107 protein-coding genes, 1 tRNA gene and 4 pseudogenes (1 of these 112 running past the window's edge) are annotated in these 113,007 nt (G+C 66.5%); 58 read left to right on the top strand and 54 right to left on the bottom strand.

The features are described from left to right. The first annotated feature begins 134 nt into the window (after positions 1-134). Entirely contained in the window at positions 135-641 is a 507-nt protein-coding gene (locus AAC979_RS12875) for a DUF1993 family protein (RefSeq protein WP_371347275.1), read from the top strand. Here AAC979_RS12875 and AAC979_RS12870 read toward each other — a convergent pair. Continuing rightward, positions 623-1,378 (bottom strand): hypothetical protein, encoded by a 756-nt coding sequence (locus AAC979_RS12870; protein ID WP_371347274.1) that lies wholly within the window; start codon positions 1,376-1,378, stop codon positions 623-625. The two genes, AAC979_RS12875 and AAC979_RS12870, sit on opposite strands and share 19 nt — an antisense overlap. A gap of 151 nt (positions 1,379-1,529) precedes the next feature. Between AAC979_RS12870 and AAC979_RS12865 the strand changes: the two genes are divergently transcribed. The 11 genes from AAC979_RS12865 (at position 1,530) to AAC979_RS12815 (ending at position 11,660) form a co-directional block, all read left to right on the top strand. Further along, positions 1,530-2,795 carry an MgtC/SapB family protein gene (locus tag AAC979_RS12865; RefSeq protein ID WP_371347273.1) on the top strand — a complete coding sequence of 422 codons (1,266 nt, stop codon included), beginning with the start codon at positions 1,530-1,532 and terminating at the stop codon, positions 2,793-2,795. 122 nt (positions 2,796-2,917) lie between these two features. Then, entirely contained in the window at positions 2,918-3,553 is a 636-nt protein-coding gene (locus AAC979_RS12860) for a YigZ family protein (protein ID WP_371347272.1), read from the top strand. Positions 3,554-3,739: 186 nt separating this feature from the next. Next, positions 3,740-4,162 (top strand): hypothetical protein, encoded by a 423-nt coding sequence (locus tag AAC979_RS12855; RefSeq protein ID WP_371347271.1) that lies wholly within the window; start codon positions 3,740-3,742, stop codon positions 4,160-4,162. Positions 4,163-4,285: 123 nt separating this feature from the next. Then, the gene (locus AAC979_RS12850; RefSeq protein ID WP_371347270.1) at positions 4,286-5,224 is read left to right on the top strand and encodes a DUF3445 domain-containing protein; all 939 of its coding nucleotides are present in this window, start codon (positions 4,286-4,288) and stop codon (positions 5,222-5,224) included. Positions 5,225-5,251: 27 nt separating this feature from the next. Next, positions 5,252-5,749, top strand: a complete 498-nt coding sequence (locus AAC979_RS12845) for a DUF6790 family protein (protein ID WP_371347269.1) — start codon at positions 5,252-5,254, stop codon at positions 5,747-5,749. Between the two features lie 73 nt (positions 5,750-5,822). After that, complete coding sequence (locus AAC979_RS12840; RefSeq protein WP_371347268.1) at positions 5,823-7,193, top strand: ABC1 kinase family protein; 1,371 nt, start codon at positions 5,823-5,825, stop codon at positions 7,191-7,193. 88 nt (positions 7,194-7,281) lie between these two features. After that, complete coding sequence (locus tag AAC979_RS12835; RefSeq protein ID WP_371347267.1) at positions 7,282-7,575, top strand: aa3-type cytochrome c oxidase subunit IV; 294 nt, start codon at positions 7,282-7,284, stop codon at positions 7,573-7,575. An 8-nt stretch (positions 7,576-7,583) separates the two neighbouring features. After that, on the top strand, positions 7,584-8,759 hold the full coding sequence (locus AAC979_RS12830; protein WP_371347266.1) for a Re/Si-specific NAD(P)(+) transhydrogenase subunit alpha: 1,176 nt from the start codon (positions 7,584-7,586) through the stop codon (positions 8,757-8,759). A gap of 295 nt (positions 8,760-9,054) precedes the next feature. After that, entirely contained in the window at positions 9,055-9,549 is a 495-nt protein-coding gene (locus AAC979_RS12825; RefSeq protein ID WP_371349053.1) for a proton-translocating transhydrogenase family protein, read from the top strand. Positions 9,550-9,557: 8 nt separating this feature from the next. Then, a complete protein-coding gene (locus tag AAC979_RS12820) occupies positions 9,558-10,961 on the top strand; it encodes an NAD(P)(+) transhydrogenase (Re/Si-specific) subunit beta (protein WP_371347265.1) in 1,404 nt (467 codons plus the stop codon). 243 nt (positions 10,962-11,204) lie between these two features. Continuing rightward, positions 11,205-11,660, top strand: coding sequence for a CBS domain-containing protein (locus AAC979_RS12815; protein ID WP_371347264.1), 456 nt, complete (start codon positions 11,205-11,207; stop codon positions 11,658-11,660). A 71-nt stretch (positions 11,661-11,731) separates the two neighbouring features. On the opposite strand, the gene rpoH is transcribed toward AAC979_RS12815, so the two are convergent. Next, positions 11,732-12,643 carry an RNA polymerase sigma factor RpoH gene (gene rpoH / locus AAC979_RS12810; protein WP_371347263.1) on the bottom strand — a complete coding sequence of 304 codons (912 nt, stop codon included), beginning with the start codon at positions 12,641-12,643 and terminating at the stop codon, positions 11,732-11,734. A gap of 151 nt (positions 12,644-12,794) precedes the next feature. Next, positions 12,795-13,838 carry an RluA family pseudouridine synthase gene (locus AAC979_RS12805; RefSeq protein WP_371347262.1) on the bottom strand — a complete coding sequence of 348 codons (1,044 nt, stop codon included), beginning with the start codon at positions 13,836-13,838 and terminating at the stop codon, positions 12,795-12,797. On the opposite strand from AAC979_RS12805, the gene AAC979_RS12800 reads away from it, so the two are divergent. The 3 genes from AAC979_RS12800 (at position 13,837) to AAC979_RS12790 (ending at position 14,842) form a co-directional block, all read left to right on the top strand. Further along, a complete protein-coding gene (locus AAC979_RS12800; RefSeq protein ID WP_371347261.1) occupies positions 13,837-14,175 on the top strand; it encodes a DUF6476 family protein in 339 nt (112 codons plus the stop codon). The two genes, AAC979_RS12805 and AAC979_RS12800, sit on opposite strands and share 2 nt — an antisense overlap. 133 nt (positions 14,176-14,308) lie before the next feature. Then, positions 14,309-14,383 (top strand) — tRNA-Glu (locus AAC979_RS12795). Positions 14,384-14,644: 261 nt separating this feature from the next. Further along, a complete protein-coding gene (locus tag AAC979_RS12790; RefSeq protein ID WP_371347260.1) occupies positions 14,645-14,842 on the top strand; it encodes a hypothetical protein in 198 nt (65 codons plus the stop codon). 51 nt (positions 14,843-14,893) lie between these two features. On the opposite strand, the pseudogene AAC979_RS12785 reads toward AAC979_RS12790, so the two are convergent. The 4 genes and pseudogenes from AAC979_RS12785 to AAC979_RS12770 form a co-directional block, all read right to left on the bottom strand. Beyond that, positions 14,894-15,991 (bottom strand): annotated as a pseudogene (locus AAC979_RS12785) (recombinase family protein); the annotation flags it as partial. 38 nt (positions 15,992-16,029) lie between these two features. Continuing rightward, entirely contained in the window at positions 16,030-16,317 is a 288-nt protein-coding gene (locus tag AAC979_RS12780) for a hypothetical protein (RefSeq protein WP_371347259.1), read from the bottom strand. A 553-nt stretch (positions 16,318-16,870) separates the two neighbouring features. Further along, on the bottom strand, positions 16,871-20,404 hold the full coding sequence (locus AAC979_RS12775; RefSeq protein WP_371347258.1) for a PAS domain-containing protein: 3,534 nt from the start codon (positions 20,402-20,404) through the stop codon (positions 16,871-16,873). 5 nt (positions 20,405-20,409) lie between these two features. Next, positions 20,410-20,997: an MEDS domain-containing protein gene (locus AAC979_RS12770; protein WP_371347257.1), complete on the bottom strand. Its 588-nt coding sequence runs from the start codon at positions 20,995-20,997 to the stop codon at positions 20,410-20,412. 348 nt (positions 20,998-21,345) lie between these two features. Here AAC979_RS12770 and AAC979_RS12765 point away from each other — a divergent pair, with 348 nt between their 5' ends. Beyond that, on the top strand, positions 21,346-21,579 hold the full coding sequence (locus AAC979_RS12765) for a 4-oxalocrotonate tautomerase family protein (RefSeq protein ID WP_371347256.1): 234 nt from the start codon (positions 21,346-21,348) through the stop codon (positions 21,577-21,579). 23 nt (positions 21,580-21,602) lie between these two features. Continuing rightward, a protein-coding gene (locus AAC979_RS12760; protein ID WP_371346076.1) for an IS3 family transposase occupies positions 21,603-22,714 on the top strand; the annotation gives its coding sequence in 2 pieces (ribosomal slippage) (positions 21,603-21,858 and positions 21,858-22,714; 1,113 coding nt in all). Here AAC979_RS12760 and AAC979_RS12755 read toward each other — a convergent pair. After that, on the bottom strand, positions 22,709-23,572 hold the full coding sequence (locus tag AAC979_RS12755) for a LysR family transcriptional regulator (RefSeq protein WP_371349052.1): 864 nt from the start codon (positions 23,570-23,572) through the stop codon (positions 22,709-22,711). The two genes, AAC979_RS12760 and AAC979_RS12755, sit on opposite strands and share 6 nt — an antisense overlap. Before the next feature lie 301 nt (positions 23,573-23,873). Here AAC979_RS12755 and AAC979_RS12750 point away from each other — a divergent pair, with 301 nt between their 5' ends. Together AAC979_RS12750 and AAC979_RS12745 are read left to right on the top strand one after the other, a co-directional pair. After that, positions 23,874-24,422, top strand: a complete 549-nt coding sequence (locus AAC979_RS12750) for a hypothetical protein (RefSeq protein ID WP_371347255.1) — start codon at positions 23,874-23,876, stop codon at positions 24,420-24,422. Then, positions 24,419-25,405 carry an NAD(P)H-quinone oxidoreductase gene (locus tag AAC979_RS12745; RefSeq protein ID WP_371347254.1) on the top strand — a complete coding sequence of 329 codons (987 nt, stop codon included), beginning with the start codon at positions 24,419-24,421 and terminating at the stop codon, positions 25,403-25,405. Before AAC979_RS12750 ends, AAC979_RS12745 begins: the two co-directional genes overlap by 4 nt. A gap of 643 nt (positions 25,406-26,048) precedes the next feature. Here the strand turns inward: AAC979_RS12745 and AAC979_RS12740 are convergent. The 5 genes from AAC979_RS12740 to AAC979_RS12720 form a co-directional block, all read right to left on the bottom strand. Continuing rightward, positions 26,049-26,801, bottom strand: coding sequence for an SDR family NAD(P)-dependent oxidoreductase (locus AAC979_RS12740; protein WP_371347253.1), 753 nt, complete (start codon positions 26,799-26,801; stop codon positions 26,049-26,051). Between the two features lie 14 nt (positions 26,802-26,815). Continuing rightward, on the bottom strand, positions 26,816-27,661 hold the full coding sequence (locus tag AAC979_RS12735) for a fumarylacetoacetate hydrolase family protein (RefSeq protein WP_371347252.1): 846 nt from the start codon (positions 27,659-27,661) through the stop codon (positions 26,816-26,818). A gap of 70 nt (positions 27,662-27,731) precedes the next feature. Next, the gene (locus tag AAC979_RS12730; RefSeq protein WP_371347251.1) at positions 27,732-28,901 is read right to left on the bottom strand and encodes a mandelate racemase/muconate lactonizing enzyme family protein; all 1,170 of its coding nucleotides are present in this window, start codon (positions 28,899-28,901) and stop codon (positions 27,732-27,734) included. A 9-nt stretch (positions 28,902-28,910) separates the two neighbouring features. After that, the gene (locus tag AAC979_RS12725; protein ID WP_371347250.1) at positions 28,911-29,591 is read right to left on the bottom strand and encodes an amino acid ABC transporter permease; all 681 of its coding nucleotides are present in this window, start codon (positions 29,589-29,591) and stop codon (positions 28,911-28,913) included. Between the two features lie 79 nt (positions 29,592-29,670). Next, positions 29,671-30,525: a substrate-binding periplasmic protein gene (locus tag AAC979_RS12720; protein WP_371347249.1), complete on the bottom strand. Its 855-nt coding sequence runs from the start codon at positions 30,523-30,525 to the stop codon at positions 29,671-29,673. Between the two features lie 257 nt (positions 30,526-30,782). Here AAC979_RS12720 and AAC979_RS12715 point away from each other — a divergent pair, with 257 nt between their 5' ends. Both AAC979_RS12715 and AAC979_RS12710 read left to right on the top strand, forming a co-directional pair. Then, on the top strand, positions 30,783-31,592 hold the full coding sequence (locus AAC979_RS12715; RefSeq protein WP_371347248.1) for a FadR/GntR family transcriptional regulator: 810 nt from the start codon (positions 30,783-30,785) through the stop codon (positions 31,590-31,592). Beyond that, a complete protein-coding gene (locus tag AAC979_RS12710; protein ID WP_371347247.1) occupies positions 31,589-32,611 on the top strand; it encodes a hypothetical protein in 1,023 nt (340 codons plus the stop codon). Before AAC979_RS12715 ends, AAC979_RS12710 begins: the two co-directional genes overlap by 4 nt. Here AAC979_RS12710 and AAC979_RS12705 read toward each other — a convergent pair. After that, positions 32,608-33,414: an SDR family NAD(P)-dependent oxidoreductase gene (locus AAC979_RS12705; protein ID WP_371347246.1), complete on the bottom strand. Its 807-nt coding sequence runs from the start codon at positions 33,412-33,414 to the stop codon at positions 32,608-32,610. The genes AAC979_RS12710 and AAC979_RS12705 overlap by 4 nt on opposite strands. A gap of 214 nt (positions 33,415-33,628) precedes the next feature. On the opposite strand from AAC979_RS12705, the gene AAC979_RS12700 reads away from it, so the two are divergent. From AAC979_RS12700 to AAC979_RS12675, 6 genes are all read left to right on the top strand, one after another. Next, positions 33,629-34,639 carry a PotD/PotF family extracellular solute-binding protein gene (locus tag AAC979_RS12700; RefSeq protein WP_371347245.1) on the top strand — a complete coding sequence of 337 codons (1,011 nt, stop codon included), beginning with the start codon at positions 33,629-33,631 and terminating at the stop codon, positions 34,637-34,639. A 95-nt stretch (positions 34,640-34,734) separates the two neighbouring features. Beyond that, entirely contained in the window at positions 34,735-35,835 is a 1,101-nt protein-coding gene (locus AAC979_RS12695) for an ABC transporter ATP-binding protein (RefSeq protein WP_371347244.1), read from the top strand. Continuing rightward, positions 35,832-36,701 (top strand): ABC transporter permease, encoded by an 870-nt coding sequence (locus tag AAC979_RS12690; RefSeq protein WP_371347243.1) that lies wholly within the window; start codon positions 35,832-35,834, stop codon positions 36,699-36,701. Before AAC979_RS12695 ends, AAC979_RS12690 begins: the two co-directional genes overlap by 4 nt. Next, the gene (locus tag AAC979_RS12685; protein WP_371347242.1) at positions 36,698-37,495 is read left to right on the top strand and encodes an ABC transporter permease; all 798 of its coding nucleotides are present in this window, start codon (positions 36,698-36,700) and stop codon (positions 37,493-37,495) included. The genes AAC979_RS12690 and AAC979_RS12685 overlap by 4 nt, the downstream gene beginning before the upstream one ends. A gap of 50 nt (positions 37,496-37,545) precedes the next feature. Next, positions 37,546-38,763, top strand: coding sequence for an enolase C-terminal domain-like protein (locus AAC979_RS12680; protein WP_371347241.1), 1,218 nt, complete (start codon positions 37,546-37,548; stop codon positions 38,761-38,763). Positions 38,764-38,783: 20 nt separating this feature from the next. Then, entirely contained in the window at positions 38,784-39,689 is a 906-nt protein-coding gene (locus AAC979_RS12675; RefSeq protein WP_371347240.1) for an SMP-30/gluconolactonase/LRE family protein, read from the top strand. A 189-nt stretch (positions 39,690-39,878) separates the two neighbouring features. Here the strand turns inward: AAC979_RS12675 and AAC979_RS12670 are convergent, their stop codons facing one another. From AAC979_RS12670 to AAC979_RS12660, 3 genes and pseudogenes are all read right to left on the bottom strand, one after another. Continuing rightward, on the bottom strand, positions 39,879-40,352 hold the full coding sequence (locus tag AAC979_RS12670) for a hypothetical protein (protein ID WP_371347239.1): 474 nt from the start codon (positions 40,350-40,352) through the stop codon (positions 39,879-39,881). Between the two features lie 87 nt (positions 40,353-40,439). Continuing rightward, positions 40,440-40,601, bottom strand: a complete 162-nt coding sequence (locus AAC979_RS12665; protein ID WP_371349051.1) for a zinc ribbon domain-containing protein — start codon at positions 40,599-40,601, stop codon at positions 40,440-40,442. A gap of 75 nt (positions 40,602-40,676) precedes the next feature. After that, positions 40,677-41,841 (bottom strand): annotated as a pseudogene (locus tag AAC979_RS12660) (IS3 family transposase). A gap of 70 nt (positions 41,842-41,911) precedes the next feature. Between AAC979_RS12660 and AAC979_RS12655 the strand changes: the two are divergent. Together AAC979_RS12655 and AAC979_RS12650 are read left to right on the top strand one after the other, a co-directional pair. Beyond that, positions 41,912-42,220: pseudogene (locus AAC979_RS12655) on the top strand (MFS transporter); the annotation flags it as partial. A gap of 56 nt (positions 42,221-42,276) precedes the next feature. Next, positions 42,277-42,702, top strand: coding sequence for a GFA family protein (locus AAC979_RS12650; RefSeq protein WP_371347238.1), 426 nt, complete (start codon positions 42,277-42,279; stop codon positions 42,700-42,702). 37 nt (positions 42,703-42,739) lie between these two features. Here AAC979_RS12650 and cydB read toward each other — a convergent pair whose 3' ends face one another. From cydB to AAC979_RS12620, 6 genes and pseudogenes are all read right to left on the bottom strand, one after another. Next, positions 42,740-43,774, bottom strand: coding sequence for a cytochrome d ubiquinol oxidase subunit II (gene cydB / locus AAC979_RS12645; RefSeq protein ID WP_371347237.1), 1,035 nt, complete (start codon positions 43,772-43,774; stop codon positions 42,740-42,742). 2 nt (positions 43,775-43,776) lie between these two features. After that, positions 43,777-45,192 (bottom strand): cytochrome ubiquinol oxidase subunit I, encoded by a 1,416-nt coding sequence (locus tag AAC979_RS12640; protein WP_371347236.1) that lies wholly within the window; start codon positions 45,190-45,192, stop codon positions 43,777-43,779. A gap of 1 nt (position 45,193) precedes the next feature. Next, complete coding sequence (locus AAC979_RS12635; protein ID WP_371347235.1) at positions 45,194-47,494, bottom strand: FdhF/YdeP family oxidoreductase; 2,301 nt, start codon at positions 47,492-47,494, stop codon at positions 45,194-45,196. A gap of 712 nt (positions 47,495-48,206) precedes the next feature. After that, positions 48,207-48,447: pseudogene (locus AAC979_RS12630) on the bottom strand (IS3 family transposase); the annotation flags it as partial. Positions 48,448-48,527: 80 nt separating this feature from the next. After that, positions 48,528-49,514, bottom strand: a complete 987-nt coding sequence (locus tag AAC979_RS12625) for an NAD(P)H-quinone oxidoreductase (protein ID WP_371347234.1) — start codon at positions 49,512-49,514, stop codon at positions 48,528-48,530. Beyond that, positions 49,511-50,059 carry a hypothetical protein gene (locus AAC979_RS12620; protein ID WP_371347233.1) on the bottom strand — a complete coding sequence of 183 codons (549 nt, stop codon included), beginning with the start codon at positions 50,057-50,059 and terminating at the stop codon, positions 49,511-49,513. The genes AAC979_RS12625 and AAC979_RS12620 overlap by 4 nt, the downstream gene beginning before the upstream one ends. 298 nt (positions 50,060-50,357) lie before the next feature. Between AAC979_RS12620 and AAC979_RS12615 the strand changes: the two genes are divergently transcribed. Both AAC979_RS12615 and AAC979_RS12610 read left to right on the top strand, forming a co-directional pair. Further along, on the top strand, positions 50,358-51,275 hold the full coding sequence (locus tag AAC979_RS12615; protein WP_371347232.1) for a LysR family transcriptional regulator: 918 nt from the start codon (positions 50,358-50,360) through the stop codon (positions 51,273-51,275). Between the two features lie 262 nt (positions 51,276-51,537). Further along, positions 51,538-51,936, top strand: a complete 399-nt coding sequence (locus AAC979_RS12610; RefSeq protein WP_371347231.1) for a hypothetical protein — start codon at positions 51,538-51,540, stop codon at positions 51,934-51,936. Positions 51,937-52,660: 724 nt separating this feature from the next. Here the strand turns inward: AAC979_RS12610 and AAC979_RS12605 are convergent. The 6 genes from AAC979_RS12605 to AAC979_RS12580 all read right to left on the bottom strand — a co-directional run bounded on the left by AAC979_RS12605 (position 52,661) and on the right by AAC979_RS12580 (position 58,572). Further along, positions 52,661-52,909 (bottom strand): hypothetical protein, encoded by a 249-nt coding sequence (locus AAC979_RS12605; protein ID WP_371347230.1) that lies wholly within the window; start codon positions 52,907-52,909, stop codon positions 52,661-52,663. Between the two features lie 186 nt (positions 52,910-53,095). Further along, positions 53,096-54,115, bottom strand: coding sequence for a mechanosensitive ion channel family protein (locus AAC979_RS12600; protein WP_371347229.1), 1,020 nt, complete (start codon positions 54,113-54,115; stop codon positions 53,096-53,098). A gap of 130 nt (positions 54,116-54,245) precedes the next feature. Then, on the bottom strand, positions 54,246-55,163 hold the full coding sequence (locus tag AAC979_RS12595) for an MBL fold metallo-hydrolase (RefSeq protein WP_371347228.1): 918 nt from the start codon (positions 55,161-55,163) through the stop codon (positions 54,246-54,248). Positions 55,164-55,249: 86 nt separating this feature from the next. Beyond that, the gene (locus AAC979_RS12590; protein ID WP_371347227.1) at positions 55,250-56,455 is read right to left on the bottom strand and encodes an NAD(P)/FAD-dependent oxidoreductase; all 1,206 of its coding nucleotides are present in this window, start codon (positions 56,453-56,455) and stop codon (positions 55,250-55,252) included. A 104-nt stretch (positions 56,456-56,559) separates the two neighbouring features. Further along, positions 56,560-57,390, bottom strand: a complete 831-nt coding sequence (locus AAC979_RS12585) for an alpha/beta fold hydrolase (protein ID WP_371347226.1) — start codon at positions 57,388-57,390, stop codon at positions 56,560-56,562. A 231-nt stretch (positions 57,391-57,621) separates the two neighbouring features. Then, positions 57,622-58,572 (bottom strand): helix-turn-helix transcriptional regulator, encoded by a 951-nt coding sequence (locus AAC979_RS12580; protein ID WP_371347225.1) that lies wholly within the window; start codon positions 58,570-58,572, stop codon positions 57,622-57,624. Positions 58,573-58,786: 214 nt separating this feature from the next. Here AAC979_RS12580 and AAC979_RS12575 point away from each other — a divergent pair, with 214 nt between their 5' ends. Next, positions 58,787-60,364, top strand: a complete 1,578-nt coding sequence (locus AAC979_RS12575) for a winged helix-turn-helix domain-containing tetratricopeptide repeat protein (protein WP_371347224.1) — start codon at positions 58,787-58,789, stop codon at positions 60,362-60,364. Positions 60,365-60,783: 419 nt separating this feature from the next. Here the strand turns inward: AAC979_RS12575 and AAC979_RS12570 are convergent, their stop codons facing one another. The 5 genes from AAC979_RS12570 to AAC979_RS12550 all read right to left on the bottom strand — a co-directional run bounded on the left by AAC979_RS12570 (position 60,784) and on the right by AAC979_RS12550 (position 66,569). Then, positions 60,784-62,076, bottom strand: a complete 1,293-nt coding sequence (locus AAC979_RS12570; protein ID WP_371347223.1) for a cation:proton antiporter — start codon at positions 62,074-62,076, stop codon at positions 60,784-60,786. A gap of 111 nt (positions 62,077-62,187) precedes the next feature. Beyond that, positions 62,188-63,789 carry a 5-guanidino-2-oxopentanoate decarboxylase gene (locus AAC979_RS12565; RefSeq protein ID WP_371347222.1) on the bottom strand — a complete coding sequence of 534 codons (1,602 nt, stop codon included), beginning with the start codon at positions 63,787-63,789 and terminating at the stop codon, positions 62,188-62,190. 68 nt (positions 63,790-63,857) lie between these two features. Next, positions 63,858-65,048: a pyridoxal phosphate-dependent aminotransferase gene (locus AAC979_RS12560; RefSeq protein ID WP_371347221.1), complete on the bottom strand. Its 1,191-nt coding sequence runs from the start codon at positions 65,046-65,048 to the stop codon at positions 63,858-63,860. Between the two features lie 4 nt (positions 65,049-65,052). Beyond that, a complete protein-coding gene (locus AAC979_RS12555; protein ID WP_371347220.1) occupies positions 65,053-65,694 on the bottom strand; it encodes a TetR family transcriptional regulator C-terminal domain-containing protein in 642 nt (213 codons plus the stop codon). Further along, positions 65,691-66,569, bottom strand: a complete 879-nt coding sequence (locus tag AAC979_RS12550) for a dimethylarginine dimethylaminohydrolase family protein (RefSeq protein ID WP_371347219.1) — start codon at positions 66,567-66,569, stop codon at positions 65,691-65,693. The genes AAC979_RS12555 and AAC979_RS12550 overlap by 4 nt, the downstream gene beginning before the upstream one ends. 240 nt (positions 66,570-66,809) lie before the next feature. Here AAC979_RS12550 and AAC979_RS12545 point away from each other — a divergent pair, with 240 nt between their 5' ends. The 15 genes from AAC979_RS12545 to AAC979_RS12475 all read left to right on the top strand — a co-directional run bounded on the left by AAC979_RS12545 (position 66,810) and on the right by AAC979_RS12475 (position 81,674). Further along, entirely contained in the window at positions 66,810-67,583 is a 774-nt protein-coding gene (locus AAC979_RS12545; protein ID WP_371347218.1) for an ABC transporter ATP-binding protein, read from the top strand. 28 nt (positions 67,584-67,611) lie between these two features. Beyond that, complete coding sequence (locus tag AAC979_RS12540) at positions 67,612-68,394, top strand: transporter substrate-binding domain-containing protein (RefSeq protein WP_371347217.1); 783 nt, start codon at positions 67,612-67,614, stop codon at positions 68,392-68,394. 63 nt (positions 68,395-68,457) lie between these two features. Beyond that, positions 68,458-69,177: an ABC transporter permease gene (locus AAC979_RS12535; RefSeq protein WP_371347216.1), complete on the top strand. Its 720-nt coding sequence runs from the start codon at positions 68,458-68,460 to the stop codon at positions 69,175-69,177. Further along, positions 69,174-70,043, top strand: a complete 870-nt coding sequence (locus tag AAC979_RS12530; RefSeq protein WP_371347215.1) for an ABC transporter permease — start codon at positions 69,174-69,176, stop codon at positions 70,041-70,043. The genes AAC979_RS12535 and AAC979_RS12530 overlap by 4 nt, the downstream gene beginning before the upstream one ends. A 2-nt stretch (positions 70,044-70,045) precedes the next feature. Next, positions 70,046-71,215 (top strand): M20 aminoacylase family protein, encoded by a 1,170-nt coding sequence (locus AAC979_RS12525; RefSeq protein WP_371347214.1) that lies wholly within the window; start codon positions 70,046-70,048, stop codon positions 71,213-71,215. 51 nt (positions 71,216-71,266) lie between these two features. Further along, on the top strand, positions 71,267-72,169 hold the full coding sequence (locus tag AAC979_RS12520) for a LysR substrate-binding domain-containing protein (RefSeq protein WP_371347213.1): 903 nt from the start codon (positions 71,267-71,269) through the stop codon (positions 72,167-72,169). A gap of 149 nt (positions 72,170-72,318) precedes the next feature. Beyond that, the gene (locus AAC979_RS12515) at positions 72,319-73,401 is read left to right on the top strand and encodes an ABC transporter ATP-binding protein (protein WP_371347212.1); all 1,083 of its coding nucleotides are present in this window, start codon (positions 72,319-72,321) and stop codon (positions 73,399-73,401) included. Between the two features lie 18 nt (positions 73,402-73,419). After that, the gene (locus tag AAC979_RS12510; protein ID WP_371347211.1) at positions 73,420-74,535 is read left to right on the top strand and encodes an ABC transporter substrate-binding protein; all 1,116 of its coding nucleotides are present in this window, start codon (positions 73,420-73,422) and stop codon (positions 74,533-74,535) included. A 55-nt stretch (positions 74,536-74,590) separates the two neighbouring features. Continuing rightward, positions 74,591-75,430, top strand: a complete 840-nt coding sequence (locus AAC979_RS12505; RefSeq protein ID WP_371347210.1) for an ABC transporter permease — start codon at positions 74,591-74,593, stop codon at positions 75,428-75,430. After that, positions 75,427-76,239, top strand: coding sequence for an ABC transporter permease (locus tag AAC979_RS12500; protein WP_371347209.1), 813 nt, complete (start codon positions 75,427-75,429; stop codon positions 76,237-76,239). The genes AAC979_RS12505 and AAC979_RS12500 overlap by 4 nt, the downstream gene beginning before the upstream one ends. 1 nt (position 76,240) lies before the next feature. Further along, positions 76,241-77,239, top strand: coding sequence for a fatty acid desaturase (locus tag AAC979_RS12495; RefSeq protein ID WP_371347208.1), 999 nt, complete (start codon positions 76,241-76,243; stop codon positions 77,237-77,239). A gap of 3 nt (positions 77,240-77,242) precedes the next feature. Continuing rightward, positions 77,243-78,100 carry a sugar phosphate isomerase/epimerase family protein gene (locus AAC979_RS12490; protein ID WP_371347207.1) on the top strand — a complete coding sequence of 286 codons (858 nt, stop codon included), beginning with the start codon at positions 77,243-77,245 and terminating at the stop codon, positions 78,098-78,100. A 12-nt stretch (positions 78,101-78,112) separates the two neighbouring features. Further along, positions 78,113-78,874: a class II aldolase/adducin family protein gene (locus AAC979_RS12485; RefSeq protein WP_371347206.1), complete on the top strand. Its 762-nt coding sequence runs from the start codon at positions 78,113-78,115 to the stop codon at positions 78,872-78,874. 44 nt (positions 78,875-78,918) lie between these two features. Further along, positions 78,919-80,001 (top strand): aromatic ring-hydroxylating dioxygenase subunit alpha, encoded by a 1,083-nt coding sequence (locus tag AAC979_RS12480; protein ID WP_371347205.1) that lies wholly within the window; start codon positions 78,919-78,921, stop codon positions 79,999-80,001. Positions 80,002-80,048: 47 nt separating this feature from the next. Continuing rightward, a complete protein-coding gene (locus tag AAC979_RS12475) occupies positions 80,049-81,674 on the top strand; it encodes a phytoene desaturase family protein (protein WP_371347204.1) in 1,626 nt (541 codons plus the stop codon). A gap of 49 nt (positions 81,675-81,723) precedes the next feature. Here AAC979_RS12475 and AAC979_RS12470 read toward each other — a convergent pair whose 3' ends face one another. From AAC979_RS12470 to AAC979_RS12420, 11 genes are all read right to left on the bottom strand, one after another. Continuing rightward, positions 81,724-83,118, bottom strand: coding sequence for an aspartate aminotransferase family protein (locus tag AAC979_RS12470; protein WP_371347203.1), 1,395 nt, complete (start codon positions 83,116-83,118; stop codon positions 81,724-81,726). Between the two features lie 23 nt (positions 83,119-83,141). Then, positions 83,142-84,647: an NAD-dependent succinate-semialdehyde dehydrogenase gene (locus AAC979_RS12465; RefSeq protein ID WP_371347202.1), complete on the bottom strand. Its 1,506-nt coding sequence runs from the start codon at positions 84,645-84,647 to the stop codon at positions 83,142-83,144. A gap of 130 nt (positions 84,648-84,777) precedes the next feature. Continuing rightward, positions 84,778-85,557, bottom strand: coding sequence for an ectoine/hydroxyectoine ABC transporter ATP-binding protein EhuA (gene ehuA, locus AAC979_RS12460; RefSeq protein ID WP_371347201.1), 780 nt, complete (start codon positions 85,555-85,557; stop codon positions 84,778-84,780). Continuing rightward, positions 85,554-86,246 (bottom strand): ectoine/hydroxyectoine ABC transporter permease subunit EhuD, encoded by a 693-nt coding sequence (gene ehuD, locus AAC979_RS12455; RefSeq protein WP_371347200.1) that lies wholly within the window; start codon positions 86,244-86,246, stop codon positions 85,554-85,556. The genes ehuA and ehuD overlap by 4 nt, the downstream gene beginning before the upstream one ends. A 10-nt stretch (positions 86,247-86,256) precedes the next feature. Then, positions 86,257-86,922 (bottom strand): ectoine/hydroxyectoine ABC transporter permease subunit EhuC, encoded by a 666-nt coding sequence (gene ehuC, locus AAC979_RS12450; protein WP_371347199.1) that lies wholly within the window; start codon positions 86,920-86,922, stop codon positions 86,257-86,259. Positions 86,923-87,012: 90 nt separating this feature from the next. After that, positions 87,013-87,864: an ectoine/hydroxyectoine ABC transporter substrate-binding protein EhuB gene (gene ehuB, locus AAC979_RS12445; RefSeq protein ID WP_371347198.1), complete on the bottom strand. Its 852-nt coding sequence runs from the start codon at positions 87,862-87,864 to the stop codon at positions 87,013-87,015. Positions 87,865-87,944: 80 nt separating this feature from the next. Next, positions 87,945-88,955 (bottom strand): N(2)-acetyl-L-2,4-diaminobutanoate deacetylase DoeB, encoded by a 1,011-nt coding sequence (gene doeB / locus AAC979_RS12440; RefSeq protein WP_371347197.1) that lies wholly within the window; start codon positions 88,953-88,955, stop codon positions 87,945-87,947. 5 nt (positions 88,956-88,960) lie between these two features. Continuing rightward, positions 88,961-90,139, bottom strand: coding sequence for an ectoine hydrolase DoeA (gene doeA / locus AAC979_RS12435; RefSeq protein ID WP_371347196.1), 1,179 nt, complete (start codon positions 90,137-90,139; stop codon positions 88,961-88,963). Next, positions 90,136-91,149, bottom strand: coding sequence for an ectoine utilization protein EutC (eutC, locus tag AAC979_RS12430; RefSeq protein ID WP_371347195.1), 1,014 nt, complete (start codon positions 91,147-91,149; stop codon positions 90,136-90,138). Before eutC ends, doeA begins: the two co-directional genes overlap by 4 nt. Then, positions 91,146-92,165, bottom strand: coding sequence for a hydroxyectoine utilization dehydratase EutB (eutB, locus tag AAC979_RS12425; RefSeq protein WP_371347194.1), 1,020 nt, complete (start codon positions 92,163-92,165; stop codon positions 91,146-91,148). The genes eutC and eutB overlap by 4 nt, the downstream gene beginning before the upstream one ends. A gap of 173 nt (positions 92,166-92,338) precedes the next feature. After that, entirely contained in the window at positions 92,339-93,793 is a 1,455-nt protein-coding gene (locus AAC979_RS12420; RefSeq protein WP_371347193.1) for a PLP-dependent aminotransferase family protein, read from the bottom strand. Positions 93,794-93,853: 60 nt separating this feature from the next. Between AAC979_RS12420 and AAC979_RS12415 the strand changes: the two genes are divergently transcribed. Continuing rightward, a complete protein-coding gene (locus AAC979_RS12415; protein ID WP_371347192.1) occupies positions 93,854-94,303 on the top strand; it encodes an Lrp/AsnC family transcriptional regulator in 450 nt (149 codons plus the stop codon). Positions 94,304-94,425: 122 nt separating this feature from the next. Here AAC979_RS12415 and AAC979_RS12410 read toward each other — a convergent pair whose 3' ends face one another. Genes AAC979_RS12410 through coxB form a run of 3 tightly spaced genes read right to left on the bottom strand, consistent with a single transcriptional unit; the run spans position 94,426 to position 97,975 of the window. Then, positions 94,426-94,764 (bottom strand): hypothetical protein, encoded by a 339-nt coding sequence (locus tag AAC979_RS12410; protein WP_371347191.1) that lies wholly within the window; start codon positions 94,762-94,764, stop codon positions 94,426-94,428. Beyond that, positions 94,761-97,265 (bottom strand): cytochrome c oxidase subunit I, encoded by a 2,505-nt coding sequence (gene ctaD / locus AAC979_RS12405; protein ID WP_371347190.1) that lies wholly within the window; start codon positions 97,263-97,265, stop codon positions 94,761-94,763. Before ctaD ends, AAC979_RS12410 begins: the two co-directional genes overlap by 4 nt. A gap of 29 nt (positions 97,266-97,294) precedes the next feature. Next, positions 97,295-97,975: a cytochrome c oxidase subunit II gene (coxB, locus tag AAC979_RS12400; protein WP_371347189.1), complete on the bottom strand. Its 681-nt coding sequence runs from the start codon at positions 97,973-97,975 to the stop codon at positions 97,295-97,297. Between the two features lie 12 nt (positions 97,976-97,987). Here coxB and AAC979_RS12395 point away from each other — a divergent pair, with 12 nt between their 5' ends. After that, positions 97,988-98,491, top strand: a complete 504-nt coding sequence (locus AAC979_RS12395) for a DUF2231 domain-containing protein (RefSeq protein WP_371347188.1) — start codon at positions 97,988-97,990, stop codon at positions 98,489-98,491. On the opposite strand, the gene AAC979_RS12390 is transcribed toward AAC979_RS12395, so the two are convergent. The 5 genes from AAC979_RS12390 to AAC979_RS12370 form a co-directional block, all read right to left on the bottom strand. After that, positions 98,458-98,964: a CopD family protein gene (locus AAC979_RS12390; RefSeq protein WP_371347187.1), complete on the bottom strand. Its 507-nt coding sequence runs from the start codon at positions 98,962-98,964 to the stop codon at positions 98,458-98,460. The two genes, AAC979_RS12395 and AAC979_RS12390, sit on opposite strands and share 34 nt — an antisense overlap. Beyond that, a complete protein-coding gene (locus tag AAC979_RS12385; RefSeq protein ID WP_371347186.1) occupies positions 98,964-99,674 on the bottom strand; it encodes a cytochrome c oxidase assembly protein in 711 nt (236 codons plus the stop codon). Before AAC979_RS12385 ends, AAC979_RS12390 begins: the two co-directional genes overlap by 1 nt. Positions 99,675-99,830: 156 nt before the next feature. Then, positions 99,831-102,113: an FdhF/YdeP family oxidoreductase gene (locus tag AAC979_RS12380; RefSeq protein WP_371347185.1), complete on the bottom strand. Its 2,283-nt coding sequence runs from the start codon at positions 102,111-102,113 to the stop codon at positions 99,831-99,833. A gap of 123 nt (positions 102,114-102,236) precedes the next feature. Then, positions 102,237-102,869, bottom strand: a complete 633-nt coding sequence (locus tag AAC979_RS12375) for a pyridoxamine 5'-phosphate oxidase family protein (RefSeq protein ID WP_371347184.1) — start codon at positions 102,867-102,869, stop codon at positions 102,237-102,239. A gap of 140 nt (positions 102,870-103,009) precedes the next feature. Then, positions 103,010-103,276, bottom strand: a complete 267-nt coding sequence (locus AAC979_RS12370; RefSeq protein ID WP_371347183.1) for a hypothetical protein — start codon at positions 103,274-103,276, stop codon at positions 103,010-103,012. A 204-nt stretch (positions 103,277-103,480) separates the two neighbouring features. On the opposite strand from AAC979_RS12370, the gene AAC979_RS12365 reads away from it, so the two are divergent. From AAC979_RS12365 to AAC979_RS12335, 7 genes are all read left to right on the top strand, one after another. Continuing rightward, a complete protein-coding gene (locus tag AAC979_RS12365) occupies positions 103,481-103,792 on the top strand; it encodes a PepSY domain-containing protein (RefSeq protein WP_371347182.1) in 312 nt (103 codons plus the stop codon). A gap of 32 nt (positions 103,793-103,824) precedes the next feature. After that, complete coding sequence (locus AAC979_RS12360) at positions 103,825-104,469, top strand: hypothetical protein (RefSeq protein WP_371347181.1); 645 nt, start codon at positions 103,825-103,827, stop codon at positions 104,467-104,469. Between the two features lie 217 nt (positions 104,470-104,686). Beyond that, entirely contained in the window at positions 104,687-106,006 is a 1,320-nt protein-coding gene (locus AAC979_RS12355) for an NtaA/DmoA family FMN-dependent monooxygenase (protein WP_371347180.1), read from the top strand. A gap of 44 nt (positions 106,007-106,050) precedes the next feature. After that, positions 106,051-106,896: a transporter substrate-binding domain-containing protein gene (locus AAC979_RS12350; protein ID WP_371347179.1), complete on the top strand. Its 846-nt coding sequence runs from the start codon at positions 106,051-106,053 to the stop codon at positions 106,894-106,896. A gap of 25 nt (positions 106,897-106,921) precedes the next feature. Further along, positions 106,922-107,647: an ABC transporter permease gene (locus AAC979_RS12345; protein ID WP_371347178.1), complete on the top strand. Its 726-nt coding sequence runs from the start codon at positions 106,922-106,924 to the stop codon at positions 107,645-107,647. Beyond that, on the top strand, positions 107,644-108,381 hold the full coding sequence (locus tag AAC979_RS12340) for an ABC transporter permease (RefSeq protein WP_371347177.1): 738 nt from the start codon (positions 107,644-107,646) through the stop codon (positions 108,379-108,381). The genes AAC979_RS12345 and AAC979_RS12340 overlap by 4 nt, the downstream gene beginning before the upstream one ends. Then, a complete protein-coding gene (locus tag AAC979_RS12335) occupies positions 108,378-109,145 on the top strand; it encodes an amino acid ABC transporter ATP-binding protein (protein WP_371347176.1) in 768 nt (255 codons plus the stop codon). Before AAC979_RS12340 ends, AAC979_RS12335 begins: the two co-directional genes overlap by 4 nt. Positions 109,146-109,182: 37 nt before the next feature. Here AAC979_RS12335 and AAC979_RS12330 read toward each other — a convergent pair whose 3' ends face one another. Continuing rightward, positions 109,183-110,496 carry an NtaA/DmoA family FMN-dependent monooxygenase gene (locus tag AAC979_RS12330; RefSeq protein ID WP_371347175.1) on the bottom strand — a complete coding sequence of 438 codons (1,314 nt, stop codon included), beginning with the start codon at positions 110,494-110,496 and terminating at the stop codon, positions 109,183-109,185. A 262-nt stretch (positions 110,497-110,758) separates the two neighbouring features. Here AAC979_RS12330 and AAC979_RS12325 point away from each other — a divergent pair, with 262 nt between their 5' ends. Continuing rightward, the gene (locus AAC979_RS12325; protein ID WP_371347174.1) at positions 110,759-111,790 is read left to right on the top strand and encodes a LysR family transcriptional regulator; all 1,032 of its coding nucleotides are present in this window, start codon (positions 110,759-110,761) and stop codon (positions 111,788-111,790) included. Positions 111,791-112,059: 269 nt separating this feature from the next. Continuing rightward, on the top strand, positions 112,060-113,007 hold the 5' portion of the coding sequence (locus tag AAC979_RS12320; protein WP_371347173.1) for a hypothetical protein. It continues 801 nt past the right edge of the window; only the first 948 of its 1,749 coding nucleotides appear in the window; its start codon is at positions 112,060-112,062; its stop codon lies off the right edge, out of view.

Below are 113,007 nucleotides of genomic sequence, written 5' to 3'. Positions count from 1 at the left end.
GCCTGCTCCCTGCTCCCCGCGAACAACCCCGGCCGGTCCTCCGCGCCGGGGTTTTTCGTTCCCGCCGCGCGTGCCATCGCCGGACGATGATGTGGCGCGGATGATCCTGTCGCACTCCCCTTCTGGAGATTTCCATGCCGCTTTCCCTGTATGACGCCTCCGTTCCCGTGTTCCAGCGCGCGCTGGGCAATCTCGATGCGATTCTGCGCAAGGGCGAGGAACACGCCGCCGCCGCCGGGCTCGATCTCGCGGAACTCGCCTCCGCACGGCTCGCGCCGGACATGTTCGCGCTGACCGGCCAGGTGCAGAGCGCGTGCGATTCCGCCAAATTCGCCGCCGCGCGGCTGACCGGCACCGATGCGCCGAGCTTCCCCGACACCGAGACGACGTTCGAGGAACTGCACCAGCGCATCGCCGCCACGCGGGATTACCTCGCCAGCGTCGATCCCGCGGGCTTCGAGGGCAGCGAGACGCGCGCGATCGTGCAGAAGTCGCGGCGCGGCGAGCGGCACTTCGTCGGCACGAGCTATCTGCTCACCTTCGCGCTGCCGAACTTCTTCTTCCATGTCACCACCGCCTACGACATCCTGCGCCACAAGGGCGTGCCGGTGGGCAAGATGGATTATCTCGGCGCGCCCTGAGGCTGCGGCGCGGCAAGCGGGGGCGCGGGAAAGGCCAGCGTCTGGCTTGTGTAGCTCTCGACCAGCGCGCTGAATGGCGTGCCGTCGGGGAGCGTCAGCACGGCGCGGTGTTCCAGCACGAAGGGCGGGAGGGCGAGGGCGCCGTCGCCGGCGGGCGGCAGCGGCGCACCCATCGCCCAGCCCTCGGGCAGTGGCTGCCACAGCAGCCGCGCGCCGAGCGTGGTGCGGCGGAAATCGAGCGGCTTCACCACCCGGCCGAAAGAGGTGTCGGTGGTCTCCAGCGCCGTGTTCATCGCCGCGGTCAGAAGCGCCGGCAGGTACCAGTTATCGGCTTCCGACAGCACCTTGTCGCCGCAGGTGAGCCGTACCCGGCGGTAATTCACCCGCGCGTCGGCATCGACCTTGAGCAGAGCGCGAATCTCCGGGCCGGCCGGCTTGTCCTGCCCGCGCACGCGGTCGGCGACGATGGTGGGCTGCTCCGCCAGCCGGTGCGTGGCACACCAGCGGTCCAGCGTCAGCGTCGCGCTGGGATTGGACAGCAGATCGGCGTTCAGCGTCTGCAGCAGCGCCAGCGCGGCGAGGCGGTGGACGGCGTCGTCCGGCCAGACGGGAGCGCCTGCGGGAGCCCCGGCTTGGGCGTCGGCTTGGGCGTCGGTATGGGCCGGCGCCGCGAGAAGCAGGGCGAAAAGCCCCAGAGCGGCGAGCCGCCGCCCCCTCTTCACCCCCTGTCCCCGCATGCCGGCCTCCCGCCTCGTCGTGCCGAGGACATGGCGGAAATCCCTCTTCCTGTCGAGACGGCGCGGAGCCTGCGTAGTCCTCCGCTTGCCGGCGCCAGGGGCCCCGGCCGATAGTCCGCATTCGGCCCCGGGGCCGGGAGGCGAGGCCGGCATGGACGAGATGGAGATTTTCCGCCGCCTGGCGCTGGCGATCGCCATCGGCGCGCTGGTGGGGGTGGAGCGGCACTGGCGCGAGCGCGACGAGGATGACGGCGCCCGCACCGCCGGCATCCGCACCTTCACCCTCATCGGCATGCTGGGCGGCCTTGCCGGCCTGCTGGAGCGGCTGCTTGCGCCCGCCGCGCTGCCGGGGCTGGTGCTGGTCGGCTTTCTCGTCACCCTCACTGCGGTCATCGCGCTGTTCCAGTATCGTGAGGGCGTGGCGGAAAACCGCTTCAGCGCGACGGCGGTGGTGGCGGCGATGCTGACCTTCGCGCTCGGCGCGCTGGCGCTGCTCGGCGATGTCACGCTCGCCTCGGCCGGCGGGGTGGTGCTGGCGGTGATTCTTGCCAGCCGCGATTTCCTGCACCGGGCGATCCGCCGGCTGCGCTGGGCGGAACTGCGCTCGGCGCTCATCCTGCTGGCGCTCGCCTTCGTGCTGCGGCCCATCGTGCCGGCCGAGCCGATCGGCCCGTATGGCGGCATCTCGCCGGCCCGCATCCTGGCGATGGCGATCGTGCTCGCCGCCATTTCCTTCTGCGGCTACATCGCCGTGCGCCTGTTCGGGGCGACGCGCGGCGAACTGGTGGCCGGCACCATTGGCGGGCTGATCTCCTCCACCGCGACCACCATCACCAATGCCCGCCGCTCACGCCAGAGCGAGGGGGTGCGGGCACTGGCGGCGGGGGCGGTGAGCGCGGGCGGCGTGTCGCTGCTGCGCACCGCGCTGCTGGTGTCGGCTCTGCTGCCGACGCTGACCGAGCGGCTGCTGCTGCCACTGGCGGCCGGGGCGGCGGTGATGTTCGCCGGTGCGCTGGTGCTGATCCACGGCGTCGCGCGCGGCAAAGGGGAGGCAGAGCGGCCGGAGCCGCGTAACCCGTTCGATCTTCTCGCCGTGTTCAAGATGGCGCTGCTGCTGGTGGCGGTCGCCTTCGCCGCGCGGGTCGCCAGCGAAATCTGGGGCGATGGCGGGCTCTATGCCGCCGCCGCCCTTTCCGGCCTCGCCGATGTCGACGCGGTGACGGTAACGGTGGCCGGCATGCTGCCTACCCTTGATGCCGCCGTGGCGGCGCGGGCGCTGGGCCTCGCCGTGCTGGCCAACATGCTGGCGAAGACGGCCTATGCCGCGCTGCTCGGCGCGCCGCGTTTCGCCCTCGCGCTCGCCGGGGCGACGGCGCTGGCGCTGCTGGCCGCCGGTTCGGTTCTGCTGCTGCGGTAAAACGTGCTCTAGAGCGTTTTCGAGCGAAGTGGATACCGGTTCGCGTGAAGAAAACGCGACAAAAGAAAGAGTTAGGGCATTTCACTGTTTCCATGAAACAGTGAAATGCCCTAAGGGGGCGCATGGCCGACCGTTTCACCCTCACCTGCGTCACCACGCAGCAGCAAGAGATCAAGAAGAGCCGCTTTCGCGCCACCGCCGGCCCCATCGCGGACGAGACGGCGGCGAAAGCGTTCATCGCCGCGCAGTCCGATCCCGCCGCCAATCATAATTGCTGGGCGTGGCGGCTCGGGCCGGCCTACCGCTTCAGCGATGATGGCGAGCCCTCCGGCACCGCTGGCAAGCCGATCCTCGCCGCGCTTGACGGGCAGGGGCTCGACCGCGTCGCCGTGGTGGTCACGCGCTGGTTCGGCGGCATTCTTCTGGGCAGCGGCGGGCTCATCCGCGCCTATGGCGGCACGGCGGCGCTGTGCCTGCGCGAGGCCGGCAAGGTCGCGCTGGTGGAAACCGTGGCGGGGACGGCGGAATGCGGCTTCGGCGATCTGGCTCTGGTGCAGGCGCGGCTCGGCGCGCTGCCGGGCGTCGAGGTGGCGGTGCAGTCCTTCACCGGCAGCGGCGCCGTGCTCGCCGTCTCGGCACCGCATGCCGAGGCCGGCACGGTGGAGCGGCTGCTGTCCGACCTCACCAGCGGACGCTCGCCGATGCGCTGGGAGGGTGCGGCGCCGAGGGAAAACGGCACTGGCGAAAAGTTGGGCTGACGAAAAGCCTGCACAGGTTCTAAGCTGTGGCCGCGCGGGCGCCGTCCGCGCCTGCCAGCCGACATGCGGATAAATGACCTTTCGAGATTTTGCCAAAATTAAGAGTTGCGTTCCGCGTCTCAGAGTCGCGTAATTGTAACCTTGCGAGGTTTCTAGATGAGTTAGTCATCAATGCGACACCCGATCATGAAGATCGCGCCTTTGGCGCTCGCGGCATTGTTGATTGGCTGTAATACAAATTCATCTAATTCATCTATTTCTGAAATGGGTCCGCCACCTCAAGGTTATAGAGAAATCGCTGTTACGGAAGTGCGCGCATCGTTTTTCGATCCATATAGCGTTCGGGATGCTTACATTTCTAACCCATTGTATGTAAATTATATTTTTGATGGACAAACGCCTATTCCGAGGTCGGCCTGGATTGTATGTATTCGGGCTAACGCTAAAAATAGGATGGGTGCCTATGCTGGTCAGCAATTGACGTTGCTGGCATTCAATGGTGAGCAAATTCAGTTGGTTCTGTCCGGTCCTGACTTCGCAGGCCAGATAGAAGCGCATTGTCGCGAGGCTGTTTACCAACCTTTTCCGGAGATTGAATTGATCGGCTAGTCCTCGTGGTTTTTCTCCGCCTCTCGTACCGTTGGCGAAAAGTTGGGCTGACGAAAAGCCTGCACAGGTTCTAAGCTGTGGCCGCGCGGGCGCCGTCCGCGCCTGCCAGCCGAGCACGCTTCGATGAACATCGCCGCCCCGCCGCCCGTCCCGCATGAGGATGCGCCCTTCGCCCACACCCCCTATGACGGGTCGCGCAAGGCGTTCTCCGTCGGCCTCGCCCCGCTCGACCTTGCCGAATGGATCGAGCCCGACACCGATCTCGCCGCCACGCTGGCAGAGCGCGCGGCGCTGATCCGCGACAAGCGCGACATCGTGCTGTGCGAGGAGCCGGACACCCGCGCGGCGCAGCGCGAGACGCTGGACCTGCTGGTGGAACATCTCACCGCGCGCTTTCCCGCGCAGTACCGGCTGGAGGGCCGCGACCTCACCGTGGCGGCGACCGGCCGAACCTTCGATCTCGACGATGAGCGCGAAGCCCCGCTGGCCGTCGCCGGCCAGATCGTCTCCGACGATCTCGTGCTGCTGCGCAAAGGCGAGGCCGGCTATCGCCTCGTCGCCGCCGTGCTGTGCTTTCCCTCCGCCTGGTCGCTCACCGAGAAATTCGGCCAGTCGCTGGACGAACTCCACCGCGCGGTGCCGGGCTATGAGAGCAAGCTCGCCCGGGTGATGAACCGCATTTTCGAGAATCTGAAGGTCGACCAGCCGGTGTGGCGGGTGAACTGGTCGATCTATCCCGATGACGAGCTGCACCATCCCGAGTCCAAGGAGCGGCCGCGCCACTGGTTCGACGATCCCGACCAACTGGCGCCGGAAGCCTTCGTGCGGGTGGAGCGGCAGACGCTGCGGCGCCTGCCGGAGAGCGGCGACATGCTGTTCACCATCCGCATTCATGTCGACCCGTTCCTCGCCTTCCGCCGCCACCCGGAAGGGCGCAGCCTCGCCGCCTCGCTGCGCGAACAGATTCTCGGCCTCGATGCCGACCAACTCGCCTATAAGGGACTGACCGCGCATCGCGACGCGGTGGCGGCGGCGCTGGAGCGTCTCGCCGCCGGGGAGTAGTTTTCAGCCGGGCAGGGGGATGCGCCGATGGTTTTCTGGGTTCCGTTGATCGCCTGGGCGCTCGCCATCGGCGTCGCCCTGCTCATGTCGTGGCGCGGGCCGCACCCGTTCTCGCTCGCGGTGGTGGTGGACCAGCTGCTGCGCTATATCCTGCTCTTCCCGGTCGGGCTGATGGGGCTGTGGGCGTTTCTCGGCCATGTGTTCTTCGCCGCGCAGGCGGCGGCCTCGATCGGCTGGGCGCCGAGCCCGTTCCAGTTCGAGGTCGGCATGGCCAATCTCGGCATCGGCGTCGCCGGGGTGATCGGCGCCTTTCTCGGCTCGCCCGGCTACCGCGCGGCGGTGGGCATCGTCGCGCTCGGCTTTCTCGGCGGCGCCGGCATCGGCCATGCCATCCAGATCGAGGAGACCGGCAATATGGCCAGCGGCAATGCCGGGCCGATCTTCTACACCGATTTCCTCACCCCGCTCGCTGTGCTCGGCCTGCTGCTGATCCAGCGCGTGCTCGGACCCGTACCGAAGAGGTGATGGCCCGCTCCGGCGGGCGCGCTTGCCGCGCGTCCGGTTCGGCCTAAGTGATGGGCCATCCCGCGAGGCTGCCTTGACCGATTCTCCCGACCGCGAAGCCAACCGCCTGTCCGCCCGCGCTTTGCGCTATGCCCGCGTCGGCACCAGCGTCGGTGGCGTCGCCGCCCGCATGGCCGGCACCCGCCTGTTCGGCAATGGCGCGAAGCAGGGCGACGCCGCCGCGCTCGCCGCGGCGCTCGGCGGGCTGAAAGGGCCGATCATGAAGGTCGCCCAGCTCATGGCGACCATCCCCGACGCGCTGCCGCCCGAATACGCCAAGGAACTCGCCACGCTGCAGAACCAGGCCCCACCCATGGGCTGGGCCTTCGTCAAGCGCCGCATGGTGGCCGAGCTCGGCCCGGACTGGCAGGCGCGCTTCCTCTCTTTAGACAAGGAGCCCGCCGCCGCCGCCTCGCTCGGCCAGGTGCACCGCGCCCGCGCCCTCGACGGCACATCTCTGGCGGTCAAGCTGCAATATCCCGACATGCAGTCGGCGGTGGAGGCCGATCTCCGGCAGCTCGGCGTGCTGCTGGCGATCCATAGGCGCATGGACCCGGCGATCGACACGGTGGAGATCGCCGAGGAAATCGGCGAAAGGGTGCGCGAGGAACTCGACTATAAGCGCGAGGCCGCCCATGCCGGGCTCTACGCCGCCATGCTGGCGCAGGAGCCGATGGTGCGGGTGCCGCGCGTGCATCCCGACCTCTCCACCGGGCGCCTGCTCACGCTCGACTGGCTGGAGGGCCGGCGGCTGCTGGATTTCGTCGACCATTCGCTCGAGGAGCGCAACGCCATCGCCCGCGCCATGTTCGCGGCGTGGTGGGGGCCGTTCTCGCGCTATGGCGTCATTCATGGCGACCCGCATCTCGGCAATTACACCGTGTTCGAGGAGGCGGGCGGGGAGAAGGCGTCGCCGGCCGGTATCAACCTGCTCGACTATGGCTGCATCCGCATCTTCCCGCCCAGCTTCGTCGGCGGCGTGGTCGATCTCTATCGCGGCCTGCAGGCGGGGGACGAGGCCCGCATCGTCCATGCCTATGAGGTCTGGGGCTTCCGCGGCCTCTCGCGCGCGCTGATCGACGTGCTCAACATCTGGGCTCGCTTCATCTATGGCCCGCTGCTCGACGATCGCGTCCGCACCATCGCCGATGGCGTGGCGCCGGGTGAATATGGCCGGCGCGAGGCCTTCACCGTGCATCGCGCGCTGAAGGAACAGGGCCCGGTGCGGGTGCCGCGCGAATTCGTCTTCATGGACCGCGCCGCCATCGGCCTTGGCGGGGTGTTCCTGCACCTCAAGGCGGAGCTGAATTTCCACGCTTTGTTCGAGGAAGCGATCGCCGATTTCACGGTCGAGAGCGTGGCGGCGCGTCAAGGCGCCGCGCTGGTGGAGGCCGGCCTGCGCTGACCTGCCCCGGCGCGCGCCGTTGCCGCAGGCGGAGTCTTCCGCTAAAGCGGAGCATCGCGCGCTCATTATTCTTTGGGAGGGGGTCGACATGGCCGATCACGGAGTGACCGAATACGCCAAGGCGGACGGTAACGACTATGCCGAGCACCGTGGCACCTATCAGTTCTTCACCAAGCTGACGCTGGTCGGCACGCTGGCCCTGTCCTGCTTCATGGTCGCCTTCGCCATTGGCGGCGCCAACGGCCATTGGGGCATCTTCACCATCGGCACGCTCGCCTCGGTCGCCGCCTGCGCCATCGGCCTCGCCTCGGAAGACGGCAAGCCCAAGCTGCTGTTCGGCCTGCTCGGCGTTCTCGTGCTCGCCCTGATCATCACCTCCTGAGACCAGCCATGCGTATCGCGATTGTCAAAGAGAGCTCTGCTTCGGAGCCACGGGTCGCCGCGTCCGCCGACACGGTGAAGCGTTATGTCGGTCTTGGTGCGACGGTTGTTGTCGCGTCGGGGGCGGGGGCGGCGTCGGGGATTGGCGATTCCGACTATGAGGGCGCGGGCGCGACCGTGGTGGCGGACAATGCCGCCGCCGTCGCCGGCGCCGATATTGTGCTGGCGGTGCGCCGGCCGGAGGCTTCCGCGCTGACGGGCGCCAATAAGGGCGCGCTGGTCATCGCCATCGCCGACCCGCATGGCCATGAGGCCGCGCTGACCGAGATCGCCGGCACCGGCGTGTCGCTGTTCGCCATGGAGCTGATGCCGCGCATCACCCGCGCGCAGGTGATGGACGTGCTGTCCTCCCAGGCCAATCTCGCCGGCTACCGCGCGGTGATCGACGCCTCCTCCGAGTTCGGCCGCGCCTTCCCGATGATGATGACGGCGGCCGGCACCGTGCCGGCGGCGCGCGTCTTCATCATGGGCGCGGGCGTCGCCGGCCTTCAGGCCATCGCCACGGCCCGCCGTCTCGGCGCGGTGGTCTCGGCCACCGATGTGCGCCCGGCGGCGAAGGAACAGGTCGAATCCCTCGGCGCGAAGTTCATCGCGGTCGAGGACGAGGAGTTCAAGCAGGCGGAAACCTCCGGCGGCTACGCCAAGGCGATGTCGGCGGAATACCAGGCCAAGCAGGCGGCGCTGGTCGCCAGCCACACGCCCAAGCAGGACATCGTCATCACCACGGCGCTGATCCCCGGCCGCCCGGCACCGAAGCTGGTGTCGGCCGACATGGTGGCGTCGATGAAGCCGGGCTCGGTCATCATCGACCTCGCGGTTGAGCGCGGCGGCAATGTCGAAGGCAGCGTGCCGGGCGAGGTGGTGACCACGGCGAACGGGGTCAAGATCGTCGGCCATCTCAACGTGCCGGGGCGCCTGGCGGCGACCGCCTCGCAGCTCTACGCCAAGAACCTCTATGCCTTTGTCGAGACGCTGGTGGACAAGGGGTCGAAGGCGCTCGCGGTGAAGTGGGACGACGAGCTGGTGAAGGCGACGCTGCTGACCAAGGACGGGGCGGTGGTGCATCCCGGCTTCCGTCCGGCGGAGCCCGCTGCAACACCGGCCGAGGGCGCGTCGGCGGCGTGAGCCGGGTGGGCTGAGGGCGGCACCCTTTCTTCCTCATGCCCGTCCCCGGACTTGATCCGGGGACGGGGATGAGGGGTTCAGAGGGAGGGGAACGCCCGCCGGCCCGGCGCCCGTCCGGCGCCCGCCTGTTTTGCCTGCGATCCCGGAGGCCGCCACTGGCGGTTCCGGGATGACGACATCATCACGGATCCGATCGGGCGTCCGGCCGACAGGCTGAGCGGCGCCGCCAAGAGACAGAGACAAGGGAATCGAGGAAATGGCCAATCCGGCAGGGGGCGTGATACTCGCCCAGAACATGCCCGGCGCCGCCGAGGCGGCAGGGCAGGGGGCGATGGCGCAGAACGCGGCCGAAGGGGCGCGGATGGCGGCGGAAGTGGCGCGGCAGGCGGCGGAAGCGGCGCAGGCCTATGCCCAGGCGGCGCAGCAGAGCTATGCGGAACTCGCCGGCAACGCCGCGCATGCGCTGACCGGCGGGGCGATCGACCCCTTCGTGTTCCAGCTCGCCATCTTCGTGCTGGCGGTGTTCGTCGGCTATTACGTCGTGTGGTCGGTGACCCCGGCGCTGCACACGCCCTTGATGAGCGTCACCAACGCCATCTCCTCGGTGATCGTGGTCGGCGCGCTGCTCGCGGTCGGCGTCGATACGGTTGGCGCTGACGGTCTTTGGGCCGAGGGCACGGGCTGGGCGCGCGGCTTCGGCTTTGTCGGCCTCGTCCTGGCGGCGGTGAACATCTTCGGCGGGTTCCTGGTGACCAGCCGCATGCTCGCCATGTACTCGAAGAAGAAGTGAGCGCGACCATGAACGCCAATCTTGTCGCGCTGCTCTATCTCGTCTCCGGCGTGCTGTTCATCCTGGCGCTGCGCGGGCTCTCCAGCCCGGTGACCTCGCGCCAGGGCAATATTTTCGGCATGGTCGGCATGACCATCGCCATTCTGACGACGCTCGGCTCCGCGCCGCCGGCCGGCCCGGGCGGCTGGGCGCTGGTGCTCGGCGGCCTGGCGCTGGGCGGCGGCGCCGGCGCGGTGATCGCCCGCAAGATCGCGATGACGCAGATGCCCCAATTGGTGGCGGCGTTCCACTCGCTGGTCGGCCTCGCCGCCGTGATGGTGGCGGCGGCGGCGCTCTACGCGCCGGCGGCGTTCCATATTGTCAGCGATGGCCATATCCATGCCCAGGCGCTGATCGAGATGAGCCTCGGCGTCGCCATCGGCGCCATCACCTTCACCGGCTCGGTCATCGCCTTCGCCAAGCTCAACGGCAACATGTCGGGCAAGCCGATCCTGCTGCCGGCGCGCCACCTCATCAATGCCTCGCTCGCCGGGCTGATCGTGGTGCTGATCGGCGTGCTGGTGGCGACCGAGAGCCACACCGTGTTCTGGCTCATCGTCATCGCCGCTCTGGTGCTGGGCGGGCTGATCATCATCCCGATCGGCGGCGCCGACATGCCGGTCGTGGTGTCGATGCTCAATTCCTATTCCGGCTGGGCGGCGGCGGGCATCGGCTTCACCCTGCAGAACACCGCGCTGATCATCACCGGCGCGCTGGTCGGCTCGTCGGGCGCGATCCTGTCCTACATCATGTGCAAGGGCATGAACCGCTCCTTCATCTCGGTGATCCTGGGCGGCTTTGGCGGCGACAGCGCCTCCGGCCCGGCCGGGGCGGTGGAAACGCGCCCGGTGAAGCAGGGCTCGGCCGAGGACGCCGCCTTCATCATGAAGAACGCCTCCAAGGTCATCATCGTGCCGGGCTACGGCATGGCGGTGGCGCAGGCCCAGCACGCGCTGCGCGAGATGGCCGACAAGCTGAAGGAGGAAGGCGTCGAGGTGAAATACGCCATCCATCCCGTCGCCGGCCGCATGCCCGGGCACATGAACGTGCTGCTGGCCGAAGCCAACGTGCCCTATGACGAGGTGTTCGAGCTGGAGGACATCAACTCCGAGTTCGCGCAGGCCGATGTCGCCTTCGTCATCGGCGCCAATGACGTGACCAACCCGGCGGCGAAGACCGACCCGACCTCGGCAATCTACGGCATGCCGATCCTCGATGTGGAGAAGGCCAAGACGGTGCTGTTCATCAAGCGCGGCATGGCGGCGGGCTATGCCGGCGTGGAGAACGAGCTGTTCTTCCGCGACAACACGATGATGCTGTTCGCCGACGCCAAGAAGATGGTCGAGGACGTGGTGAAGAACCTCAGCCATTGAGGGGGGCAAAGGGCGGGGGGGGCGCGATCCGGCCGGATCGGTCTCATCGTCCACCTCACCGCACTCATCGGCCACGCGCCGAACACCCGAAAAGGCCCGCCTCAAGGCGGGCCTTTTTGCATGGGGGGGCGTGGATGCTGCACCGCCGCGACGGATTTCGTTGACGGCGTGTGTATTGCATACCAGACTTAGACCAAAGACAAAGAAGCGTGACAGTTGAGGCTCCACCAGAGGGGATACGCCATGCTTGTCGCCGATCTCATGAAGCTGAAAAGCGCCCGCGTGCCGACCATCCGCATGGGCGAAACCGTTGAAATGGCAGCGACTTTGCTCAACCGCGAGCGCATCGGCGCCGTGGTGGTGAAGGATGCCTGCGGCTCCGAAGGCGTCACCGTGGTCGGCATCTTTTCCGAACGCGATGTGGTCCGCGCCGTGGCCGAGCGCGGCGTGGGCGCGCTGCGGCTCACCGTCGGCGAGCTGATGTCGCGCAACATGATCTCCTGCCGGATGGAAGACACGGTCGACCATGTCCGGGCGCTGATGGACACCCACCATGTGCGCCATCTCCCGGTCATGGAAGAGCACCAGCTGGTTGGCGTGCTGAGCATACGCGACGTGATCGCCCATGATGTCCGCGCTGCCGCGGGACTGGCGGGCGAGCCGACCCTGGGCGTGGCGGCGGCACCGCTTTCCGCGTAAGCGCTTTATCCATAAGGAAAACCGCCCGGCGGGCACCGGGCGGTCTCTTCGTTAATTAATCGGCAAAGAAGTTACATAGCCGGCGCGGAATCTTGCCGCATCGGCGCGGTCTCCATCTGGTGCACGCGGTCGATCACCGCCTTCTGCACCTTCTCGAAGGCCCGCACCTCGATCTGCCGCACGCGCTCGCGCGACACGCCGAACTCGGCGGCGAGGTCTTCCAGCGTGATCGGATCGTCCGACAGCCGGCGGGCCTCGAAGATGCGCCGCTCGCGCTCATTGAGCACCGACAGCGCTCCGGACAGCGCATTGCGGCGATTATCCATCTCCTCATGCTCGACGAGCACCGATTCCTGACTGTCGTGATCATCCGCCAGCCAGTCCTGCCACTCCCCCCCGCCCTCGACATCGCCGCGCAGCGGCGAATTCAGCGAGGCATCGCCGCCGAGGCGGCGGTTCATCTCCACCACTTCCTGCTCGGTGACGCCGAGCTTGGTCGCGATCTGCTGCACCTGGTCGGGACGGAGATCGCCGTCTTCCAGCGCGGAGATCTGGCTCTTGGCCTTGCGCAGATTGAAGAAAAGCTTCTTCTGCGCCGCAGTGGTGCCCATCTTGACTAGGCTCCACGAGCGCAGGATGTATTCCTGGATCGAGGCCTTGATCCACCACATGGCATAGGTGGCGAGGCGGAAGCCCTTGTCCGGCTCGAAGCGCTTGACCGCCTGCATCAGCCCGACATTGCCTTCCGAGATGACCTCGGAAATCGGCAGGCCATAGCCGCGATAGCCCATCGCGATCTTGGCGACGAGACGCAGATGGCTGGTGACGAGACGGTGCGCGGCGTCAGGATCCTCGTGCTCGCGCCAGCGCTTGGCGAGCATATATTCTTCCTGCGGCTCCAGCATGGGGAACCGGCGGATTTCCGCGAGGTAGCGGCTCAGGCCACCTTCGGCGGACGGTAGGCTCATAGCGGAACGGGCCATGACTGCACCCTCCTTCTTTCGCGGTCCCCGTCAGCGGGCGACCGGCACGCGGCCGCTTGTCAGCCGGCCTCAGATTTATACTAGCAGGAAGAAGCCGAATTTGCGAAAGCGCAAGCCGAGCCGGGGTCACGATACGTTGAGGCGGCGCCCGTCAACTGCCGGCAGCGAGCGCCTCCTCAAGGCGGGCAAGGTCCGCCGGCAGAGGACTTTCGAACGACAGGATCTCGCCGGTCGCCGGATGCTCGAAACCGAGCCGCGCCGCATGCAGCGCCTGCCGGCCGAGGCCGTCCAGCGCCATGCGCGCGGCCTCGGGCAGGCGGCTGGCGCGGGTGCGCTGCCCGACGCCATAGAGCGCGTCCCCGAGCATGGGATGGCCGATATGGGCCATGTGCACGCGGATCTGATGCGTGCGTCCGGTTTCCAACTGGCACTCGACCAGCGTGGCGATCGGCCGGCCGGCGGTGTCGGCGAAGCTGGCGAGGCGCTGCCAGTGGGTGATGGCGAAGCGTCCGCCGCTGCGCACGGCGATGCGCTCGCGCGCGATGGGATGGCGGGCGAGCGGCGCGTCCACGGTGCCGCTGGGCAAGTCCGGCGCGCCCCAGACGAAGGCGAGATAGGCGCGCTCCAGCGGGCCGGTGCGGCCGTGATCGGCGAACTGAGCCGCCAGCTTCTTGTGCGCGCGATCATTCTTGGCGACGACGAGCAAGCCAGACGTGTCCTTGTCCAGCCGGTGCACGATGCCCGGCCGGCGCACGCCGCCAATGCCGGAAAGGCTGCTGCCGCAATGATGCAGCAGCGCATTGACCAGCGTGCCATCCGGGCTGCCGGGGGCGGGGTGCACCACCATGCCGGCCGGCTTGTCGATCACGATCAGATGCTCGTCCTCATGGACGATCGCGAGCGGGATGTTCTGTGCTGCGGGCGCTGCGTCCTCGGGTTCGGGCACTTCGACACTGTAACAGTCGCCGGCCACCGCCTTGGCCGCGCCGCCGCTCACCGGCTGGCCGGCGCGCTGAACCTGGCCGGAGGCGATCAGCGCCTGCAGGCGGGTGCGGCTGAACTCGGGGAGATGGCGCGCCAGCACACGGTCAAGCCGCTGGCCTTCATCCTCCGGCCCGACGGTGATATCGACACGGCTCGCGACCGCCTCCGGCGCGTCATCGTCCATCTCTTCGCTGAGTTCCGGTGCCGGCATGACCTCTCCTGATTCCGACGACACGCTCGACCCCGCAGCCGAGCGCGTGCTGCGCCGCATGCGCCGCTTCGCCGCCTATTCCGGGCTTATCATGCTTCTGGGCTTTCTCGCCGTCTTCGGCGCTATCGGATACAAGCTGATGAGCGGCAGGAAAAGCGCCCCGGCGGACATTGCCGGGACGATCCAACTGCCCAAGGGCGCCGAGGTGCGCGCCGCCACGGTGTCCGGCGATCTCATCGCCGTGACGGTGGTGCGCGAAGGCCGCGTGGAGACACATTTCTTTGATCTGGACTCCCGCGCCCCGCGCGGCGTGCTGGGTTTCGCCAGCACGCCCTGACGCAGCCGGCCGGGCGGTCTGGCGGGCGGGGAGGGCCGCGGCGCGGGGGATAGCCGGTCGAAAACGTCGCTGAGGCGCATGCACGCTCTTGATCCCGAGGGCAAAGCACTCTAAGAGACCGCCCTGCCTAGATGCGCCCATCGTCTAGCGGTCAGGACGTCGCCCTCTCACGGCGAAAACCGGGGTTCGATTCCCCGTGGGCGCGCCACTTCCGTACAAAACCGCGAACACCCGGCTGGGTGGCGCGGTCGGCGAGTACGGCCCTTTCCAGCACCGACCTTGACCCGTGGATCCGCACTACGTACTGGTCGACTTCGACCGCGTCGATAAGCGACCGCAAATAGGCTTTGCGGAACGGCACCTCGCCCTCTGTGATGTTTGAGCGCATGAGCTGGCCGAAGCGGGCAAGCTTGTCCGGATCAAGCCGGCTTGCGGCGGCACCCTGGTTCTCGATCCGCTCCAGCGCCGAATGTGCACGGTCCCGATCTGCCTTGAGCTCGGCAATCTGCTCCTTGAGCATCTCGTCGGGTTCGGCGATGCCGTCGGCGACAAGCTGGTAGAGCCGCCGCAACTTGTCTTCCGCCGTCGTTCTTTCGCGAGAGAGTTCATCGATCCGCGCCTGGACCTCGGCATCGGCTTTCACTCGCCGGTCAACGACGGACTGTAACAGCGCCTCCAACCGATCGGGCTTCAAGACGCGTTCAGCGACATGGCGTGTGACCAGATAGTCGAGCTTCTCCATCGGCACAGTTCGCCCTTTGCAGGCGGACTTGCCGACCCGGCCGGAGGTCGAGCAGCTGTAATAGCGATAGACCCTGCCGCTCTTCGAGGTGCCGGTGCGCAGCGTCATGGCGCTGCCGCAACTGGCGCAATAGGCCAAGCCGGTCAGAAGGATCGGACCTGAGATGACCCGGGGCGGACTGTTGTGCGGGCTCTTGGCCCTGAGGGCCTTCTGCACCTTGTCGAAGGTGCGGCGATCGAGAATGGCTGGCACCGAGATGGGTATGACCTCGTGCTGCGGCTTCACCCGGCCGGTCTTGGAACTGCGCTTGTTGAAGCTCCATTCCCCGATATAGACGGAATTGGTCAGTATCCCGTGGATGGTGCCGACGCCGTAGCGGGCTCCGAGGCGGGTGCGGTAGCCCTTGGCGTTGAGGTGCTTGGTGATCTCCTTGATGCCCATGGGACCCGATGTGCCATCTCCCTGCAGGTAGAGAGCAAACATCAGCCGCACCAGCTCGGCCTCAACCGGATCGACGACGATCCGCTTCTTCGTGCGATGGCCGCGCTTCTCGACCTCTTCAAGGGTGAAACCAAGCGGCAGGCGGGAGCCGTTATAAAAACCCTGCCGGGCGTTCTCTTTCATAGCCCGCAGCACATGCTTGGCATTCTCGCGGGACTGGTATTCGTCAAACAGGGCGATGACCTGCCGCATCATGACCTGAGCCGGATCATCGCCAAGTTCCTGGGTGATGGAGACGAGCCGCACGCCATGCTTGGCTAGGCGGCGGATATACATCTCCAGCCCAAAGGCATCGCGGAAGAACCGGCTGAAGCTATGGACGACGATCACATCGAATGGGCGATCGTCATCGGATGCCCGCTCGATCATCCGCTGGAACTCGTGCCGGCTGTCGTCCATGGCGGACGCGCCCGGCTCGACATACTCCGCGACAACGGACCAGCCCTGCCGCTCGCAATAGGCGGCTGTCTGGAGGCGCTGGTCTGGGATGGAGAGGTCAACGTCGGCCTGCCGCGTGGTAGAAACGCGGAGATAGAGGGCGGCCCGGCTGGTAATCGGCAAGGTTACGTTCATGGCCCAATCGCCTCCCTCAGGTCCCTTCGGCAGCACCGTCACCTCAGCAGCGCATCGATCTCCCGCCTGAAGAAGGCTTCGACAACATCGACCTCGTCAGGTGTGACCGGAACGTTCGACGGCCAGTCGTCGGTGAGATGCGCGACCTTGGAAACATGCTCGACGGAGTCAGCGGGCGCAAGGTTTTGCTCAGCATCTCGAATGACGCGCGCATCACGGTGCGGGATCTTTGAGAGTGGTGCGCCAGCCAAGCTCGAAGCTGGCGATGGAGCATCGCTGCCCACACTGAATATTTTCTTCGTACGAAACGGACGCGAGTGGCGCATGCGCGGAGGATCAAGGGCATCCCCTCACTCGCCAAGGGGCCGATTCTACGCCGCAGAATAACTGCGTGCAGCAGCGCAAAAATGCTTGTCAGATGCGGCGCGGGAGTGTTTCCCGGGATACGCTTGGTGGAGCGGTCTCGCGGCAACGACCCATACTTGGCGTTCGCCTGCCCCTGCAGCGAAGTCTGCTTTGCGCCCCGATATCGGACGTAGAGATCAAATTATCTAATTCTTGAAGGCAGACGTTTTCGCTCACCGCTCTGGACGTCAAGGTTGCGCCAAAAGCAGACTTTGTGACCTGAGAACCAGACGTTCCAAGCGTCAGCAATGGGTCAGTTCCGGACTCGGACCTTCATCGGCGTTATGTCCGCTTCTCGTTTAAAGTCCCCAATAGCGGACAGTCTGCATACGGCCCCGAACCAGCCATTTGTCGTCGCCGCAGCGTATTTTCGCTACTGGCGCGCCCCCGACCATTCCCTGACTCAGGGGCAATTCTCAGTGAGAATGCAGGGTCACTCCTCACCGGCAATCAACATTCTGGCGCTTTGAACGCCTATCCACCGCCATACTGCGCTTCACCGCTGCTCGCGTACGCCTCGGCATAGGGGATGGTGAAGGCAAAGATGGCCCCGCCGCCCTCACGCGGGCGGGCCCAGAGCCGGCCCTCGTGGCGGTCGATGATCGACCTGCTGACCGACAGGCCGATGCCCAGCCCCTGCGGCTTGGTCGTATAGAAGGCCTCGAAGATGCGCGGATAGGCCTCGGCCGACAGGCCATGACCGGTATCGCGGACCTCGAGTTGCCCGCTTGCCGGGCTCGCCTCGCCCGTCTCGACGAAAATCTGCCGCGCTGGGCCAGCGCCGAGCTGCACCGAATCGGCGGCGTTCAGCACGAGGTTGAGAATCACCTGCTGAATCTGGATGCGGTCCCCGGTCACCGGCCTCAGCCCGGGATCGAGGCTGGCCGTCAGCGATATGCGGCGCCACTGCAGATCATGCGCGCAAATGGCGATTACTTCCTGCGCAGCCTCATTGAGATCGAAGGGCTCGGGCACGAAATCCTGTTTTCGGAACAGGCTGCGCAGGCGCTTTGTCACCTCGGACGCCCGGTTGCCATCGCGAAGGGTGCGCTGGGCCGTCTTGATGGCCCCTTCTATGTCGGGCGGGTTCGCGGCAAGCAGGCGCTGGCATGTGCTGGCATTGGTGATGATACCGGCAAGGGGTTGATTGACCTCGTGAGCGATGGAGGCGGCAAGCTCGCCGAGGCTTGCCGCACGTGCCACGTGAGCGAGCTCGCTTCTGACCTTTTCCAGCGCTTCCTCGGCGGCACGGCGGGCCGTCACATCCTGCACCGCACCGACCCGCTGCACCCGGCCGCCGGGCTGCCGGATGACCTGGACGAAGGCGCGCACATGCCTGAGACGGCCCCGGGCTGTATAGAATCTGAGTTCATATTCGACATCCCTGCCCTTCGCGAGCTCGGCGGTCTTTGCTTCAAAGAGCGGGATGTCGTCCGGGTGGATCCTGCTCCTGAAGTCGGCGCCGGTGAACTCCACTCCCTCATCGAGTTCGTGCAGCAGACGCAGCTGTTCCGAGGCGACAATGGTGTCAGTCTCGGAATCCCAGGCGAATGAGCCGGTCGAGCTGACCCGCTCGCCAATGGCGAGATAATAGGCGCTTCGGCGCAGTTCGTCCTCGGCACGCTTATTTTCGGTGATGTCCTGAACCGATCCCATGACGATCGGGTTGCTGGGGTCCGCGGTGAGGAAATGCGCCACGGCATGGACGTATTTTGTCGTGCCGCCGGGCGTGACGATCCGGAAAACCTCGTCCAGCTCCTCTTGACGGGCCATCGAGCGCGCGAAGCTCGCTTCGAAGGTCGCCACGTCTTCGGGATGGATCCGCTGCATGAAGGCGCGAAGCGTGGGTGGTTCCTCGCGGTCGTACTCCAGGATCTGATAAAGCTCCTCGGACCAGACCTGCGCATCGGCGTTCACATGCGCCCTGAAGCTTCCGGTATGGCTGAGACGCTGAGCCTGGCTGAGGTGATCAAGAGCTTCTCTCAGATTGCGTTCGCGCGCGGCAAGCTCCTCTTCGGCGCGCCTTCGATCTTCGATATCGGTATTGACGCCATACCACTTAACGATCTCGCCTTTCTCGTCGGTGAGGCTGCTCGTCTGGAAAAGAAACCAGCGATAGGTGCCGTCATGCCTGCGTAACCGGGCCTCGGCCTCGCCGTCCTTGCCGGCCGCACGGCACGCCTCCCAGGCGGCCGCGATTGCGCCGAGATCGTCGGGATGCACTAAGCGGGTCCATTGCCAGCCGCGCAGGTCATCCCGGCTCTCGCCGACATAGTCGAGGTAATGCTGGCTGAAGAAGTCGGCGGTGCCATCGGCGTTGGCCGACCAGACGAGGGCGGGAATGGTGTCGATGATCAGTTGGAGGTTGCGCTCACTGGCCTTGATCGCGTCCTCGGCGAGCCGGCGATCATGGATGTCGTCGACGACGCCATGCCAGGCGAGAATACGGCCGTCCTTGTCGCGCAGCGGCCGGGCCCGCACGTCGCACCAGCGATACTCTCCCGAGCGGTGGATAAAACGGACCTGGCGCCGGTAGGTCGTGCCCGCCGCCACCGCGCTCATCCACGCCTCGACCGTGCCCTTGCGATCGTCGGGATGCACCAGATGCACCCATTCGTCGGCCATGATGGTGTCGTCGGCCCGCCCGAACCATTCCCCCATCTGCGGATTTAGGTAGTTGACCATGCCGTCCGGGCCCGCCCCGAACAGGTTCTGCGGGATCGTCGCGATGATCTGGGCGAGGTGGCGCTCGCTGGCCCGCACCGCCTGCTCCGCCAGCTTGCGATCATGGATGTCGACGCAGGAGCCGTACCATTTGACGATGTGGCCTTCCGCATCCCGCAGCGGGAGCGCCAGGGTGAGGATCCAGCGATAGGTCTGGTCGGCGACATGGAAGTGGCGCACCTCGACCGAATAGGGATCTCCGGTGGCGATGCAGTGCATCCAGATCCGGGCGGTCGGCTCGCGGTCGTCAGGGTGCAGCAGGTTCACCCAACGCTCGTTCATCACCTCGTCGGCCGAGAGGCCGCTATATTCCAGCAGCCGCTCGTTGCAGTAGTCGATGTCGCCCGTCGCCGTGGCGCTCCACAGCATCTGCGGAAAGGTCTCGGACTGCTGGCGCAGCGCGCCCTCGCGCACGCGCAGCGCCTCTTCGGCGCGCTTGAAGTCGTCGATGTCGTTCAGCAGCACGTGCCAGGCGACGATGGCGCCGGTCGTGTCGCGCAGCGGATGGCCGCGGTTGTCGAACCAGCGGTATTCGCCGTCGAAGCGACGCAGCCGCTGCTCGATCTGGTAGGGCGTGCCCGACGCGATCGATCGGCCGAACATCTCCGCAACATGGGGCAGGTCGTCGGGATGCACCGTGCCGTTGCTGCCCCAGTTGCGCAGTTCCTCGAGCGTCTGGCCGGTATAGTCCTGGATCGGGCGGTTCACGCGCTCGACCCGCCCGTCCGGGCCGAGAACGGCCACCAGCCCCGGCAACCCCTCGATCAGCGCGGCGGCACTGAGTTCGCTGGCCCGCCGGCTTTCCTCGCGTCGCAGCTCCGCCTCCTGAAGCGCCAGCAGCATCTGGTTGCGCGCGACGTTCAGCACGAGGGCTTCCGGCTCGGTCGGGAAAACGGGCCGGCCGCTGCCAACGACGAGCAGGCCGAACGTCGCCGCGACGCCGACGGGGAAGATGGCGAGGGCCAGCGGCCGGCCCGAAAGTGCGCCGTGCGCGCGTGCCGGCCAGGCGCGATGGTCCTCGCCCAGCATCTGGCGCAACTCGCCTTCGACGACAGCCCGGTCGATGCCCGCGCCGGCGGCGAGGAAGCCGCGTCCGGCGTGCTCGCCCGGCAGCACCAGCACCAGGTCGAGCCGCAGCATCGCCTGCAGCGCCTCGCCGAGCAGCCGGGCGACCTCGTCCGGCCCGCGCCCTGCCCATGTCGCAGACAGCCCGAGCAGGCTCATCAGGTCGCCGAGGCTGGCGCGTAGCTCGGCGAGTTCCCGATCCCTCGGGTCGGCCAGCAAAAGACTCACGGAGCGCCCCCGCCGGCGCCGTGCGGCCCCGCAGCGTCGGCGATGTACCGGTCGGGCGGAACGAAGAACGGGTTTTCCTGCAGGCTGTCGCCGATCAGCACCATCGGATGGGTGCGGATGATGTCGATCACCATGTCGCCACTGAGCTTGCCGGCGTCATAGACGCAGATCACCACGTCGTCATGCCGGCTCCACAGTTCGTTCACTCGGGCTTCGAAGGCGATGAGATCGGTCATCGCCGGGCGGGCTCCGCTCGCCCAGTCCATGTCGCAGACGATCCGGCTGAGAGGATAGCCCTGCTTCTCCTCCGCCATGGCGGTGAACGAGCGGAGCATGCGCTCGCCGTCGAAACGCCCGTCGGGCAAATAGGTGTCGATGGTACTGCGCAGATCGAGCTGGCCGCCGGCCAGGGCCGCCTCGACGTCGATCCCGCGCTCGCGCAGGCGCGCGCGATGCTCGCCATGGCGGTGCGGGGGAACGATGTGGATCGCCTTCTCGCCGGCGGCAAATCCCTCGGCGACGAAGGGCAGCAGAATCCGGTACGCCTCCTCCTCGCCATGGAAGAAGGCGCACACGTGTCGCATCCTCCCCAGTGTTCGGCAGCCCAGATGGATCGACGGCACTTCCCCCACGCGACGGCCCCTACGTCAGCTCGAAGGCAACAGCGAAATTGCGCCAGATTTCACGCCTTCCCCAAGCGGGGCATCTCATGGCGGCGATACATTAGTCCACGTCGCCGCTGAATACCAGAAATCGCTCTTCGTTTCATCTCGATACAGCGCCGGGAAGGCTAGACCGCAGCGTGATGACGGTGTGTCCTGCTGCAGTAGGTCGGCATCAATACCATGGTACTATTTTCCTCGCGCAACGGCACCCCATGTCGTCTGGATCGGCGCCACCCGGCGCCCGCCATGACATGATGGGAGAATTCAATGCCGTTCGTTACTGTCCAGTTGACCCGGGAAGGCACCGAGCCAGGCACCGACTCGCTGACCCCGGCGCAGAAGTCCGCGATCTTTCACGGCATGAGCCAGGTGTTGCTCGACGTGCTCGGCAAACCACCAGCGTGGACCTGGGTGGTGATCCAGGAAATTGACACGCAGGACTGGGGATGGGGCGGAATGCCCGTGACGTTGCCCCCTGAAATGACCCCGCTCAGAAGCTAGGATCCGTCGAGAGGAGACGGACGATGCGCAAGAGCCGGTTCAGCGAGGAACAGATCATCGGGATCCTGAAGGAGCACCAGGCCGGAATCCCGGTCGTGGACCTCTGCCGGAAGCACGGGATCAGCGACGCGACCTTCTACACGTGGCGCACGAAGTACGGCGGGATGGAGGTGTCCGACGCCCGCAACCTTAAGGCGCTCGAGGAGGAAAACCGGAAGCTGAAGAAGCTTCTGGCCGAGTCGATGCTCGACGTAGCCACTCTCCGCGAGGCTCTTGGAAAAAACTTCTGACGCCCAGTTCCCGGAGGAAGGTCGTGACCTGGGCGATCGAGGAGAAGGGCTACTCGCAGCGGCGTGCGTGCGGCCTCATCGGCATCGAGCCGAAGACCTATCGCTACGCCTCGACGCGAGGCGACGATACCGCGCTCCGCCAGCGCCTTCGTGAGCTGGCGAGCTTGCGTCGGCGGTTCGGCTATCGGCGTCTGCTGATCCTGCTTCGGCGAGAGGGCAAGGAGATCAACCACAAGAAGCTCTTCAGGCTCTACCGCGAGGAGCGGCTGTCGGTGCGCCGTCGCGGCGGACGCAAGCGAGCGCTTGGCACGCGAGCGCCGATGACCTTGCCGCAGGCACCCAACCAGCGATGGAGCCTGGACTTCGTCTCCGATGTGCTCGCGGACGGACGCCGGTTCCGCGTGCTGGTGATCGTCGACGACTTCACCCGGGAGTGCCTGGCGCTCGTGGCCGACACGTCGCTGTCGAGCCACCGGGTCGTACGGGAGCTGGACGCCATCATCCAACGTCGTGGCAAGCCGCTCATGGTCGTCAGCGACAACGGCACCGAACTGACCTCGCACGCGGTCCTGCGTTGGCAGCAGGACACAGGTGTCGAGTGGCACTACATCGCTCCCGGCAAGCCGGTTCAGAACGCCTTCGTCGAGAGCCTGAACGGCCGCTTCCGCGACGAATGTCTGAACGAGCACCTGTTCCAGGGCTTGCCGATGGCACGTCGGATCATCGAAGCTTGGCGGATCGACTACAACGGCCACCGGCCTCACACGAGCCTCGGCGGCCTTACCCCAAACGAGTTCGCAGCCCGGTCCAGGCAGGACCACAACCAGAACGGATTCTGGTTATGAACGAGGGCATTCAGGGGGCAACGTCACACGTAGCAGATAGATTCCTGACGAGTCGTCGTTCCATGGCTCACCGCCGAGTCCTAGCCGCTCCAGCTTTCCCGCCCTGACATCCGATCCGACAACCCAGCTCGATAGGAACGCAATACCCAAGCCTGCCTCAGCTGCCGCGCGCAGGGCTTCAAAATCATCTGACCGGAGCGTCACCGTGCCTTTGCCGGCGTGGCCCGCCGCGCAACCGAGCACGTCGCGCCAACCAAGGAGATCGGCGCCGTGAAGCTTGTCGAGCAGCCGATGTGATGACAGATCCGCCGCGCGGCCGGGCGTGCCCGCCCGCGCCAGGTAGGCCGGGCTCGCCACCAGCAGCCGCGTGAGCGGCGCCAGCCTCGTTGCGATCAGCGTACTGTCGGTCATCGTGCCCATGCGGATGACAAGGTCGAGACGCTCGGCCACCGGATCGGCCAGCCGTTCCGTCAGGTCGAGCTCGACATTCAGAGCCGGATGTTCGGCCTGCAACGCCGCGACAACCGGCAGGACATAGCGCTTGCCGAAGGTTGGGAAGCAGGCAATCCGCAGCGTGCCGGAGACGGAACCGTCGAAGGCGGCAACCTCGGCATGGGTGTCGGCCAGTTCGTCGAGATGCCGCAGGGCTCTCTCGTGCAGGCGCTGGCCGGCATCGGTGAGCGTAAGCGCGCGCGTCGAGCGGATGAGCAGGGCGACGCCGAGATCGTCCTCCAGTGCGTCGATCTGGCGAACGATCGCCGACGGCGTCACCGCGCGCCGGCGGGCGGCACCGGAAAAGCTCCCTGCGCGGACGACATCGACGAAGGTGGCGAGATATTCGGCGAAATGGGGTCTCATCTTTGCGATCCCGGCAAAGGCGTTTGCAGCAGGCTCCGGCTTATCGCCGGCCCCGGACACTCGCATATTCGCGGAGTTCACACAGCGGCGGCACCTCGTCGTCGGCACGCCATCGTCGCGGCAGAACGGGCAGACGTTCCATCTCGCAAACAGGCACAGCGATCATGGAAATGTCGAAATACCTCGGACTCGGCCGCCGCGCATAACGGGCTTCCGCATCGTTCTTCATCGTATTGGCGCTCGCCATTCGGGATGGAGATGACTGAAATCTAATACACACGTATAGTCAAAGGGCAGAGCCATGAATATCCTCACCGAAAAGATCCTCTCGCAGTCCGCCTATACCGCCGATATCGACGTTGCGTTCGAGAAGGTCGATATCGCAGACTGGCTTTTCACGCTTCCGGAGGCGGAATATCTGCGCTGCTGTCCGCCCGACCATATCGGCTCCGGCGTCACCACGACCGATGATGGCCGCCGCATGGTGATCAATGTCGAGATGATCGGCACCGGACTGGTGATCCAGCACTATGTCGCCGAGGAAGCCACCGCCAGCTATTGCCGGATGAACTCGATCTCCGACGTGTTCACGCCGGTGGGACGGACGCAGGTCAACGTGATCTGGGAGCTGATCGCCGAGGCCGTCGAGGGCGGGCGCACACGCTACACCAACCGCGTCACCTCGCATCCGACCGACGTGTTCATGGAGTTCCTCGCCGCGCACGGCCAGACCTTCGAGCAAGCGGCCATAGCCCGGCAGGAAGCCGGCGGCGACCACAACCGCCGCGAGACGCCACTCTTCGCCGCCAGCATCGCCCGGCGCGCGGTTGCCAAGGCTACAACGAAATGAAAGCGGTCGTGTTCGACGAGTACGGTACGGCGGATGTCCTCCGCCTCGCCGAAGTGCCTATGCCGGAGGTCCGCCCCGGCGATCTTCTGGTTAAGGTGCACGCGACTGGCGTCAACCGCGCCGATCTGTTGCAGCGACAGGGTTATTACGGCCGACAGAGCTACGGGGACAGCGACCTGCTCGGGCTTGAAGTGGCGGGCGAGGTGGTGGCGGTCGGCGCCGGTGTCACCGACATCGGGCTCGGCGAGCGGGTGATGGGAATCGTCGGCGGTGGCGCCTACGCCGAATTTGCCCGCGTCGACCGCGCCATGGCGGTGCGCATTCCCGAGGATCTCGATTATGTCGGGGCGGCGGCGGTGATGGAATCCTTCGTCACCGCCTGGGAAGCCGCCGTGCATCTCGGCGAGACAGCCCGCGGGATGGCCGTGCTCATCCACGCGGCGGCGGGCGGTGTCGGCTCCGCCGGTGTCCAGATCGCCCACGCCTTAGGTGCGCGCGTCTTCGCAACCGCCAATGCCGAGCGCCGCGCCGACGTGCTGGCGCTGGGTGCCGAGGCGGTGTTCGATTATCGTTCCGAGGACTTCGAGCTTGGGGTACGTGATGCGACCGGTGGGCGCGGGGTCGATGTGATCGTCGATTTCGTCGGCGGTGACTATCTCGCGCGCAATCTGCGGAGCCTCGCCCCGGGCGGCCGACTGGTTCAGGTTGGCCTGCTGAGCGGACACGACACCGCCACCATTCCGCTCGCCCTCCTGCTGCACAACCACCTGCGCCTCATCGGCACCGTGATGAAATCGCGCAGCTTGGAAGAAAAGCGCGCCATGGTGCAGCGCTTCGCGGAAAGCGCGCTCCCGATGTTCGCCGATGGCCGGCTTGAGCCGCTGGTCGGAACGGTCTTTACGCTCGCGCAGGCCGCCGAGGCGCATCGCGCCATGGAGGCGGGCGGCGGATTGGGGAAGATCGTGCTGAACGTGACCGCGTGAGGCACGGCGGAGTGCTCCGCCTGGCGCCGTGGCCAACCCGATGACCGAGATGGCGGCGAGAAGCGGACGTATCGGTTAGGCCGCTTGTGGGCAAGTCAGTTTCGGCCTCGGGCATTTATCGGCGATATGCCCGCTTCTCGTTTGATGTCCCCATTAGCTCACCGTCTCCTCGCGGCCCCAAAACCGGTTGCTCATGAAAGGAGCTGAAAACGGATCATCCTAGCGCGCCTCGCCTTGATAGCGACCGCCACGTTCTCGGCAACCCCACAGGTGTAGGGCCTCGTGCTCTTGATGTCGGAGCGCTCTGCTCAGCGGGCAGCAAATGGAGCGTGACTCAAATCCGTGGCCCCGGTGAACCCGGGGGGCTCGGTTCTCGGCATCCTCTGCCCGCTTTGATGAGCACGAGATAGGTCCAATCGGCAGTCATCCAGCGATGAGTTTCAGCTTGGAAACGGACGCAAATTTCCTTTTGTCATCAATGCCAAAGTTGAGATTGGTTGGATGGGCTAAGTTATTGATGCAGTGTAATAAGGTCCCTCCCCTAGGGCGCGCCAAAACTACGCCATGTAACGCCGTGACCGCCAATTGCGTCCTGCGTTGACATGGGCTGGAGCGAGTGCCGCCTTTTGCCGGCGGCGCCTCGTCAGTAGACGGCGCGTCCGCCGGAGATGTCGAAGACGGCGCCGGTGGAGAAGGCGCAGTCCTCGGAGGACAGCCAGCCGATGAGCGCGGCGGCCTCTTCGACGGCGAGGAAGCGGTTCATCGGGATCTTCGACAGCATGAAGTCGATATGTTCCTGCTTCATCTGGTTGAAGATTTCGGTCTTCGCCGCCGCCGGGGTGATGGCGTTCACCAGCACGTTCGAGGTCGCCAGTTCCTTCGCCAGCGACTTGGTCAGCCCGATCAGCCCGGCCTTGGAGGCCGAATAATGCGAGGCGTTGGGGTTGCCTTCCTTGCCGGCGATGGAGGCGACGTTGACGATGCGGCCCCAGCCGTTCTTCAGCAGCTCCGGCACCACGACCTTGCAGGTGAGGAACGGCCCGACCAGATTGACGTCGACCACCCGGCGCCAGGTCTCGGTGTCGAGTTCCCAGAGCTTGCCATTGCCGCCGGTGATGCCGGCATTGTTGACGAGGATGTCGATCTTTCCATGAACGGCGACGACGGCGGCGGTCGCGGCGCGCACCGAGGCCTCGTCGGTCAGCTCCACCACATGGGTGGAGACCTTGCCGAGGCCGGCGAGCGTAGCGGCGGCCTCGTCGAGGCGCGCGGCGTCGATGTCCCACAGCGCCACGGCGGCGCCGGAGGCCAGCATGCGCTCGGCAGCGGCATAGCCGATACCGCGCGCGCCGCCGGTGATGATGGCGACGCGTCCGTTGAGGTCGAGAGCGTTCATGAGCTGGCTTTCCTTCAGGCCGCGTCGACGGTGGTCTGCTGCTGCTCGCCGAGGCCGGAAATGGCCAGGCGCATGGTCTGGCCGGCCTTCAGATAGACCGGCGGCTTCTGCCCCAGGCCCACGCCCGGCGGGGTGCCCGTGGTGATGATGTCGCCCGGCTGCAGGCTCATGAACTGGCTGATATAGGAGACGATGGTCGGCACGCTGAAGATCATCGTGCGGGTGGAGCCGTTCTGGTAGCGCTTGCCGTCCACCTCCAGCCACATGTCGAGCACATGCGGGTCGGTGATCTCGTCCGTGGTCACCAGCCAGGGGCCGATCGGGCCGAAGGTGTCGCAGCCCTTGCCCTTGTCCCACTGGCCGCCGCGCTCAAGCTGGAAGCCGCGCTCGGAGACGTCGTTGACCACGCAATAGCCGGCGACATGGGCATAGGCGTCCTCGACCGAGACATATTTGGCCGGCTTGCCGATGACGATGCCAAGCTCGACCTCCCAGTCGGTCTTGGTCGAACCGCGGGGGATCTCGACCGTGTCATAGGGCCCGACGATGCAGTTCGGCGGCTTCATGAACAGCACCGGCTCGTCGGGAATGGCCATGCCGGATTCGGCGGCGTGGTCGGTGTAGTTCAGGCCGACGCAGACGAACTTGCCGACCTGCCCGACGCAGGCGCCGATGCGCGGCGTGCCCTCGACCGCCGGCAGCACGGCGGGATCGACCGCGCGGATGCGCGCGAGATTTTCCGGCAGCAGCGCCGCCCCGGCGATGTCGGAGACGATCGACGACAGATCGCGCAGCACGCCCTGCGCGTCGAGGATGGCGGGACGCTCCGCCCCCGGTTGACCGTAACGGACAAGCTTCATCGTCGTCTTCTCCCTTGATATCGATACGGGGCGCTCAACTGAACGGCCAGTGGGCTTCTCGCAGCAAACCTCACGCTGCTGCGAAGAGCGACGCGGGGGTCTGCGTGAATCGCGCCAGCGCCTCGGGATCGAGGCTGACGCCGAGGCCCGGCCGGTCGGGAATATGCAGCTTGCCCTCGTCGTCCAGAATGAACGGCTCGGCGACGATGCCGTCGACATAGGCGCTGCCGCCGATGAACTCGACGAGGTCGCATTGCGGCAGCGCGGCGGCAAGCTGAAGATCGGCAGCCAGCCCCAGCGCGGTGTTCCAGCCATGGCCGACATAGCGCAGGCCGAAATCGTCGGCGAGCCAGGCGATGCGTCGCTGCTCGCTGAGGCCGCCAACTTTGGTCACGTCCGGCTGCACGATGTCGAGGGCGCCGGTGGACAGCCAGGGAACGAAACTCTGACGGCGGGTGAGCACCTCGCCGCCGGCGATCGGCACCGGGCTCGCTCGGCGCAGCGTGCGGAACCCTTCCAGCGCATCCGGCCGTAGCGGCTCCTCGAACCAGCCCACATCATAGTCGCGCAGCATCTGCGCGGTGGTGAGCGCCCATTTCAGCCCCTGTGGCCAATAGGCGTCGGAGGCCCCCGCGTCGACGAAGAGCTGGGCATCCGGTCCCGCCGCCTCGCGGGCGGCCCGCACAATCGCCTCGTCGAGCTTCGCGCTGCCGCGCCGACCGAAGGGACCCCAGCCGATCTTGAAGGCCTTGAAGCCGCGCGCGCGATGCGGGCCGATGACATCGGCCATGCGCTCGGGCTCCTCCATCAACAGCGAGCAATAGGGCGTGACGCGGTCGCGATAGGTCCCGCCGAGCAGTCTCCCCACGGGCTGACCAAGGCTTTTGCCCAGAATGTCCCACAGCGCGATGTCGATGCCGCTGATCGCATGGGTGAGGCTGCCGCCGCGCCCCATCCAGAAGCTGTTCTGATGCAGCTTTTCAGCGACCCGCTCGGGTTCGAGGGCGTTCTCGCCGCGCCAGAGCGGTTCGAGCACGTCGACAGCGGCCTGAACGAGCCGCCCGTCGGTGAACACGCTGCCATGGCCGGTGATGCCCTCCTCCGTATGCACGGCGATGAGTGCGTGGACGGAGTCTTCCGGTTTAATCTCAGCCGACCAGCCGCCCTTCGGGCTTTCGCCGAACAGCGGGGCGACGGCGATGGAGCGGATGGTCACTTTTGGCAGGGTGATGTCGGGCATGGAGATGACTCAGGACTTTCGGTCAGCCGACGCCCAGCCGCGCCGCGACCAGTGCTCCAGACGGCGCACGAGAAGGGCGGCGGGAAAGCCGACGGAGAAATAGAGGATGGCCGTGACAGTGTAGACGGTGAAGTACTGGTAGTTGCGCGCGGCGACGATCTGCCCGGAGAACATGAGCTCCTGCACCGTGACCACCGACGCCAGCGCCGTATCCTTGAACAGGGCGATGAGATAGTTGCCGAGTGCCGGCAGAACCGTGCGGAAGGCTTGCGGGAAGATGATCTTGACGAAGGTGATGGTGGGGCTGAGCCCCAGGCTCTGGGCCGCCTCATACTGGCTTTTCGGCACCGCCTGGATGCCCGAGCGATAAACCTCGCTCATGAAGGCGGAGTAGTTCACCGTGAGGCCGATGATTGCCGCTGTCACGGGCTCTAGCCGGATGCCGGCGCTGGGCAGCACGTAATAGATGTAGATGAGCTGCAGGATCAGCGGCGTCGCCCGGATGAACTCGACATAGAAATCCGCCGGCCAGCGGATCCAGCGCCGCGCGGACATCCGCGCGAGCGCCAGCGGGACAGCGAGCACGCCTGCCAGAAGGATGACGACGAGAGTGAGAAACGTCGTCACAGCGAGACCTTGCAGGAAGACCGAGCCGTATTCGTTGACGACCGAGAGATCGAGAAGGTTCATGACGTAACCTGCCGCGGAAGCCGGAAGGGACGTGCGGGGGAAACCGCCTCGCGCGTCCGCTGGCCGGGTCTGGCGGCTGTCAGAGCGGGAAGAAGAACAGGTTGCGGTTGGTGAGCCCGTACGTCTTCAAGATCGCTGTGGCCTGACCATTGCCGCGCACTTCGGCGAGCCCCTGAGTGAAGGCGGCTCGCAACGAACAATCGTCCTTGCGGAGAGCGTAGCGGGCATAGCCGTAGCCGTATTTGAAGATGAGCTCGTCTGGGATGGCGACATTGGCGACGATCTCGATCGGCGCCGAACCGTTTGCCTTCATGAACTCGATGATCTTCACGTCGTCGTCGAGGATGGCGTCGACGCGCCCGGTGGAGATTGCCGCGAATTCCTCGGCGTCGGTCTGGAAGGCCGTCACGGCCACGCTGATCTTGCGCAGATATTCATCGGCCGCCGAGCCGGCGATGGCCCCAATCTTCTTGCCCTTCAGGCCCTCAAAGGAGGTAATGCCAGCTGGATTGCCCTTCGCCACCACGATGGCCGGTCCGTACCACCAAGCCGGGCCGGAGAAGGACACCGCCTTGAGCCGGTCTGGGGTCACGTGGATGTTGGCGGACACAACGTCGATACGCTTGGCGAGCAGGGCCGGGATAAGCTGGCCGAACGGCATCACCTCATATCTGAACTTGGAGACGCCGGCCCATTTCAGCGCCGCCTCCACCAGCTCGATGTCGAGCCCGCCCGCCTTTTTGGTCGCCGGATCGAGAGAGGAATAGGGCGGTGAGGGCGAGAAGCCGAGTGTCACGCCTTCGGTCTTGGCTCGGGCGAGGGAGGAATCGCCGCAATTGTCGAACAGCGGCTGCGCCTCGAACTGGAATTCCTGCGCGCTCGCGCTGATGCTGACGCAAGCCGCGAGCACGGCCGCCAATACGGTCCTGAACATGCCATTCTCCTGATCTGGGAAGGGTGGTTCTGTGTCGACTGAAAAATATTATTTAATCCGCGTGATCTGTCTAGACGTCCTAGCGTCGCCAATGCTTGTTTGGCCGAAAAATATGATTTAAATGAATTCTGTGGACATGGTCACGGCCTGGCGGGCGGCGGAGCTGCCGTGCCCGGCGTAGGCTATCGTGTTCCGCAGGGATGGACCCGAGCCCGCACATCATCAGGCGGTGCAACGACTGAAAACGGAGAGCGCCAGTGACGGAGCGCCCATCGACGCCACGCCAGCGCCCCGAGGTCGAAGCCCAGTCCGGCGAGGGGCGCCCGGCCCGTCCGGCGCGACCGTCCGGCTATCGCATCAGCGGCGTGCAGGGTCATGTGATCACCGAGCTCGGCCGCGCCATCGTCTCCGGCCGTTTCGCGCCCGGCGAATTGCTGCCACGCGAGCCGGACCTGATGGCGGAGTTCGCGGCGAGCCGCCCCTCTTTGCGCGAGGCGCTGAAGGTGCTGGCGGCCAAGGGGTTGATCGAAATGCGCCAGAAAGTCGGCACGCGGGTACGCCCGCGCGACCTGTGGAACACCTTCGACAGTGACGTGCTCGCTTGGCATTTCGGCGACGGCAACGGGTCCGCGGCGCTGCGCGACACCATGATGCGCGACCTGATCGAGCTGCGCCTGATGATCGAGCCCGCGGCCGCCCAACTCGCCACCGGCCGGGCGACGATCGAGGATCTGCGCCGCATCCGGGCGGCCCTGCACGCCATGGAGGCGACGAGCGGCGATCTGACAGCCTATGCCCATGCCGACGTCGCCTTCCACATGGCGGTGTTCGCCGCGAGCCACAACGTGCTGCTCGGCAGCTTCGCCCATCTGGTCGCCGACTTCCTGCATCTGAGCTTTTCCATCCAGCAGCAGGCGCTGAAGGCGGACAAGAGCGTCGAGGACGATATCAGCCAGCATCGGGCGGTGTTCGAAGCGATTACCGGCGGCGAGGGAGAGGGGGCGGCACGGGCCATGCGCGACGTGATCCTCGACGGCAAGGATTCGCTGCTCGCGGCGCTGAAGTGAGCGACGCGCCGCTCGACCTCCTCGCGCTCGACTGGCCGCATGGCGCCCTGCGGGTGTCGCCGGTGGGCGCGATGCTCGCCGATCTGGTCTTCCATCTGCCGGATGGCCCCTTCGCGCCCTTCGCCCGGCCGCATTGGTCGCCGGACGATCCCTCGCTGGGCGCCCTGCCCGCCCATTTGCGCCATCTCGGAGCGGAGTTCGTCTGTCTACCCTTCGGCGTTGGCGGGAAGCTTGATGCGATCGCACCAGGCTGGGGCGGGTTCGGTCTCGAGCGCTGCAATGATCTTCCGCACGGCCTGGCCGCAAATGCCACATGGAGTGTGGAAGAACAGGATGCCGATCACATCCGCCTGACGCTCGACTACCCGGCGGATCATGCGGTGCGACGGCTCACCCGCACGCTCGCGGTGCGGCCCGGCGCTCCGGCGCTAGACCTCGAGCTCGCGATCGATGTGCGGCGCGCGACCCGTCTTCCCATCGGCCTGCATCCCATCCTGTCGCTGGATGTTCCGACGGAAACCCTGCGCCTTCAGGCCCGTTTCCGGCGCGGCCTCACCTACCCGGCCTCGGTGCCCGGCGGGGCGATGCGGGTGGCCATCGGCCGCGATTTCACGAGCCTCGCCACGGTGCCGGCACGCGCGGGCGACGTTATCGACCTGGCGTGCCTGCCGAAAGCGGCGCCCATGGAGGACGTCCTTCAGCTCTGCGATATCGAGGGGGCGGTAGAGGCCGTTTTTGCGGAGCGTCGCGCGGTGCTGAGCCTAGACTGGGACCGGAACCTCCTGCCCTCGTGCCTTTTATGGATCAGCGACCGGGCGCTGGCCGGCGCGCCCTGGGGCGGGCGCTATCGTGGCCTCGGCATTGAGCCGATCGCTTCCTGCTTTGATTTCGCCGAGCCGGTGTCGCTTGCCGACAACCCGATCGCGTCCGCCGGCACGCCGACCTGCCTGGCGGCGACGCCGGAGCGGCCCACCGTCCTTCGCTATAGCCTCGCGGCGCGCCCGCTTCCCGGCGCCTAGAAGGTTGCGGAGAGGCCGCCGTCGACGAGCAGTATCTGGCCAGTCACGTAGCGGGCATCGTCCGAGCAGAGGAAGAAGGCCGGGCCGGCGATGTCCACCGGTGTGCCGGGTCGTCGCAGCGGGATGCGGCCGTGGCGGATATAGATGTCGCGGAACCAGTCGGTCTCGTGCTCGTGGCCGCTGCCATCCGGCAGTTGCGCCATCCGCGTATCGATGAAGCCGGGCGCCAGCGCGTTGACGGCGATGCCTTCCGCGCCGAGATCGCAGGCCAGGGCGCGGGTGAAATTGACAAGCGCGCCCTTGGCGGTGGCATAGGCGAGGGAATCGCGAGTGCCGCGCATGCCCTGGATCGAGACGATGTTGAGGATGCGCCGGCCTGCGGCGGCCTTGCGCATGAGCGGCAGCAAGGCGAGCGTTACCCGGACCGCGCCATCCTGGTTGATGTCTGTCACCGAGCGATAATGATCGAAACTCATGGCGTCCACTCCGGCGGCGTCGAGGATGGCCGCGTTGTTGACGAGAATTTCGCAACGGCCGTAGCGCCGCTCGACGGTCTGCGCCAGCACCGCGATCGAGGCGGCATCGGCGATGTCGACGCGCAGTCCCAGCGCCTGCGGGCCGAGCTCGGTGGCGGCATGAAGCGCTTCCGCCTCATCGATATCGGCCACCACCACCTGCGCGCCCTCGGTGGCGAAGCGCTCGGCAATGCAGCGGCCAATGCCGCGCGCTCCGCCGGTGACGACGGCGATCCGTCCTTCCAGGCGTCGGGCGGCGGGTGGGACAGGCTGGGCCTCGGTGGACATGAGCGGTTCCAGAATGGTGGGCGGGAAGGCGTCGATATAAAATATGATATTTTGAGGCGTCAATCGAGAGTCGTTCGGCGGCGTGGGGAGATCGCCGCGTAGTCATAGCGCTTTTTGGTCGTTTTCTTCAGGCGTCGAATTGACCGCGAAAATTAAATATGATTTTTTTCGCTAAAGCCAAATGGCGCCAGATGGAGAACGGACGATGAATTGGATGTCGAGGGCGGTAGCTGCATCGCTCGCCACGCTTACCCTTCTCTCCTCGGCGGCGGCCGTCGCCCAGCCGAAAGGCGAGGTCCGCTTGCTGGCCTATGAGGGCTATGCCGATCCGGCCTGGGTCGAGGAATTCGAGAAGGAAACCGGCATCGCCGTGAAGGTGACTTATGTCGGCGGCGTCGACGAGCAGATCGCGAAGATGAAGGCGTCGAACGGCAAGGACTACGACGTCGTCACCATCGATACAGCCAGCCTCAAGGCCTATGCCGACCAGAAGCTGATCGCCCCGATCGACAAAGCCAAGCTCACCAGCGCCGGCAATCTTCTCCCCGACTTCCGGGGCATGGCGAACGCCACCTTCGACGGTGCCACCTATGGCGTGCCGTGGGCGTGGGGTTCGCTGGGCATGGTCTACGACAAGAAGACCTTTCCGACTGCGCCGGAGAGCTGGGAGGTGCTGTGGGACCCCAAATACAAGGGCAAGGTCATCTCGCTCGACGACGCCAACAACGCCATCAATTTCGGCGCCATCGTGCTCGGCATCAAGGACCCGTTCCATCTCACCGACGCGCAGTTCGCGCAGGTGAAGGACAAGTTGATCGCCCTCAAGCGAAACCTGCTCACCTATTTCGCCGGCTTTGACGAAGGCACCACCATCTGGACCGAGAACGACGTAGTGCTGATGTTCTCCATGGGAGAACTCGCGGCCATCAACCTGCAGAAGAAGGGCTTCGATGTCGGCTACGCCATCCCGAAGGAGGGCGCGGTTGGCTGGCTCGACAATCTCACGGTGAGCGCGGGCACGTCCAATCCTGACGCCGCCTATGCCTGGATAAACTTCGTCTTGCAGAAGAAGATCGGCGCCGACATGGCGAAGAAGTTCGGCTACGGCTCGACCACCGACGCCCCCGAGGGGATGGACTATGCGAGCCGCCTGATCTGGGCGGACAATCCAGAGGACTACACTCGCCGCCAGGCGATCTGGAACGAGGTCAAGGCGGCCGAGTAGCAGCCACCTCCGATAGAGCCGGCCCGACGGGCCGGACGTGACCTCGGGCGGCATCGGGATGCCGCCTTCCTCGACCAGATGACGGAGCGACACGCGTGCAGCCTCTCCTCCATCTCGACAACGTCTCGAAACGCTACGGCGCGGTGCGCGTGCTCGACGGTATCGACATCACCGTGGCCGACAACGAATTCCTCACCATCCTCGGGCCTTCCGGTTCAGGCAAGACCACCATCCTGCGCATCATCGGCGGCTTCGAGGGGATCGACGGCGGAAGGCTGATGTTCGAGGGGCGCGACCTCTCCGCCGTGCCGATCAACCGACGCCCTTTCAACACGGTCTTCCAAGACTACGCATTGTTCCACCACATGACGGTCGCCGAAAATGTCGGTTACGGCCTGAAGGTGCGCGGGCGCCCGAAGGTGGAGATCGCCGAACGTGTCGCCGAGGTGCTGGATACGGTGGGGCTGGGCACCTTCGGCGGACGCTATCCCGCGCAGATGTCCGGCGGCCAGCGCCAGCGCGTGGCGCTGGCCCGCGCCATCATCTGCGAGCCGCGGCTCATCCTTCTCGACGAACCGCTGTCGGCACTCGACGTCGAATTGCGCGCGCAGATGCAGCGCTTCCTCAAATCGTTGCAGCGCCGGCTCGGCATCGCCTTCGTCTTCATCACTCACGACCAGGAGGAAGCGATCGCACTGTCCGACCGGATCATCGTGGTCAATCAGGGCCGCATCGAGCAGGAGGGCGCGCCCGAGGAGCTTTATCGCCGCCCCCGCACGCTTTTCACCGCCTCCTTTCTCGGCGACAACAACCTGATTCCGGGAACGCTGGCCGCGGTCGACGGCCGGCTCTGCACGGTCGACACCGCCGCCGGGCGCCTCGGCGCGACCGTCGATGGGCCAGCGCCGGTGCCGGGAAGCGCCGTGCTGTTGGCGGTGCGCCCCGAGCACGTCCGGCTGGACGCCGATCCGGCCGCCCCGGACGGGCTGCCGGCCGAAGTGGCGGATGTGCGCTTTCTCGGGGCCAATGTGATGATCGAGTTGCTCGCTCCCGCGCTGCCGGGGGCCGTGATCAAGGTGCGCCGCCTCGCCGATGGGGCGGTCGCCGGGCTTCGGCCGGGGGCATCCGTCAGGCTCGGCTGGGCGGCCGACGACGCCGCTCTGCTGCAGGCGGCACCGTTAGGATGGGCGCGATGACCCCCCCCCTTCGACGCGATCGCCAAGACCTCCTGCGCGCCGGCCTTGGCCATGCGCTGAATCTCGGCCTGCCGCTGCTCTTCGTGGTGATCCCGATACTCTCCTTCGTAGTGGTGAGCTTCTGGACGCTGCAGGATGGGCAGATCCTTCTCATCCCGACGCTCGCCAACTACCGCGCCTTCTTCACCGAGGGTAGCTACCTGTCCGTCTATCTGCAGACGGTCGGGCTGTCGCTGCAGGTGACGATGGTCAATGTGGCGCTCTCCACCGCCATCGCGCTGTTCATCTTCCGGCGTACCCCGCGGATGCGCTTCCTGATCCTGATGAGCTTCATGCTGCCGCTGTTCATGAGCTACATCATCAAGGTCTATTCGATCCGCTCCATTCTGGGGCAACGCGGGTTGCTGAACGAAGCCATGCTGGGGCTCGGGCTGATCGATCAGCCGATCGAGGCGCTGCTGTTTTCGCGCACGGCCATCTTCATCGCTCTCGCGGTGCTGTATCTGCCCTATGCGATCCTGCCGATCTATCTGGCATTGGATCGCATCCCGGCGAACTACCTCGCCGCCGGCGCCGACCTCGGCGCCACGCCGCTGCAGGCGCTGCGCGACGTCGTCTTGCCCCTCGCGCGGCCAGGCATCGCGGCTGGCGCGGTGTTCACCTTCATTCTCACCTTCGGTGATTTCGTCACGCCGCAAATGGTGGGTGGCACCCAGGGCTTCACCTTCGGACGCATCGTGTTCAGCCAGTTCGGCCTCGCGCTCAACTGGCCGCTCGGCTCGGCCCTCGCCGTCATTCTGCTCGCTACTACGCTGCTTGCGGTGGCGCTCGCCGGCCTGAGCCTCCGGCGGGAGCATGTGCGATGAAGCAGAAGGCGCCATTTCTCGATGCGCTGCTCGGCCTCGTCGCCGGAGTTGGCCTTATTGCCCTCTATGCCCCGCTGCTGGCGACTGCGGCGCTCTCCTTCTTCCAGATCGTGAGGGTGCGCGGCACGCTCGGCTTCGCGCCCTTCTCGCTCGATCCATATGTCGCCCTGCTCGCCAATGGCGAAATTCTCTCGGCGCTCTCGACCTCGCTCGCCGTGGCGACGGTGTCGAGCCTTCTGGCGCTGGTGCTGGCGCTGATGTTCGCCTTCTACTTCGTCTCTGCACGGCGGGGCCTCGGTATTGCCATGCAGATCATGGTGTTCCTGCCGTTCCTGCTGCCGCCGATCATCACCGGCCTCTCGCTGCTGATCGCCTTTCGCGAGATCGATCTCGGCCGCGGGCTGGTGACGATCATCATCGCCCATGTCGTCTTCATCGTGCCGGTGGTGTACCGCACGGTGCTGGTGCGGCTGCAATTGCTAGGCAGCAGCCTTACCGAGGCCTCGCTCGACCTGGGTGCGTCGCGGGGGCAGACTCTGCGCTACGTGATCCTGCCGCAGATGCGACCAGCACTGATTTCCGGTGTCCTCCTGGCCTTTGCCATCTCCTTTGACGAGACGCTGATCACCCTCTTCGTCGCGGGATCGCAGACCACGCTGCCGATCCGCCTGTGGGCGATGATGCGGGTGGGCTTCGTCCCGGAGATCAACGCCCTGGCGACGCTGATCTTTCTGTGCACCGCCGCCATCACCTTCGCCATCGGCCTGATGCAACGCGCCGGCGAGCGTGTCTGACACGCCACGCCGCCCGACCCAAACCTGCCTTTTGAGAGAAGACGCGTCCCATGAAGATCGAAGCCGTCGACTTTTTCTATCTGGCCATGCCCGAGATCACTACCGCGGCCGATGGCAGCCAGGACGCCCTCGTCGTGCGCGTCACGGCCGGCGGCCATATCGGCTGGGGCGAGTGCGAAGCGGCTCCGTTGCCCTCCATCGCCGCGTTCGTCTGCCCGATGTCGCATGGCGCCTGCCAGCCGGTACAAAGCGCGGTGCTTGGCCAGCGGCTCGACGGGCCGCAGGACATCGCCCGCATGGCCGCGCAGGTCGAATATGATAGCATGGACTTGCTACAGGCCGCGCACACATGGTCGGGCATCGAGATGGCGCTGTGGGACCTACTCGGCAAGGCGCGCGGCGAGCCGGTCTGGAAGCTGCTCGGCTATGACCGTACCTGCCGCAAGACGCCTTACGCCTCGCAGCTTTTCGGCGACACGCCGCAGGAGACGCTGGAGCGCGGCCGGCGCTCGCGCGCCCAGGGATTCCGGGCCGTGAAGTTTGGCTGGGGCCCGATCGGACGCGGCGCGCTGGGTGTCGATGTCGATCATTTCGTCGCCGCTCGCGAGGGGCTGGGCGCCGATGGAATCCTCCTCGTCGATGTCGGCCAAATCTTCGGCGAGGACGTCGAGCGCGCGTCGGAGCGCCTTCCAGCCCTCGAGGCAGCGCGAGCCACGTGGCTGGAAGAGCCGTTCGCCGCCAGCGCCTATGGCGAATATGCCGCGCTCGGCGCGCGCAGCACGGTGAAGATGGCCGGCGGCGAAGGCGCTCATAATTTCCACATGGCCCGCAATCTCATCGATTTCGGCGGCATCGGCTATGTGCAGATTGATTGCGGGCGCATCGGCGGGATCGGACCGGCCAAGCGGGTGGCCGATCATGCGCGGGCCAAGGGCGTCACCTATGTGAACCACACCTTCACCTCGAACCTCGCGCTGAGCGCCTCGCTCCAGCCCTTCGCCGGCGTGGCCGAGGCGACGCTCTGCGAATTTCCGGTGGCGCTGCAGCCGCTCGCGGTGGAACTGACGGCCAACCACATCGAGCGCGACAGCAATGGAGAGATCGCGGCACCCGAGGCGCCGGGCTTGGGGGTTGAGATCGACCCTGCCGCTCTCGAGCGATACCGGGTCGACGTGGAAATTTCCGTCGGGGGCCGTATCCTCTTTGCTTCGCGCGCCGGAGACGATGCCAGCTCGGCCGTTATGACGGCGATGGACGTGGCGTCCTGAGGCCTCGGGAAGGGCGGACGATGACCCGTGGACCGATCTCCTCGCGCCCGACCTTTCGGGTCGTCGCTCAAACCGGGGACGCACTCGGCGAGGCGCCGCTCTGGCATCCCGTGGATGGCCACCTCTACTGGCTCGACCTGGCCCTCACCCGCCTGCACCGCATGGACGGCGAGGGCCGGGTGGAGACCCGCCGGATCGATCGTCCACCGCCGCTAGGCGCCATCGTCGCCGGCGACGGGCCCGGTCGTCTCATCCTGAGCGCCTCCGACGGCCTGTGGCTGTACGACTGGGAGCGCGACGGCATGGAACAGCTCGGCCATCCCGAAGCAGGACGAGGCGGCGTCGGCTACAACGATGCCAAGGTCGACCGGTGGGGACGCCTCTGGATCGGTACGAGCGATCTTGCCGAGCGCGATCCACGGGGGGCGCTGTGGTGCTGGGTGCCGGGATCGCCTCCCGTTCTGGCGGACAGCGGCTTCACCGTGGTCAACGGACCGGCCTTCTCGCCCGATGGCGATGTGCTCTATCTCAGCGACAGTGTTGGACGGCGGATCCTCGCCTATGATCTTGCGCCCGATGTCGTCGGTCTCCGCAATCGCCGGGTTTTCGCCGAAATGGCGATCGACGAGGGATATCCAGACGGACTGACCGTTGACGCCGACGGGGGTGTCTGGGTGGCGCACTGGGATGGCTGGCGGGTTACCCGCTTCTCGTCGGAGGGGGAGCGCGAGCTTGTGATACCTTTGCCGGTACCGCGCCTTACGAGCGTTGCCTTTGGACGGCAGGGGCTGGCTGTTCTTTTCGCGACCAGTGCGCGGCTGGACCTTACGGCTCCGCTGCTGGAAGCGGCCCCGCTCTCCGGCTCGCTTTTCGCCTTGCAAACGGGCTTCGTGGGGATCGCCGAGCAGACATTCAGAGGTCGGTGAAAATCACTCCTTGGACAAACTGTCGCTCCGAGGAGTGGGCGTGCGCTGTGGTCGGTCATCTAGAGCGGCGACGCAAACCGGCCACTCCAAGACGGCTCCCTGCGGCGTCTATCCATCATCCCTTCGCAGATGACCAGATCGCCACTCGTCTAATTGAAGGCAATTTCAACGACATAAGTGTTCGCAGTTTCACCTTGGTCGGCGCGCCATTTCACTTTCAGCCCTTCCAAAAGCACCCAAGACCTTGAACGGTAAGGACAAATCTGCCGTTCTAAACCCTGTTTTTCGCATGTAGCGAAGCCGCTCGGCAAATGCGAGCTTGAGCACCGCACGGCGGTCCTCAAGTCGCCCTGAATCCCAGAGATTCCAGGGGTTTGAGAGAAACTCGAGCGCCGTTCTAAGTGTGTCGTCGAAGCTGCTCGCAGGGCGGCCCAGCTTCGAGGCCTTTTCCCGCAGGACGATCTTCTCTTCCTCCAGCGCGCGGATGCGATCCTCATAGGCTGCGATCACGCTTGGCACGCTGGCATCGACAACGCGATCGAGCAGCTTCTCTATGTCGCGGTCGATCTTGATCAGTTGGGCTCCGATGGCCTTTGCCTGCGATTGAGAGCCTTGGGCCAGGTGATCCCACCATTTGCGCAGCATGCGCTCCGCGATCGACATGACAGGTGCGCTTGGCTGCACGGCGTGCAGCAGCTCCGAGAACTCGCCTTCGAGTACGTCGCGCTTGATCGACTTGCCGTAGCTCTCTCAGCCTCGCTTGGGGCACAGATAGTAGGGATAGCGGCCGTGCGACCCTTTAGACCAGCAGGCGGTCAGAGGCGTGTCGCAGTCGGCGCAGAGGACATAGCCGCGAAGCGGGAAGTCCTCGTTGAGGTTCTTGCGGCGGGGTGCATAGGTCGCACCGTTCAGCCGGTCCTGAATGCGTTTAAAGATTTCATACGAGATCAGACCCTCTGGCCTGCTGCCGGTTTCGTGGACGCGCAGTTAAGCTAATCCCACCTTCCGCTCGAACTCCATCGGGCTGACGTAGCCGATGGTCGAGTGCCTGCGGACAGCGTTGTAGAACGTCTCAATATAGTCGAACACGTCAGCCCGGGCCTCGTTGCGTGTCCGGTAGACCTTGCCTCTGATGCGCTCGGTCTTCAGCGACGAGAAGAAGCTCTCCATGGCGGCATTGTCCCAGACGTTGCCGGATCGGCTCATCGAGCAAGCGACGCCATTGTCGGCCATCAGCTTCTGGAACTGCTCGCTGGCGTACTGGCTGCCCTGGTCGGAGTGATGCAGAAGAGCATCGGGCTTGCCACGGCGCCAGATCGCCATGATGAGCGCGTCGGTGACGAGCTGCGCGGTCATCTGGGCCTGCATGGACCAGCCTACCACGCGGCGCGAGAACAGGTCGATGACGGCCGCTACATAGAGCCAGCCCTCGGCAGTCCAGACATAGGTGAAGTCGGCGATCCATTTCTGATTTGGGGCCGAGGCCTCGAAGGCGCGATCCAGCAGATTGTCCGACGCGGCGGCCCGCAGGCCGACATCCTTCGGCAGCCCGCGCCTGCGTGGCCTTGCGCGAAGCGCTTGTGCCCGCATCAGCCGCTCGATGCGGTGAAGCCCGCAGTCAATCCCTTCCGCCAGCACGTCCCGCCAGACGCGCCTTGCGCCATAGGTGCGCGCTGAGCCGATGAAGCTCGCCGGCACCTTGGCGCCGAATCTCCTCATCCTCCTGGCTGCGCTGGCTGGGCTTCCGGCTGAGCCAGGCATGGAAGCCCGACCGCGACACATCCAGCGCTTCGCAAAGCCATGCCCGATCCTTAAACGAGGAATCGCCAGATCCCCCGGTGCTTCGCAATGAACGCGAACCTCATGTCACGTCCTTCGCGAAGGAGGCTGCGGCCCGTCTTAGGACGTCACGCTCCGCCTTGAGCTTGGCGACCTCCCGCCGCAGTTTCTCGATCTCAACCTGCTCCGGCTTCATCTGGCCGTGACCCGGAAAGGCCTGGCGGGGATCGGATGCCAGCTCCCGCACCCACTTGCGCAGCACGTTCTCGTGCACGTCGAGATCGCGCGCTGCCTGAGCCGCCGATACGCCCCGCTCCTTGATCAACCGAAACGCTTCAACCTTGAACTCCCGCGAAAACTTCCGTCGCTGGATCTGCCACCTCCGGCTTCATGAAACACCCAATCTCGGTGTCCACGAAACCGGCAGCAGGCCAGTACTGATGATCGCCGTCGCTGTCTTGCTGCCCCTCGCGCCGCTTCTGGTCCTGCTGCCGCTGCTCGGGCTTACGTTGAACGGCACGTCGTCGGTGCTCTATGGCACGGTGCCGGAACTGGCGCCGGCCGACCGCACCAAACGGGCCTTCGCCATCTTCTACACGGGGGTGATCGGTTCGGGGGCGCTGGCGCCGCTGCTGTTCGGCGCGGTGGGCGACCAGGCGGGACCCGTCATCGCGACGCTCGGGACCGCCGTCGCGGCGCTTGTCAATCTGCCGCTCGCCCTCGCCCTTGGGCCCCGATTGGCCAGGCAGTGAGCGGCGGCCGTCGCGCGATCCAGCCCGCGCCTCAGGAGACGTCGATAGGGAACCACATGACAAGTGACACGAAAAAGCGTTTTGGCCAGTGCCATTGCGGGGCGGTGCGCTTCCAGGTGGCGCTCAACGACGGTTTGAGTTCGATCCGGCGTTGCACCTGTTCCTATTGCCTTATGCGCGGCGCGGTCGTCGCGATGGCCGAAATGGGCGGGATCGAACTGCTGCAGGGGGAAGAGGTGCTGACCAGCTACCATTTCCACACCGGCCCCGCGCAGCACTTCTTCTGTTCGCGTTGCGGGATCTACACCCACCATCAGCGCCGCTCGGACCAGCAGCTGTACGCGGTCAACGTCGCCTGCCTCAACGGCGTAAGCCCGTTCGATTTCCCCGAAGTGCCGGTCATGGATGGCATCAACCACACCAGCGACGCCGGAAAGCCGCCTCGCCGGGCTGGGACGCTGCTGTTCATTCCGTTCAACTGACCGTCACGAATCCGCAGGCTCTGCTGAACCGCTGTATTTATCCGCCACTACCACCATAAGCGCCGGTTTCATGCTTGGTCTTACCGCGGAACACCCAATAGGCGTGCGCCTGATAGGCGAGGACGATCGGGATGATGACCGCGACCCCCACGGCGAGGAAGGCGAGCGACTGCGGGTCGGACATGCCGTCCCACACCGTGACGTGGCGGGGGACGAGATAGGGCCAGAGGCTGACGATGAGCCCGATTAGCCCGAGGGCGAACAGGGCGAGCGCGAGCAGGAAGGTACGGAGCTGCGCGCCTTCCCAGATGCCGTGCCACAGCGCGAAGACAACCGCGAGCGTCACCAGCGGCACGGGCGCGAGCAGGAAGAGGTTCGGCAGGGCGAACCACCGCGTGGCCACGTCCGGCACGCTCCACGCACTCCACCCGCTCACCAGCACCATCATCGCGCCGGTGAGGATCAGCGCGGCATGGGCGATCTCGCGGGCGAAGACCTGCGTCGCGCCATCGGTCTTCCAGATCAGCCAGCCGGCGCCGATCAGCGCGTAGCCGCCGACCAGGCCGACCCCGCACAGCACGCCGAGCAGGCTGAGGAAGCTGAACGGCCCGCCGGCGAACATGCCGTTCTCCACCGGCACGCCATTGATCAGCCCGCCCAGGATCAGCCCCTGGCAGAAGGTCGCCAGCACGGAGCCGGCGAAGAAGGCGATGTCCCAGACGAGGCGGAGGCGCGTCGCCTGAAGGCGGAAGCCGAATGCCACGCCGCGGAAGATCAGCGCGAACAGCATGAACATGATCGGCAGATAGAAGGCCGGCAGCAGGATGTAGTAGCCGGCGGGAAAGGCAGCGAAGAGCAGCGTGCCGCCCATGACAAGCCAGGTCTCGTTGCCGTCCCACACCGGCTCGATCGACGCCATCATCAGGTCGCGGTCAGCGTCGCGCGGGGCGGCGAGGAAGAGGATGCCGACGCCGAGATCGAGCCCGTCGGCGAGCACATAGACCGTGACGCAGAACACGGCGACGGCGGCGAAGACCAGCGGGATATAGTCCGCCTGCAGAAGTTCGGTCATGGTCAGGCCCTCGCTGGGTCGGTGCCGCGCATGGGCGACGGGACAGGAGACGGGGTGAAGGCGCCGAGCGTGCTGCGCTCCATGCCGGGGTGCTCGCGGGTCGGCGGCGACGTATCGATCGGCCCCTTCAGGGCGACCCGCCCGGCGAACCAGACGAAGGCCAGCAGCAGCACATTGTAGACCGCGAAGAAGATCAGCAGGCTGGTCGTCACCGCCCCGGCCGCCACCGGCGCGGCCGCATCCGCTGTGCGCAGCGCGCCATAGATGATCCAGGGCTGCCGCCCCGCTTCCGTCACCGTCCAGCCGGCCAGCACAGCGAGGAAGCCGAGCGGGGTCGTCGCCATGGTGAGAAACTGGAACCAGCGGGCGGTGAACAGCCGTCCCCGCAGCCGCAGCACCAAGCCGGTGAGTGCGGTGGCGAGCAGCACCACGCCGATGCCGGCCATGATGCGGAAGGCGAAGAACACCACCGGCACATTGGGCTGGTCGGCCGGCGGCACCGCCTTCAGCCCCTGCACTTCGCCGTCCCAGCTATGGGTGAGGTAGAGGCTGGCGAGGTGCGGAATGTCGATGGCGAAGAGGTTCTTCTGCGCCGCCATGTCCGGCCAGGCGATCACGGTCATCGCCGGCCCTCGGGTCGTCTCCCACAGCCCCTCCATCGCCGCGAGCTTGGTCGGCTGCTCCACCATGGTGTTGCGGCCATGCAGGTCGCCGATGAAGATCTGCAGCGGCGCCAGCACCAGCGCCAGCCACAGCGCCATGGAAAATCCTTTGCGCGAGGCCACCACATGCTGGCCGCGCCAGAGATGGAACGCCGAGACGCCGGCGATGACGAAGGAACAGGTCAGGAAGCTCGCGCACACCATATGGGCGAGGCGATAGGGGAAGGAGGCATTGAAGATCACGTCCCACCAGCTCACCACATGGAAGATGCCCTCGGCATCCGCCACCGCGCCGGCCGGGGTCTGCATCCAGCTATTGGCGGCGATGATCCAGGTGGAGGAGATCAGCGCGCCCGTCGCCACCATCAGGCAGGCGAAGACATGGGCGCCCTTCGACACCCGCCCTTCGCCGAACAGCATGATGCCGATGAAGCCGGCCTCCAGGAAGAAGGCGGTCATCGTCTCATAGGCGAAGAGCGGCCCCAGCACATTGGCGACCGAGCGGGAGAAGCCAGCCCAGTTGGTGCCGATCTCGTAGCTCAGCACGATGCCGGTGACGACGCCCATGCCGAAGCCGAGCGCGAACAGCCGCATCCAGAACCGCATCAGGTCGCGATAGACCGTGTTGCCGGTGCGCCACCACAGGGCGCTCAGCACGGTGACGAACCAGGCGGTGCCGATGGTCAGCGTCGGCCACAATATGTGGAAGCCGATGGTGAAGGCGAACTGTAGGCGGGAAAGGGCGACCGCGTCCATGTCAGTGGGCTCCCATCTGGGTGGTGGTCTTCACGAGACGCACCGGCACGCCCTTCGACGAGGGGGTGAAGCTCTGCGGGTCATGCGCGTAAAGCGGCACCAGTGGGTTGGTCTCGGGGTAATAGGCAGCACAGCTGCCATCCGGGAAGCTGTAGGGCACGATCCTGAAGCCGCGCACCGCGCGCTCGATGCCGTCTTGCGCCACGGTGACGATATCGACCCGGTCATCGGCCTTCAGGCCGCGCCGCTCCATCTCCTGCGCGTTGAGGAAGATCACGTCGCGCTGGCCGTAGACGCCGCGATAGCGGTCGGAGAGCGAATAGAGCGTGGTGTTGTACTGGTCGTGGCTGCGCACCGTGGTCAGCCACAATGCCTGCGGATCATCGACGCTCGGGTCCTCGCACAGCCCCTCGCAGACCAGCAGGTTGGCCTTGCCGGAGGGCGTCGCCCAGATACGCTCGCGGGCGAGCGAGGTGAGGTGGAAACCGCCCGGCTGTTCGATGCGAGAATTGTAGCCCTGGAAGATCGGGAACACCGCCTCGATGTCCTCGCGGATCCGCGCATAGTCGGCGATCAGTTCCTCCCATGCGATCTGGGAGCGCGCGCCGAGCGTCGCGCGTGCCATGCCGGCGATGATGGCGGGCTCGCTCTTCAGGTGCGCGGAAGCCGGCCGGTTATGGCCGCGAGAGGCGTGCACCATCGACATGGAATCCTCGACCGTGACCGCCTGCGGGCCACCGGCCTGCTCGTCAATCTCGGTGCGGCCGAGGCAGGGCAGGATCAGCGCCTCGCGCCCATGGACGAGATGGCTACGGTTCAGTTTGGTCGAGACATGAACGGTGAGGTCGAGCCGGCGCATGGCGGCCTGGGTCTGCTCCCAGTCCGGGATCGCGGCTGAGAAATTGCCGCCCAGCCCGATGAACACCCGGGCCTCGCCGCGCACCATGGCCTCCAGCGCCGAGACGACATTGTGGCCGGGCGCCCGGGGCGGCGCGAAGCCGAACCGCGCCTCAAGCGCATCGAGCAGGGCATCGGTCGGCACCTCGGTGATGCCGACGGTGCGGTCGCCCTGCACGTTGGAATGGCCGCGCACCGGGCAGATGCCGGCACCCTCGCGGCCGATATTGCCGCGCAGAAGCGCGAGATTGGCGAGTTGCTGGACATTCTGCGTGCCGTGGCGGTGCTGGGTGATGCCCATGCCGAAGACGAGGATGGCCCGTTCCGCTTTCATATAGGCGTCGGCGGCAACGGCGATATCGGACCGCGCAATGCCGGATTTACGTTCGATATCCTGCCATTGCGTCGCCTTCAGATCGGCGATCAGCGCGTCGATGCCAGTGGTGTGGCCGTGGATGAAATCCCAGTCCAGCACCGGGCCACGCCCCTCCGCGCGGGCAGCCTCGTCCGCCTCGACCATCAGCTTCATGATGCCCTTGATGAGCGCGACATCGCCGCCGACCCGGACCTGAAACAGGCGCTGGGAAATCGGCGTCGAGGTGAGGGTCGCCATCTCCACCGGGTTCTGCGGCGCCTGGAAGCGCTCCAGCGCCCGCTCACGGAACGGGTTGAACGACATGATGGTGGCGCCGCGCCGCGAGGCGTTGCGCAGTTCCGTCATCATGCGCGGGGAATTAGTGCCGGGGTTCTGGCCGAAGATGAAGATGCAGTCGGCCTTCTCGAAATCCTCCAGCAGCACCGTTCCTTTGCCGACGCCTAGCGACTGCGGCAGGCCGACGCTGGTGGCCTCGTGGCACATATTGGAGCAGTCGGGAAAGTTGTTGGTGCCGTATTCCCGGGCGAAGAGCTGGTAGAGAAACGCGGCCTCGTTGGAGGCGCGGCCCGAGGTGTAGAAATCCGCCATATTCGGGTCCGGCAACGCATTGAGATGCGCCGCGACGATTGCGAAGGCCTCGTCCCAGCTCACTGGCACATAGGTGTCGGTGTAGGCGTCGTAACGCATGGGATGGGTCAGGCGCCCCTGCATCTCCAGCTCAAAATCAGTGAAGGCCTCCAGCTCGGACACGGTGTGGGCGGCGAAGAAATCGGGGGTGCAGCGCTTCGTGGTCGCCTCCCACGCCACCGCCTTGCCGCCATTCTCACAATATTCAAACGGCGAGGGGGTCTTCGGGTCGGCCCAGCCGCAGCCGGGGCAGTCGAAGCCGCCATGCTGGTTCATGCGCGACAAGGTGGCCATGCCGGAGAGGGCGATATCCTGCTCGACCAGCGCGGTGCCCATTGCCTTCAGGGCGCCCCAGCCGCCGGCTGGTTCATGATAGGGACGAATGGTCTTGACGATGCCCATAAAGGTCTCCTGTCGCGCGTGGCTTGAGCGATCGGCGGGAAGATCAAATCCGAATGGGTGCCGTCGCACTTAGCAAAAGATCTCATCAACCCCGCATCATCTAAATTTAAGAGCGTCCGCGGATAAATGATCTGACGATATGCGGTGGGCAAACGTAGGTATTAACGCGTCGCACCATCAGACGACCGTCGCCGCCCGCCACCGCACGACAGTTGCGCAACTTCGCGTCTTGTGGTCGGCAATGCGTTCTCGCTATTGGAGGCACAGGTGCACCGCTATAGGCAGACGGGCGGCGAGTTCGGTAACATCGTTCTGGAGATTGGAACCAGACCACCGCAAATGACCCCGTTTCGGTCTTTGTCGAAGGGGCTCTATTCCGACGGGCAGTCGCACGAGCGACAGACGGGCCGAAGAACATGGAGCGATCCCGCCGAGGATGATGCGGCCCTCGGCCATGAAATGCCGGCCCGAAACCGAGACGCGGGCGGACAAAGGCGTCACCTCACCTCGGAGCGGCTTCGAGGGCGTGCCAGATCCTTCGTGCGTTACAGGTGATGTGAGACGCCGACTCCGAAATCTCAGCGCGTTCCTGCTCGGTCGAGCGGCGCCTGATCGCCTCGGCATGAAGAAGAATGGCAGTCAGCGCATTAGCGATATCGGGGGTCCGGGCCATTTTTGACGTCCTCGAATTGGTGAGATCGGTACAGCTCGGTCCGGCACTTTTTGGGATGTCGCGCTCTTCCTTCACGCCCTGCAACTCTCGCTTCAGCCGGCGAACCTCAGCGGCTTGATCATCATCGCTGCCACGTCGGCAGGCTTGCCGTGCCGTTTCCTCCACTCGATGCGCCTACTGATCCCAGCCGAGCTGCGACCTCCGCAACCGGACAGACCGGCTCGGTGATCTGACCGGCCGCGTCGCGCTTGGAGTTCTCGGTAAAGTTGGCTTTGCTCATCTGGGCCCGTTGCCTCAAATTTGGGAAAGAAGGCATCCAGGAAATCTAGGCGCGGTTCAGGCGGAGCCCGCCGCCGCGCCTCACGCGGTCACCTTCAGCACGATCTTGCCGAACCCGCCGCCCGCCTCCATGGCGCGATGCGCCTCGGCAGCCTGCGCCAGCGTAAAGACCTTACCCACCAGCGGCTTCAACCGGCCCTCAGTGAACATCGGCAGCGCGCCTTCCGCGAAGCGCCGCACCATGGCGCGCTTCTCCTCCACCGTGCGCGATTTCATCACCGTGCCGATGAGACGCAAATGATTGTGCAGCAGGAGCGAGAGCGGAATGCTGGCGCTATCCTGTCCGCCCAGCAGGCCGACCTGAACGAGGCGTCCGCCCGGCGCGAGGCTGCGCAGATTGCGGGCGAGATAGTCGCCGCCAACGAAGTCGACGATCACGTCCACACCGCGCCCGCCGGTGGCGCTACGCACGCCCTGCTCGAAGTCCTCGCTGCGATAGTCGAACACGGCCTCCGCGCCCAGTGCCAGAACGTCGGCGCGCCGCTCGACATTGGCGGTGGCGAAGACGCGGGCGCCGAGGGCATGGGCGATTTCCACCGCGGCGGAGCCGACGCCGCCGGCCGCCGCGTGGATGAGCACGGCGGTCCCGGAAGCGGTCTCGCCGAGATGCACGGCGGCTTCCCAGCCGGTGACGAAGGACTCCATAACCGCCGCCGCCTCGGCGAAATCGAGGTTGTCAGGAATGCGCACCGCCATGGCGCGGTCGACGCGGGCATATTCGGCATAGGCGCCGCCGCCGACGATGCCCATCACCCGCTCGCCGGGGCGGATGTCGGTGACATCGGTGCCGAACGCCGCCACCTCGCCGGCCACTTCCAGCCCGAGCAGGTCGCTGTCGCCATCGCGCTGGTGACCATAATAGCCCTGACGCTGCAGCAGATCCGCGCGGTTGACCCCGGCCGCATGCACTTTCACCAGAACATCGCCGGGGCGGACCTCCGGTATGGGCGCATCGGTGAGGCGGAGCACGTCCGCCGCACCGAAATCATCAAAGGTGATCGCCTTCATTGCGCCGCCGCCTTGGCCGTCGCCCGACGGGCGATGCTGGCGGCGAAAAGCGGCGTCTCGCGGCGGTTATGGTCGCCCCCGGCTTCCTGCCGGGCCACGGCTGCCTGCTCGAAGGTCTGGCCGTGCGCGGCGAGGAAGTCCATGAACACGTCGGTCGGGTGCGAGGTGACACGGTTGGTGTAGCGCGTGCGGCCGCCCTCGATCGACTCGGCGATCAGTTCCCAGATCACATTGACCTGCGTGCGTCCCACGGGTGTGAACACGTCGGAGATCGAATTCATCCGGCAACAGCTCGCCGTGGCTTCCTCGGCGACATAGTGCTGGATCACCAGCCCGGTGCCGATCATCTCGACATTGATGACCATGCGGCGACCATCGTCGGCGGTGGTGACGCCGGAGCCGATATGGTCCGGCGGGCAGCAGCGCAGATATTCCGCCTCCGGCAAGGTGAACAGCCACTCGGCGATGTCGACCTTCTCGAAGGGCACGTCGATATCCGCCGTGTAGGCCGACTGTGAAAGGATCTTGTCGGTGAGGATTTTCATGGCATTGCCTTCTCGTTGAAGCGGAGTCACAGGCGTCGACAGTCGGCTCGCGGTGGCCGGTCCAAGGTGGGCACGCGCCCTTCCGAACACGGTTATGCGCGGGTGCCGGGCGCCGAGGCTTTCGAGATTCCATGGTCGCCGTTAGGACTTGCGAGATGGAACGCCGATCCTCCTTTCCCCGGGCGAATGCGGTAGGGCGAACGGGTGCCGCCGCTGTGTGAACGCCGCAAATATGCAAGTGTCCGGGATCGGCGATAAGCCGGAGCCTGCCGAAAACGGCTTTGCCTGGATCGCAAAGATGAGACCGTATTTCGCCGAATTCCTCGCCACCTTCGTTGATGTCGTGCGTGCGGGAAGCTTTTCCGGGGCCGCGCGCCGGCGCGCGGTAACGCCCTCGGCCGTGGTGCGGCAGATCGATGCGCTCGAGGATGATCTGGGTGTCGCGCTGTTCATCCGCTCGACACGGGCGCTCACGCTCACCGATGCCGGTCAACGCCTGCATGAGCGGGCACAGCGCCATCTCGACGAACTCGCCGATACGCATGCCGAGGTCGCCGCCTTCGACGGCTCCGTCTCCGGCACGCTGCGGATCGCCTGCTTCCCGACCTTCGGCAAGCGCTATGTCCTGCCGGTCGTCGCGGCGCTGCAGGCCGAGCACCCGGCTCTGAATGTCGAACTCGACCTGACGGAGCGGCTCGCCGATCCCGTGGCCGAGCGGCTTGATGTGGTCATCCGCATGGGCGTACTTGCCGATAGTACGCTGATCGCCACCAAACTGGCGCCCTTCACGCGGCTGCTGGTGGCGAGCCCCGCTTATCTGGCGCGGGCCGGTACGCCTGACAGCGCGGCGGACCTATCGTCGCATCGACTGCTCGACAAGCTGCATGGCGCCGATCTTCTCGGCTGGCGCGATGTGCTCGGTTGCCCTGCGGGCCATGCTGGCGCCGGCGTCGTGGCCTTCCGCTCGGATGATTTCGAGGCCCTGCGCGCGGCAGCCGCGGAAGGCTTGGGTGTTGCGTTCCTATCGAGCTGGGTTGTCGGACCGGATGTCAGGGTGGGAAAGCTGGCGCGGCTAGGAATCGCCGGTGAGCCATGGAACGACGACTCGTCAGGAATCTATCTGTTGCGGGCCCTGCCGCAGCCGAGCGCAAAGGTGCGAGCCTTCGCCGAGGCATTGCGTGCTTCCATTGGAAGTCCGCCGATTTGGGAGCCGTGATCGGTAGCGAACCCGTTGGGCGAGGATCGCCAGCAGCAGACATGTTCCGGTGCGTGTCTGAACGTCCGCTCCGCGGCCCGGCAGCGGAACGGCGGCTATCTGCACAGCAGGAGCCAAGACCGGCCAGTCCGCTGTCGGACGAGATCGGCCATCTCCTCGGCGAGCCTGGGCGGCGCATCGAGCGCCGCTCAGCATCACGCTGAAGCTTTTCCCTCTCCGAGCCGGACGGTGCCCGGCGCGCCGCGACACGCTTCACTGTGACGTGGCCGCGGCGCGCCAATTCACGGCGCAGCGCATCAAGGCCGGGCGCGAGCACGCGGCCGGCGCGCTGCAGATCGGTGTGATCCACATCACAGGCGTGAGCGATCGCATGCCAATCATAATCGCGCTCGGTCAGGGGCAGCGGCATGCGCGCGGCGAGGAGATCGAGGAGCCAGGTCTGGAACAGGTCGACGTCGCGAGGCGACAGGACGGTCGTGGCGCGCTGCTGGCAGAACTTCACCAACATGCGCGCGAAGCTCGTACGGGGCATCGGCGGTCAGTGCAGGCACGTTATGGAGAGGCGACTCGCCTCGGTCAGGGGCGGCGTTTCTGCCGAGAAGCCGCTTTTTCGGCTACGCTCCAGAAGTGGCCGGCCCCGCGATCCGAAACCGAGAGGTGATGGCCCTCAGGCCAGCATCAGACGGCAGCAATGTGTGGCTAATCGGTCAGCCAAAAAGCTTCCCGAGAAGCCCACACATTGCTGTCGAGCGGCGCAATTTGTCGATATTTAGCAAATATCCTGCAAAAACAACCATCCGACCGACGCGAAATGTGCGCGCTTTTATCCTGCACTCAAGCTAGCGCGCTTCGCCGGCGTCAAACGAGACCACGTCACATCTCTGCGATACTAGGAAAGGTCGACAGAAAACGCGCAACGGGTGCCGAGCGCTACTAGCTGTACAGAAAGCTCTCCGGAAATGCGATGCCAGCCTGGTGCGGGCGCCGCCAACTGGGGCGGCGACGTCACCATCCAGCGCCTTAGCGCAGAAAGTGGGGATGCGGCCGCTCACCCCCCGGTCTAAGAGCGATCTCCACGGGCCCGACGAGCGCGCCCCACCGGGCGCCGAGCTCCTGTTATGCTGGCGCAAGATTGCCAAAACAACAATCGATGACAGGTATTAAGTGCCTTGGTTTGGGCTGGCTCCATGTTGCTGCGGGCTTCGACCTGTGCTTACGACGTGCCGTCATCTGGGCGATGAAGGCGGGGTGACGGTACCGTTGGTCACCGACGCCCTCTTCATCGCGATCTGGCGCCGTGGCAAGATGGGTAGCCGATTTCATGAAAGCGCTGAGCCGGGGGGGCGATGCCCGGCCGAGAGAGGCCCGGCATCGCCCGCACCTTGTCAACGCGTCGTACGCGAAGAACGGGCGTTAAGCTCGATCTGCTGCGCGATATAGGGCTCGACGCCCAAGGTTTCGACACGATGGGTCGTCGTCACATTCCGGCCCTCATGGATCAAGCTATCCGGCACGTGTTCGCTCGCAACGGTATTCCTCCAAGCCTGACGCTCACGCCGATCCTGCTTTGCCTCCGAGGCGCCCACATACGAAACAGAAGCGGCGGCCACCAGAATAAATGCGAAATTTCTCATTACAATCTCCATTCTTATTAATCTGCGGGCGGCATGCGCGCAGATGACGTAACAACTATAGATAATTGCTGAGGTCGTTATTGAGAGCGTTTGCGGTTATTGTAGGCTGATTGCCATGTTATTTTTCAGAAACTTAATTGAATTGTATTCTAAATTAATTGTCCGCACGATAGGCGTTTACTCCTATTAGAGCCCTTGGCGCGGGCACGCACTATGGCCTCCGCATCTATTCGTAGGTGCGGGCACGTACACCAGGCTTTGCGCGGGAAAGGCCAGGGCAAGCCCATCTGCTTTGCACTGGCTGTGGATGAGCTCGATGATCTCGTTCTTGGCGAGCGTTCCCATGGCCAGGCTGGCGACGCGGAACTGCAGCTCCAATTCGACCGCCACGGCATCGATGGACTTCAAGGCAACGGCCGGCGGTGGATCCTGCACGATGCGGATGCTCGCTTGCAGTACGCTCCGCATTGCTTCCTCGATCCGGTGCGGGCTCTGCACGGCGGCGAAGCGCACGACCAATGTGATCTGATGCGTCTCGTCGGGACGGCTGAGGCTGGTCAGGCCTTGCCTCGCCAGCATGCTGTTGGGCAGCACGACGATGTTGTTCGCTCCGGTCAGCAGATTGGTGGAGCGCCAGTTGGTCTCGGTGACCCGTCCTGCGGTGCCGTCGTTCAGCTGCACCCAGTCGCCTATCGCATAGGCCTTGCCGAGCGTCAGCGCGATGCCGGAAAAGACATCGCCGAGCGTGTTCTGTAGTGCGAGACCCAATATGAGGGCGACCACGCCCGAGGTCGTCACCAGGGATGCGACGGGCATGCCGAAGACGAAGCCCATAACCGACAGCGCCACGCCGAGATAGATGACGGCAACGGCCATGTCCAAGATGAGATGTGCTTCCCGCGGCTTGCGGTTGAGCCGGACATAAATGTGGATGAGACCGATGATCGTCCATGCAAGGTGGGTCCACCAAAGTATTCTGGCGGACTTCGACAGCAGCGCGGCGAAACCCTCCGTATAGACTGCATCGGGCTGTTGCGGCGCGATGCCCCCGGTATAGACAACGAGGCACATGCCGGCGAAGAACAGGAGCTGGACGATCAGGCGACCTGTCGGGCGGCTTGGGCCCTGAAGGTGCCAGACCACGATGCCTGCAATGCCCAGGATGTTGATAAGGGCAAGCGGCAGGTAATAGTCATCGCCAGACATGGGGAAATTCGTCGGGGTTGCTTGCGATAGAACGCCCCCAGCCGGGCCGGAATGACGGTGGGATCGGGTGTCCCGGAGCATCTCCACACTTCACTGTATCGTAGAGATGCTCCGGGTTGGCGGCAGGCGCTCAGTAGTCCCAGAAGATCGGGACCCAGCGGAAATGGTCGCCTTCGACCGCCACATGACCGACCGACGGGAACGGCAGGTGGGTGGCCACCAGCGATGATCCGGTCGCCGCCAGTTCCTTCAAAAGACGGATCCGGACGCGGGCCGCCTCTTCGGGGTCATGTTCGAAGCCGTTGTACCATTCGGGGTGTTCGAACCCGACCGCGAACACGGCGTCGCCGGCGAACATCAGCCGGTCGCTACCGGACGCTACGCGGACCACGCTGTGGCCGGGGGTGTGGCCGCCGGTGCGAGAGACAACCACGCCCGGCGCTACCTCGGCTTCCTGGTCGAACAGCCGCAGATGGCTCTCATACTCTTTCGCGAAGCGCTTCGCGGTTACGCGAAGCGCGTCCGGGAACCCGGCCGGCATATTGACGTGCGAGAAATCGGGTGCCTTCCAGAACTCGACCTCGGCGGCGGCCACATGGATCCGCAGATCCGGACGCAGCCGATCCTTGACTCCGTCGATGAGGAGTCCGCCGACATGATCCATGTGCATGTGGGTCAGGATCACGTCGGTCACCGTCGCCAGGTCGATGCCCACGGCTGCGAGCCGCTTGATCAGTTGGCCGGCCCGCGGCAGATTCAGGTCCGGGTCGAGGCCGAGCCCGGCATCTACGAGTATGGTCTGCTCGCCGCTGCGGACCACGACCACGTTCAGCGCCCAGTCGAAAGCCTCGGTTGGCAGGAACATGTCATTCAGCCACGTCGCTCGTGCCGCCGGCTCGACGTTGTGTCCCAACATCTTGGTCGGCAGCGGCAGCACGCCGTCGCTGATGATCAGCACGTCGATCTCGCCGACCCGCACCGCGTAGCGCGAGGGCACCAGTTCTTCGTGTCCCGTTCGACGGGGGGCGGAGGTGTTTTGCACGTTCATGTTCGTCTCCTGCTGAGATGGTGGAGCCGACCGGTCGGCTCCGCTGATGGTCTGGGCTGTGGAGAGGTGCGCGCGTCGCTGGTCGCCTAGAGATCGGTGACGCGCTCGGGATCCGCCGAGGCGAGGGCTACGTCGCGCTGGGCACGAGGCGGGTAGATCCACACCGTGTTGATCTCCTGCTTCATCTTCTTGGCCTCAGCGCCGACGAACTCGACGTGGCGGTCCCAGCCGCGCGTGAACAGCGCGCCGGCGTCGCCGAGGTCGAGGCAGGTCACATAGGCTTCCTGGTGATAGGGGATGGTCGGCACGCCCAGCAGCTCGGCGGCGGCGTTGTGGCCGGCGAAGGCGCCCATGCGGGTGGCGTGCTGGCAGGACATCAGCGCGTAGTTGCCGATGTCGTCGCACGCCGCCTTTGCGGCATCGCCGGTGGCGAAGACGCCGCCCACGCCCGGCACGCGCAGGGCGCGGTCGACGAGCAGCCGGCCGGAATTGTCGCGCTCGGCCGGGATCTGCTGGGTCAGCGGCGCGGCGCGCATGCCGGCAGCCCAGATCACCGTCGCGCTCTCGATGCGCTCGCCGCTGGCGAGCGTCACGCCGCCCGCATCCACCGAAGCGACGCCGGCGCCGAGGCGCGTCTCCACGCCCACCTTGCGCAGGGCGTTCTCGATGACCGGGCGCGGACCGGCGCCCATGTCGGGCGCGATGGCGTCGTTGCGGTCGACGATGACGACGCGGATAGCGGCGTTGTCGCCGAGGATAGTCCGCAGGCGCGCCGGCATTTCCGTCGCCGCCTCGATGCCGGTGAAGCCGCCTCCGGCGACGACGACGGTGTCGCGTGCGGCCGACGCCGGCTGGCGCGCCAGAGCGTGCAGGTGGCGGTCGAGTGTAACCGCGTCGTCGAGTTGGTCGACGGCGAATACATGATCGGTGATCCCCGGTATGTCCGGGCGGAACAGGCGGCTGCCGGTGGCAAGCACCAGCCGGTCATAGGGCAGCGTCCTGCGCTCGCCGCCACCAGTGACGATCCCAACCGAATTGGACCGGGTGTCGACCGTCTCGGCGGTGCCCTGCACATAGCGGACGTCGATCTCCTCCAGCACCGGCAATAACGGCGCCGTCAGCGTCTCGGGCTTGGGCTCATAGAGGCGCGGACGAACCACCAGCGTCGGCTGCGGCGCCACTACTTCGATCTCGAGCTCCTCGGGTGAGATACCCTGGAGATCGCGCAGGCGCGCGGCGGAAAGGGCGGCATACATGCCGGCGAAGCCGGCGCCGATGATGACCAGTCGCATGTGAACTACTCCCGTGGGGGTGTCAGAAGGGCGCACATCGCCGCTGCCGCGCCGTCGAGCCGGCGAGGCCTTGGGAAGCGGCTGCGATGCGGTGGGTTGAGGCGTCAGTCCGCTATGAAGGCGAGCAACTCGGCGATGACGAGATCGGCGTGGGTGGTGCAGATGCCGTGCGGCAGCTTCTCAAACGTCTTGAGCGTGCTGTTCTTCACCAGTTTCGCCGAGAGCGGGGCGGAGTCGGCGATCGGCACGATCTGGTCGTCAGTGCCGTGCATCACCAGCGTCGGCACCGTGATGCGGGTGAGATCGTCGGTGAAGTCGGTCTCGGAAAAGGCGCGGATGCCGTCATACTGCGCCTTGGCGCCGCCCATCATGGCCTGGCGCCACCAGTTCCAGATGACCGCCTGCGAAGGCTCCGCGCCCGGCCGATTGTAGCCGAAGAACGGACCGCTCGCGAAATCGAGATAGAACTGCGAGCGATTGGCGGTGAGCTTCGCGCGCAGTCCGTCGAACACCTCGATCGGCAGGCCGCCCGGATTGGCAGATGTCTTCACCATCAGCGGCGGCACGGCGCTGATCAGCACCAGCCTGGCCACGCGACCCTTGCCGTGGCGGGCGACATAGCGTGCCGCCTCGCCGCCACCGGTGGAATGGCCGACATGGACGACGTTGCGGAGATCGAGATGCTCGACTACCGCCGCGACGTCGGCAGCGTAATGGTCCATGTCGTGCCCCTCGCTCACCTGGCTCGAGCGTCCGTGCCCGCGCCGGTCATGAGCGATGACGCGATAGCCCCTGCCGACGAAGGCGAGCATCTGCGCATCCCAATCGTCGGAGGAGAGTGGCCAGCCGTGGTGGAAGAAGATCGGCTGTCCTGTCCTCGGACCCCAGTCCTTGTAGAAGATCTGGACGCCGTCCTTGGTGGTGACGGTACGCATGGTCTTGCTCCTTTCGGTGAGAGGCTCGTTGCCTGCGCCCTCGGCCGAGGGGATCCCGACCGTTGCGGATACCGCCCCGGCGACGGCTGTCAGGAGGACGTTGCGGCGCGAAAAGTGAGGAAGATGTCCGGTCATCGGCTGTCTCCTTTGGTCGGCGGGCACGACATGGGATTAGCGCGAGGGGCATGGGGCCGCCCGAGAGCGATTGCGCCGGTTAGAGAGCGATTGCCGCTAACGTGCGCGGCGGCGCCATTCGCTTGGCGTCTCGCCGATCAGGCGCCTGAATGCGGCGGCGAAAGCGGATTGCGAGCCATAGCCCAACGCCACCGCGATCGAGATGACCGGCTCGTCGGTGTCGCGCAGCATCGTCATCGCCTGCGCCAGCCGGTGCTGGCGCAACCAGGCATGTGGCGACAGACCGGTGCTCTGCTTGAAGGCGCGGCAGAAATGGAAGCGTGACAGGTGCGCATCAGCGGCGAGCTCGGCAAGCGACAGATCGGCGTCGCTGTCCGAGCGCAGGCGCTCGATAGCACGGCGCAGCGCTGCCGGCGCCAGCCCTCCCAATGCCGGCTGATGGCTGGCCGGAGCGCCGGTATGTACGGACAGTAGCCGCGTCGCCAGAAGCTCGGTGAGCTGCTGCCGGAATAGGGCGTCGAGGGCCTCGCTGCCGTCGAGGACGTCCGCCGCGCTCATCAGCAAGCGGGATGTCGTCGGGTCGAGGTGCCCGGTGCGCTCTAGCAGCGGCGCCGCTCCCGATGCATCGGCCTCGGCGGCAACGCGCTCGAGGATGGCGTGCGGCAGGTAAAGCTGGAGCACATTGACCTCGCCGCCAATATCCCAGCGCGAGCTGGAGCCGGACGGAATGATCGTCACCACGCCCGGCCGCGCCGTTCCGGACGCCAGGATCTTCCCCGACCGTCGCTCCAGGCGCTGCATCGTGCCCATGTAGGTCATGATGACATGGTCCTTCATCGGCTCGACGATGTCGTGCAGCTCGCCGTGCGTCCAATGGGCAATGGAGCTGCCGGAAAGCTCGGTGACGATGCGTCGCGGCGTGGTGCCGAGGGCGCGCGCCATCTCGTCTGCCGCCGACCGGGAGGCGGTCCACGGCTGTCCCTCCGTGGGCTCGGAAGTGCGGAACAGATCCTCTAGCGAGGGCACGCGCAGGATGGTCTCGTCCATCGATCCACGCTCACGGTTCAGTTGCATCGTGAGCGCAGAGTGCGTCCGGGCTGGCGCGAAGTCCTTGTGGCGAGGTTGGGTTGACCTTGCTTTTACGTCCAAAGCGACGCGTAGCGGCCTTATGAGAAAAGCACCGTACGGGTCATGATATGAAGGCGGTCCGCAGAGCGGCGCGACAAGCTGCCCCGCCTGCGCGTGTCGATGGAGTGCCGGATTGAAGTACCAATTTGCAGACTGCGTGCTCGACCTCGACCGCCGGGAGCTGACCCGGGGGACGCAGACGGTCGCCGTCGGTCCGCAAGTCTTCGATCTGCTGGTCCATCTCGTCGAGAACCACGAACGGGTGGTGAGCAAGGACGGCCTGCTTGATGCGGTCTGGAACGGCCGCATCGTGTCGGAATCGACGCTCACCAGTCACATCAACGCCGTGCGCAAGGCGATCGGCGACAGCGGCGCCGAGCAGCGCCTCGTGCGCACTGTCGCGCGCAAGGGTTTCCGCTTCGTCGGCGACATCAGGCCGGTGGGGACACCGGAGGCGTCGCGAGAAGCCACGATGATGCCGGAGACCGCTATCCCGGCAACGGCCGTGACGGCGCAGAAACCCTCCATCGCCGTCATGCCGTTCCAGAATCTCAGCGGAGATCCGGAACAGGACTATTTCGCCGATGGCGTGGCGGAGGAGATCATCACCGCGCTGTCGCGCGTGCGCTGGCTGTTCGTCATCGCGCGCAATTCCAGTTTCGCCTATCGCGGCCGCCCTTTCGACGTGAAGCAGATCAGCCGGGAGCTGGGCGTCACTTACGTTCTCGAAGGCAGCGTACGCAAAGCGGCCGACCGCATCCGCCTCACCGGCCAGCTCGTCAATGCCAGCACCAATGGCTATCTCTGGGCCGACCGCTTCGAGGGCGCTCTCGACGATATCTTCACGCTGCAGGACCGCATCTCCAGCAATGTCGTCGGCGCCATCGCCCCGCAGATGGAATTGGCGGAGATCGAGCGCGCGCGGCGCAAACCCACCGAGAATCTGAGCGCCTATGACTGCTATCTGCGCGGCCTCGCCCATCTCCACCGAGGCGGACGGGAATCTATCGAGGGGGCGTTGCCGCTGTTCCGCAAGGCGATCGAGCTCGATGGGGAATTCGCGCCGCCTTACGCAATGGCCTCCTGGGGCTATTTCTGGCGCAAGATCAATGGCTGGACGACCGATCCGGTGCAGGAGACGGCCGAAGGCATAGGTTTCGCCCGCCGCGCCGTGGAGCTTGGACGGGACGACGCGGTGGTGCTGGCGAGGGCCGGCCATGCGCTCTCCCATCTTGCGGGCGAGTTCGACAGCGGCATCAGTCTTCTGGACCGGGCGCTGTTCCTCAATCCCAACCTGGCGCCGGCCTGGTTCCTCGGTGGCTTCCTGCGGGTCTGGCACGGCAACCCGGAAGAAGCGATCGAGTATTTCCAGCGTGCCATGCGCCTGAGCCCGGTCGATCCCGAGCTCTACCGGATGCAGGCCGGGATCGCGATGGCGCATCTTTTCGCCGGCCGTTTTGAGGCGGCGTCGCTATGGGCGGACCAGGCCCAACGGAACCTGCCGAGCTTCCTCATGGCCGTGGCGATCGGCGCAGCCAGCCAGGCGCTGTCGGGCCGTACCGAGGACGCCCGCCGGACCATGGATCGGCTGCGCGAGCTCAGCCCCGCTCTGCGTCTCTCCAACCTGAAGGAATGGCTACCGATCCGGCGGCAGGAGGACCTTGACCTGTTTGCTGAAGGGCTGCGGAAAGCCGGCCTTCCCGATCAGTGAGCCGCAACGATCGAAGGCTTCAGCATTCGTTTCAAAACAGCATACGGACCATGTGATCGACGTGAACCGCGTCACCGAGCCAAGCCCATTGTTCGGACGTTCCTAAGTCGTAGAGATTTCAATAATATAAGTGTTCGCAGTTTCGCTGTGGTCGGCGCGCCAGCGACCTCAAAGGTTTGCTGTGAACAAGGCGGAAAGTACCGGATTTGTTGTGCTTTTTTGGTGCCCCCGGGCCGGTCCCGCATCGGGGGCTGGCTCATTTACACGCGGCCGTGATCGTCCCCTGGGAAGGTGGATGGGAGCGCAGGCCTAGAGGGTTTCGAGCGAAGTGGATGCCGGTTCGCGTCAAGTACCTGGCCCATAATGCCTCCTTCCACGCCCGCGAAAAGGCTGCACCATCAAACCCCGGGATCGGACAACTAGGGTGATCCCAGTGGCGGCTGGCCGGGCGCGGTTTCGTTCTTTCTGACCAAGGCTACGCGCGACACCACCCGGCTCAGCGTGAGCCCCTGAACGAGAATCGTGAACAGGACGACGCCATAGGTTGCCGCCAGCAGCGGCGCGCGGGCGGGCGTGTCGGTCAGCGACAGGGCCAGTGCGACGGAAATGCCGCCGCGCACGCCGCCCCAGGTGAGAACCGCGATGGTGCCGCGGGCGAAGGACTGCCAGCGCGCCAGCAGCGTGACCGAAGCCGCCACCGACAGGAAACGACCCATGACGACGAGAGGGATGGCGATGAGGCCGAGCCACACCGCGCTGGCCTCGAAGCGGAGCACCAGCACTTCCAGCCCGATCAGCAGGAACAGGACGGCATTGAGAATATCGTCGAGCAGCGTCCAGAAGCCGAAGACATAGCGCTTGGTGAGATCGCTCATGGCATAGGCCGCGCCGCGGTTGCCGATGAGAACGCCAGCGACAACGACGGAGATCGGACCGCTCATGTGCAGCGCGTCGGCCAGCGCGTAAGTGCCGGTGACGAGAGCGAGCGAGATCATCACCTCGATCGAATAATCGTCGATGGCCCGGAGCCCGTGATAGGCGATGAAGCCCGTCGCCAGGCCGAGCAGCGCGCCGCCTCCCGCTTCCACCAGAAGCAGCCGGACGACATGTCCCGCGCCAACATCGCCTGTACTGCCCGTGGCCATCTGCAAGGTGATCGTGAACAGCACCACGGCGATGCCGTCATTGAACAGGGCCTCGCCAGTCATGTCGGTTTCGAGTTTCTCGGGCACGTCCACCGAGCGCAGAGTCGAGAGCACCGCGACCGGATCGGTCGGCGCGATCAGCGCCCCGAACACCAGCGCCCACGGGAAGGTGACGGGAATGCCGAGCAGGCCCGTCACCAGCCACAGGCCGCTGGCGATCACCACGGTGGAGAGGCCGACGCCGAGCGTGGCGAGGGCGCCGACGACGAGCGCTCTCCGCCGCAGCCGCTCGATGTCGACATGCAGCGCCCCGGCGAAGAGCAGGAAGGCCAGCATGCCGTGCATCACCGCTTCATAGAAGTCGATCTGCTGCAGGCTCTGGGCCAGCGCCGCATAAATCGGCGTCCGGGGAAACAGGAACTCGACGCCGATCAGCGCCAGGGAGGCGCCCAGCCCCATGGCCAGCAGCCCGATATTTCCCGGCAGCCGAAGGATGCGGTGGTTGAGCCAGGCAAAGACGGCGGTGACCGTCAGCAGCCCGGCAAGCAGTTGGAAAAGCGAGAGCATGCGTCAGATCCTGCGCGATCCCTCGTGCCGCCGACGGGCGCAGCGCCGAGGGAACCGTCGGAGCCCAACCTATGTCCGCCGGTTCGGTTCCTCACGGCCCTCACCGGACCGTCAGGCCGTCACGCCCAGCGTCCGCGTCTGGTGAATCTCGATCAGGCTCGGCCCGTTGCGCTCCTTGGCGGCGGTGAGGGCCGCGCCGAGTTCGCTCACATCCGAGAGGCGCAGCGCAGGCACGCCATAGGCCCCGGCCATGCCGAGGAAATCCGGCGGCGAGGGCTTCACGCCTTCCGGGGTGATGCCGTTGGCGACCATGTAGGTCTCGATTTCCTGATAGCCGTCATTGTTCCAGACGAGGAAGATCACCCGCGTCCCGGCATCCACCGCCGAGCCGATCTCGGCGAGGGAGAACTGGAACCCGCCATCGCCGGTGAGGCAGACCACCGGACGCTCCGGCGCGCCGAGCGCCGCGCCGATGGCGGCGGGCGGGCCATAGCCCAGCGCGCCGAAGCCGGTGGCGGCATTGAACCAGGCGCGCGGGCGGGCGAGATCGAGATAGAGATTGCCGGCATAGACCGCCTGGGTGGAATCCCCGACCACGAGCGCGTCCGGCAGCGCGGCGTAGATCGCCTCGATCACGCCGATCTCGGTGCGGATTTTCGGCGTCAGCTCCTGCCAGGCCGCCTCGCGCGTCGCCGCCGCCCGCGCCGCGCCGTCGCCGCCGCGGGCGGCGATGAGCGGGAGGAGGCCATCGACCGCCGCTTCCACCGTCGACAGCACGGGAAGGTCGGCGCGCGGCGCGCGGGCGAGCTGGAGCGGATCGATGTCCACGCGCACGAATTTGGCCAGCGAGGGAAACCGGCCATCGTCATACATGTCGTAATCGGTCTGGCCCATTTCGGTGCCGAGCCCGATGACGAGATCCGCCTCGGCAATGAGCCGGCGCGTGGCCGCAAGGCTCGGGCTCGCCGGCACGCGCAGGGGATGGCCGGCCATGAGGCCACGCGCGTTCACCGTCATGACCACGGGCGCGTCGAGCTTTTCCGCCAGCGCTTCGACCGCGTCCGCCGCCGCGACGGCGCCGCCGCCGCACATCAGCACGATGCGGTGCGCGTCATCGCACAGGGCAGCGAGCTGATGCAGCGTCGCCGCCGCCGCGCCGGGGCGGGCCGGCACGGTGGCCTTGGCGACGATGTCACCGGCGGGCAGCGGCATCACATCGGTGGGAATTTCGATATGCACCGGCCCCGGCCGCACTGACCCCATGACGGCGAAGGCCTGCGCCACCACGGAGGCGAGGTCGGCCGGGTCGTTCAGCGTCCAGGAGGCGGTGGCGAAACTCTTCATCATCGCCGCCTGATCCGGCAATTCGTGCAGATAGCCGAGACCCTGGCCGAGCGAGGCGCGCCGGTTGACGCCTGAAATCACCAGCATGGGCACGGAATCCTGCCGGGCCTGCGCCATGGCGGTGATGGTGTTGGTGAGCCCCGGCCCGGTGATGACCAGAGCCACGCCCGGCTTGCCGGTGACGCGGGCATAGCCATCGGCCATGAAGCCGGCGCCCTGTTCGTGGCGCGGCGTGATGTGGCGGATCTTCGCGCCGGCGAGGCCGCGATAGAGCTCGACCGTGTGGACGCCGGGAATGCCGAACACCACCTCGACGCCATTGGCTTCCAGGAGGTCGATCAGCGCCTCCCCGACCGTTTTCGTACCCATGACAGCTCCTCGCAACCCGCCTTGCCCGCCAACCCGCCTTGCCTGCCAGTGGCTGGCGCCACCGACATCTAGGCCCGTCGCGCCTTCCGCAGACCCGAACGCGCCGCCAGCGCCGCCATGCGCCGGCACGCCTCTTCGATCCTGTCGTCCGGCACCGTCAGGCTGATGCGGATGAAATCGCGGGCCTCGGCACCGAAGGCGGAGCCGGGCATGACCGCGACCTCCTCCTCGTTCAGCAGGGCCCAGGCGAAGTCCTCGCCGCCCATGCCGGTGCCGCTGACATCGACGACGATGAACATGCCGGCCTCGGGCGGGAACGGCATCAGGCCGGGCGCCTGCGCCAGCATCGTGCAGATGAGGCCGGCGCGCCGGCGATAGGCGGTGCGCATGAGGGCGGAGGTGCCGACGGGGTTGTCGAGCGCATGCGCGGTCATGTCGGCGATGAAGGGCTGCTGGCCGAACAGCATGGTTTCCGACACCGCCAGCAGGCGGGCGCAGAACTCGGCCGGCCCGATGGCCCAGCCGCTGCGGAAGCCCGGCGCGGCGTGCGACTTCGAGATGGAGGAACAGACGATGGTGCGCTCGGCCAGCGCCGGATCGTCGAAGGGCGAGGCGAAGCTGCCTTCGAGGATCAACTCCTCATAGACCTCGTCGGAGACGATCCACAGATCGTGGCGGCGGCAAACCTCGCCGATGGCGGCGATCTCTTCGGCGGTGAGCACGGCGCCGGTGGGGTTGTGCGGCGTGTTGAGCAGAAGCACGCGCGACTGCGGGGTGATCGCCCGCTCCAGATCCGCCGCCTGCATGTGGAAGCCCTTTTCCGGGCGCAGCGGCACCGGGATCATCTCGGCGCCGGTGGCGCGGACGACGCCCTCATAGGTGGCGTAGAGCGGATCGCCCACCAGCACCGCGTCGCCGGTCTCGACCAGGCCGAGCATAACGGCGAAAAGCGCGGTCTGGGTGCCGGGAAAGCACAGCACATTGTCGCTGGCCACATCCGGCCGACGGCTGGCGTATTTGCGCACCAGCGCGTCGACCACCACTTGCTCGCCGCGCCCGTTGGAGTAGCGGTGCCGGCCGGCCGCCATGGCGCGCGTCGCCTCCGCGATCAGCCGCTCATGCGGCGGCAGGTCGGGCTCGCCGATGGTCAGCTCGATGATGGGCCGACCGGCGGCCTTGCGGCGCCGGCCTTCGACATGGACGGCCCATTTCTCGGAGCCGAGGCGGGCGAGCCTGTCGGTGATGGACGCGTAGCGCATTGGGCTACTCCCGGTCGCGAGCGGTGGGGGTTGGCGCGGCGATCGGGTGGCCGATCAGCGCCTCGACGGAGGAAAAGGCGATCGAGACCAGCTCGCTTTCCTCAAAGAGTTCGCCGGCGAGGCAGCCTTCCAGCCAGAGGCCGTCGAGGATGCCGTTAATGGCGATGGCCAGCGCGCGGATGCGATCCGGCGTGACAGGCGCGCCCCGGCCGGCGAAGAAATCCGCCAGCAGCTCTTCCAGCTCGGCGCGGAAGCTCAGATAGCCCTCGCGGTGGATCGCCGCGAGCGCCGGATCGACGCTGACCCGGCTGATGAACGCTGCCCAGAGCGAGAGGCTGCGGCTGTTGGCGACGGGCTCGGTCAGGTTGACGAAGATGAAGTTCGAAAGCCGCTCCTCCGGCGTGCCTTCAAGGTTTTTCGCCTTCTCGGTCAGCCGGGCGATGAGGACCTTGTAGGCCTCCTGGAGGATGATGTCCTTGGAGGCGAAATAGTGCCGGATCAGCCCGGCCGTCACCCCGGCCCTTGTCGCGATCTGGCGCACGGTGGCGCCCTGCAGCCCGGCCTCTGAAATGCAGTCGAGCGTCGCCTCAATGAGGTCGTGCCGACGCTCGGCCTCGGTGCCCCTATGGAAATCCCGGCGGGTCATGCCGCGCGACGCAGCACCGGCCGCGTCAGGCAGGTGGGGCCGCCCTCGCAGGCGATGCACAGCGCGTCCGCCGCGAAGGTCGACACGCTGCAGCCGGCGGCCTCCATCGCCGCCCTGGTGGCGGGGAAGCCCTCGACCATGATCACCTCGCCCGGCCGTGTCGGCAGCACGTTGAGCGACAGGCCGTTGCTGGCGTGGAACTCGTCGGCGGGGGCCTCGATCAGGCGGATGCCGCGCGCCTTCAGCAGCTGGTAGAACGCCGCCGGCAGAAGCGGGGCGAAGACGAGGGCGAGGTCGTCGGCCAAGGGGCTGATGACGCTCATCAGATGCAGGCAGGCGTCTTCCCCCTGCCAGAGCGGCAGATCGAAGCCCAGCACGGCGATGCCGTGGGGGGCGAGGAGGGCGCCGAGCTGGTCGATGCCCGCCTGATTGGTGCGCACGCCGCGCCCGACAATGAGGGTGCGCGCATCCAGCCACACGCAGTCGCCGCCTTCCACCGTGCCGGGGGCCTCGATGCGCCCGAGGATCGGAATCTGGCGCTCCGCATAGGCCTTTTCGTGCAGCGCCGGTTCGCCGGCGCGCAGCGGCTTGCCCATGCGCAGGATCACCGCGCCGTGGTCGGTCATCAGCGAGGGATCATGGGTGAACATGGCATCGGCGAGACCGTCGCCCTGGTCTTCCAGCCAGATGATCTCGGCGCCGGATTTTTCGACCAGGCGGGCGAAGGCGCCATATTGCTCGACGGCTTTCGCCCCATTGAAGGTCGGGCCGTAATGCCACTGCGCCGGGTCCGCCCCGAGCAGGCTCGGTCCCGGGCGGCGCATGAGCACGCGCTGCAGCGCCGCCGACATTTCCTGCGACCCGAAAGGCGACATATGATACCTCTTGGCGATCAATTGCCAAATTTTTGGCACTGCACAAAAACGTTGCGGTGCGATTAGTTATACGCTTGAATAACTGCGAAGGAAAGTGCATCGTGACCCCGTGAAATGACACGGCGCCCGGTGGCGTCGCCCTCGGCCGGTCCTTCCGGCGGGGCGCGCGGTGGCGTCGAAGGGAAAGAGGGACGGCATGAGCCAGATGCCTCGGTCTCGGCCTGCGGAGGCGCCCATCCGATGACGGAGCGCGCCGAGGCCATCGCCATTCGCGACCTGCACAAGCACTTCGGTGCGCTGGAGGTCCTCAAGGGCATCTCGCTCACGGCGCATGAAGGCGATGTCATCGCCATCATCGGCGGTTCCGGCTCCGGCAAATCGACGCTGCTGCGCTGCATCAACATGCTGGAAGTGCCCAGCCGTGGTTCGGTCGCCATTCGTGGCGAGGAGATCGCGCTGAAGCCGAACGGCCTCGGCGGGCTGGCCACGGCGGACCGGCGGCAGGTGCAGCGCCTGCGCTCCCGCCTCGGCATGGTGTTCCAGAGCTTCAATCTCTGGCAGCACATGACCATTCTGCAGAATGTCATCGAGGCGCCGGTGCATGTGCTCGGCGTGCCGAAAGCCGAGGCGGTGGCGCGCGGCGAGGCGCTGCTGCGGCGTGTCGGCCTGTTCGACAAGCGCGACGCCTATCCCGCCTTCCTCTCCGGCGGCCAGCAGCAGCGGGCCGCGATCGCCCGCGCCCTCGCCATCCAGCCGCATGTGATGCTGTTCGACGAGCCGACCTCGGCGCTCGACCCCGAGTTGGTGGGGGAGGTGCTGACCGTCATCGGCGATCTCGCCCGCGAGCAGCGCACCATGATCCTGGTGACGCATGAGATGAAGTTCGCCCGCAATGTCGCCAGCCACATCGTGTTCCTGGCCGACGGCGTGATCGAAGAACAGGGCCCGCCGGAACAGATCTTCGGCGATCCAAAATCGGAGCGGTTGAAGAAGTTCATCAGCTCCAGCCACTGAAAAAGCCCGAAAACCAGAGGGGACAAGCATGAAACACGCATTCAGGACGATGATCGCCGCTGCCGTCATCGGCATTGCCGGCATTTGCGGCGCGGCCGCCGAGCCGCTCAAGGTCGGCTTCGCCGCCGAGCCCTATCCGCCCTTCGCCTCGCCGGACGCCAGCGGCAAGTGGGAAGGCTGGGAAGTCGAGTTCATGGAGGCCATCTGCAATCAGGCCAAGCTCGAATGCGTGATCACGCCCGTGGCCTGGGACGGCATCATCCCGGCGCTGACCTCGAAGAAGATCGACATGATCGTCGGTTCGATGTCGATCACGCCAGAGCGGCTTAAGACCATCGATTTCTCCGACAAATACTACAACACGCCGACCGGCGTGATCGGCCCGAAGAGCGAGAAATTCACCGCGACGCCCGAAGGGCTGAAGGGCAAGACCATCGGCGTGCAGGTCGCCACCATCCACCAGGACTATGCCAACAAATATTTCGGCAAGGCCGGCGCGACCGTGAAGGAATACCAGACGCAGGACGAGGCCAATGCCGACCTCGCGGCCGGGCGGCTCGACGCGGTGCAGGCCGACGCCATCGCGCTCGCCGCTTTCCTCAGTACCGACCAGGGCAAGCAGTGCTGCGACCTCAAGGGCAATGTGAAGGATGACCCGGAAATCCTCGGCGCCGGCGTCGGCGTTGGCCTGCGCAAGGGCGACACCGAGCTGAAGAACAAGATCAACGCCGCCATCAAGGCGATCCGCGCCAACGGCACGTACGACACCTTCTCCAAGAAGTATTTCGACTTCGACATCTATGGCGGCTGATCCTGTGCGGGCCGGGCCGGCACGTGATGCCAGCCCGCGCCCGCCGGAGCCCGGGAGGGGCTGATGGCGGCCGACCTGATCAATTGGGGCCTGCTGGCACTGGAGCCGCCCGGCTGGGGCGGGGTGCTGCTCGGCGGGCTGATGAACTCGCTCAAGATCGCCTTTGGTGGCTACGCGCTCGGCCTCGTGCTCGGCACGGGCGGCGCCTTCGGCAAGCTCTATGGCGGGCCGGTGACCAAGGACCTGATGGAGGTCTACACCACGGTGGTGCGCGCGGTGCCGGAGCTGGTGCTGATCCTGCTGCTCTATTATGCCGGCACGGACCTGCTCAACCGCCTCTCCGCCGCGCTGGGCTATGGATCGGTGGACATTAGCGGGCTGGCGGCCGGCATCTTCGTCATCGGCGTGGTGCAGGGCGCCTATTCGACCGAGGTGCTGCGCGGGGCCATTCTCGCCGTGCCCGCCGGGCAGATCGAGGCGGCGAGGGCCTTCGGCATGTCGCCGCTGATGGTGCTGCGGCGGGTGACGCTGCCGGCCATGCTGCCGCATGCGCTGCCGGGGCTGTCCAATCTCTGGCTCATCTGCACCAAGGACACCGCGCTGCTCGCGGTGGTCGGCTTCAGCGAGCTGACGCTGGTGACGCGGCAGGCGGCGGGCACCACCAAGGCCTATATGCTGTTCTTCTGCGCGGCGGGCGTGCTGTATCTGCTGCTGACGCTGGCTTCCACCCTTGTCATCCGCTTCATCGAGGCCCGCGCCCGGCGCGGCTGGGTGGCGCGATGAGGCCCGAACGCCGCGCCGCCGCGCCGGAACCGCTGGTGGAACTGCCGCCGGAGGAAAGCACGCTGGAGGCCACGGCGCTGACCCGGCTGCCACGGGCGCGGGCTCTGCTCCAGCCGCACCGCCTCGCGCTGATGGCGGTGGCGGGCGCGCTGGTGTCCTGCGCCGCGTGGTTCATGCGCTGGGACTGGCTGCCGACCTATGCCGGCGCGCTCGTCTCCGGCGTTGGCGTCACGCTGCTGATGCTGGTGAGCACGGCGCTGCTCGGCTTCGTGCTCGCCGTGCCGATCGGGCTGGTTCAGGTGACGGGGCCGTGGTGGCTGAGCCTGCCGGCGCAGGGCTTCTGCACCCTCATCCGTGGCACGCCGCTGCTGCTGCAGCTGTGGCTGCTCTATTACGGCCTCGGCTCGCTGTTTCCGCAATTTCCGGAAATCCGCCAGTCCTTCCTCTGGCCCTATCTGCGCGAGGCCTGGCCCTATGGCGCGGCGGCGCTGACCTTTTCCTTCGCGGCCTATGAGGGCGAGGTGATGCGCGGCGCCTTTGCCGGCGTGCCGAGGGGCGAGCTGGAAGCGGCCCGCGCCTATGGCATGGGCCGGTGGAAGCTGTTCTGGCGCATCTGGCTGCCGCGCGCCGTGCACCGCGCCTTGCCCACGCTCAATGGCGAGACCGTGCTGCAGCTGAAGGCGACCCCGCTGGTCGCCACCATCACGGTGATCGACGTCTACGCCGTCATCTCCAAGATTCGGCAGGTGACCTATCTCACCTATGAACCGCTGCTGCTCCTCGCGCTGATCTACCTTATCCTCACCGCCCTGCTGGTGGCGGGATTCCGCTATTTCGAGAACAGAATACCCAACCGGAGTGCCTGAACATGAACGCGCGCGCCACGCTCACCAATGCGATGCCGGAATTGGTCGCGCTGCGCCGGGACCTTCACGCCCATCCCGAACTCGGGCTTGAGGAGGTGCGCACCTCCGATCTCATCGCCCGCGAGCTGACCGCGCTCGGCTATCAGGTCACGCGCGGGCTCGCCAAGACCGGGCTGGTGGCGACGCTGGCCCATGGCAGCAGCGGGCGCTCAATCGGGGTACGCGCCGACATCGACGCGCTGCCGATCCTCGAAGAAACGGGCCTGCCCTATGCGAGCCGGACGCCGGGGCTGATGCATGCCTGCGGCCATGACGGGCACACCGCCATGCTGATCGGCGCGGCGCGCGCCATCGCCGAGAGGCGCAATTTCGACGGCACGGTGCATCTCATCTTCCAGCCGGCGGAGGAGAATTTCGGCGGGGCGAAGATCATGGTCGAGGAGGGGCTGTTCGACCGCTTCCCCTGCGACGCGGTGTTCGCCCTGCACAATGATCCCGACGTGCCCTTCGGCACTTTCGTGTTCCGCGACGGGCCGATCATGGCGGCGGTGGATGAGTGCCGCATCACCGTCCATGGCCGGGGCGGGCACGGGGCCGAGCCGCAGTCGACGGCCGATCCCATCCTTGCCGGGGCCTCCATCGTCATGGCGCTGCAATCCATCGTGGCGCGCAACATTCACCCCATGGACCCGAGCGTGATTACGGTCGGCGCCTTCCATGCCGGGGCGGCGAGCAATGTCATTCCCGAGCGCGCCGAACTGGTGATCGGCATACGCTCCTTCGACGCGGGCGTGCGCGACGAGCTGGAGCGCCGTATCCGGCTGATCGCCGAGGGACAGGCGGCGAGCTACGGCATGAGCGCGACGGTTGACTATCAGCGCAGCTATGACGCCACCATCAACCACGCGGCGGAGACGGACTTCCTGCGCGCGCTCGCCACCCGTTTCGCCGGGGCGGACAAGGTGCGCGAGATGGCGCGCCCCAGCATGGGCAGCGAGGATTTCGCCTATATGCTGAAGGAGCGGCCGGGCAGCTATTTCTTCCTCGGCGGAAGGATGTCGGAGGCGGACCGCCCGCTCCACCATCCCGGCTACAATTTCAATGACGATCTGCTGCCGATCGGCGCCGCCTTCTGGACCGAGCTGGTCGAGACCTATCTGAAGCCGGCGTGAGCGGGTGCCGGGGCACGGGGCGCGGTTGCGGCGGGCGAAAGACGAGGTTTCATGCGAGTGCCCTCGACACAGGCGCTGCGGGCGCTGGAAGCCTTCGCCCGCCATGGCACGGTCTGGCAGGCGGCGGCGGAGCTGAACATCACCCGCAGCGCGGTCAGCCACCAGCTGCGCTTCCTCGAACAGGATCTCGGCTTCGCCCTGCTCCAGCGCGCCGGCAAGGGCGTGAGCCTGACGCCGCAGGGCAAGCGCTACGCCGCCGATGTGCGCACGGCCCTGGCCCTCCTGGCCGACGCGGCGGTGCAATATGGCGATCGCGGGCTGCTGCAGGGGGCGATCACCATCAGCTCGACGCCGGGCTTCGCCACCTTCTGGCTCTGCACCCATATCGCCGAGTTCCGACAGCTCCATCCGGGCGTGACGCTGCGCATCGTGACGCCGCCGCGGCTGGAGGATGTCGACGCGCCGGGCGTCGACGCCTTCATCGCCTATGGCGACGGCGACTGGCCGCGCCACAGCGTGGAACTGCTCAGCGTCGTCGACTTCATGCCGGTGTGCAGCCCGGTGCTGCTCAACCAGCTCGGCGGCTTGAGCGAGCCGGTGGACGTGTTCCGCACGGTGCTGCTGCATCTCGACGGCCTCGGCGACTGGTTCACCTGGCTGTCGGCGGCCGGTGTCGTGGCGCCGCGCACCGACCAGGGGGTGATCTTCTCCGACATGAACCTCGTTCTGGCGGCGGCGCTGGCGGGGCAGGGGATCGCCATCGGCGACAATTTCGTCTGCCGGCAGGCGGTGGAAACCGGGCGGCTGGTGGTGCCGTTCGATCTCACCATCCGCGCCTCGCGCGCCTATTACTTCGTCACCCCGCGCGACCGCCCCGGCAATCCCGCGATACAGGCCTTCGCGGACTGGCTGAAATCGCGCCTCGTGCAGACCGCGCCGGTCATGCGGATATGAGTGCCGAATTGATAGGCGCCGTACACTCCATGCTTATCACGTCAACAATGGCGTGAATTTATAGCTACAGCATTCGGCATTTTTATTCATTTGAGGTGAGCGGATCGCGAGATTAGGATTTCTACATATACAGGGAGCACGCGGCAAACGTGAGCAAGCGCGCGGTCGGGTTGCAGGCGGTCGGGATCGGCAAAACCTTCGGCCACTTCACGGCGCTGGAGGACATCACGCTCGACATCGCGGCGGGTGAGTTCCTGACCCTGCTCGGCCCCTCAGGGTCCGGCAAGACCACCTTCCTGATGGTGCTGGCCGGTTTCCAGGCCGCGAGCACGGGCCGGCTCTTCAGCGACGGCACCGACATCACCCGCAGCCGGGCGGAAGACCGTTCCTTCGGCATGGTGTTTCAGGGCTATGCGCTGTTTCCGCACAAGAGCGTCGCGCAGAACATCGCCTTTCCGCTGCAGGTGAGGGGCGTGGCGCGCGAGGACATCGCCCGCCGGGTCGACGCCATCATCGCCCGGGTCGGGCTGGTGGGGCACGCGAACAAGCGCCCCGCCCAGCTCTCCGGCGGGCAGCAGCAGCGCGTGGCGCTGGCCCGCGCGCTGGTATTCGAGCCGCCGGTGCTGCTGCTGGACGAGCCGTTTTCCGCCCTCGACAAGCATTTGCGCGGCCGCATGCAGGACGAGGTGGCGCGGCTGCATGGCGAGTTCGGCACCACCTTCGTCTTCGTCACCCATGACCAGAGCGAGGCGCTGTCGCTGTCCTCGCGCATCGCCATCTTCAATCACGGCCGGCTGCTTCAGGTCGGGGCGCCGCGCGACATCTATGAGCGCCCGTGGAGCCGCTTCGTCGCCGAGTTCCTCGGCGAGATCAACCTGTTGCCCGTCGGCGGCATCGGCCATTGCGCGCGCGGCACCAGCGGCCTGTTCGAGGAGGTGCGCCTGACCGCGCCACGGCATGAGAATCTCAACGGCAACGCCGTGCTGGCGGTGCGGCCCGAGCACATGTCGGTCAGCGCCGAGCCGCCAAAGGAGGGTAATGGCGTGCCCGCCCGGCTCGCCGGCACCACCTATCTCGGCTCGGCGATGCGCCTCGCCTTCGCCACAAGCAGCGGCACCCCGCTGACCGTCACCCTGCCGAGCGAGGCCGCCGGCCGCATCCTCGCCCACGGGCCGGATGTCTGGGTCACCTGGTCCTTCGAGAATGGCTTCCTTCTTCCAGAGCAAAGCTGAAAACAGCAGGAGCACGCCGTGAACGACGCATTCCAGAAAGACTGCCTCGACATTCTCGCGGCGAAGGCCGCGCGTGGCGAGATCGACCGCCGCCGCTTCACCCAGCTCGCCGCGCTGATCTTCGGCGGCGCGCCGCTACTGCTGCGCACGCCGGAGGCGCTGGCGCAGGTGCGCCAGCTCGTGCTGGTCAATTGGGGCGGCGACGCGCTCAAAGCCTATGACAAGGCCTATGGCCAGCCCTTCGAGAAGGCGACCGGCATCGTCGTCAAGGAGGACGGCACCGGCCCGACCGAAGGCGCCATCGCCGCCCAGTTCAAGAGCGGCAAGCCGACCTGGGACATCGTCGATGCCGATCCGTTCTCGGCGATCGCGCTCGGCAAGCAGGGGATGATCGAGCCGATCGACTACAGCGTCGTCGACAAGGCGAAGATGCGCCCCGGCTTTGACTGGGAATATGCGGCCTCGACCTATTTCTTCTCCTATGTCCTCGCCTATGACGCGGAGAAATACGGCGCCAACCCGCCCAAGACCATGGCCGACTTCTTCGATGTGGCGAAATTCCCGGGCAAGCGCACCATGTATAAATGGGGCGCGGGCATGTGGGAGGCGGCGCTGCTGGCCGATGGCGTCGCTCCCGACAAGCTCTACCCGCTCGATCTCAAGCGTGCCCATGCCAAGATCGCCGCGCTGAAGCCGGATGTCGCGGCCTATTGGGGCGGCGGCGCGGAAAGCCAGCAGCTGATGCTGAGCGGCGACGCCTCGATGGGGCTGATCTGGTCGACCCGCGCCTCGCTGATCGAGAAGGATTCGGGCGGGCAGATCAAGTTCACCTGGAACCAGGGCCTGCTGTCGCCGGGCGCGCTGGCGGTGATCAAGAACAATCCCGGCGGCAAGGAGAACGCGATGAAGTTCATCGCCTCTACCTCCGTGCCCGAGCGCCAGCTGGTCATGTTCGAGATGCTGGGGCAGGGGCCGGCCAATCCGGCGACCGATGCGCTGATCCCGGCCGACCAGCGGCGCTACAACCCGGTCGACCCCGCCAATATGAAGGGCCAGGCCGTGCTCGACATGCCCTGGTACGCCGACAATTACGGCGCCGCGCTCGACGAGTTCACCAAGGTCATTTCGGCCTGAGGCCCGCACCCTCCCGCGCCGCGCGGGAGGGTTTTTCCTCCGACGGATTGCCCCCATGCGCCCGCGCTCCGCCTTCCGGCCCGCACTCGCCCTGACAGCGCCTCTGGTGCTGTTCCTGGCGTTTGCCTATGCGCTGCCGTTCCTCGGCGTCGCGCTGTGGAGCGTGACGCTGCCGGAGCCGGGGGTGGGCCAGTATGAGCGGCTGGTGAGCGATCCCTTGGTGCTGTCGGTGTTCCTGCGCACCTTCCGCATCTGCTTTCTCGTCACGCTGATCGCGGTGGCCTGCGCCTATGCCGTCACCTATGTCTGGGTGCGGGGCACACGGCTGCAACGGCGCCTCATTGAAATCTGCATCTTCGTGCCGTTCTGGATTTCGCTGCTGACGCGCGCCTTTGGCTGGCTGGCGCTGCTGTCCAATCGCGGCATCGTCAATAGCTGGCTGCAGGCGCTCGGCCTCATCGACGCGCCGCTGGCGCTGGTGCGCAACGAGCCGAGCGTGATCGCCGGTATGGTGCATGTGCTCATCCCGTTCGCGGTGCTGCCGCTCGCCTCGGCCATGCGGACGGTGGACGAGCGGGTGCTGCTCGCGGCCCGGGGCATGGGTGCCTCGCGCCTGCGCATCTTCTGGTCGGTGTTCTTTCCCATGACGCTGCCCGGGGTGATCGGGGCGACGCTGATCGTGTTCGTGTTCAGCCTCGGCTTTTTCGTCACCCCGGCCATTCTCGGCGGCGGCCGTTCGATCATGGTGGCCGAGCTGGTGTATCTGCGCATGTTCCAGAGCCCGGACTGGGGGCTGGGCGCGGCGATCAGCGTGGCGCTGGTGGTTCTCGTCGCCGCGCTGATGGGCCTGCTCGCGCGCTTCGCCCGGCTGGGGCTGATGGGGAGCGGGCGATGAGGCTGCAGCGTCCCGGACCCGTCGCGGTCGTTCTCGCGCTGCTGGTGGGGGTGTTCCTGCTGCTGCCGCTGCTGGCGGTGGTGCCGATCTCCTTCACCCCCGGCCGGCTGTTGACCCTGCCCAAGGGCAGCCTGTCGCTGACCCATTACCGCACGCTGTTCGAGAATCCGGACTGGCTGACCAGCATCCTGCTGAGCGCGCGCATCGCGCTGTTCACCAGCGTGATCGCGACCGGGCTGGCCACCAGCTTCGCGCTCGGCATCTGGATGCTGCAGCCGCGCTTTTCCCAGCTGCTGGTCGGCTTCGTGCTGCTGCCGATGATCGTGCCGCCGGTGGTGTCGGCGATGACGCTGTATTTCCTGCTCACCGGCATGTCGCAGGTCTCGCACGCCATCGGCTTCGACAGCGTGATCGGTGTCACCCTCGCCCATGTGGTGATGACGGTGCCGTTCGCGGTGGTGATGGTGCTGGTGGCGCTGGCGCAGGTCGACCGGCGCATCGACCTCGCCGCGCGCGGCATGGGGGCGGGTGTCGTCCAGCGCATCGTGCACGTCATCCTGCCCAACATCGGCTTCGGCGTGGCGACGGCGGCGCTGCTGGTCTTCGTCCTGTCCTGGGAGGAGATCGGCGTCACGCTGTTCATCACCAGCGTCGACGCGATCACCCTGCCGCGGCTGATGTGGATGGGGCTGCGCGACAATGTCGATCCCGCCGTCGCCGCCATTTCCGTCGTGCTGATCGTGGTCACGACGCTGATCCTGCTGGCCCGCATGGCGCTGCAGCGCCGCCCCGATTTCGAGGAGGAGTAAGATGGACGAGGTATTCGGCCGCAAGGACATGATCAGTCCCTCCCGGCTCAAGGAACTGAGCGCGAAATCCGATGTGTCGGGCTTCATCCAGCTCGGCAGCCATCTCGGCGCGCTGGTGATCACCGGCACGGCGCTTTGGTTGACCTGGGGCTCGTGGTGGATGGTGCCGGCGTTCATGCTGCACGGCGCGCTGATCAATTTCCTCTATGCCGGCCAGCATGAGATGAGCCATTCCACGGTCTTCAGGACCAAGGGGCTGAACGAGTTCTTCGGCCGGCTGTTCGGCTTCGTGCTGATCTATCCACGCGATTTCGACCAGATCCAGCATTTCGCCCATCACCGCTACACCCAGGACTGGGAGGGCGATGGCGAGCTGGGGCGCGAGCGCTACTCGATGCTGTCCTATCTGCTCTGGGTGCTGGGGCCGACCTATTGGTACAGCCGCATCCGCCGGGTGCTGCGCTTCGCCTTCGGCACCGTCAGCGAGCACTACATTCCGCAGGACCAGCACGCCAAGGTGATCCGCGAGGCGCGCTGGCATCTGGCGGGCTATGCGCTGATCGCGGCGCTGTCGGTGGCGACGGGCAGCTGGATCGCGGTCAAGCTGTGGCTGCTGCCGATGCTTGTCATGAAGCCGGTGCACCAGCTGCAGAACACCATCGAGCATCTCGGCCTGCCGCATGTCGACCAGATCACCGAGAATACCCGCACCACGCGCACCAATGCGCTGATGCGCTGGATGTGCTGGAACATGCAGTTCCACACCGCGCACCACGCCTTCCCCGGCGTGCCGTTCCACCGCCTGCCGGACCTCCACCGCACCATCTTCGTGGAGAAGGGCCGCAAGCCGCATTCCATGACCTATCTCGGCTTTCAGCTGGCGGTGATCAAGGCCTTCTGGAACGGGCGGACCGAGGCGGACTATCCCGACGACAAGATCTGGATCATGGACGACACCGACCTCGAACCGGTCGGCCCGCGCGCCGCCAAGCGGGTCTGAGCCATGCCGCTCAAGGTCTACCAGTCGCTCTGGGCCACCGAGCAGCGCCGCCCCGGCGTGCCGGAGCGGTCGGTGGCCGAGCGCTTCGATGCGGTGAAGGCGGCCGGTTTCGACGGCATGGCCATCGATCTCGGCGCCATGGATATCGAAGCCGCGCGCGGCACGGTGGCGGAGTTCGCCCGCACCGGCCTTGGTGGGCTGCTGACCGCCTTTCCCCGCTCGATCGAGGAGCTGCGCCCGGCGCTGCACCTCGCCAAGGAGATCGGTTCGCCCTTCGTCATCGTCATCGGCCAGGTGATGCCGCTCTCGGTGGCGGAGATGGTGCCGGTCATCGAGGCGTGGCTGCGCATCGGGCGGGAGGAGGGCGTCCCGCTGCAGTTCGAGACGCACCGCAACTGCATCACCAACGACATGTTCGCGACGCTGCTGCTCATGGACGCCATCCCCGAGCTGCGGCTCGCCGCCGACCTGTCGCACTATGTTGTCGACCGCGAGATGATGCTGCCGATCAGCGCCGACTATCAGGCGCAGGTGCAGCGGTTGCTGGAGCGCTCGGACAGCTTCCAGGGCCGGGTCGCCAATCGCTGCCAGGTGCAGCTGCCGCTGCATTTCCCGCAGCACCAGCCCTGGGTCGCCGTGTTCCGTGACTGGTGGCGGCGCGGATTCAGCTCATGGCAGGCGCGCCACGGCACCGAGGCCGACTGCCTGTTCCTGTGCGAACTCGGGCCGCGCGACTACGCCATCACCGATGCGCGGGGCGAGGAATTGTCGGACCGCGCGCAGGAAGCCCTGCAACTGCGCCAATGGGCGCTTGAGGACTGGGACGCGGCCGCCGCGCGCCCCGTCGTCGAACCGAATTGAGGAGAATCCATCATGGTCGTCGCCCGCCTGAGCCCGGAGATGAGCGCCGCTGAATGGCAGCAGCGGGTCGACCTCGCCGCCTGCTACCGGCTGCTCGCGCATTACCGGATGACCGACCTCATCTACACCCATTGCACCGTGCGGGTGCCGGGCGAGCCGGGGCGGTTTCTCATCAACCCCTATGGCCATCGCTGGGAGGAGATCACCGCTTCCTCGCTGGTGAAGATCGATGTCGACGGCAACAAGGTCGGCGACAGCCCGCACCGGGTGAATCCCGCCGGCTTCACCATCCATTCCGCCGTGCATATGAGCCGGCACGACGCGGCCTGCGTCATCCACACCCATACCCGCGCCGGCATGGCGGTGGCCTCGCTGAAGGAAGGGCTGCTGCCGCTCAACCAGATCGCGTTGCAATTCTATGGCCGGCTCGGCCTGCATGAGTATGAGGGCATCGCCCTCGACCTCGACGAGCGCGAGCGCATCATCGCCGATCTCGGCACGCATTGCGGCCTGCTGCTGCGCAATCACGGCCTGCTCACCGTCGGGCGGAGCGTCGCCGAGGCGTTCAACCTGATGTTCTATCTGGAGCGCGCCTGCGAGGTGCAGGTGGCGACGCTTTCCATGGGCCGCGAGATTGTGCTGCCGCCGCGCGAGGTCTGCGAGAAGGTCGGGGCGCAATACGACCAGATGAATTTCGACGACGGCGACCTGCAGCTCGAATGGGACGCGCATCTGCGCCTGCTCGACGCGCTCGATCCGTCCTACCGCACCTGAATATTCAAGGGATCAGCAAGATCCGAACGCCTGGGAGCACGCACATGACCACCGAGACGAGTGCCGCCGCCGGCAGCTTCGACTGGACCCTGCCGGCCAGCGATTATTGCGACCCCGCCCTTTACCAGCGCGAGCGCAAGGAGATCTTCGCCCGCAACTGGATGCTGTTCACCTGGTCGGAGCGGCTGCAGAAGCCGGGCGACTATGTGACCGGCACGCTGGCGGGCTATCCCGTCTTCGTCATCCGCGACGATGACGGGGTGGTGCGTGCCTTCCACAATGTCTGCCGCCATCGCGGCGCGCAGCTGCTGGAAAAGGAGGAGGGCCATTGCGGCAAGCTGGTGGTCTGCCCCTATCATAGCTGGAGCTTCACCCGTGACGGCGCGCTGAACAAGGCGGTGGATTTCGGCGAGGGCATTACGTTCGACCCGAAGGCGTGGGGCCTTTACGCCATCGACGCCGAGGAATGGCGCGGCCTCGTCTTCCTGCGCATCGCCCGCGGCGGCGAGAGCCTCATCGACTGGCTCGGCCCGATCCACGCCATGGCGGCGGATTATCCGCTGGAGCAGCAGCATTACTTCATGTCGAAAGACCGGGATTGTGCCGTCGACTGGAAGGTCTATGGCGAGAACTATCTCGAATGCTACCACTGCCGGACCATGCATCCGGGCCTGTGCGAGTCGATGGACATCGACAATTACCGCATCGACACCTATCCGAAGGACAAGTTCTTCCACCTGCACGCGCCCAAGCGCGATGGTGGGCTGACGCGGGGGCTGTATTTCTATCGCTTCCCCTTCCTCATGCTGAACCTCTACGATTGGGGCTCGTCCATCGCCACCATCGAGCCGCTGGGGCCGGGGCGCATCCGCCACATCAACTGGTACTTCTTCACCGATGTTTCGCCTGAAAAGGCGGAAGAAAACCGCCGCTCGGCCGAGTGGTCGGCGCAGATCGTGACCGAGGATCTCGACATCATCACCGGCGTGCAGCGCAACCTTGAGGCCGGAATCTACACGCGCGGGCCGCTGTCGCCGAAGAATGAGTATTCGGTCAAAGCCTTCCAGGACATGTGCCGCGAAGCACTTGAGCCCAAGGCCCCGCTGCGCGGCGTCGCCGCGGAATAAGTCGTGCCGTCCTTCGAAATGCGATCCGTCAGCGTGGGGGTGAAGCGATGAATGCCGACGTTACCGTGGGCAAGGTTTACGACGCCATCATTATCGGCGCCGGGCATAATGCGCTGGTCTGCGCCAATTATCTCGCCAAGGCGGGGCAGAAGGTGCTGGTGCTGGAACGCCGCGACGTCGTCGGCGGGGCGGCGGTGACGGAGGAGATCGCGCCCGGCTTCCGGGCGTCGATCTTCTCCTACCTCATGAGCCTGCTGCACCCGCGCATCATCCGCGAGCTGGAGCTGAAGAAGCACGGGCTGGAAGTGTTGCCCTGCTCGGACATGGTCTCCCCGCTCGACGGGGAGGACTACATCCTGTTCTCCGACAACATCGCCAAGTCGCAGGCGAGCTTCGCCCGCTTCTCCAGGCACGATGCGGACATCTATCCCGAATTCGACCGCTATCTGAACGAGGCGGCGAACATCGTGCGCAAGCTTCTGTGGGAGACGCCGGTCGACCCGGCGAAGCGCGACTGGCGCACCTTCAAGGACGGGGCGTCGCTGCTGTGGCGGCACCGCAAGATCGGGCGGAAGATGTACCGCATCGTCGATATGCTGACGATGAGCGCCTATGACTTCCTGCGCGAATGGTTCGAGGATGACCGCGTGATGGCCGTGCTGGCCTATTACGCCTCGATCGGCACCTTCGCCGGGCCGAAATCGCCGGGCTCGGCCTATGTCATCATGCACCACATCATGGGCGAGCATGAGGGCGCCGGCGGCTGGGGCTTCATCAAGGGCGGCATGGGGTCGATCACCCAGGCGTTGGCCTCTTCCGCCCGCGAGAAGGGCGTCGACATCGTCACCGGCGCGCCGATCCGGGAAGTGCGCGTGCAGAATGGCCGCGCCACGGCGGTCTCGACCACGACGGGCGAGAGCTATGCGGCCAGGACCATCATCTCCAATGCCAGCGCCAAGACGCTCTATCTCGACCTCGTCGGCGAGACGCATCTGCCGGAGGAGGTGGTGCGGGAGATCAAGGGCTATCGCACCTTCTCGACCGCCTTCAAGATGAACATCGCCTGCGAGCGCCCGCCGCAATACCGCATCCTCGACCGCGTGCGGCGCGAGGGAACGCTGGGGAATTTCGACTACCCCACCTACATGCACATCGCGCCCGACATCGACTATCTCGAACGCGCCTATGACGATGCCAAGCATGGCTGGTACTCGTCGCGCCCCTTCATCACCCCCGTGGTGCCGACCATGGTCGACACGACGCTGGCGCCGCCCGGCAAGCATGTGGTCAATCTGTTCGGCGGTCACGCGCCCTACACGCTGAAGGGCGGCGACTGGGCCACGGAGAAGGAGAACTTCCGCAAGACGGTGTTCGACACCATCGAGGAATACGCGCCCGGCTTCCGTGACGATGTGATCGAGGCGCAATTGCTCGTCGCGCCCGATATCGAGAACATCGTCAACCTGCCGCAGGGCCACATCTTCCATGGCGAGTTGTCGACCGACCAGCTGTTCTTCCAGCGGCCGGTCTCGGGCTATGCGGATTACCGCACGCCGGTGAAGGGGCTGTATATTTGCGGCTCCTCCATGCATCCCGGCGGCGGCGTCTCCGGCATCCCCGGCTTCAACGCCGCCCGCGAGGTGATGCGCGACATCAAGGCGAAGCGAAACTGAGCCGGGACGACGGGGCCCTGCGGCAGCGGGGGCCCCGCCGTGCGTTGCGTCAGCCGAGCGTGGCGGCGACCGCCTCGACCGCGCCGCGCGTGGCCTCGACCACACTATCGGCTTCCTCCCGTGTCAGGCACAGGGGCGGGGCGAAGCCGAGTATGTCGCCTTGCGGCATGGCGCGGGCGATGACGCCGCGCTCAAGCATGGCTGCGGCGATGCGCGGGCCGACCTTCTCCGCCGTGTCGAAGAAGGCGCGGTCGTCCTTGTCGCGCACCAGTTCCACCGCCGCCAGCAGGCCCTCGCCGCGCACCTCGCCGACGAAGCGGTGGCCGGCGAGCGCGTCCTTCAGCGCGGCGTTGAAATAGGCGCCGGTCTCGCGGGCATTGGTGACGAGGTCGAGCTCGTCGACCAGTTCGAGATTGGCGACGCCGGCCGCCGTGCAGAGCGGGTGCGAGGAATAGGTCCAGCCATGGCCGATCGGGCCGTATTCGTCCGATCCCTGCTCCAGCACCCGCCAGACTTTCTCCGAGACGATGACGCCGGAGAGCGGCGCATAGGCGGAAGTGAGGCCCTTGGCGATGGTGATCAGGTCCGGCGCGATGCCGTAATGATCCGAGCCGAACATGCTGCCCAGCCGACCGAAGCCGGTCACGACCTCGTCGGCGATCAGCAGGATGTCGTATTTCTTCAGCACCGCCTGGATTTTCGGCCAGTAGCCGGCTGGCGGCGGCACGATGCCGCCGGTGCCGAGCACCGGCTCGCCGATGAAGGCGGCGATGGTGTCCGGCCCTTCGGCCTGAATCATCTCTTCCAGCTTGTCGGCGCAGTACTGGGAGAACTGCTCCTCGCTCATCGCCCGATCGGGCCGGCGGAAATAATAGGGCGCCTCGGTGTGCAGGATCGGCGCGCGCGGCAGGTCGAACAGATTGTGGAAGCCGGCCAGCCCGGTGAGGCTGCCGGTCATCACCCCGGAGCCGTGATAGCCGCGCCAGCGCGAGATGATCTTCTTCTTCTGCGGCCGGCCGAGCACATTGTTGATGTACCAGACCAGCTTGATGTTGGTCTCGTTGGCGTCCGATCCTGACAAACCGAAAAACACCCGGCTCATCCCGGCCGGCGCGCGTTCCACCACCATGCGGGCGAGGTTGATCGACGGTTCGGAACCATGGCCGGCATAGGCGTGGTAATAGGCCAGCTTCGAGGCCTGCTCGGCGATGGCGTCGGTGATCTTTTTACGGCCGTAACCAACATTGACGCAGTAGAGCCCGCCAAAGGCGTCGAGGCTGCGCCGCCCCTCGCGGTCGACGATGTAGACCCCTTCCGCCCCGGTGATGATGCGGTTCGGGGTCTCGCCGCGCGCATGCTGGGCCATGTGGGTGGAGGGGTGGAAGAAGTGGTCGCGATCCCAGCTTTCGAGTTCGTTGCTGGCGGGGGCGGGGTGGTCGAGCATCTCAATCTCCTGATGTGCCCGCCTCAGCCGAGGTCGAGGCAGACATATTTGAGGTCGGTGAAGGCTTCGAGGCCGTGGCGTGAACCTTCGCGGCCGAGGCCGGACTGCTTCACGCCGCCGAACGGAATCGGGGCACCGGTGATCTTGACGCGGTTGATCGCGACCATGCCGTAGTCGAGCGCCTGCGCCATCCGCGCCGCCCGCGCGCCGTCGCGGGTGACGACATAGGCGACCAGGCCATATTCAGTGGCGTTGGCACGGGCGATCACTTCCTCCTCGCTGTCGAAAGCAGCGAGGGCGGCAACGGGGGCGAAGGTTTCCTCGCGCATGATGAGTGCGTCTTCCGGCACGTCGGCGAGCACGGTGGGGGCGAGGAAGAGCGGGCCGGGCATCGCCCGCTCCGGCGTCAGGCGGCGGGCGCCGTGGGCCAGCGCATCGTCGATCTGCGCCTGCGCCTTGGCAATGGCCCCCCGATGCATGAGCGGGCCGATCTCACTGCGCGGGTTCAGTCCGGGGCCCACGCGGAGAGCCGCGACACGTTCGGCAAAGGCGACGCAGAAACGCTCATAAAGCCCGCGCTGCACATAAATCCGATTGGCGGCGAGGCAGTCCTGACCGGAGGTGGCGAATTTGGCGTCGAGGGCGATATCGACAGCGCGATCGAGGTCGGCATCATCGAACACGATGAGCGGCGCATGGCCGCCAAGTTCCATCACCATGCGCTTCATGCTGCCTGCCGCATTGCGGGCGACCAGGCGGCCAACTTCCGTCGATCCGGTGAAGCTGACCGCCCGCACCCGCAGATCAGTGCACAGCGCTTCGGCAATCGGCGCCGGCTCGCCGGTGACGACGTTGAATACGCCGGCGGGAAAGCCGGCGCGCTCGGCCAACTCGGCCAGAGCGAGGGCCGACAGCGGCGTATGCGAGGAGGGGTGCGCGACGACGGTGCAGCCGGCCGCCAGAGCCGCCGCCGCCTTGCGGGTGAGCATGGCGGAGGGGAAATTCCACGGTGTGAGCAAGGCGGCGACCCCCAACGGCTCGCGGCTGAGCGACATCTGCGCGCCGGGCAAATGGCTGGTGACGCTCTCCACATTCACCCGCAGCGCTTCCTCGGCGTAATAGGCGATGAACGAGGCGGCATAGGCGATCTCGCCGCGCGATTCCGCCAGCGGCTTGCCCTGCTCGAGCGTCATTAGCAGCGCGAGATCATCGGCCGCATCCTGCATCAGCGCGTGCCACCGCCGCAGTGTCGCGGCGCGCTCCTGCGGCAGAAACTGCTTCCAGCCACGAAATGCGTGATGGGCGGCATCCACGGCCCGCACCGTTTCCGTGGAACCGAGGGCGGCGACCTCGGCGACGATCGTGCCGTCGGCGGGATCGGTGACGGGAAAGCTTCGCCCCTCAGGTCCGGCGGTCCATTTGCCGTCGACATAGGACAGGCTGCGCAGGAGGCGTGGGTCGCCCAGCCGCGACAGCGCCGGGTGGCCGGCGGTCCGGGCAAAGCGTGGGCTGTGGGCGGGTGCGGTCATGGCGGCTCCTCTCTCGATGGCTGAAGCCTAGGATGCGAAAGCCCGAGAGGGTTTCCGAACATGCGGGCCACCACCGAAGGCCCGCCGGAAGTTCGTCCGCCTGCCGAACAAGTGTCGGCGGGCGGGGCGACTAGCCCAGCACGGAGGCGAGGAACTCGCAGGTGCGGGGGTGGCTGGGGGCGGTGAAGATCGCCTCCGGCGCGCCTTGCTCGCAGATGCGGCCCTTGTCGAAGAAACAGACGCGGTCAGAGACCTCGCGGGCGAAGCGCATTTCATGCGTCACCAGCAGCATGGTCAGGTCGTGCTCATGGGCGAGGTCGCGGATTACCGCCAGCACCTCGCCGACGAGCTGCGGGTCGAGCGCCGAGGTCGGCTCGTCGAACAGCAGCACGCGCGGGCGCATGGCCAGAGCCCGGGCGATGGCAACTCGCTGCTGCTGGCCGCCGGAAAGCTGGGAGGGGAAATGGTCCTTCTTGTCGGCGAGCCCGACCAGCGCCAGCAATTCCACAGCGCGCGCTTCCGCCTCGGCACGCGAGAGTCCGAGCACACGCACCGGCGCTTCCGCCACATTGCGCATCACGCTCATATGCGGAAACAGGTTGAAGCTCTGGAACACCATGCCGACATGGCTGCGAATCTGGTGCAGATGCCGCTCCGACGCCTTGAACGGGCCGCTGCCGCCGGGCTGGTGATAGTCCATTCCGGCGAGCGTCAGCCGTCCCTCCTGAAACGGCTCCAGCGTCATGAGGATGCGCAGCACGGTCGATTTGCCCGAGCCGGACGGGCCGATCAGCGTGACCTTCTCGCCCGGTGCGACCTCGAAATTGAAGTCGTCAAGCACGGTGAGCGCGCCGAAACGCTTGGTCACGCCGGCGAACTGGATCAGGGGCGCGGGGGCGTTGTCGGTCATCGCAGCGGGATTCCTGCCTTGGGGAGCACCTTCTGCAGCCGGTGCAGGCCGGCCGAGCAGATCAGCGTCAGGATGAGGAAGATCAGGCCGACCATGGTCAGCGGCACGAGATATTCGAAGGTCCGTTCGCCGATCATGTTGGCCAGCGCCATCATGTCGAGCACGGTGATGACGGAGAGCACGGGCGTCTCCTTGATCATCGCGACCATGTAATTGCCCATGGCCGGCAGGATGCGCGGCACGATCTGCGGCACGACGATGTCGCGATAGGTCTGCATCCGGGTCATGTTGAGGGCGGTAGCGGCTTCCCACTGGCCGCGCGGCACCGCCTCGATGCCGCCGCGATAGACCTCCGACGTGTAGGCCGAATATTGCAGCCCGAGCGCCAGTGCCCCGGTCAGGAAGGCGGGCAGGGTCACGCCATATTCCGGCAGCACGTAGTAAAGAAAAAAAAGCTGCACCAGCAAAGGCGTATCGCGCAGGAACTCGACCACGAAGGCCGTGGTCCAGGAGACGCTGCGAAAGCGGCTGCGCCGCAGCATGGCGAAGACCAGCCCCAGCACCAGCGCGATGCCGAAGCCCGCCGCGGCCGCCTTGAGCGTCACGGTGAGGCCGATGAGGATGATCGGAAGGATCGACCAGGCATAAGCGAGCGGGGTGGCCGTGTCCCAAGCGTAGCCATACATCATCGCGCCGCCCTCACGAATGCGCCGCGCGCGGGAAGGCCGCGCCGCGCCGGGCGAGCCGCTCGATCAGACGCATCGCCAGCATCAACACCAGTGACATGGCGAAATAGCCGAGCAGCGTCAGCGTGTAGACGCCGGCGCTGTCGAGGGTGAGGTTGCGGATCGACTGGGCGCGGAAGGTGAGGTCGGCAATCGAGATCAGCGAGACCAGCGACGACAGCTTCAGCGTCTCGATGGCGAGATTGCCGAAGGCCGGCAACATCTCGATGATCGCTTGCGGCAGGGTGACGTGAACGAGCGTGTGCAGCCGTCCGAAGTTCAGCGCCCGTGCCGCCTCGTGCTGCTGCACCGAGACGGAGGCCAGCGCGCCGCGCACGATTTCCGAACCATAGGCGCCTACATGCAGGGCCAGCACCAATATGCCGGTCGCCACCGGCTCGAAGCTGATGCCGACGAGTGGCAGCGCGTAGTAGAACCAGAAAAGCTGCACCAGCAGCGAGGTGCCGCGGAAAAGCTCCGTATAGCACAGAGCGAGCGCCGAGACGGCGCGTCCGCCCTCAACCCGGGCGATGCCGGCGACGAAGGCGAGCAATGCGCCGATGGCGATCGCCGCCAGCGTGATCCACGCGGTGACGAAGGCACCCTGCGCCAGCGAGGGCAGATAGGAGACCCACTGCATCGTCAGTTCCCGGTTTGAGCGGCGGAAAGCGCCAGCCCTCCGCCACGGCGTCGCCGTGGACGGAGGGACGCGCCTTGCGGGATGCGCGGGCTACTTGCCGGCGCAGAGATCGGCGACCTTGCGGTCGGCCGCCGCCTTGATGCTCTCCGGGGAGAGGCCATAGCCGGCCAGGATATTCTTGTACTCGTCCGTGGTTCGGAATTCGACCAGCGCGGCGTTGAACGCCTCGTAAAGGTCCTTGTCTTCCGGCCGGAAGGCGAAGCCGCCGAAATTGCGCACCGGCTTGCCATCGACCACCGGGTCGGTGAAGGGCGCCGCCTGCTCGACGCCGTCCTGGCCCTTGGCGAGCGCGGCGACGGTGAGTTCGGTGGCGGCATAGGCGTCGGCGCGGTTCTTCACGGTGGCGAGCGCATCGGCATTGGCGGTGATGAAGATCACCTGCTCGTCCTTCACGCCGACGGCGCGCAGGAAGTCGATATTATTGGCGCCGGACACCACGGCGACAGTGAGCGAGGGATCCTTGGCGATGTCGGCATAGGTGTGCAGCTTCTTCGGGTTGCCCTTCTTCACCAGCAACCCTTCGCCATAGGAGGAGTTCGGCTCGGTGAAGGCGACCTGCTTGCAGCGCTCCGGCGAGATGTTCTGCTCGGCGGCGACGAAGTCGAAGCGCTTGGCCTTGAGGCCGGGAATGAGCGTGCCGAAGGGCGTCACCGTCCAGGTGACATCGGTGATGCCCATCTTCTTGAGCACGGCATTGGCGACATCCGGGCCGATGCCGGCCGAGGTGCCGTCATCCTTCATGTAGGAATAGGGCACCTCATTGGCGGTGGCGGCGCGGATGTAGCCCTGGTCCTTCACGTCCTTGAGCGTGGTCGCGCCGGCAATGGAGAGGCCACCGGCGAAGGCGAGGGCGGAAAGCCCGGCGATCTTGAGAAACGACATGTTTTTCTCCTCTGGTCGGTTTGGAGCGGAAGGCGGTGCGCCGTGAGCCGGCGTGCTGTTGGGCCGTGCGGCCGGTTCGATCAGGCGTCCGTCACCACGGCGAGGACGGAAAGACAGTCGCCGGCCTTGATCAGGCCGGGAACATGGCGGGCGGCGAGCACGCCATCCATGGCGGCGCGGTACTCCGCCGGCGCTTCGCCGGTGCGGCCAACGGGATAGATGCGGGCGATGAGGTCGCCCTGCCGCACCGTCGCGCCGAGATCGACGGCGAAGGCGATCAGCCCGTCATCGCCAGCGAAGGCGAAGCAGTCGGCGGATGGCATGTCGAGCCAGCGCGTCGGCGCGTGCTCCGGTTCTCCCGCCACGATGCCGGCATGCCGGAGCAGATTGGCGACGCCGCGCCTTGCGATGCCGATGCTGGTGGCGCTCGCCGTGCCGGCGCCGCCGAGTTCGGTGGTGACGAACACCTTGCCCATGCTCTCTACCGTGGTGTCGAGCATGCCGACCGCGTCGATCTCCAGCATCTTCATCGAATAGGGAGCGGAGAACGCCGCGACGGCGGCGAAGCAGCGCGCCTCCTGCGCCTTGTCCGGCAATTCGTGCGCGGCGGCATAGGGCAGGAAGTCCAGCGTCTTGCCGCCGGAATGAAAATCCAGCACCACATCGGCCAGCGGCACGAGATGGCGGCTGACGAAATCGGCGATCTTCTCCGTCACCGTGCCGTCCGGCCGTCCGGGAAAGCTGCGGTTGAGATTGCCGCGGTCGATGGGTGAAGTGCGTGTACCGGCCCGGAAAGCGGGATAGTTCAGCGCCGGCACGATGATGACGCGCCCCTGAATGTCATCGGGCCGCAGTGTGCGCGCCAGCTCGAACAGGGCGGCCGGGCCCTCATATTCGTCGCCATGATTGGCGCCGGTCAGCAGCGCGGTCGGGCCCTCGCCATGGGCGATGACGCAGACCGGGATCATCACCGACCCCCAGGCGCTGTCGTCGCGGCTGTAGGGCAGGCGCAGATGGCCGTGCTGGACTCCTTGGGCGGTGAAATCCACCGTCGGCGTGATCGGGGAGGGACGGGGCGTGAGCGACAGCATCGCGATCAGCCCTTCACAAAGAGCTGGCGCGGCACGTTGGACAGGCATTCATGCCCGGCCTCGGTGATGGCGATGCTCTCGGTGATTTCCAGCCCCATGTCTTCCAGCCACAGGCCGGTCATGAAATGGAAGGTCATGCCGGGCTTCAATTCGGTGCGGTCGCCGGGGCGCAGGCTCATGGTGCGCTCGCCCCAATCCGGGGGATAGCTCAGCCCGATCGGGTAGCCGGTGCGGTTGTCCTTGATGATCCCGTATTTCTTCAGCACCGCGAAGAAGGCGTTGGCGATGTCCTCGCAGGTGTTGCCCGGCCTGGCGGCGGCGAGACCGGCCTCCATTCCTTCCAGCGTTGCCTTTTCGGCGTCGAGAAAGGCCTGTGTCGGCGTGCCGAGAAAGACGGTGCGCGAGAGCGGGCAGTGGTAGCGCTTATAGGCGCCCGCGATCTCAAAGAAGGTGCCTTCCCCGGACCGCATCGGCTTGTCGTCCCAGGTGAGATGCGGGGCGGAGGCGTCCGCGCCCGAGGGCAGCAGCGGCACGATGGCGGGATAGTCGCCGCCGAACTCGGCCGTGCCGCGAATGCCGGCATCGTAGATTTCGGCCACGAGATCGCATTTGCGCATGCCGGGCTCGACCACCTCGACGATGCGCTTGTGCATCAGCTCGACGATGCGGCCGGCCTTGCGCATATAGTCGAGTTCGGTCGGGCTCTTGACCGCGCGCTGCCAGTTCACCAGCCCGCCTGCATCGTGGAAGCGGGCATTGGGCAGGTGCTTGACCAGCGAGGCGAAAGCGGCGGCGGAGAAGTAGTAATTATCCATCTCGACCGCGATGGAGCCCTTGTGCCAGCGGCGATCCGCGATGATCTGCGACAGCAGGTCCATTGGGTGGCGCTCGGTCGACTGCACGTAATGGTCGGGATAGCCGATGATGTTGTCGTGCGCGAGATAGGCGGTGCGCTTGGCGCCATTGGCGTCCTGCTTGCGCCCATACCAGATCGGTTCACCTGTCGGCGGCACCAGCACGCACTGGTGGACGTAGAACGACCAACCATCATAGCCGGTGAGCCAGTGCATGTTGGACGGATCGGTGACGACCAGCAGGTCGAGGCCGGCCCTGTCCATCGCCGCGCGGGTCTTGGCGAGGCGTTCGGCATATTCCTCGCGGGTGAAGTTGAGGGTGACGGTCACGCGATGTCTCCGGCTGCGGCCTTGGTGTCGATGGCGCGCCCAGCTCCGGCGGCGCGCGCGCGGGCGAGGGCGAGATTGGCGATGGCGGTGTCCTGAACGCCGGTGCCGGTGAGATCGGCCAGCGTGATCTCGTCGGGGCGGACGCGGCCGGGCCGCGTGCCGGCGATGACCTCGCCGAGTTCGGCGAAGTTCTTATCTTCGCTGACGATTCCGGCAGCGATGGCGTGGTGGAGTTCGCCCAGGCGCCGCGTCTGGCTCAGCCGGTCGGCGATATAGGTGACGCGGGTGAAGGCGGCGGGGTCGATCTCGTTTTTGTGCTCGCTGTCGGCGCCCATGGCGGTGACGTGCTGGCCCGGTTCCAGCCATGCGGCCTCAAGGACCGGACGCTCCGAGGGAGTGGTGGTGACGACGATGTCGGCGCCACGCAGCGCGGCTTCCGGGGCGGCCATGGCGGCGACGGGGAAGCCGAGATGGGCCGAGAGATCGTCCGCCGTCGCGGCGGCCTTGGCCGGGTCGCGCGCCCAGATCCGCGCCTCGCGGATCGGCCGGACCAGTGTGAGCGCTTCCAGTTGCAGGCGCGCCTGAACGCCCGCGCCGAGGATCGCGGCGACCGACGAGTCGGGGCGGGAGAGATGGCGGGCGGCGACCGCACCGGCGGCGGCGGTGCGCACATCGGTGAGATAGCCATTGTCCAGAAACAGCGCATCGACCAGACCGGTGTGGGTGCTGAGGAGGACGATGAGGCCATTCAGGCTCGGGAGACCGAGAAGCGGGTTGTCGAAAAAGCCGGGGCTGATCTTGATGGCGAAGCCGTCGAGCCCGGGCACATAGGCGGTCTTCACATCCACCTCGCCGCGATGCTCGGGGATGTCGAGACGCAGGATCGGCGGCATGGCGACGGGCTTGGTCGCCAGCGCGGCGAAGGCGGCTTCCACGCAGTCGACGGCGCTGGTGTCGAGCCGCAATATGGGGCGCAGATCGGTTTCGGTCAGGACGAGCATGCGGCTCATGCGGGCGCTCCGTTGACGAGGCGGCGGTGCCGGTCGGGGTCGATATTGCCGCCGGAGAGGATGAGGGCGGTGGGCCCCTCCGGGCGGACCTTGCCGGCGCGCAGGGCGGCGATGCCCACGGCGCCGGCGCCCTCCACCGTTTCGCCCTCGGCCGTCGCGGCATGGCGGATGCCGGCGGCGATCTCGTCCTCGGTGACGAGGACGACCTGATCGAGCAGGGCGCGGCAGAGTGGGAAGCTGTAGCGATTGGCGAGGCCGATGCCGCCGCCGAGCGAATCCGCCAGCGTCTCCTCCTCCACCACCTCGACCGGGTGGCCGGCTTTGAGCGAGGCGGCCATGGCGGCGCCCTTTTCCATCGACACGCCGATGATGCGGGCGTTCGGGCGCAGGGTCTTGACCGCGAGCGCAATGCCGGCGGCCAGCCCGCCCCCCGACAGCGGCACCAGCACCGCCGCCAGGTCCGGCAGGTCGGCGACGATTTCGAGGCCGATCGTGCCCTGGCCGGCGATCACCTCGGCATGGTCGAAGGGCGGGATGGCGGTGAGGCCGCGCTCATTCACGAGCCGCTCCACCTCGACCTGGGCGTCGTCCTGCGAGCGGCCGACGATCCGCACCTCGGCGCCGAGCGCGCGCACCGCCTCCACCTTGTTCGCCGGCACCAGGGCCGACATGCACACCACCGCCGGCACGCCGGCCTCGCGCGCGGCATAGGCGACGGCGCGGCCGTGATTGCCGGTCGAGGCGGTCACCAGCCCGCGCCGGCGCGCGGCATCATCAAGCGCCAGCAGCGCGTTCATCGCCCCGCGCAGCTTGAAGGCGCCGACCGGCTGGCGGGTCTCCAGCTTGAGATGCACCGGTACGCCGCAGAGCTGCGTCAGCGCGGGCGAGGCGAGGAGCGGCGTGCGCGTCACCCGGCCGGCGATGCGGCCCGCCGCCGCCTCGACAGCCGCGAACGCGACGGGCAGGTCGGGCACTCCGGAACCGGAAGCGGGGACATTGGCGGCGGGCTGCGACATGAACTGAAATTCCCTCTCACTTGTGATGGTGAGAGGCATCAAAAATCATGTCAATTATTATATTGTAATGATCCAATCATCCTCGCGGCCGTCGGTCGCGGAACGCCGCGCACGCGGCCGCAGGTCACGGAACGCCGGGCACCCCGACCGATGGCACCCCAACTCATGGTGCCTCAGCCGATGGCGCCGATGTCGAAGACAGGGGGCAGTTGCTCGAAGGTCTGGCGCACCGTGGTCAGCGCCTGGGCCAGCGTGGCGGGCGAGAAATGGCCGCCAAGGCAGATGCGGATGCCGCCGCCATGATTGCTGCCGGCGATGAACGGATCGGATGGCGTCACCGCCACCCGCCGCTCCGCCAGCGAGCGCACCAGCCCGTCCTCGGTCCAGTGCGGCGGCACGTTCAGCCAGGCGCAGAGCGACAGCGGGTGGGTGGAGGCGACGTGCGGCCCGAGCAGGCGCGCCACCAGCGCCTGTCGCGCCTGCGCTTCCTCCCGCTGCACGGCGAGCAGGCGCTGCGCCGTGCCGTCCTCGATCCAGCGGGCGGCGATCTCGGCCAGAAGATAGGAACCGCTCCAGCTCGTGACGCGCAGGATCGACGCGGCGCGGATGAAATAATGGGGCGGCACGACGAGATAGCCGACCCGCAGCCCGGTCAGCACGGCCTTGGTGAAGCTGGTGACGAAGAAGCCGAGATCCGGCACCATCTGGCTGATCGCGGGTAGCGGCGTGTCGACCAGCGGCTTGTAGACCTCGTCCTCGATCACGAATACGCCGTATCGCCGGGCAATGGCGGCAAGGGCCTCGCGCCGGACCGCACCGGCGACATGGCTGGTCGGGTTGTTCAGCGTCGGGATCAGCACCAGGGCGCGCGGGCTGCCGGCGAGGCACGCCGCCTCGAACGCCTCCGGCAGCACGCCTTCCTCGTCGGTCGGCAGCCCCTTCAGGCTGAAGCCGAGCACATTGGCGAGGCCGATCACGCCGTGGTCGGTGAGGTTTTCGGTCAGCACCACATCGCCGGCGCGCACGATGCAACTCAGTGCCAGAAACAGCCCATGCGCGGCGCCATTGGTGACGAGGATGCGCTCGATGCCGGCCTCGACGCCCAACGGCGCCAGCCATGCCCGCGCCGCCTCCCGGTGCGGATCGAGCCCGGCAATGGGCCTGCAACTGCTGAGAAAAGCGTCATTATCGGCACCGGCCAGCGCCGCCAGCACGGCCCGCGACGCCTGCTCATGCGCCTTGGTGTAGACTCCGCGCACGATGGAGAGATCCACAGCCTCATCGGGGTTGCGGTCCAGCATCAGCCGCCCGGCGCGCTCGGTGACGCGCGCCCTGACGAAGGTGCCACGACCGATCTCGCCGGAGAGATAGCCCAGCCGCTCCGCCTCGCGGTAGCTCAGGCTCACTGTCTGCACCGACAGGCCGAGATCGCGGGCGAGATCGCGATGCGTCGGCATCCGGTCCATCGGCTTCAGCACGCCCGAATCGATGTCGGCGATGATGCGTTCCGTCAGCGCCGCATGCTTGGTCTGGCCCTTGGCCTTGGTGAGGCGGGGGCGCCAGTCCACGCTCTTGCCCGTTCCCGCGCCGGCAGGTGCCGCGGCCGGAGCGTCGACTTGACGAAGCATGGAATTGTCTCGTTCTTAGGGAGTGACATTCATGACATTATGCACGCGCGGTCGCGAAAGATGAAGCTCGATGCCATTGATCACCGGATTCTCGCGGCGCTGCGCCGCGACGGACGGATCACCAAGCTGAAGCTGGCGCAGGAGGCGCACCTCTCGCCCGCCGCCTGCTGGGAGCGGCTGCGTCGGCTGGAAACCGCCGGCGTCATCAAGGGCTATACCGCCATCATCGACCTCGGCGCCGAGGAGCCGCGCACCACCGTCATTGTCGAGATCAGCCTGCAGGGCCATCAACAGGCGGATTTCCGCCGCTTCGAGGAGGCGGTGGCACGCGAGCCGGCGATCGTCGCCTGCGACGCCACCGGCGGCGGCATCGACTATATGCTGCGGGTGGTGGTGCCCGACATTGACAGTTATCAGCGCCTCATCGACCGGCTTCTGGAGGAGGAGGTCGGGATAGCGCGCTATTTCAGCTATGTCGTGACCAAGAACGTGAAGCGGGGGCCGGGCTAGGTCATTTCACTGTTTCACGGAAACGGTGAAATGATCTCGTTCCTCGTTTGGTCGCGTTTTCTTCAGGCGAACCGGTGTCCACTTCGCTCGAAAACGCTCTGGCGGGCACCAGATGGCGCGACTCAGAGCGCGTTCCCGTCGCAGCTCGTCGCCACCAGCACCGGCGCCAGGGTGAACAGCGTGGCGACGAGGCCGATCCACAGCCCGAGCCGGGGAAGCGCGGCGTGCGGGCCGAGGGCCGTGCGTGCCCGTGCCAGCAGGACGAGGCAGGCCAGCGCTCCGGCAAGGCCGGTTGCCGCGATGGCGAGGCGGTGAAGGCTGAGCGGGCCGAGCGCGACGCCCGGCCAGCCGAGTTCGCAGCCCAGCCCGTGCAGCCCATAAGCAAGGGTGAAGGATGCCGCCCAGAGCGTCGGGCCGGCGATCAGCCAGCCGAGCCAGGCCATGCCGCCGACGCGCCTCACGACGCGGTCTCCTGCGCCCAGAGCGCCGCCGCCGCGAGGGCCGCTGCGGCGCAGCTGTAGCCTTGCCAGAGCCCGGCATTGCGCAGCGCGCCGCTGGCTCCCGGGATGAGTTCGCCCCGCCGGGCCTGATCGGCGGCGAAGGCGCTGAACAGGGCAGCCAGTGCGATGTGCAGGCCGACATAGGCGATGAGCGCGGCGCGCACGGCGTCGGCGGCATGGCGGGTGGGGTCGGGAAGCTGCCAGAGCGCCAGCGCCACCAGGGTGGCCAGCGCCAGCAGATTGGCGAGCAGCGCGCCGAGCGGAACCACCCCCGCCCCCCGGCCGGCCTCCGCCCGCGCCAGCGTCCAATGGTGCGCGAGGGCGCCGATGGCCAGCAGGGCGATGATGGCGCCCGCCATCACCGGCACCGTTCCGTCGGCGTCCCAGACCGGACGGGGCGGGCCGGGCGAGACCAGAGCGAGAAAGGCCACGCCGAACAGCAGCGAGGCGAAGAAGGTGCCGTTGGCGAACAGCAGGGCGGCGAGTCCGCTGCGCGTCAGTGTGGACCCATCTGCCGGCCGCACCGGCAGGGCGAGCCCTGGGGCGACCTCCACCGGGGTGACGTCTGCCGGCGCCGCCAAGCGCCGTGCCCATATCCAGATCAACCCGGCAACCGGGATCAGCGCGACGGGAGCGAAGGCATAGAGCCCCGCCAGCATCAGCAGCACGAAAGCGCAGATGGCGAGCGCCACCAGCAGCGGCAGGCCGGTATTGATCGGCAGCACCGCGACGTGCTCCGGCCGAGCCGCCCCGACCGAGGTGACGAGGATTTCACGCCGGCCGCGCGGGGCGCCGGGCAGCAGGCCCTCGCCGCGCGCCAGCTTCAGCATCGCGGCGGCGCCCGCCTGCTGCAGCTCGGCGCCGGGCAGGGAAGCGAAATTGTAATTGGGCGGCGGCAGCGGCAGCGCCCAATCCAGCGAGGGCGCGTTCCACGGGTTGCGCACGCTGCGCTTGCCGAGCCCGGCCTGCAGCATCAGGTCGATGGCGAACAGCGCGAAGCCGATGGTCATGACGAAGCCGGAAAAGGAGGAGGACAGGTTCAGCAGCGTCCATTCGGGATTGTCGGGATAGGCGGGGATGCGGCGCGCCATGCCCATCAGCCCGGTGAGATGCATGAGAAAGAAGGTGCCGTGAAAGCCGAACAGGATGAGCGCGAATGCCGCCTCGCCCAGCCCCCTGATGCGGCGGCGCCCGCTCATCAGCGGCATCCACCATGTTGCGGCCGCCAGCATGGGGAAGACGAAGCCGCCGATCAGCACGTAATGCAGATGCGCGGTCACAAAAGCGGTGTCGTGCGCCTGCCAGTTGAACGGCACCACCGCCAGCATGACGCCGGTCAGCCCGCCCATGACGAAGGTGAAGAAGAAGCCCAGAATATACAGCATCGGCAGCTTCAGCTCCGGCCGGCCGCGCCACATCGTGCCGATCCAGGCGAAGATCTGCACGGCGGTGGGCACCGCCACCAGCATCGAGGCGGCGGAGAAGAAGGCTAGCGCCAGATGTGGGATGCCGACCGTGAACATGTGGTGCACCCACAGGCCGAAGCTGAGGAACACCATGCCGAGAATGGCGGCGACGATGGCGCCATAGCCGACGATTGTCGTGCGGCAGAGCACCGGAATGACGGTAGAGAGCACGCCCGCCGCCGGCAGGAAGATGATGTAGACTTCCGGGTGGCCGAACAGCCAGAACAAATGCTGCCATAGCAGCGGATCGCCGCCGCGCGCGGGATCGAAGAACGGCCAGCCGAAGGCGCGCTCCAGCTCCAGCAGCACCGAGCCGAGAATGAGCGGGGGAAAGCCCGCCAGCATCATCGCCGCCGTGCCCAGCATGTACCAGGCGAAAAGCGGCATCTGTGTCAGCTTCATGCCCGGCGCGCGCAGGCGCAGGATCGATACCATCAGTTCGATCGCCGCCGACAGCGCGGAGATTTCGACGAAGGTGACGCCGAGCAGCCAGACATCGGCGCTGATGCCCGGCGAATAGGTCTTGCCCGAGAGCGGCGTGTACATGAACCAGCCATCGCCCGGGGCGACGCCGGCGAGGAGGGCGGCGATGAGAATGGCGCCGCCGAGCAGATAGCACCAATAGCCCAGCGCCGAGAGCCGGGGAAAGGCGAGGTCGCGCGTGCCGAGCATCTTCGGCAGGAGATACATCGCCAGCCCCTCCAGCATCGGGATGGCGAACAGAAACATCATGATGCTGCCATGCATCGTGAAGATCTGGTTGTAGAGCGCGGTGTCGAGAAAGGCCCCGTCGGGGGTCGCCAGCTGCGCCCGGATCAGCATCGCCAGCAGGCCGCCAATGCCGAAGAACACGAAGGCCGTCACCATGAAGCGCAGGCCGACCGTGCTGTGGCTGACGGCGGTGATCTGCCCCCACAGGCCCGGCGCGTTGCGCCAGACGCGGTCGAGTTCGCGGTGCAGGGCGAGCGCGCGGCGCGGCGGGTTGGCGGGCGTCATCGCAGGCTCCGGCGGTGAGGAGGGCGTGATCATTGGAGCGAGCCCTCCGGCGACACGGGTGGCCACTGGGCCGGATCATGCGCGATCACCTCGAAGCGCATGCTGGCGTGTTCCAGGCCGCAGAATTCGGCGCACTGCCCCTCATAGGTGCCGGGCTGCGCCGCCTCGATGCGCAGCCGGTTCTCGCGGCCGGGAATGGCGTCCATCTTGCCGCCGAGCTGCGGCACCCAGAAGGAATGGATCACATCCTGCGAGGTGATGAGCACATCGACCGGCTGGCCGGCCGGTATGTGCAGCACGCCCTCCGCCCGCACCGGGCCATCGGCACCGGGATGGGTGAAGCTCCAGGACCATTGCCGCGCATGGGCGCGCACTTCCAGCGCCGGCCCATGCGGCAGGATGCGCTCACCGACCCACAGCGCGGCGGCGAGGGTGAGGCTGAGCACGCCGAGCGCGAACCACACGCCCATGCCGAACACCCAGCGGCCCTCGCGCACCTCGCGGGGCCGGCCGAAGCCCAGCGCCAGCAGCACGAATACCAGCATCGTCAGCGCCGTCGCGCCGGCCAGAAGCCCCCACCACAGACTGGCAATGTCCTGCGCGACCGGCCCCGCCGGGCTCAGTGTCGAAAGCGGGCCCCGGCATCCCGCCACGGCGAGCGGAACCGTGGCGAGGGCTGCGCACTTCACCCGGGAGACCGGCCGCCACATGAAGGGAACCCGATGGATACGCGCCCCGACCTGTTCGACCCGTTGGAAGAGCGGCGAGCCCTTGCGGATACGGAATCGAAAATCGCGATTGCCGGCCATCCGCTGCACGCCATGCTCGTCACCTTTCCCATCGCGCTCTCCTTCAGCACGCTGGGCGGCGATCTGCTGTATTGGTGGACCGGCAGCAGCTTCTGGTCGCATGTCTCGGCCTATGCGGTGTTCGGCGCCTTCGCGATCGGAGTGCTGGCGGGCATCACCGGCACGGCGGAACTTCTGATGGTGCGCGGCATCCGCAACCGTTCCGCAAGCTGGACGCATTTCATCCTCGCGGTGATGCTGCTCTCGCTGATCGGTACCAACTGGATCATCCGCATCGGCGACCCTGACGGCGCGGTGCTGCCGGTGGGACTGGCCCTCTCGGTGGTGATGGCGGGGATGACGGCCCTGACCGGCTGGCATGGCGGTAAACTCGTCTTCGACTATCAAATCGGCACCAGATCGGCCGGCAGCGGCTGATGTTGCGGCGTGGTCAGCACCGGCGGCAGCGTCTCGATCAGCGGCTGCAGGTCGGGCTTGGCCAGCACGAAATAGAGCACCGCTCCCATGCAGATGAGGCTGGCCGGAAGGGCGGCGATGGCGTGCGGCATCTGATAGGAGCCGCGCCCTTCCGACGCCTCGACGGTGAGATGGCCGAGCCAGGCATGGGCGAGCACCATGCCCGCGACCGCGACCAGCTTGGCCACCAGCCAGGGCTGGGTGATCCCCACGGCGAAAATCAGCCCCGTGCCGGCGACGATGGCAAGGATGGCGGCCGGGGTGACGATGCGTGTATAGGCGGCGTGCATCAGCAGCCGGAACTCGGTGAAGCCCGCCTGGGTGCGCACTTCCTCGCGCCGGCCGTAGATCTGCAGCACCAGTGGCAGGGCGATAAGCCCGGCGCACCACAGGCTGAGGGCAGCGATGTGCACCGCCTTAAGCAGGGCGATCATCAAAGGCTCGCCTCGCGCCAGCCGCGGCGCAGCAGCAGCGCACCGAGCCAGGCGAGCGGCAGCATGCCCGGCACCCACATGACGAGCCCCGCCAGTTGCTGGTCGGCCAGCGCGCTCAGGCCATAGCCGGCGGTGACGCCGAGGTGCTGGGCGTAGAGCGGGTGAGGAGCGAAGGTGAGAATGGCGCCGATCAGCCCCATCTGCCCCGCCAGCGCCAGCAGGAGGCCGGTGGAGGCCAGCCGCTCGGCCGGCTTGCCGGCATGGAAAATCTGCGACCAGAAGGCGACGGCCGAGCCGAGCAGGCCCGCCTGCATCAGCCAATAGACCGTGTGGCTGTTCCAGGCGAGCGTATAGGCGGCGGGCAGATGCCAGAGCCACAGAAAGGCGGAGAGGCCGACAAAGCCGAGCGGCCGCGCCAAAGGCAGGCGGCGCGGCCAAGCCAGCGCCAGCGCCGGGGCGGCGAGGAGCACCAGCACGAGATGATGCAGTCCGCGCGCGGTAAACAGCGCCACGGTCAGCGCGCAGAGCGGCGAGACGAAGGCGAGGAACAGCGCCGCCGCCGCCAGCAGCGCCGGGCCGCGCGGCACATCGCGACCAAGGGCGGCGAGAAGCAGCGGCGCCGCGCATAGGGCGAGGGGGAGCGGAGCGACATTCCATGCCGCCCAAAGGTTTTCCGGAGCGGGGCCGCAATAGGGAACGATCGGATCCATTGCGGCCTCCTTCACGTCAGGGTTGATCGGCACGCCGGCCCGCTTTCCGACCGAACAGACTCGCTGGCGCGTGGTAGCGGGAGACGCACCTCTGGCCTAACGCTTCGCCCCGCCTCGGGTTCCGGCGCGACAGGGCCTCCGGTTTTCGTTGAGTGATCAGGCCGGACGTATCCGCACCGGCACCGATTTCGCCGCCGGCGTCTTGCTGCCCTCGGCATGGTGCCAGAGCGGGATCAATGCGTTGCATTCGGGGAAATAGGCGGCGCAGGTGCCGGGCGGCAGGTCGTAGTCGATCACCTGAAAGCCGCCCATGGCGCGGTGGATGCCGTCATCGACCGCGGTCACCAGTTCGGCCCTGCCGTCCTCGGCGAGGCCGAGGCGGATGCGGTCGTCGCGGTTCATCATCACCACCATGCGTGAGCCATGAATGCCGCGCAGCCGGTCGGCATAGCCATAGACCGTGGTGTTGAACTGGTCGTTGGAACGCAGCGTGACCAGGCGCAGCACATCCGCGTCGCGGCCATCGTCGAAGCTGGCGGACAGTGCCTTGGGCACCTGGAAATTGGCCTTTCCGTTTTCCGTCTCCCACCGGCGCTCGCGCGCCGCCACCGGGCGCGGGAAGCCGCCGGGCGTGTCGAGGCGTGCGTTGAAATCATGGAAATCCTCGGGGAAGCTGGCGGCGATGGCTTCGCGCACCCGCGCATAGTCCTCGACCCAGCGGTCCCATGGCACGCGCGGATTGGGCGGCAGCGTCGCCTTGGCGATCCCGGCGACGATGCGCGGCTCCGACAGCAGCGTGTCGGCCGCCGGCTCGAACCTGCCGCGCGAGGCGTGAATGCAGGTGGTGGAGTCCTCCATCGTCACCACCTGCGGCCCGGTGGCCTGCCGGTCGATCTCCGAGCGGACGAGGGTGGGGAGCAGATAGGTCGTCTTCGCCGTCACCAGATGGCTGCGGTTCAGCTTGGTGGCGATCTGCACCGAGAGGTCGAGATCTCGCCACTTCTGCTCCATCAGCTCCCGCTCGGGGATAGCGCGAACGAAATTGCCGCCAAGGCCGATGAAGGCACGCACGCGCCCGGCGATGATCGCCTCGCAGGCTTCCACCGTGTTCATGCCGTCCGCCCGTGGCGGCTCGAAGCCGAACTGGGCGGCGAGGCGGTCGAGCGGCACGAGTTCGGTCTTCTCGGCGATGCCGACGGTGCGCTGGCCCTGCACATTGGAATGGCCGCGCACCGGGCAGATGCCGGCGCCCGGCCGGCCAATATGGCCGCCCATCAGCAGCAGGTTGACCAGTGTCTGCACCGTGTCGACGCCGAGCCGGTGCTGGGTCAGGCCCATGCCGTAAATGCCGATCACGGCCCGCGCCTGCGAGAAGGTGAGGGCGGCGGCCTCCAGCTCGGCCTGGGCGAGACCGGATGCGAGCTCGATCTCGTCCCAGCCTGTCGCCCGCACCATGGCCTCGAAGGCGGAAAAGCCATGCGTGTGCTCGGCGATGAAGGCGGCGTCGAGCACGCGCGCCCCGCCGGTGGCCTGCGCTTCGTCATCCAGCGCGAGGAGCGCCTTGGCCATGCCGACCATGGCGGCGATGTCGCCGCCGGCGCGCACCTGGTAATATTGGGTGGCGATGGCGGTCGGCTGGTTGGTGAGCATCTGGCCGGGCCGCTGCGGATTGACGAATTCCTCCCAGCCCTTCTCGCGCAAGGGATTGAACACCACCACCGGCACGTCGCGCTCGCGCGCTTCCTGAAGCTGGTGCAGCATGCGCGGGGAATTGGTGCCGACATTCTGGCCGAAGGAGAAGATGCAGTCGGTCTGCGCGAAATCCTCCAGCAGCACGGTGCCGACAGGGGTGCCGAGCGTCGGCGGCAGCGCCACCGAGGTGGTCTCATGGCACATGTTCGAACTGTCGGGCAGGTTGTTGGTGCCGTAGAGCCGGGCGAGAAGCTGGTACATATAGGAGGTTTCGAGCGACGCCCGGCCCGAGGCATAGAACACCGCCTCGTCCGGCTGGTAGCCGCGCAGCTTCTGCCCGATGCCTGCGAAGGCCTCCTCCCATGACACCTCGACATAGTGATCGAGGCTGGCGTCGTAGCGCATGGGATGGGTGAGGCGGCCCTCATTCTCCAGATCGTAATCCGACCATCCCAGCAGTTCCGAGACGCTGTGCCGGGCGAAGAATTCCGGCGTCGTGCGCCGGGAGGTCACGTCCCAGAAGGTCGCCTTGGCGCCGTTCTCGCAGAATTCCGCCGCATGCGGTCGCGCCGGCTTCGCCCAGGCGCAGCTCGTGCACATATAGCCGCCGGCCTTGTTGTGGTCCTTCATCAGCGTAGCGAGGGCGGAGACGGCGTGCTGCTCGGTGGAATGCTTGAGAAGTGACTTGGCCGAACCCCAGCCACCGACGGGTTGATCATAGGCTTCGTGCTCGGCGCGTTCGGTCATCTCGGTCTCCCTGGCTGTGAGACGCTAATGGCCGGATGGCGCAACGGTTCCGGTGCCGCCGCCGAAGCGGCCTAACCCATCGGGGCGGGAGGCCGCGCGCCGCCGGGGCTTCGCGGCCGGGTCTCAAGCCTGCCCATCCTCGCCGCCGAGGCGCGCGCGCAGGGCGGCGTTCTCGGCTTCCAGCTCGGTCAGCCGGTCCCGCAGGGGACGGACCGCCGCGGTGATCTCAGACTCGGTGAAGCGCGGGGTGATGTGCTGGGGGCAGTTCCAGTCAAAGGCGTCGAGGCGCAGCCGGAACAGCCGCTCGGGCTGGGCGCGGTAGCCCTGCGGGTCGACCTTGGCGGTGAGCTCCGGCTCGGCGTCGAGGGCGAGCACGTCGGCATGGGCGTAGATCTTGAGCCGGGTGCGCCGCGGATAATCCATCAGGAACAGGCAGACCCGGGCGCTCGCGGCGACATTGCCGGTGCTGATGTACTGGCGATTGCCGCTATAGTCGGCGAAGGCAAGGGTGCGCTCGTCAATCAGCTTGAGGAAGCCGGCCGGCCCGCCGCGATGCTGCACATAGGGCCAGCCGGTTTCCGAGACGCTGGCCATGTAGAAGCTGTCGCGCTGGGCGATGAACATTTCTTCGCTGCGGGTGAAGCGGTCGGAAGCGCGTTCGCCGCGAAAATTCTCCCACAGGCGGGCGACACCCATCTCCTCCTGCACCGCGCGAACGCTCGGCGTGATCGCAATATCGAGAAAGCCATAGGACATTCGCCACCTCCGGGCGCCGCGTTGCGGCCATGCCGCCGATCGCCCGCAGGGTGGGCGGGCGCACGGGCGGATGCAAGACGCGGCACGCGACTGCGCTGCCGTCAGACCGTCACGTCGGCGTGGGGTGAACGCCCGTGCCGTCAGGAGCGCGGCGTCTGGATCACGGTCGGGGCGTTGCAGGGCGAGGTGACGCAGCTCGGGAAGGGGTTGAGCTGGCGCGCGGCGGGTGTGGGCTGCGGCGCCGGCTGCCAGGTCTGCGGCGGCTTGCCGGCCTGCTTGGGCTGGGGCGTCGTTGCTCCAGGGTTGCGCAGCGCGGGATTGCCGGAATACTGCGCCGCCGCGCCGCCGGCGCTCAGCGTCAGGGCCAGCGCAGCGAAAAGGGCGGTGACGGAAATGCGGTTGTCCATGACGTATCCTTGGCGCGTGTCTGACGCGGGCCCCGGTGCTTAATCAGGCGTTCCGCCCGCCGCCGTCAAGCCCGCCCGTCGGCCCGCCGCCGCTTTTGACCGCCGCACGCGCCGCTGTGGCGCCGGATGGCCGCGCCGGCGTGACGGAACTGTTCTGCCTAAATGGCGTTCACTTCTCACATTTTGTGATCGGAGGGCCATCAGATGACGCGCATTCTGCCTATTCTTGCTGCAATGGCGATCGCCGCCCCGGCCTGGGCGCAGACTCCGCCGGCGGCGCAGGACCCCAACACCCCTGCTGTGACCACCGAAAGCGCGCCCGAGCCGGCGCAGCCGGCCAAGGGCGCCAACAGCTTCACCGAGGCGCAGGCGAAGGAGCGCATCGAGGCGCGCGGCTTCACCGACGTTACCGGCCTCGCCAAGGACGATAACGGCGTCTGGCGCGGCAAGGCGATGAAGGGCGGTGCCTCTCATGACGTAGCGCTCGACTATCAGGGCAACGTCTTTCCGAACTGATTGCACTCTGGACCCTTTGGGAGGACCCCATCATGGCGACCGTTTCCGGACTTTTCGATTCGTATGACGACGCTCTCACGGCGGTGAACAAGCTTCAGGCGCTGGGCATCGACCGCGCCCAGATCAGCCTCGTCGCCAACAATGCCGATGACTGGTATGGCCGCGACACGGCGGCAGCCCCTGCTGCCGAACATCGCGACCACGCCGGCCATGACGAGAGCCATGCCGGGGAGGGCGCGGCGACCGGGGCCGGCATCGGCGCCGTGGTCGGCGGCGCGGGCGGCCTGCTGACAGGGCTCGGCCTCATGGCCATCCCCGGGGTTGGCCCGGTGGTAGCGGCTGGTTGGCTGGTAGCGACCGGCGCCGGCGTGGTGGCCGGCGCAGCCGCCGGCGGGGCGGTGGGCGGCATCGTCGGCGCGATGACTTCCGAAGGCGTGCCCGAGGAACGGGCGCATGTCTACGCGGAAGGTGTGCGCCGCGGCGGCACCGTCGTCTCGGCCCGCGTCCCCGACGACCGCGAGGCGGAGGCCCAGGCCATCCTCGATGCCGAATCGGGAGTGGATGTCGGCGCGCGTGAGCGGGCCTATCGCGATGAAGGCTGGACCCGCTTTGATCCGGATGCCCCGGCCTACACCGCGCCGGAAGTGCAGCGCGAGCGCGCCCGCTATCGCGCCTGACGTGGCGCCGGACCACCTGAACGCATGGTGCCGGGCTCCCGCAGGGGCCCGGCATCTGTGCCTCAGATGGGCGCTCTGCTTATCTGTTAGGCTGGCTTAATTCTCAAGCAGACAACCAAGCTTCGCCTCTTCACGATACTCCCCCCGGGTGTCGCACCCCTAACCTGTGCTTCGTGTCGACGGAAGTCGGCGCGCGGATCAGGACAAAGGTGCGTGCATGACGGCCAATCCCTTCCATCTCGCCTGGTTTCTCCAGGGCTCCAGCGTCCAGGCCTGGGGCGAGCCGTGGACCGGCAATATCGGCCAGGACTGGATGAGCGCCGATCTCTTCGTCGACCTCGTGCGGTCGATGGAGCGCGCCTGCTTCGATTACCTGCTGATCGAGGATTCCATCTATGTCGGCGAGAACTGGCAGGCGTCGCGCGACATTTTCCTGAAGGGCGGCATCTGCGTGCCCCGGCAGGAGCCGAGCGTGGTGGCCACGTTGCTGGCCGCTTCCACCCGCAAGCTCGGCATCGTGCCGACGCTCTCCACCTTCGCCTATCACCCCTATCTCACCGCCCGTATCGTCTCCTCGCTCGACCAGATCTCGGGCGGACGCGCCGGCTGGAACATGGTGACGGGCTCGTCGGACTTCTCGGCCCAGAATTTCGGCAAGGAGAAGCTGCACGAGCACGATGAACGCTATCTGATGGCGGAGGAATATATCGACATCGTCAAGGGGCTGTGGGGCTCATGGGAGCCGGGCGCCTTTCTCGACGACCGCGAGAACGGCGTGCTGATCGACCCTGCCAAGGTCCACACCATCGACTATGCCGGCAAATACTACGCCTCGCGCGGGCCGCTGAATTCCGGGCCGTGCCCGCAGGGCCAGCCTGTCATCGCGCAGGCGGGCGGCTCCAAGAGCGGGCGCAAGATCGCCGCCACCCATGCAGACACCATCGTCGCCGCGCCCAACGGCGTCGCCGCGATGAAGCAGTACCGCGACGATGTCCGCGCGCAGATGACAGGGCTCGGCCGCAACCCTGATGACTGCAAGGTGCTGTTCCTGCTCTCGCCCATCGTCGCCGAGACTGAGGAACAGGCGAAATGGGCGGCCGACCAGCGCCGCGTCTCCGCCGCCCAGAACCTCGACGCGCGCATGGCCCGCTTCGGCTGGAGCACCAATCTCGACCTCTCCGGCCTCGACCTCGACACGCCGGTGAGCCAGCTCACCCTGACCACCAACGGCCACCAATCGAGCCTCTCGCAATTCCTCACCCGCGCCGGCGACAAGCCGCTGCGCCAGGCGATGATCGACCATGTGAGCTGCGGCTATTGCGTCGATGTCGTCGGCACGCCGGACAGTGTCGCCAGCCAGATGGACGAGATCATGCAGGAAGTGGGTGGCGACGGCTTCCTCATCGCCCTGCCGGATGTCTGCCGCCGCTCCGTGGCGACGATCACCGACGGTCTGGTGCCGGTGCTGCAGCGCCGGGGCCTGACGCGGGCCGCCTACACCCAGCAGCACCTGCGCGACACGCTGACCGAGTTCTGACCCCCCAGCATCGAACCCCCGCCCCCCATGAGGACATGACGCCGATGATCTCCCGCGTTCCGCATCATCCTTTCCGCCGGGCCGGTGCTTTCGCCCTCGGCCTGTTCATCGCGACCGCCGGCCTCTCGGCCGCCTCCGCCGAGAAGCTCAAGCTTGGCAATGAGGGCGTCTACCCGCCCTTCTCCATGGTGGATTCCTCCGGCAACCTCACCGGCATGGAGCCGGAGCTGGCGCGCGAGATGTGCAAGCGCATCGGCGCGGACTGCGAAATCGTGGTCATGGATTTCAAGGCGCTGATCCCGTCCATGCTGCAGGGCAAGTTCGACGGCATCGTCACCCAGATTTCCCCCACGCCGGAGCGGATGGAGAAGGCGCTGTTCGCCATGCCCATCGTCTACAATCCCGCGACCTTCGTGGTGAAGAAGGGCAGCAACTACACGCTGACCAAGGAAGGCGTCACCGGCAAGGGCCTGCGCATCGCGCTGCAGCGCGGCGCGTCCATGGTGCCCTACATCCACAAGCATTTCGGCAAGGACACCTTCGTCGAGGTCTATTACGACAATCCCGACCAGATGAAGCTCGATCTGCTCGCCGGCCGGCTGGACCTGATCTTCGATTCCAAGATCAACTGGACGCTGGAACTGATCGCCAAGCCCGAGGGCAAGGATTACGAACTCGCCGGCGGCGACCACTGGCTGGGCGACCCGTCCATCCCCGAGGCCGACCGCGGCTATAGCTGGATCTTCCCGAAGAAGAGCCCTGAACTCGTCAAGCGCGTCAACACCGCGCTCGCCGAGATGATCAAGGACTGCACCTACACCACCATCCGCAAGAAATACGTACCGGTGGCCACGCTCTCGGCGGAAGCCGCCTGCGAGAAGACCAACTGACCGCGCGCCCAGCGGAGCCCGGCCGATGACCAATCTCTCCCCCGCCGACCTCGCAGGTTATCTGCGCCAGCTCGGCGAGGGAGCGCTGATCACGCTCGAACTGTTCCTCACCAGCTTCGCGCTGGCTTTCAGCCTCGGCGTGGTGATCGGCGTCGCCACGCTGTCGCGCAACAGGATCATCCGCGCGGCATGGCGCGTCTATGCCTCCATCTTCATGGGCGTGCCCTCGCTGCTGGTGATCTTTCTCATCTTCTATGGCGGCAGCGCCATGCTGGGCGCGGTGCTCGGCGAATTCGGCGCCCGCATCGACATCTCGCCCTTCGGCGCCGGCGTGGCGGCGCTCGGCATCGTCTATGCCGCCTATATCGCCGAACTGGTGCGCGGGGCGATCGAGAACCTGCCCAAGGGCCAGTTCGAGGGCGCGCGGGCGCTCGCCATTCCCCCGCTCATCATGTGGGGGCGGGTGATCCTGCCGCAGGTGATGCGGCTCGCGCTTCCCGGCCTCGTCAATGTGTGGAGCTTCATGCTGAAGGAGACGCCGCTGGTGTCGCTGGCCGGGCTGCAGGATCTCGTCGCCGCCGCCAAGATCGCGGCCGGGGCGACCAAGGAGCCCTTCGTCTTCTTCATTGCCACGGCGCTGGTGTTCATCGCCTTCAGCGCCGCGAGTCTCTGGGTCGCGAACCGGCTGGAGGCCCGTCTCGATCGCGGCCAGCGCCGTGCCCCTCGTTCCCCAGCGCGGGCCGAGGCATGAACGCGCTTCCCATCGACTTCGCCCTCGCCTGGGAAAGCCTGCCGGCGCTGTTCGCCGGGCTGCGGGTGACGGTGTTCCTCACCGTGCTGCCGCTGATCATCGGGCTCATGCTGGCCTTTCCCATCTGCTTCGCCCGCATGTCGCCCCGCCGTGTCCTGTCGCTGCCGGCGGAGATCTTCGTCGTGTTCTTTCGCGGCGCGCCGCTGCTGATCCTGCTCTATCTCGTCTATTACGGGCTCGGCCAGATCGAGGCGCTGCGCGAGGGGCCGTTCTGGGTGCTGTTCGGCTCGCCCTTCGGCTGCGCCATCGTCGCGCTGAGCCTCAACCATGCCGCCTATATGGTGGAAGTGCTGCGCGGCAGCCTGCTCGCCGTGCCACATGGGCTGGTCGAGGCCAGCGAGGCGCTGGGCATCACACGGCGCAACATCTTTCTCTGGGTGCGCATGCCGCTTGCTTTGCGCTACGGGCTCAAAGCCTACCAGAACGAGGTGGTGAGCTTCGTCAAGGGCACGGCCATCGTCTCCGTGGTTACGATCACCGACCTGATGGCGGTGGCCAACGCGATCTTCGAACAGACCTATGATCCGTTCACGCCGATCCTGTGCGCGGCGGCCTTCTACTGGGCCTTCGTCAATGTACTGCGCCTCGGCTTCCAGTTCTGGGGACGCTGGCTCAACCGCCACAGCGCCGAGGATGCCGCCGTGGTGCCGGCCGGGGGGAAGGTGACGCCATGAGCCTGCGCACGCTCTCCGCCGACCTTGCCGCCGTGCCGGCGATCCATCTCGCCGGGGTGGTGAAGCGCTACGGCGCGCATCGCGCTCTGGCGGGGGTCGATCTCGATGTGCGGCGCGGCGAGAGGGTGGTGATCTGCGGCCCCTCGGGCTCCGGCAAGTCGACGCTGATCCGCTGCATCAACGCGCTGGAACGCCATGATGGCGGGCGGATCGTGGTCAATGGCGTCGAACTCACGGGCGATGAAGGCACGGTGCAGGACATCCGCCAGGAAGTTGGCATGGTGTTCCAGCACTTCAACCTGTTCCCGCACCTCACCGCGCTGGAAAACTGCATGCTGGCGCCGCGGCTCAATCGCGGCCTGTCGAAGGCGCAGGCGGAAAAGCTCGCCATGGCGCATCTGGAGCGGGTGCATCTGGCCGATCAGGCGCGCAAATACCCGGCGCGGCTCTCCGGTGGCCAGCAGCAGCGCGTCGCCATCGCCCGCGCACTGTGCATGGAGCCGCGCATCCTGCTGTTCGACGAGCCGACCTCGGCGCTCGACCCGGAAATGGTGAACGAGGTGCTCGGCGTGATCGAGGAACTCGCCGCCAGCGGCGTCACCATGGTCTGCGTCACGCACGAAATGGGCTTCGCTCGGCGCGTAGCGGATCGCTGCGTGTTCATGGACCGGGGCGAGATCGTCGAGGAGGGCGACGCCGCACGCTTCTTCGCGGCGCCGGAAAGCGAGCGCCTGCGCCATTTCCTCGCGCAGATCCTGCGATGAGGAAAGCCGCGCCGGCCATCCTCACCCCCTCGCGCGTTCAGAACTCCCGCAGCATCTGCCGCAGCGTCGCACCTTCGGTGTAGCGCGTGCGGGCGAGGCCGCGCCGCTGCAGGGCGGGCACCAGCCCCTCGCAGATGTCGGTGATGTACTGCCGGCTGATATTGGCGGTGAAGGGCCGGGTGATGAGGAAGCCATCGCCGCCGACTTCCGCCATCACCTCGCCCATGCGCTCGGCCACCTGGTCGGGCGTGCCGATGAGGCCGTCGAGCCCGCGCGAGAGCTGGTCGGCGCAGAGCTGGCGCAGCGTCTTGCCTGAACCTGTCTGCTGGAAGGCGTCGAGCGAGCCCTGCTCGCCATTGGTGGTGAGGTGGGGCAGGGGGGCATCGAGGTCGAATTTCGAGAAGTCGATGTCGGTGATGGCAGCGATCATCGCCAGCGCCTTCTCGCAATAATCCGGCGCCTCGATGATGCGGGCGGCCTTGGCCTTCGCCTCTTCCTCGGTCTCGCCTAGGATGGGGGCGACGACGAACAGCACCTTGATCTCGTCCGGGTCGCGCCCGCCGGCCTGCGCCCGCGCCCGCACATCGTCGCGATAGGCTTTCAGCCCGGCGACGCCCATGGAGGGGGCGATGATGCTGTCGGCGGTCATCGCCGCGAATTGCCGCCCGCGTGGCGAGCCGCCGGCCTGCACGAAGGCGGGGCGCTGCTGCGGCGAGGGCACGCAGTTGAGCGGGCCGCGGCTCTTGAAATATTTGCCCTCGAAATGGATCGGCCGGACCTTGGAGGCGTCGGCATAGGTGCCGGTGGTGCGGTCGCGCACCACAGCGTCGGCGTCCCAACTGCCCCAGAGCTGCTTGACGAGTTCGACATACTCGTCCGCCATGTCGTAGCGCTCCTGGCGGGGTGGCAGCTTGTCCATGCCGAAATTCTCGGCGGCGAGGTCCTCGCCCGTGGTGACGATGTTCCAGCCGAAGCGGCCCTTGCAGATGCTGTCCAGCGTCGAGCACAGGCGCGCCAGCATGAAGGGCGGGTAGGCCATGGTGGAAAAGGTCGCCACCACGCCGAGATGGGTGGTGTGGGCGCCGATCAGCGCCGCCATCGGCGACGGGTCGGCCTTCGGGCCCATGATGTTGTGCTTGAGATAGACCTCGTTGGAGCCGCCATAGGCCTCGGAGATCATCAGCGTGTCTTCGAGCATGATGTAGTCGAAACAGGCGCGCTCCATGGCCTTGGCCATGTCGATGTAGAACCCGCCATCCCAGGGGTCGCCGCCGCCGCCGGTGAACGGTTTGGTCCATTCGTCGACCGCGAAATTGGTGAACCAGCCGAGATGGAGTGGCCGTGGCGCCATGATGCCTGCCCTGTCTGCCCGTTACCGATAGGCCGAGGCTAGGGCGGGGCTCCGTGTGCGTACCATCGCGAAAAGCCCAAGCGATGTTCGCGACCCGGCGGTTCATCCTTGGGCAGCGGCGCCGGCTATGGCCAATCGCTGGGCAGTCCTCGCCGATGGGGCGGCCGCGAGTGACGGATCGGTCGCGCACGATCGTGCGGCGCACAATTTGCTAGCGGGGCCAGCGGGGGGAAGTGGAGATGTTGACCGGAGAGGCCGAGCCATGTCGTCTATCAGCCAGATCTACGATATCGACCTGAAGCTTCTGCGCTGCTTCTGCACCATTGTGGAGGAGCAGAGCTTCACCGCCGCGCAGGCAGCGCTGAACCTCTCCCAGTCCACGCTCAGCGAAAACCTCAAATCGCTGGAAATCCGTCTCGGCACGCGGCTGTGCCGGCGCGGGCCGAAGGGGTTCAAGCTCTTCCGCGAGGGCGAGGTGGTCTACAAGGCGGCGAAGGAATTGTTCGCCTCGGTCGAAGCCTTCAAGCAGAAGGCCGCCACCATCAACCAGAATGCGGGGTATGAGCTCTCCATCGGCATTCAGGACGGCATTGTCGAAAATCCCTGCGCCCGCATCCACGACGCCATTCACCGCTTCAGCGACTATTATCCCAATGTCCGCTTCCGCATGGAGGTGATGCTCGGCTTCCAACTCGCCGGGCGGGTGGCAGACGGGATGCTGCATGTCGGCATCGGGCTGGTGAACGAGCATTACGCGCAGCTTTCCTATGAGCACCTGTTCGACGAGCAGGGCTTCATGTGCTGCGGCCACCGCCACCCGCTCTACGCCGTCCCGGAGGATGAACTGACGCTGGCGGACATCGAATCCGCCGCCTATTGCAACCGGGGTCATCTCGAATATTACCACCCCGAGCGCACCCGGCGCAGCGACACCTGCGGCGATGTCGGGCTCGGCATCCAGTCGCAACTGGCGCTGATCCTGTCCGGGCGCAATATCGGCTATGTGCTCGACCACACCGCCCAACCGCTCATCGCCAGCGGCGCGCTACGGGCGCTGCGGCCGGACCGGGTGCGCATCGTCAACCCGATCACTGCGATGACCGGGCCCGCCGCCGCCGATTTCAAGCTCGCCCGCCAGTTCGTCGACTGCCTCGTTGATGTGCACATGGAACTCGGCCAGAGCCGGGTGCTGCCACGGCCGGACTATGTCACAAGCTGCGGCACCGTGGTGGACCGCGACGGCGTGTTCAGCGTGCTCTCCAATTCCAAGGCCCCGGCCTATGCCGGCGTGTGAAGCGACGTTCGCGGCTGGAGAACGCCCGCGCGCCTGAGAAGCGTGAGCGCAGATGTTTACCGGAGGTTGCATCCCCGCGTCGCCTTGGCGGTCGCGCGGCGCCGCTCCCAGCGAGCGAGGAGCGAAAAGTGACGCGATTCCGAGGGTTTCGCGCGATCGGCGCGGTTTCAGGTGCCGGGTTTCGGTAGAAAGATACTGATTGCATTTCTTGACGACACAACCAAAAGGTGTAAACCTTGCCTCCATTAGCTGCGGCGCGGGGGCGTTGAATGGCGAGAATTCCTGTTGATCCCAAGAACCTGGACGGTCTGCTGAAGCCTCTCGGGGCAGTCATCAAGGGAGCTGTCGTGCCGCCGCCGGGCATCATAGGGGGTGGGGGAAAGGCGGCCCCCCCGCCGACCCCGGTACTTGCGCACTGGTCAGCCGTCACGTTCGACGACAAGCAGCTTCCGGAGCCGGACGCGAAGCATCGATATGTGAAGGTTCCGCTTCCGCTTTTTCAGTACACCCCCGATTTCGAGGACATAAAGCAGGGCAGCATCGGCGACTGCTATCTGCTCTCCGCGATCAATGCTCTGATCCGCCTGAAGGATCCGAATTTCTTCTTCAATATGATGGGTTGCGCCGGCGATCATGTTTACGTGCAGTTCCACATCGAGAACGCCGGCGTGGTCATGCCCGTGATCGTCGGCGTTCAGCGGACGATCCTGAAGAAGATCGACGGCAAGAAGGAAGTCGACCTGCAGGGCCATCGGGCGATCTGGCCCTATTTCATCGAGAAGGCCTATGCCTTTTTCCGCGCCTATTATCTGCAGCCGCTGAAGCACACGAACCTGATCCCGGTTCCCGATCCGGCCAAGCCCCAGCCATCCATGCCGCCCTGGCCGTTCCCCAGCGTGAGCGCTCCGGCCTTGCCTGCGAATGAGCGCCGTGCCGTGCACTATCTGGAGGCGATCGAAGGCGGCAATTCCGGGAGGGCCTATCAACATCTCACCGGCGAAAAGATTGAGGACGTCACGGCCGCGATCGACTTTCACGGCCCGAAAGGATGGGTCAGGCTGGACCAGCGGGTCTACCGCAGCGAATTGCTCTGCTGCGCGCTGGATGAAACGCGGGCGAACCCTTTTGGGCAGCCCTGGGACGCGGTTCTTGATCGCCTGCTCGCTGTGCTCGGCCGGACGGTTGTGGGCCTGACCACATCCCTCGCGGGTCCGGCT

This window comes from Ancylobacter sp. IITR112, from assembly GCF_041415945.1.
Taxonomy (GTDB): domain Bacteria; phylum Pseudomonadota; class Alphaproteobacteria; order Rhizobiales; family Xanthobacteraceae; genus Ancylobacter.
The sequence above is the reverse complement of the archived record's forward strand: the minus strand, read 5'-3'. Positions and strand labels throughout refer to the sequence as shown.

Coding starts and splice junctions, on each gene's coding strand:
- AAC979_RS12875 (WP_371347275.1), top strand. CDS start 135: ATGCCGCTTTCCCTGTATGACGCCTCCGTTCCCGTGTTCCAGCGCGCG.
- AAC979_RS12870 (WP_371347274.1), bottom strand. CDS start 1,378: ATGCGGGGACAGGGGGTGAAGAGGGGGCGGCGGCTCGCCGCTCTGGGG.
- AAC979_RS12865 (WP_371347273.1), top strand. CDS start 1,530: ATGGACGAGATGGAGATTTTCCGCCGCCTGGCGCTGGCGATCGCCATC.
- AAC979_RS12860 (WP_371347272.1), top strand. CDS start 2,918: ATGGCCGACCGTTTCACCCTCACCTGCGTCACCACGCAGCAGCAAGAG.
- AAC979_RS12855 (WP_371347271.1), top strand. CDS start 3,740: ATGAAGATCGCGCCTTTGGCGCTCGCGGCATTGTTGATTGGCTGTAAT.
- AAC979_RS12850 (WP_371347270.1), top strand. CDS start 4,286: ATGAACATCGCCGCCCCGCCGCCCGTCCCGCATGAGGATGCGCCCTTC.
- AAC979_RS12845 (WP_371347269.1), top strand. CDS start 5,252: ATGGTTTTCTGGGTTCCGTTGATCGCCTGGGCGCTCGCCATCGGCGTC.
- AAC979_RS12835 (WP_371347267.1), top strand. CDS start 7,282: ATGGCCGATCACGGAGTGACCGAATACGCCAAGGCGGACGGTAACGAC.
- AAC979_RS12830 (WP_371347266.1), top strand. CDS start 7,584: ATGCGTATCGCGATTGTCAAAGAGAGCTCTGCTTCGGAGCCACGGGTC.
- AAC979_RS12825 (WP_371349053.1), top strand. CDS start 9,055: ATGCCCGGCGCCGCCGAGGCGGCAGGGCAGGGGGCGATGGCGCAGAAC.
- AAC979_RS12820 (WP_371347265.1), top strand. CDS start 9,558: ATGAACGCCAATCTTGTCGCGCTGCTCTATCTCGTCTCCGGCGTGCTG.
- AAC979_RS12815 (WP_371347264.1), top strand. CDS start 11,205: ATGCTTGTCGCCGATCTCATGAAGCTGAAAAGCGCCCGCGTGCCGACC.
- rpoH (WP_371347263.1), bottom strand. CDS start 12,643: ATGGCCCGTTCCGCTATGAGCCTACCGTCCGCCGAAGGTGGCCTGAGC.
- AAC979_RS12800 (WP_371347261.1), top strand. CDS start 13,837: ATGACCTCTCCTGATTCCGACGACACGCTCGACCCCGCAGCCGAGCGC.
- AAC979_RS12805 (WP_371347262.1), bottom strand. CDS start 13,838: ATGCCGGCACCGGAACTCAGCGAAGAGATGGACGATGACGCGCCGGAG.
- AAC979_RS12790 (WP_371347260.1), top strand. CDS start 14,645: ATGTGCACGGTCCCGATCTGCCTTGAGCTCGGCAATCTGCTCCTTGAG.
- AAC979_RS12780 (WP_371347259.1), bottom strand. CDS start 16,317: ATGCGCCACTCGCGTCCGTTTCGTACGAAGAAAATATTCAGTGTGGGC.
- AAC979_RS12770 (WP_371347257.1), bottom strand. CDS start 20,997: ATGCGACACGTGTGCGCCTTCTTCCATGGCGAGGAGGAGGCGTACCGG.
- AAC979_RS12765 (WP_371347256.1), top strand. CDS start 21,346: ATGCCGTTCGTTACTGTCCAGTTGACCCGGGAAGGCACCGAGCCAGGC.
- AAC979_RS12755 (WP_371349052.1), bottom strand. CDS start 23,572: ATGAGACCCCATTTCGCCGAATATCTCGCCACCTTCGTCGATGTCGTC.
- AAC979_RS12750 (WP_371347255.1), top strand. CDS start 23,874: ATGAATATCCTCACCGAAAAGATCCTCTCGCAGTCCGCCTATACCGCC.
- AAC979_RS12745 (WP_371347254.1), top strand. CDS start 24,419: ATGAAAGCGGTCGTGTTCGACGAGTACGGTACGGCGGATGTCCTCCGC.
- AAC979_RS12740 (WP_371347253.1), bottom strand. CDS start 26,801: ATGAACGCTCTCGACCTCAACGGACGCGTCGCCATCATCACCGGCGGC.
- AAC979_RS12735 (WP_371347252.1), bottom strand. CDS start 27,661: ATGAAGCTTGTCCGTTACGGTCAACCGGGGGCGGAGCGTCCCGCCATC.
- AAC979_RS12730 (WP_371347251.1), bottom strand. CDS start 28,901: ATGCCCGACATCACCCTGCCAAAAGTGACCATCCGCTCCATCGCCGTC.
- AAC979_RS12725 (WP_371347250.1), bottom strand. CDS start 29,591: ATGAACCTTCTCGATCTCTCGGTCGTCAACGAATACGGCTCGGTCTTC.
- AAC979_RS12720 (WP_371347249.1), bottom strand. CDS start 30,525: ATGTTCAGGACCGTATTGGCGGCCGTGCTCGCGGCTTGCGTCAGCATC.
- AAC979_RS12705 (WP_371347246.1), bottom strand. CDS start 33,414: ATGTCCACCGAGGCCCAGCCTGTCCCACCCGCCGCCCGACGCCTGGAA.
- AAC979_RS12700 (WP_371347245.1), top strand. CDS start 33,629: ATGTCGAGGGCGGTAGCTGCATCGCTCGCCACGCTTACCCTTCTCTCC.
- AAC979_RS12690 (WP_371347243.1), top strand. CDS start 35,832: ATGACCCCCCCCCTTCGACGCGATCGCCAAGACCTCCTGCGCGCCGGC.
- AAC979_RS12685 (WP_371347242.1), top strand. CDS start 36,698: ATGAAGCAGAAGGCGCCATTTCTCGATGCGCTGCTCGGCCTCGTCGCC.
- AAC979_RS12680 (WP_371347241.1), top strand. CDS start 37,546: ATGAAGATCGAAGCCGTCGACTTTTTCTATCTGGCCATGCCCGAGATC.
- AAC979_RS12675 (WP_371347240.1), top strand. CDS start 38,784: ATGACCCGTGGACCGATCTCCTCGCGCCCGACCTTTCGGGTCGTCGCT.
- AAC979_RS12670 (WP_371347239.1), bottom strand. CDS start 40,352: ATGTCGATCGCGGAGCGCATGCTGCGCAAATGGTGGGATCACCTGGCC.
- AAC979_RS12650 (WP_371347238.1), top strand. CDS start 42,277: ATGACAAGTGACACGAAAAAGCGTTTTGGCCAGTGCCATTGCGGGGCG.
- cydB (WP_371347237.1), bottom strand. CDS start 43,774: ATGACCGAACTTCTGCAGGCGGACTATATCCCGCTGGTCTTCGCCGCC.
- AAC979_RS12640 (WP_371347236.1), bottom strand. CDS start 45,192: ATGGACGCGGTCGCCCTTTCCCGCCTACAGTTCGCCTTCACCATCGGC.
- AAC979_RS12635 (WP_371347235.1), bottom strand. CDS start 47,494: ATGGGCATCGTCAAGACCATTCGTCCCTATCATGAACCAGCCGGCGGC.
- AAC979_RS12625 (WP_371347234.1), bottom strand. CDS start 49,514: ATGAAGGCGATCACCTTTGATGATTTCGGTGCGGCGGACGTGCTCCGC.
- AAC979_RS12620 (WP_371347233.1), bottom strand. CDS start 50,059: ATGAAAATCCTCACCGACAAGATCCTTTCACAGTCGGCCTACACGGCG.
- AAC979_RS12615 (WP_371347232.1), top strand. CDS start 50,358: ATGAGACCGTATTTCGCCGAATTCCTCGCCACCTTCGTTGATGTCGTG.
- AAC979_RS12605 (WP_371347230.1), bottom strand. CDS start 52,909: ATGAGAAATTTCGCATTTATTCTGGTGGCCGCCGCTTCTGTTTCGTAT.
- AAC979_RS12600 (WP_371347229.1), bottom strand. CDS start 54,115: ATGTCTGGCGATGACTATTACCTGCCGCTTGCCCTTATCAACATCCTG.
- AAC979_RS12595 (WP_371347228.1), bottom strand. CDS start 55,163: ATGAACGTGCAAAACACCTCCGCCCCCCGTCGAACGGGACACGAAGAA.
- AAC979_RS12590 (WP_371347227.1), bottom strand. CDS start 56,455: ATGCGACTGGTCATCATCGGCGCCGGCTTCGCCGGCATGTATGCCGCC.
- AAC979_RS12585 (WP_371347226.1), bottom strand. CDS start 57,390: ATGCGTACCGTCACCACCAAGGACGGCGTCCAGATCTTCTACAAGGAC.
- AAC979_RS12580 (WP_371347225.1), bottom strand. CDS start 58,572: ATGGACGAGACCATCCTGCGCGTGCCCTCGCTAGAGGATCTGTTCCGC.
- AAC979_RS12570 (WP_371347223.1), bottom strand. CDS start 62,076: ATGCTCTCGCTTTTCCAACTGCTTGCCGGGCTGCTGACGGTCACCGCC.
- AAC979_RS12565 (WP_371347222.1), bottom strand. CDS start 63,789: ATGGGTACGAAAACGGTCGGGGAGGCGCTGATCGACCTCCTGGAAGCC.
- AAC979_RS12560 (WP_371347221.1), bottom strand. CDS start 65,048: ATGCGCTACGCGTCCATCACCGACAGGCTCGCCCGCCTCGGCTCCGAG.
- AAC979_RS12555 (WP_371347220.1), bottom strand. CDS start 65,694: ATGACCCGCCGGGATTTCCATAGGGGCACCGAGGCCGAGCGTCGGCAC.
- AAC979_RS12550 (WP_371347219.1), bottom strand. CDS start 66,569: ATGTCGCCTTTCGGGTCGCAGGAAATGTCGGCGGCGCTGCAGCGCGTG.
- AAC979_RS12545 (WP_371347218.1), top strand. CDS start 66,810: ATGACGGAGCGCGCCGAGGCCATCGCCATTCGCGACCTGCACAAGCAC.
- AAC979_RS12540 (WP_371347217.1), top strand. CDS start 67,612: ATGAAACACGCATTCAGGACGATGATCGCCGCTGCCGTCATCGGCATT.
- AAC979_RS12535 (WP_371347216.1), top strand. CDS start 68,458: ATGGCGGCCGACCTGATCAATTGGGGCCTGCTGGCACTGGAGCCGCCC.
- AAC979_RS12530 (WP_371347215.1), top strand. CDS start 69,174: ATGAGGCCCGAACGCCGCGCCGCCGCGCCGGAACCGCTGGTGGAACTG.
- AAC979_RS12525 (WP_371347214.1), top strand. CDS start 70,046: ATGAACGCGCGCGCCACGCTCACCAATGCGATGCCGGAATTGGTCGCG.
- AAC979_RS12520 (WP_371347213.1), top strand. CDS start 71,267: ATGCGAGTGCCCTCGACACAGGCGCTGCGGGCGCTGGAAGCCTTCGCC.
- AAC979_RS12505 (WP_371347210.1), top strand. CDS start 74,591: ATGCGCCCGCGCTCCGCCTTCCGGCCCGCACTCGCCCTGACAGCGCCT.
- AAC979_RS12500 (WP_371347209.1), top strand. CDS start 75,427: ATGAGGCTGCAGCGTCCCGGACCCGTCGCGGTCGTTCTCGCGCTGCTG.
- AAC979_RS12495 (WP_371347208.1), top strand. CDS start 76,241: ATGGACGAGGTATTCGGCCGCAAGGACATGATCAGTCCCTCCCGGCTC.
- AAC979_RS12490 (WP_371347207.1), top strand. CDS start 77,243: ATGCCGCTCAAGGTCTACCAGTCGCTCTGGGCCACCGAGCAGCGCCGC.
- AAC979_RS12485 (WP_371347206.1), top strand. CDS start 78,113: ATGGTCGTCGCCCGCCTGAGCCCGGAGATGAGCGCCGCTGAATGGCAG.
- AAC979_RS12480 (WP_371347205.1), top strand. CDS start 78,919: ATGACCACCGAGACGAGTGCCGCCGCCGGCAGCTTCGACTGGACCCTG.
- AAC979_RS12475 (WP_371347204.1), top strand. CDS start 80,049: ATGAATGCCGACGTTACCGTGGGCAAGGTTTACGACGCCATCATTATC.
- AAC979_RS12470 (WP_371347203.1), bottom strand. CDS start 83,118: ATGCTCGACCACCCCGCCCCCGCCAGCAACGAACTCGAAAGCTGGGAT.
- AAC979_RS12465 (WP_371347202.1), bottom strand. CDS start 84,647: ATGACCGCACCCGCCCACAGCCCACGCTTTGCCCGGACCGCCGGCCAC.
- ehuA (WP_371347201.1), bottom strand. CDS start 85,557: ATGACCGACAACGCCCCCGCGCCCCTGATCCAGTTCGCCGGCGTGACC.
- ehuD (WP_371347200.1), bottom strand. CDS start 86,246: ATGATGTATGGCTACGCTTGGGACACGGCCACCCCGCTCGCTTATGCC.
- ehuC (WP_371347199.1), bottom strand. CDS start 86,922: ATGCAGTGGGTCTCCTATCTGCCCTCGCTGGCGCAGGGTGCCTTCGTC.
- ehuB (WP_371347198.1), bottom strand. CDS start 87,864: ATGTCGTTTCTCAAGATCGCCGGGCTTTCCGCCCTCGCCTTCGCCGGT.
- doeB (WP_371347197.1), bottom strand. CDS start 88,955: ATGCTGTCGCTCACGCCCCGTCCCTCCCCGATCACGCCGACGGTGGAT.
- eutC (WP_371347195.1), bottom strand. CDS start 91,149: ATGAGCCGCATGCTCGTCCTGACCGAAACCGATCTGCGCCCCATATTG.
- eutB (WP_371347194.1), bottom strand. CDS start 92,165: ATGTCGCAGCCCGCCGCCAATGTCCCCGCTTCCGGTTCCGGAGTGCCC.
- AAC979_RS12420 (WP_371347193.1), bottom strand. CDS start 93,793: ATGCTTCGTCAAGTCGACGCTCCGGCCGCGGCACCTGCCGGCGCGGGA.
- AAC979_RS12415 (WP_371347192.1), top strand. CDS start 93,854: ATGAAGCTCGATGCCATTGATCACCGGATTCTCGCGGCGCTGCGCCGC.
- ctaD (WP_371347190.1), bottom strand. CDS start 97,265: ATGACGCCCGCCAACCCGCCGCGCCGCGCGCTCGCCCTGCACCGCGAA.
- coxB (WP_371347189.1), bottom strand. CDS start 97,975: ATGTGGCGGCCGGTCTCCCGGGTGAAGTGCGCAGCCCTCGCCACGGTT.
- AAC979_RS12395 (WP_371347188.1), top strand. CDS start 97,988: ATGGATACGCGCCCCGACCTGTTCGACCCGTTGGAAGAGCGGCGAGCC.
- AAC979_RS12390 (WP_371347187.1), bottom strand. CDS start 98,964: ATGATCGCCCTGCTTAAGGCGGTGCACATCGCTGCCCTCAGCCTGTGG.
- AAC979_RS12385 (WP_371347186.1), bottom strand. CDS start 99,674: ATGGATCCGATCGTTCCCTATTGCGGCCCCGCTCCGGAAAACCTTTGG.
- AAC979_RS12380 (WP_371347185.1), bottom strand. CDS start 102,113: ATGACCGAACGCGCCGAGCACGAAGCCTATGATCAACCCGTCGGTGGC.
- AAC979_RS12375 (WP_371347184.1), bottom strand. CDS start 102,869: ATGTCCTATGGCTTTCTCGATATTGCGATCACGCCGAGCGTTCGCGCG.
- AAC979_RS12370 (WP_371347183.1), bottom strand. CDS start 103,276: ATGGACAACCGCATTTCCGTCACCGCCCTTTTCGCTGCGCTGGCCCTG.
- AAC979_RS12365 (WP_371347182.1), top strand. CDS start 103,481: ATGACGCGCATTCTGCCTATTCTTGCTGCAATGGCGATCGCCGCCCCG.
- AAC979_RS12360 (WP_371347181.1), top strand. CDS start 103,825: ATGGCGACCGTTTCCGGACTTTTCGATTCGTATGACGACGCTCTCACG.
- AAC979_RS12355 (WP_371347180.1), top strand. CDS start 104,687: ATGACGGCCAATCCCTTCCATCTCGCCTGGTTTCTCCAGGGCTCCAGC.
- AAC979_RS12350 (WP_371347179.1), top strand. CDS start 106,051: ATGATCTCCCGCGTTCCGCATCATCCTTTCCGCCGGGCCGGTGCTTTC.
- AAC979_RS12345 (WP_371347178.1), top strand. CDS start 106,922: ATGACCAATCTCTCCCCCGCCGACCTCGCAGGTTATCTGCGCCAGCTC.
- AAC979_RS12340 (WP_371347177.1), top strand. CDS start 107,644: ATGAACGCGCTTCCCATCGACTTCGCCCTCGCCTGGGAAAGCCTGCCG.
- AAC979_RS12335 (WP_371347176.1), top strand. CDS start 108,378: ATGAGCCTGCGCACGCTCTCCGCCGACCTTGCCGCCGTGCCGGCGATC.
- AAC979_RS12330 (WP_371347175.1), bottom strand. CDS start 110,496: ATGGCGCCACGGCCACTCCATCTCGGCTGGTTCACCAATTTCGCGGTC.
- AAC979_RS12325 (WP_371347174.1), top strand. CDS start 110,759: ATGTCGTCTATCAGCCAGATCTACGATATCGACCTGAAGCTTCTGCGC.